Raw genomic sequence first — 93395 nt, forward strand, 5'->3', positions numbered from 1 at the left:
TCGCGCTGCATGGCCGCCTGGTCCATGAGGCCGAAGCGGTTCGTGCGGTAGCGGCCCAGGAAGATGTTCTCCACCGCGTTCAGGTACGGCACCAGGCTGAACTCCTGGAAGATGATGCCGATGCCCGCCGCGATGGCGTCGCCGTAGCCGGCGAAGTGGCACTCGGTGCCGTCGATGACGATGCGGCCCTCGTCGGCCTGGTGGATGCCGCCGAGGATCTTCATCAGCGTCGACTTGCCCGCGCCGTTCTCGCCGAGCAGCGCGTGCACCTCGCCGTGGCGCACCGAGAGGTCGATGTTCGACAGGGCCTTCACGCCCGGGAAGCGCTTGGACACGCCTTCCAGCCGCAGCATCTCCCGGGGTGGTTCGTACGTGACGGTCACGGGCGGCGCGTCCGGCAACTTACCAGCTGAAGGTCTTGGCGCCTTCGGCGTCGATGAGCTTCACGTCGACCGGCACGGCCGCGGGCACGTTGGCGCCCCACTTCTTCGCCAGCGCGATGCCGATGGCCAGGCGGATCTGGTCGCGCGGGTACTGCGCGGTGGTGGCGATGAACTTCGAGCCCGCCTTCTGCATCGCCTTGATGGCTTCGGGTGCGCCATCGACGCTGGTGAGCTTCACGTCCTTGCCGCTGGCCTCGATGGCCGCGAGCGCGCCCATCGAGCCGCCGTCGTTCACGCTGAACACGCCCTTGAGGTTCTTGTTGGCCTGCAGGATGTTCTCGGTCACGGTGAGCGCGGTGGCGCGCTCCTGCTTGCCGTTCTGCGTGCTCACGACCTTGATGCCGGGGTACTTGGCCAGCGCCTCGCGGCAGCCCTTCACGCGCTCCAGGATCGGCACGACCGGGATGCCGTCGAGGATGGCCACGTCGCCTTTCTCGCCGATGTTCTTCGCGAGGTACTCGCAGGCCAGGCGGCCGGCGTCGAGGTTCTTGGAACCCACGAACGAATCGACCGGGCCTTGCGCGTTGGCATCGACCGCCACCACGATCACGCCGGCCTTCTTGGCCGAGCGCACCGCGGACTGCACGCCGGCCGAGTCGGTCGGGTTCAGCAGCAGGATGTCGATCTTCTTCTGGATCATGTCTTCCACGTCGCCGATCTGCTTGGCCACGTCATGGCGCGCATCGGTGGTGACCACGGTGGCGCCGATGCTGGCGGCGGCTTCTTCCAGTGCCTGCTTCATCGTCACGAAGTAGGGGTTGTTCAGTTCCTGGAAGGTCATGCCGATGCGCAGCGGCTGCTTGGGCGCCTGGGCCAGTGCGGCGGTGGTGCCGCAGGCCAGGGCGGCGACGAGGGCGGTGGCTTTGAGAAGGCTCTTCATTGGGTTGTCTCCTTGAGGTTGGTTGTGTGACGGTCTGCAAAAAACGCGGGCAAAGGGGCGCCCTGCGCGGCGCGGAGTGCGCCGCGCCAGGAACGACGCGGGGAACACGGGGCGGCGCGCTACGGCGGGCTGTTGGCGGCGCGCGATGCAGCGAGCTGCATGCGATGGAAATGGCGGAACTTGGTCGGCGGCATGCGCTTGTGCAGCAGGAACTGCCGGTTGAAGTTCGACACGTTGTTGAAGCCGACGTCCATGCAGACGTCGAGCACGGGCTTGTCGCTGTTGGCGAGCAGCTCGCAGGCGCGGCCGATGCGCAGCCGGTTCACGTAGCGCACGAACGACTGCCCCGTGTGCTTGCGGAACGACCGCGAGAACGCGCTCGGGCTCTGGCCCACCAGCTCGGCCAGCATCGGCTCGCGCAGCTCGTCGCCCAGGTTGGCGGCGATGTGCGCCAGCACGTTGTTGATCGCGTGCGACATGAAGGCCTTCGGGTCGGGCGTGAACGCGGGGCTGGCCAGCCGCTGGCGGTCGTCGCTGGCCACCAGCAGTTCGAACAGCGACAGCAGCAGCACCACGCGGCGCAGCCCGCGCGCCTCGAGCAGCGCTTCCATGATCGGCTTGGCCGCGGCGGCGGTGGCGGCCGAGAAGAGCAGGCCGGAGGCCGACTCGGCCAGCAGCGGCTCGATGCGGCGGAACTCGGGGAAGGTGGCCGCCATGTTGCGTACCAGCGCGGCGGGGAACTGGATCACGATGCCGCGGCGCTCGACGCTCTGGCCGGCGGGCACGTCGCTGATCCAGTTGTGCGGCAGGTCGGGGCCCATGAACACGAGGTTGCCCGGCTCGAAGTGGCCGACGTGGTCGCCCACGAAGTACACGCCCTGGGTCTCGACGATCAGCTGGATCTCGTACTCGGGATGGAAGTGCCAGCGCACCGTGCGATACGGATAGCCGTGCGCCCAGGCGGTGAACGATTCGTCACCTTGGACTTCGACGATTTCCAGATCGGGTTGCATGGCCGGCGGTCTTTCCTCTGTGGTGGTGGCCCCGGGGTGGGGTGAGGCGGACTGTACGAATCGCTCCGGATGCCAACAACCAGCGTTGGGGTGCGCAACTGATACTTTTTTGAGTCGCGGTCCTGCCTGGTAGTGAAGGGCGCGACGACGCGCTGCGCTGCAGCAAACCCCTTTCTCCTCGGGGCGTGGCGCATGCCGGAGCGCAATTGCTGCGGTGCAAAAGAGCCGCTTCGCGCCGTGTCAAGATTTCATAGGTGTTTTCCCGGCCCGATCCGGCATCCGGGGCGGCACGGCACACTCGCAAGCCATGACGCAAAGCTCTCTTTCCCCTCCGGCCGCGGGTCCGCTGGCCGGCCTCAAGGTCGTCGAACTCGGGCAACTGATCGCCGGCCCGTTCGCGGCGCGCACGCTGGCCGACTTCGGCGCCGACGTGGTCAAGATCGAACCGCCCGGCGCGGGCGACCCGTTGCGCACCTGGCGGCTGCTGAAGGACGGCACCTCCGTCTGGTGGCAGGTGCAGTCGCGCAACAAGCGCTCGCTGGCGCTGGACCTGCGCCAGCCCGAGGCGCAGGCCATCGTGCGCCAGCTCGCGGCCGAGGCCGACGTGCTGGTCGAGAACTTCCGCCCCGGCGCGATGGAAGGCTGGGGCCTGGGGCCCGACGAACTGCTGGCCGCCAACCCCGCACTCGTGATGCTGCGCATCAGCGGCTACGGCCAGACCGGCCCCTATCGCGACCGCCCCGGCTTCGGCGTGGTGGCCGAAGCCATGGGCGGGCTGCGCCACCTCACGGGCGAACCGGGTCGCGTGCCGGTGCGCGTGGGCGTGTCGATCGGCGACACGCTGGCCTCGCTGCACGGCGTGATCGGCGTGCTGATGGCGATGCAGCACCGCCACGCCACCGTGAGCGCCGAATTTCCGAAGGGCCGGGGCCAGGTGGTCGACGTCGCGCTGTACGAGGCGGTCTTCAACTGCATGGAAAGCCTGCTGCCCGAGTACGCCGAATTCGGCGCGGTGCGCGAGGCCGCCGGCAGCGCGCTGCCGGGCATTGCGCCCACCAACGCCTACCGCTGCGCGGACGGCGGCTACGCCATCGTCGCGGGCAACGGCGACAGCATCTTCAAGCGGCTCATGGCCTGCATCGGCCGGCCGGACCTCGCAGCCGACCCGGCGCTGGCCGGCAACACGGGGCGCGTGGCGCAGGTCGGGATGCTCGATGCCGCCATCGGCGACTGGGCCGCGCAGCGCACGGTGACCGAGGTGCTGGCCGCGCTCGATGCGGCGCATGTGCCGGCCGGGCGCATCTACACCATCGCCGACATCGCGGCCGACCCGCACTACGCCGCGCGCGGCATGCTGCAGGAGGTGAAGATGCCCGACGGCAGCGCGCTCGCGGTGCCCGGCTTCGTGCCCAAGCTGTCGCTCACGCCGGCCGGCCACCGGCGCAATGCGCCGGCGCTGGGGGCGGACACGCAGGCGGTGCTGGAGGAGATCGGGTTGAGCGCCGGGCAGATCGCCGCGTTGCAGGAACGCGGGATCGTCGGTTGATCGACGCGGAGGATCAGCCCCGGAGGGACTCGATCAGGTCGATGTACTTCTGCTTGGCTTCGTCGGCGGTGGCGCCCTTCTGGGCGGTCCACGCGTCCCACTTGGCGCGCGCGACGATGTCGCTGAAGCTGGGCTTCTTGGCGGTGTTGTCGCCTTCGGTCGCCTGCTTGAACAGGGCGTAGATCTTCAGCAGCGTCGGGTTGTCGGGGCGCTCGGCCAGCAGCTTGGAGTTGGCCTGGGCGGCTTCGAATTGGGCGTTGAGGTCGGACATGGCGGTCGGGAAGAAGGTCAGAAACCGCGCATCTTAAATGGATTGGTACCAAGTGGTACCAATCGTGAGCATCCAGGCCCTTCAGTCCGTCAGGCCGGCGCGCGCCAGCTCCACATCCAGCCGCTCCCGCGCATCCGCCGGCATCAGCGCTGCCGCCTTCTCGTACAGCCCGTTCGCCTCCCCAAGGCGCGACTCGCCGTGCAGCATCAGCAGCGCACGCGCGTACTCCATCATCCCGGCCGCCGACTGCGGGTGCAGCGCCAGCCCGCGCTCGAACAGTTCGATCGAGGTCTCGGCGCGCACGCCGTACGTCATGCGCCCGACCAGCGCGCCGACCTTGTCGATCACCTCGGCGTGGAAGGCGGCCAGTGCGAGGTGCGCGTCGCCGTGCTCCGGCTGCAGTTCGATCACGTGCTCCAGCGCGCCCTTGAGCTTGGTGCCCAGGCCCTGCGCCAGGGCGCGGGCCACGCTGATGCCCTGGCTGTAGCGGCCAAGGGCGTAGGCCTGCCAGTAGAGCGCCTGGCAGTTGTCGGGCTCGGCGGCGACCTGCGCGCCGGCGCGCTCGATCACCTGGCGGAACATGGCGAGCCGCACGGCCTCGCGCGGCTCCAGGTAGTTGGCGTAGATCGCGGTCGCCTGGTTGGCGAGCGCCAGGCCGTCGGGGCCGTGGCGCAAGCCGAGGGTGGCGGCGCGTTCGAACTCGCCGCTGTGGTACAGCGCCCAGCCTTCGGCCAGCGGCGCGTCGGGCGCGGGCGGCGGCAGTGCGTGGCCGGCGTGCAGGCGCTGCCAGTGGGCGAGCAGGCTGCGCGCGTCGTAGCGGGGCACGTCGGGGTAGGGAAGGGGCGTCCAGGGTTCGGTGCCGGCGGTGGCCGTGGCCGCGGCAGGGCCGGCGGACAGCAGCGAGAGCGGTTTGAAATCGGAGTGGGGCATGGATGTTCTAGGCCGCCATATCGACAGTGGGTGGCACGGGGCTGGGGTTGCTGGCGGCGCTTTCGCCGTTGTAGGCATTGCTCAGCGCCAGCAGGTGGCGGCGCTGGTCGCGTGCGAGGTAGGGCGCGAGCAGGTGCAGCGTGTGGTGGCCGCCGCGCATGAGCGCGCCCTGCGCGTGCGCGGGCTCCAGCGCCTGGCGCGGGTTGCGCACGTATTCGTAGCTGAGCCAGTAGGTCAGCACCACGACCATGCTCTGGGCCAGCGTGTCGACCTCGTGCGCGTCGATGTCCAGGTGGCCGGCACGGCTCAGGCCGGCGATCAGCTGGCGGATGGCGCGCGCCTTGTTCTTGAGCACGAGCTGGAACTGGGTCTCCAGGTGCCGGTTCTTGCTCAGCAGGTCGTTGAGGTCGCGGTACAGGAAGCGGTAGCGCCAGATCAGCTCGAAGAGGCTGTGCATGAAGAACCAGGCGTCCTCCACGTCGTGCACGCCCTCGCTGGCGTGCAGCAGCTCGTTGAGCTCGGCTTCGTAGCCTTCGTAGAGCTTGTTGATCAGCTCTTCCTTGGCGGGGTAGTGGTAGTAGAGATTGCCGGGGCTGATGTTCAGTTCGCCGGCCACCAGCGTGGTCGACACGTTCGGTTCCCCGAAGCGGTTGAACAAATCCAATGCAGCTTCGAGGATGCGTTGCGCAGTGCGGCGTGGCGCCTTCTTTGCCATGTCGGTGCCCCCGTGGTTTCTCTTGGTCTTGGGGGCACTCTAGCGCATGTGCGCTGCACCATGAACGGTGCGGGACATGTTTTGCGGCGCTGAATTTTTGTGCAGTGCCGCAATTACAGAACGATGTCAGCCGGCCTTGGGGCGGCGCAGGGTCTTCTTGGCGGCGGAGGCCGGCGCGGCCTTGCGCGCGGCGGACTTGCGGGGCGCCGTGGCGGCGGTCTTGGCGTCGCGCTGCTTGAGCTGGGCCTCGAGCGCCTCGACGCGCGCCTGCAGCGCGGCCACGTCGGCGGCCGAGGGCACGCCGAGCTTTTCGAGCGCGCGCGCCACGCGGTCTTCGAAGATGTTCTCGAGCTTGCCCCACTGGCCGGCGGCCTTGGTGCCGAACTCGCTGGCGAAGCCGGCCATGCGCTGCTGGGCTTGGGCCAGGGTTTCCTCGGCGGCCTGCTGGGTCTTCTTCTGCATGCCGGCGCCGTCCTTGACCAGCGCCTCGAAGGCCTTGCTGCCTTCCTGCTGCATCTTGGCGAAGGCGCCGAGGCCGGCCAGCCAGATCTGCTGGGCCGAGTCCTTGATGCGGTCGGTCTTGTCGTTGCTGTCGTCGTCTCGGGAGGTGGCCATGCGGTGTGTTCCTTGGGATGCAATCACACGACTCTAGCCGCCCGGGCGCGCCGTGGTTAGGGCGCGCCGCCTATCCCCGCGCCCCGGATCAGGGCGTGCCGCCGGCGGCGCGGCTGGCGTCCAGGTGCGCCTTGGCGCGCTCGGCCAGTGCCATTTCGCCGGGCGTGCCGGGCACGAAGGCTTCCACCGGCAGCGGCCGGCCGTGCGAGTCGACGGAGACGAACACGATCAGGCATTCGGTGGTCTTTTCCATCACGCCGCCCTTCATGTCGCCGCTGCGCACCTCGACCGAGATGTTCATGCTGGTCTTGCCGGTGTAGGCCAGGCGGGCCTCGACCTCGACCAGGTCGCCGATCATGATCGGCCGGTGAAAGCGGATGCTGCCGATGAAGGCGGTGACGCAGTAGCGCTTGGCCCAGCTGGTGGCGCAGGCGTAGCCGGCCTCGTCGATCCACTTCATGACCGTGCCGCCGTGGACCTTGCCGCCGAAGTTGACGGTGCTGGGTTCGGCCAGGAATCGGAGGGTGATGGAAGACATGGGGCGCCTTTTTTCTGTGGGCTGTGGGTGGGGAGCCGCGATTATGCGAGCGCCCGGGCGTCCTTTGGCGCCCGCCCGCCGCTGTTCAGCTGCCGCTGAACAGCTGGGCCAGCGTGCGGCGCAGCCAGGCATTGCCCGGGTCGGCATGAAAGCGCTCGTGCCAGTGCTGCTTGACCGCGTAGGCCGGCAGCGTGAAGGGCGGCGCCAGCACCTTCACTGGCTCCTGCGTGGCCAGCACGTTGCCCAGGATGCGCGGCACCACCACGATCAGCTCGGTGTGGGCCACGATGCGCGCCACGCTCAGGAAGCTCGACAGCCGCACCACCACGTTGCGCTTGAGGCCCAGGCGCGCGATGGTGGTGTCGACGATGGCGTGCCCCGTGCCCGAGCTGGACACCACCGCGTGCGCCTCTTCCTCGAAGCGCTTGCGCGTGAGCTTGGCGCCGATGCGCGGATGGTTCTGCGCCGCCAGGCAGACGAAGTTCTGCATGAACAGCACCTGCTGGTAGAAGCCCGCGTCCAGCTGCGGCATGAAGCCCACGGCCAGGTCGACGTCGCCGTCCTGCAGGCGGCGGCCGCTGTGGGTGGAGATGATCTCGGTCTCGATGTGCACGCCCGGCGCCGCATGGCGCAGGTGGTCGAGCAGGCCGGGCAGCAGCACCACCTCGCTGATGTCGGTCATGCAGATGCGAAAGCGCCGCTGCGCGCGCGCCGGTTCGAAGCTGCTGCGGTTGCCCTGCGCCTGCGTCAGCTGTGCCAGCGCCTCGCGCAGGTTCGGGTAGATGCGCTCGGCGTGCGGCGTGGGCTGCATGCCCTGCGCGGTGCGGGTGAACAGGCGGTCGTCGAAGTGCGCGCGCAGCTTGTTCAGCGCCGTGCTGGCCGCCGCCTGCGCCATGCCCAGGCGCTCGGCCGCCTTGGTGACGTTGCCGGTCTTGTAGACCTCGTCGAACACGGCGAGCCATTCGAGATCGAGCTTGGACATGGGGTGAGGCGGGACGGAGCCCTGAAGGCGAAAGGCACCATTATCGAAATTTCGAATTCCGTGTATTGGCACGAGGTCTTGAGGAAATAGTGGTGCGGGTCAACAATGCCGCCAACGGAGACACCGACCCCCATGAACCCCGCTTCTTCCCAGGCCGCCAGCGCACCGGCCAACGCCGCCGAGCGCCGCGACTACTACGCCCGCATCCGTCCGCTGAACCTCTCGCCGCTGTGGGAGTCGCTGCACGTGCTGGTGCCGCGCGAGCCCGCGAGCCCGTGCGTGCCCGCGCTGTGGCGCTACGACGAGATCCGCCCGCTGCTCATGGAGTCGGCCGACCTCATCACCGCCGAAGAGGCCGTGCGCCGCGTGCTGGTGCTCGAGAACCCGGCGCTGCCCGGCAACGCGTCGATCACGCAGTCGATCTACGCCGGCCTGCAGCTCATCATGCCGGGCGAGGTGGCACCGTCGCACCGTCACGTGCAGTCGGCGCTGCGCTTCATCGTGGACGGCAAGGGCGCCTACACCACCGTGGGCGGCGAGCGCACGACGATGCACCCCGGCGACTTCATCATCACGCCCTCGTGGGCCTGGCACGACCATGGCAACGAAGGCATCGAAGGCGTGACCGAGCCGGTGGTCTGGCTCGACGGCCTCGACATTCCCATGCTGCGCTTCTTCGACGCCGGCTTCGCCGAGAACGACGACGCCAAGGTGCAGCACGTGGCGCGCCCCGAAGGCCACAGCCTGGCGCGCTTCGGCCACAACATGGTGCCGGTGCGGCACGACCACACCTCGGCCACCTCGCCGATCTTCAACTACCCCTACCTGCGCAGCCGCGAGGCGCTGGCCCAGTTGCAGAAGCAGGAGGCGCCCGATGCCTGGCTCGGCCACAAGCTGCGCTACATCAACCCGCTGACGGGCGGCTCGCCGATGCCGACCATCTCGACCCAGCTGCAGCTGCTGCCGAAGGGCTTCGCGGGCCAGGCGCACCGCGCCACCGACGGCACGGTCTACAGCGTGGTCGAAGGCCACGGTACGGCCGAAATCGCCGGCCAGCGTTTCGACTTCGGCCCGCGCGACACCTTCGTCGTGCCCTCGTGGGCGCCGTTGCGCCTGTCGTCGCCGAACGAAGACACCGTGCTCTTCAGCTTTTCCGACCGCCCCGTGCAGCAGGCCATGGGCATCCTGCGCGAAGCCTTTCTCGAAGACGCCTGAAAGCGCGGCGACCCTCTTCTTTCTTTTTCTTGTTTGTCTGATGTGCCGTCCCACGCGGCAGGAGCTTCCATGTCCTTCGTCTTCACACCCCCTTCCATCGTCGGCCTGCCCATCGTCGGCTCCGACCAGCAGTTCCCCGTGCGCCGCGTCTACTGCGTGGGCCGCAACTACGCGGCGCATGCGCGCGAGATGGGCTTCGACCCCGACCGCGAACCGCCGTTCTTCTTCTGCAAGCCCAACGACGACGCCTCGGTCGTGCCCGTCGCCGAAGGCGCCACCGGTGCCGTGCCGTACCCCTCGCTCACGAGCAACTACCACTACGAAGCCGAGCTGGTGGTCGCCATCGGCAAGGGTGGCAAGGACATCCCGGTCGACCAGGCCGCCAGCCACATCCACAGCTACGCCGTGGGCCTGGACATGACGCGCCGCGACCTGCAGATGAAGATGCGCGAAGCCGGCCGCCCCTGGGAGATCGGCAAGGCCTTCGACTTCTCGGCCCCCATCGCGCCGCTGCGCACGCTGGCCGACGTGGGCGAGATCAACGCCGGCGCCATCACGCTCGAGGTCGATGGCCAGGTGCGCCAGAACAGCGACATCACGCACCTGATCTGGTCGGTGAACGAAGTCATCGCCAACCTCTCGACGCTGTTCGCGCTGCAGCCCGGCGACCTGATCTTCACCGGCACGCCCGAAGGCGTGGGCGCGGTGAAGCCGGGCCAGACGATCAAGGTCAGCATCGAGCGCCTGCCCTCGCTCACGGTCCGCATCGACTGAGCGTCCCGGCCCGCGCATGACCCTCTCGAAGCAACCTCCTTCCGTGCTGCTCGTCGGCGGCGGCATCGGCGGCATGGCCGCCGCGCTCGCGCTCGCACGCCTGGGCGTGGCCATCGACCTGCTCGAACAGAGCGCCGTCATCGGCGAGATCGGCGCCGGCCTGCAGCTCGGCCCCAACGCCTTTGCGGCGCTCGACGCGCTGGGCGTGGGTGAGGCCGTGCGCCGCAGCTCGGTGTTCACCGACCGGCTCGTGATGATGGACGCGGTCGACTGCAGCGAAGTGGCCTCGGTGCCCGTCGGCGAGGCCTTCCGCGCGCGCTTCGGCAACCCGTATGCCGTGAGCCACCGCGCCGACCTGCACGGCGCGATCCACGAGGCCGTGAAGCAGCATCCGCTGATCCGCTTCCACACCTCGGCGCAGGTCGAGGCGATCGACATCGGCGCGCACGGCGTCACGGCCGTCACGCGCGATGGCCGCCGTTTCCAGGCCGATGCCATCGTCGGCTGCGACGGCGTGAAGTCGGTGGTGCGCGCCAAGCTCATCGGCGACGCACCGCGCGTGTCGGGCCATGTGGTCTACCGCGCCGTCGTGCCTGCCGCCGACATGCCCGCCGACCTGCAATGGAACGCGCCCGTGGTCTGGGCGGGCCCGAACTGCCACCTCGTGCATTACCCGCTGCGCCACGGCGAGCAGTACAACCTGGTCGTCACCTTCCACAGCCGTGAAGAAGAAGAGTGGGGCGTCACCGACGGCAGCAAGGACGAAGTGCTGTCGTACTTCGAAGGCGTGCACGCACGCCCGCGCCAGCTGCTCGACCGCCCGACTTCGTGGCGCCGCTGGAGCACCGCCGACCGCGACCCGGTCGAGCGCTGGAGCGACGGCCCGGCCACGCTGCTGGGCGACGCGGCGCATCCCATGATGCAGTACCTCGCGCAGGGCGCCTGCATGGCGCTCGAAGATGCCGTGACGCTCGGCGAGGCCGTGAAGGCCTGCGACTTCGACATGACCGCCGCCTTCCAGCGCTACGAACAGGCCCGCATCGCACGCTGCGCGCGCGTCGTGCTGTCGGTGCGCGAGATGGGGCGGCTGTACCACGCCCAGGGCGTGGAGCGCCTGGTGCGCAACAGCCTGTGGACCGGGCGCACGCCCGAACGCTTCTACGATGCGGTCGAATGGCTGTACGCCTGGCGACCCGAGCACTGCCTGGGCGATGCGCCCGCGCCGCGCTGACACGGTTTTTCTGCGATACCCCACCCACGAGGCCGAAGGCCCAGGAGACAACCCATGAACTTTCCGCACGCATTGCTGACGACCGCCGTCCTGGCCCTGACCGCCGCTTCCGGCGCCTGGGCGCAGGGCAGCGACTACCCGAGCAAGCCGGTGACGCTGATCACCCCGTTCGCGGCCGGCAGCGGCCCCGACGCGGTGCTGCGCCTCGTGTCCGACAAGCTCTCGCGCCTGTGGAATCAGCGCGTGGTGGTCGACAACCGGCCCGGTGGCGGCGGCTTCATCGCCATCGACCAGGCGCGCCGTGCCGCGCCCGACGGCTACACCTTGCTGCAGCTGGACAGCGAGCACATCGCCGCGCTGCCGCACCTGTACAAGTCGCGCAACTTCGTGACCCTGCAGCACTTCGACCCGGTCGCCTCGCTGTTCCGCACGCCCTTCTTCGTGGCCGTGGGCACCGAGTCGAAGTGGAAGACCATGGGCGACCTGATCGCCGCCGCCAAGGCCAACCCCGAGGGCATCGTCTACGGCTCGTGGGGCGTCGGCAGCCCGGGCCACCTGGGCGCGCAGCAGCTCGAGGCGCTCACGGGCATCCGCATGCGGCACGCGCCGTACCGCGAGGTGTCGCAGCTGTATTCCAACGTGGGCACCGGCGAGGTGCCGTGGGCCTTCGCAAGCATCCCGTCGAGCCAGGGCATCTACAAGGCCGGCAAGCTGCGCTACATCGCCGTGGCCGCGCCCAAGCGCATCCCGCAGATGCCCGACGTGCCCACCATGGCCGAGGCCGGCGGCCCGGTTTCGCTGGAGGTCAATTCCTTCGTGTCGCTGCTGGCGCCCAAGGGCGTGTCGGCGGCCGTCAAGGCCAAGATCAACGCCGACGTGGCCAAGGTCATCGCCGACCCCGACATCCGCGCGCGCTTCGACACCTTCGCCTTCGAGCCGCTGGCCTGGTCGCCCGAGGAGATCGAGCGCAACGCCGAGGCCAAGTCGAAGGTGTACGGGGAGCTGGTGCGCCGGGGCAACATCAGCCTCGACTGACGAGGGTGCGCCTTGCCCAGGGCTCGGCGCGCCAGTTAAGCTGGCTCTCTTTGCATTTTTGTTTACCTTTTAACTGTCTTTTCCCATGCAAGCCACCAAGAGAGCCCTCCTGATCGCCTGCGGCCTGGCCGCCACCGCGGCGCTGCCGCTGTCCGCCAGCGCCGACACCCCCGCGTGGCCGACCAAGCCGATCCGCCTGCTGGTGGGTTTCCCGGGCGGCTCCACGCCCGACATCGCGGCGCGCACCATCGCCGAGCCGCTGTCCCGCGCGCTGGGCCAGCCGGTCGTGGTGGATAACAAGGCCGGCGCCTCGGGCAACATCGCGGCCGACCAGGTGGCCAAGGCCACCGACGACCACACGCTGGGCATCGTCATCAACGGCAACCTCACGTCGTCGAAGATGCTGTACCCCAAGCTGCCGTACGACCCCGCGAAGGACTTCACCTACCTGTCGCTCATCGCCACCGCGCCGCTGGTGCTCGTGGCGCAGAACAGCCTGCCCTCGGGCACCGCCTTCTTCGACGCTGCGCGCCAGGCCGGCGACAAGTGGAACTACGGCTCGGTGGGCGTGGGCTCGGTCGGCCACCTGGGCATGGAACTGCTCAAGAGCCGCGTGAACGGCTTCAAGCCCGAGCACGTGCCCTACCAAGGCAACCCGCAGGTCGTCACCGGCATGCTGGGCGACCAGGTGCAGATGGGCCTGATCCCGCCGGGCGTGGCCATGCCGCAGATCCGCGCCGGCAAGCTCAAGGCCGTGGGCCTCACGGGCGGACGCAGCGCGCTGGTGCCCGAGATCGCCCCGCTGGCCGACGCCGGCGTGAAAGACTTCAACCTCGAGGTGTGGGTGGCGCTGCTCGGCCCGGCCAGCCTGTCGAAGCCCGCGCAAGCGCGCATCAGCCGCGAGATCGAGATCGTCATGAAAGACCCCGACGTGCGTCGCAAGCTCTTCGAGCAAGGCTGGCAGGCCGTGGGCACCTCGCCGGACGGCATGCGCACGCGCGTGAAGGAGGAGGCGGCGATCATGAGCAAGATCATCGCCACCCGCGGCATCAAGATCCAGTGATGACAACGACGACGCAGCAACCCACCCTGACCGAACCGGCGCGCGCGCTGCCGGTGTTCGGCGACTTCGACGTAGTGGTGGTCGGCGGCGGCCCCGCCGGCATTGCCGCCGCCGTGAGCGCCGCGCGCCACGGCGCGCGCACGCTGCTGGTGGAGCGCTACGGTTTTCTCGGCGGCATGGGCACCGCGGGCGGCGTGACCAACTTCGCCGGCCTGTACGGCAAGCGCCGGGGCGAGATGACGCAGCTGGTGCGCGGCGTGGTCGACGACCTCATCGACCGCATCGCCGGCTTCAACGGCATGAATGCGCCGCAGAACGGCATGGGCGGGCGCATCTGCGTGCGCTCGTACGACACCTCGGCCTACAAGCTGGCCGCCGACCAGCTGCTCGAAGCGGCCGGCGTGCAGATGCTGTTCCACGCGTATGCCGCGGCGGTGCTGCACGACGGCAGTCGCATTGCCGCGCTGGTGGTCGAAACGAAATCGGGCCGCCAGGCGATCCGCGCCAACGCCTTCATCGACGCCAGCGGCGACGCCGACGTGGCGGCCTTCGCGGGCGTGCCCTTCGAGGTGGGCGACGGCCACGGCAGCGGGCTGTTCCCGACCACCATGTTCCGCATCGGCCAGGTCGACGCGCCGGCCGCGCTGGAAGCGGTGGGCGAGTTCTCGGCCATCAACGGCTTCATGGCGCGCGCCGAGCAGCAGCATCCGGGCAAGTACAGCTTTCCGCGCGAAGGCGCGATCCTGCGGCCCAACAAGGACCCGCGCGAATGGCGCGCCAACGTCACGCAGATCCGCAACGCCGAAGGCCGCGCGATGAACGGCGTCGATGCGCGCGAGCTCAGCGACGGCGAGCTCGAAGGCCGACGCCAGATCGCGGCGTACTTCAAGTTCCTGCAGGCCGAGGTGCCGGGCTTCGCGCCGTCGGCCATCGTGGAGATCGCGCCGCAGGTCGGCATCCGCGAGACGCGGCGCATCCAGGGCCTGTACGCGCTGGGCCGCGAGGACATCCTCGGCTCGGCCACCTTCGACGACACCATCGGCCTGAACGCCTGGCCGATGGAAATGCACGCCGACGGCCGCATCGAGTGGGCCTTCCCGCGCGACGAAGCCAACGCCTACAACCACCTGCCGTGGCGCATGCTGGTGCCGCAGACGCTCGACAACCTGCTGGTGGCCGGGCGCTGCGCCTCGATGACGCACGAAGGCCAGTCGGCCGCGCGCGCCAGCGGCGGCTGCTTCGTGATGGGGCAGGCCGCGGGCACGGCGGCGGCCTCGCTGGGCAGCGGGCGCTTCGCGGCGATCGACGTGGCGGCGCTGCAGAAAAAGCTGGTGGCCGACGGCGTCGACCTGGACCATTGAGAAGGTGTGAACGAATCCGCCATGCCCGCTCATCCCGCCCAGACACGCCCCCTCTGCGTTGCAAATGCTCGCCATAGCCCGGCTATGGCTGCGCTTTGCGCCTTGAGGGGGCGCGCCTGGGCAGGCTGCTCGGCCACGCCGGATTCATTCACACCTTCTGAGCGCGGCGCGGCGCTAGAGTCCGGGGCTGGATGAACTCGAACCCCGGACACACCGTGCCTCTTTCTTCTTCGCTGTCGACCCCCGCGCGTCGGCTCTTCCTGGCGCTGGCCTGCGCCGCCTTCGGCCTGCTGCAGGTGGGCTGTGCCAGCACCCCCGAGGGCGACCCCGTCCACGGCAAGGACCGCGTGCTGAGCTTCGTCGCGGCAAAGGACGGCCGCAAGGTCGCCATCGCCGGCGACAAGTACCACTACGTGTTCGACGGCGACCCGTCCGTGGCCGCGCTGCTGCGCTGGGACGGCCGCACCAAGGTCATGCCCGCGCTCATCGGCGAACTGAAGGTGGCGCGCAACCAGAGCTTCGAAGGCCAGTACGTGCTGATGGCCTTCGACGCCGACCTGACCCCTGAAGACCGCAACTTCCTCGTCCAGACCGGCTTCGCGAAGGCCGAGGTGAAGTACGGCGACCGCACCGGGCCGGTGCTGCGCTACTTCGGCACGGTCTACGGCAAGCGCTACGCGGCGGTGGCGCTGAAGTCGGCCGACACGGTCGATTTCTCGCGGCGCCAGTACCTGAAGTACGTCGAGCAGGAAACGCTCAGCGGCCCCTTCACCCAGGCCGCGCGTTCGCCGCTGGCGTACGGCGCCGACGGCGCGATGCTGCTGGGCGGCGTGCCGGTGCGCATGGTGGATGGCGGCACCGATCACGGCTGCAGCGTGCGCCTGATGCTGGACATCTGCTTCTTCAAGTAGGCCCGCCGGGCGCTGCTGACCGGGCCGCGACAGCGCGCGGGCCCGGCCTTTGCTATCGTCGTGGATTGCTTTTCTGCGCCGAATCCCTTCCCCCGATGACCCCCGAACCCGTCCTTGCCGCCCGCCTCGTTGCCGACCTCGTCGCCCTCATGCAGCTCGAACCCCTGGGCGGCGACCGCTTCCTGGCCCAGAGCGAGGACATCGGCACGCCCGCCGTCTTCGGCGGCCAGGTGCTCGGCCAGTCGCTCATGGCCGCCAGCCTCACGGTGGGCGCCGAGCGCCCGGTGCATTCGATGCACGCCTACTTCCTGCTGCCCGGCGAGCACGCGCCCATCGAGTACAGCGTCGACCGTGTGCGCGACGGCCGCAGCTTCACCACGCGCCACGTGGTGGCGCGCCAGCAGGACCGCATCATTTTCGAGATGTCGGCCTCGTTCCAGACCGTGGACGAGGGTGTCGAGCACCAGTTCCCCATGCCCGCCGTCGAAGGCCCCGAGGGCCTGACCAGCGAGCTCGACCAGCGCATCGCGCTCGGCGACCGCCTGCCCGAACCCTGGCGCTCCAAGGCCATCCAGCCGCACGGCATCGAGTACCGGCGCGTCGACCCCGAAGACCTGCTGCGGCCCGAGGTGCGTCCCACCGAGAACCAGAGCGCCATCTGGATGCGCGCCATCGCGCCGCTGCCCGACGACCTGACGGTGCACCGCGCGCTGCTGGCCTACGCCTCCGACCACGGCCTGCTGCGCGCCGCCATGCTGCCGCACGGCCTGAGCTTCATGAGCGGCCAGGTGCGCCCCGCCAGCCTGGACCACGCGATGTGGTTCCACCGCGATTTCCGTTTCGACGACTGGCTGCTCTACGTGGTCGATTCGCCCAGCGCGGGCGGCGCGCGCGGCCTGTGTCGCGGCAGCCTCTACACGCGCGACGGCCGCCTCGTGGCCTCGGCGGCGCAAGAGGGCATGCTGCGCATCCGCAAGCCGGGATCGCCGCGCACGCCGATCACGGGCTGAAAGTCCCGCCTCTTTTTTCAACATCCACTCGTTCACCCTGGCCATGAAGATCTTCTTCTCTCCCGCGTCTCCCTTCGTGCGCAAGTGCATGGTCGTGGCCCACGAGCTGGGCGTGGCCGACCGCATCGAGAAGCTCCCGAGCGCCGCCGGCCCGGTGAAGCGCGACGCCCGCATCCTGCCGACCAACCCGCTGGGCCAGGTGCCGACCTTTCTCACCGACGACGGCCAGGCGCTGTTCGACAGCCGCGTGATCTGCGAGTACCTCGACACCGTGCATGCCGGCGGCCTGTTCCCGGCCAGCGGGCCCGCGCGCTGGGCGCGCCTGACCGAGCTGTCATTGGCCGACGGCATGACCGGCGCCGCGCTGCTCGCGCGCTACGAGACCATGCTGCGCCCCGAAGCGCTGCGCTGGAGCGACTGGACCGACGGCCAGCTCGACAAGGTGCGCACCGGCCTCGAGTGGCTGGAAGCGGCGGCGCCGTCGTTCGGCGATCGCGTCGACATCGGCACCATCGCCTTCGGCTGCGCGCTGGGCTACATGGACTTCCGCTTTCCTTCGGTGGACTGGCGTGCCCAGGCGCCGAACAGCGCGAAGTGGTTCGCCGTGTTCAACCACCGGCCGTCGATGCAGGCCACGTTGCCGACGGCCTGAGCGATGACGTTCGACGATCTCTCGCGCCGCACCGGCATCGAAATTCCCCCGCTGCTGCAACAGCTCCTCGCCAGCGGGCCGCCCGATCTGGTCGGCTTCCCCGACTTCGAGTGGCTGGACGCCGAACAGGCGGCCAACGACCTCGATGAGTGGCTCGACGCCAAGTGGCAGGACGGCCGTCGCTTCCTGCCCTTTGCGCAATCGGGCGCGGGCGACGCCTACTGCCTCGTGCCGCTGGACGGCGGCGCCGTGGGCGTGGCCTTCGTGTGGCACGACGACGAAGAAAGCAGCGTCGGCCACGGCTCGTTCGCCGATTTCGTCTGCGCGAAATTCCTGGAAGCCTTTGTCGACCTGAGCTACCTCAGCGACTGGGACCTGTCCGAGCCCGAGATGGCCGAGCGCATCGCGGCCGACGTGGCCACCGTCACGGCTTTCATGGACGACACGGAAACCGCCGCCTACCTGCAGGCGCTGAGCCGGCAGCCGCTGGTGTCGCGGCCTTTCAAGACGGGCCCGCGCGCCAGGCCCGAGCAGGTTCCCTCGCTGATGCCGCAGGCCGAGTTCGACGAAGACCTGAAGCGCTTCACCCTGCAGGACAGCGCGCCTTTCCCCGTGAAAGCGCGCTGGGACATCGAGGGGTAGGCTACGGGGTTTCATCCGAAGGAGGAACCCACCATGTCAGATCAGAAAGTAGCCATCGTCACCGCCGGCGGCAGCGGCATGGGCGCCGCTGCGGCGCGCAAGCTCGCGGACGACGGCTTTCGCGTGGCCATCCTGTCCTCGTCGGGCAAGGGCGAGGCGCTGGCGCAGGAACTCGGCGGCCTCGGCGTCACCGGCTCCAACCAGTCGAACGACGACATCCAGCGCCTCGTGGACAAGGTCATCGCCGAATGGGGCCGCATCGACGTGCTCGTGAACAGCGCCGGCCACGGCCCGCGCGCGCCGATCCTGGAGATCAGCGACGACGACTGGCACCGCGGCATGGACGTCTACTTCCTGAGCGCCGTGCGCCCCGCGCGCCTCGTGGCGCCGCACATGGTGAAGCAGGGCGGCGGCGCGATCATCAACATCTCGACCTTTGCCGCCTTCGAGCCCGACCCGGTGTTCCCGACCTCGGGCGTGTTCCGCGCCGGCCTCGCGGCCTTCACCAAGCTCTTCGCCGACCAGTACGCGAAGCACAACGTGCGCATGAACAATGTGCTGCCCGGCTTCATCGACAGCCTGCCCGAGAAGGACGTGTTCCGCGAACGCATCCCGATGGGCCGCTACGGCCGCAGCGCCGAGATCGCCGCCACCATCGGTTTCCTGGCCTCCGAGGGCGCGGGCTACATCACGGGGCAGAACCTGCGCGTCGACGGCGGCATCACGCGCTCGGTCTGAACCCGGCCACGGCGCCCATGACCGTCCCCGCCCCGGTGCACCAGCACATGGACCGCACCCTTGCGTCCTACGAAGCGTCCGCGCGCGACTACAACGCGATCGTCGCGGGCCACCGGCCGCCCGAGATCGAGGAGGCGGTGCGCCGGATGATGCAGCTGGTGCCCGCGGGCGGCACCGTGCTCGAGATCGGTTCGGGGTCGGGGCAGGACGCCGACTTCGTCGAATCCCTGGGCGGCGTCGTGAGGCGCACCGATGCGGTCCAGGCGTTTCTCGACCTGCAGGCCGAGCGCGGCAAGAAGGGCGAGCTGCTCAATGTCGTCACGGATGCGCTGGGCGGGCCCTACGACGCGGTCCTTGCGATGTGCGTGCTGATCCATGTCGATCGCGCGCAGATCGCGCCGGTGCTGCGCAAGGTGTTCGACGCACTCACGCCTGGCGGGGTTTTTCTCGCGGCCATGCGCATCGGCGAAGGCGAGACCCTCGGCGACTACCAGACCGTGTACTGGTCGAAAGACGCGTTCGCCGACGCGCTGGCGGCGGCGGGCCTTGACCTGCAATGGGACAGCCAGTGGATCGGCCGCGACGATGTGACCTGGGCCAACTTCCTGGCGTGCCGTCCGCGCTAGCAGCGAGCGGACGAACGCCGGCTCACACGCCCAGGTAGCGCGTCCACAGCGACCGGTCGGCGTCGAGCGCGGCCGAGTCGCCCTGCCACACCACGCGTCCGCGCTCGAGGATCACGTGGCGGTCGGCCAACGGCAGCAGGCGCTGCACGTACTTGTCGACCACCAGGATCGCTTCGCCTTCGGACTTCAGCGTGGCGATGCAGTGCCAGATCTCCTCGCGGATCACCGGCGCCAGGCCTTCGGTGGCTTCGTCGAGGATCAGCAGGCGCGGGTGTGTCGACAGTGCGCGCGCAATGGCCAGCATCTGCTGCTCGCCGCCCGAGAGCTGGTTGCCCGCGTTGGCCTTGCGTTCCGACAGGCGCGGAAAGAGCTTGTAGAGCGCCTCCACGGTCCAGCGCGGCGCGCTGCCGGGCCGGGGCCGTGCGAAGGCGCGCAGGTGCTCGTCCACGCTGAGGTTGGGGAACACATGGCGCCCCTCGGGCACGATGGCCATGCCGCGCCGCGCGATCGCGTCGGGCCGGTGGCCGCCGATGGCCGCGCCGCAGAACTGCACGCCGCCGCGCATCGGCGCGATGGTGCCGGTCAGCACCTTCAGCAGCGTGCTCTTGCCCATGCCGTTGCGACCCAGCAGCGCCATCACTTCGCCCGCGCCGACGCGCACGTCGATGCCGAACAGCACCTGGCTGGCGCCGTAGCCGGCTTCGATGGCGGTGGCCTCGAGCAGGGTGGATGTCGTGGTCGTCGTGCTCATGCGTGTCCTTCCGCTTCGGTGCCGAGGTACACGGCTTGCACATCGGGGTGGCCCCGCACTTCGTCGGCCGTGCCGCTCATCAGCACCTTGCCCTGCACCAGCACCGTGAGCCGGTTGGCGAGGCGGAACACGGCGTCCATGTCGTGCTCGATGAGCAGGATGGCCATCGATGCGCGCAGCGATTCGATGAGATCGACCATGCGCGCCGACTCGTCGGGGCCCATGCCGGCCATCGGCTCGTCGAGCAGCAGCAGTTTGGGTTCGGCGGCCAATGCCAAGGCCACGTCGAGCGCGCGCTGCGCGCCGTGCGGCAGCGTGCCCGCGATGCGGTGGCGCTCGCTGCCCAGGCCCACGCGGTCGGCCAGCGCATGGGCGCGGTCGACCAGGTCGCGTTCGTTCGCACGCGGTGCCAGGAAACGCAGGCTGCTGCCCGCATGGGCCTGCGCCGCGAGCATCAGGTTGTCGTGCACCGTTTCCTTGGCGAACACGCGCGTCACCTGGAAGCAGCGCGACATGCCGGCGGCCACGCGCTGGTGGTCCTTGTAGGCCGTGATGTCCTGCCCGTCGAGCATCAGCCGGCCCGCGTCGGCCTCCAGCAGGCCGGTGATGAGGTTCACCAGCGTGGTCTTGCCCGCGCCGTTGGGACCGATGAGCGCATGCACTTCGCCGCGCTCCACCGTGAGGCTCACATGGTCGGTCGCCAGCAGGCCGCCGAAGCGCTTGACCAACCCTTCGATTCTGAACAGGCTCATGGCTTGGCGCTCCCTGCGGCCGTTGCAGCGGAAGCCGCTGCTGCTGCGACCGTGCGGCGTTTCGTCGACAGTGCGGCGAGGCCGCGCGGGGCCCAGAGGGCGACGGCGATCAGCAGCAGGCCCAGCGGCATGTGCCAGTGTTCGGTGTGCTGCTTGAGCACTTCCTCCAGCACCAGCCAGACCACGGCGCCCACCGGCCCGCCCCAGCTGCGGCCCAGGCCGCCGATGACGACCATCACCACCAGCGTGGCCGACTGCGTCCAGTGCATGGTCGCCGGGCTCACGAAGCCGTTGCCGCCGGCCAGCAGCGCGCCGGCCAGCCCGGCGATCGCGCCCGCGAGGGTGAAGGCCACGAGCTGCAGCCGGAACACCGGGTAGCCCAGCGCGCGCATGCGCGTCTCGTTGTCGCGGATGCCCATCAGCGCATGGCCGAAGCGCGCCTGCGTGGCGCGGTGCAGCCACCACAGCGCGAGCGCCACCACCACGAGCACCACCCAGTAGAAGGTCGATTCGTTGCCCAGGTCCAGGCCCGGCAGCAGCGTGGGGCGCGACATCAGCGTGTAGCCGTCGTCGCCGCCGTACTTGCGCAGCGACACGACGACGAAGTACAGCATCTGCGCAAAAGCCAGCGTGGTCATGATGAAGTACACGCCGCGCGTGCGCAGCGCCACCGTGCCGATCAGCGCGGCCACGAGGCCCGCCACCAGCGCGGCCAGCGGCCACAGGATCCAGGCCGACATCACGCCGGCGTCGCTGAGCGCCACCACCGTGTAGGCGCCCATGCCGATGAAGCCCGCATGCCCGAGCGCCACCATGCCGCCGAAGCCGAGGATGAAGTTCAGGCTCGCGGCGGCCAGCGCGACGACGAGCACGCGCCGCACGAAGCCGATGTAGAAGTCGAGCCCGAACAGCGGCGCGACCAGCGGAAAGGCCGCGAGCGCCACGAGGAGCAGCCCGAGGCCGAAGGTGCGTGACGAGGGTTTCATGCGCGGGCGGAGAAGAGGCCCGAGGGCCGGAAGATCAGGACGACGACCATGAGCGCGTACATCGCCACCTCGGCGAACAGCGGCCCCAGGTCGGCCGCCGTGGCGGGTGGCAGCGTGGCGCGCAGCAGCATCGGCACGAAGGCGCGGCCGATGGTGTCGACCACGCCGACCAGCAGCGCGGCCACGAAGGCACCGCGCACCGAGCCGATGCCGCCGATCACCAGCACCACCAGCGCCGGGATCAGGATGGCTTCGCCCATGCCCACCTGCACCGCGACGATCGGGCCCATGAGCGCGCCGGCCAGCGCGGCCAGCGCCGCGCCGAGCAGGAACACGCCGTTGAAGATGCGGCCCACGCGCACGCCCATCAGCTCGGCCATCGGCCGGTCGGACGCCCCCGCGCGCACCCGCATGCCGATGCGCGTGTGGTTCACCAGCACGTACAGCGCCAGCGCCATCAGCAGGCCGCCCGCGAGCACCACGAGGCGGTACGAGGGGTAGGGCAGGCCGTCCATCAGCTCGACCGGTCCCGAGAGCGCGGCCGGCGTGGGCGCCATCACGGGCGAGGGGCCCCAGATCATCTTGACGATGTCGTCGGCCACCAGGATCACGCCGAAGGTGGCGAGCACCTGCGCCAGGTGGTCGCGCTTGTAGAGGCGGCGCATCAGCAGCACCTCGATCAGCAGCGCCACCACCACGGTGACGAGCACCGCGACGACGATGGCGGCGGCGAACGAGCCGGTGCGCGTGTGCGCCTCGGCCGCCACGTAGGCGCCGGCCATGAACAGCGAGCCGTGCGCCAGGTTCAGCACGTCCATGATGCCGAACACCAGCGTGAGGCCCGCCGCCAGAAGAAAGAGCATCAGGCCGTAGCCGATGCCGTTGAGCAATTGCTCGAGGACGAGGATGCCGCTCATGAAAAGACGAGCCGCATCACTTCATGTTGCACTTGGCGGCGTAGCTGTCTCCGTAGTTCGTGAGAACCGTGTTGATCAGCTTGTTCGTCACCTTGCCTTGCGCGTCCTTGCCTATCACGCGCAGGTAGAAGTTCTCGATGGGAAAGTGGTTGTTCGCGTACTTGAAGGTGCCGCGCGTCGAGGCGTAGTTGGCCTTCTTCAGGGCGGCGACCACGGCGTCGCGGTTCTGCGCGTTGCCGCCCGATTGCTTCACGGCGGCGTCCATCGCGAGGATCGCGTCGTAGGCCTGCGCGGCGTACACCGACGGGTAGCGGCCGTTGTATTCCTTGCGGAAGGCCGCCACGAAGGCCTTGTTGGCGGCGTTGTCCAGGTCGTGCGCCCAGTGCGAGGTGTTGAACAGGCCGAGCATGGGCTCGCCCACGGCGCCGATCACGTCCTCGTCGGCCGAGAAGCCGCTGGTGACGAGCGTGATGTCCTTGGACAGGCCCGCGCCCACGAACTGCTTGATGAAGTTGATGCCCATCGCGCCGGGCAGGAAGAAGTAGATCGAGTCGGGCTTGGCCGCGCGCAGCTGCGCGAGTTCGGCGGCGTAGTCGATCTGGCCCAGCTTGGTGTACAACTCGTCGGCCACCTGGCCCTTGAACTGGCGCTTGAAGCCGCCCAGCGCATCCTTGCCGGCCGGGTAGTTGGGGGCGATGAGCACGATCTTCTTGAACGCGCGGTCTTGTGCGAACTTGCCGGCGGCCTCGTGGAACTGGTCGTTCTGGTAGGCGGTGCCGAAGAAGTAGGGGCTGCACTGCGCACCGGCGAACTGGCTCGGGCCGGCGTTGGCCGACAGGTAGGGCACCTTGGCGTTGAACAGCGTCGGGCCCACGGCCAGCGCCACGTTGGAGCCGATGGGGCCGCTGAAGATGTCGATCTTGTCGCGCTGGATCATGCGGTCGACCAGCTGCTTGGCCTGGTCGGGGCTGCCGGCCATGTCGGCCTGCACGAACTCCACGTCCTGCCCGCCGAGCTTGCCGTTCAGCTGCTTGATGCCCAGCGCGAAGCCGTCACGCGCCTCGGCGCCCAGGGCCGCGAAAGGCCCCGAGATGTCAAGGGCCAAACCCACCTTGACCGGCGCGGCCACGGCCGACACCGAGGCCCCGAGGGCGGCGCCGCAGAGCAGCAGCGAGATCAGGGTGCGCGGCAGCGCGGGCGATTTCAGGAACGTGGGGCGCATCGGGTTCTCCGGCTAGGGAAGGGTTGAGACAACTGAACTGTTGATAGTTAAATACTTTAGCCGTAAACAATTCGGTGTCAACGGTACTAGCACGAATGGTGCCAGTGAACCGTGTCGCTTCCGTCGCGTCGGTCTCTTCCAGGAACACCGCGGAACCGGCTTTGCCGGGCCGCTGGTGTTGCCCCCTGCAAGGGGGTTGGCGTAGCGACACGAAGTGCGCGAAGACTGGGGGTTAGCCAAAAGGACTTGCTGTGGCGAACCAGAGGCCGATGCCCGTTGCGATGATGAAGGCCCCGTCGGTCACGCCCGCGACCAGGAAGAACTTGGTCTGCAGCGTGTCGACCAGCTCGGGCTGGCGCGTCGTGCCTTCGAGGAACTTCTGGCCCACCAGCGCGATGCCGATGCACGAACCCAGTGCGGCAATGCCGATCAGCAGGGCAACGGCGAGCGGGAGGATGTTGAAGCCGGTCATGGTTTTTTCTCCTGGTTGATGAATCGATGGACCCACTGTTCCAGAACGGGTGCATCGAATCCATGACGCGGGAGGTCATGCGCCAGACGAAAAAAAGGCCGGCCGTCGAAACGGCCGGCCTGGGCTCAGGCGCGAAGCGGGGTGCTTACGGCAGCTGTGTCCAGTTCTGGTTGTTGCCGCCGTTGCAGGTCCAGGTGATCAGCGCCGTGTCCTGCGTGGTCGAGCCGTTCGGCACGTCCAGGCACGAGCCCGAGGCGCGGTTGCGCACCGTGCCGCCCACCAGGCTCCACTGCGCCGTGTTGCCCGACGAGCAGGCCACCTGCACGACGGCCGCGTTCGTGGTCGCCGTGCCGTTCTGCGCCAGGCACAGGCCGCTGTGCTCGGCGATGAACTGCACGTAGCCGCCGGTGATCGGCGTCATCGTGAATTTCTCGTTGCCCGCGTTGCCGCACGGCCACTGCACCGCCGTCGCGCCGCTGGTGGTCGAGGCGCCCTTGATGTTCACGCACATCGTCGGGTTGAGGTCGGAGCGCAGCCGTGTGACCACCGCCGGGGCGGTGTCCTGCGAGCGCACGTACTCGCGCAGCGCCACCACGTCGTTCGCCGGCAGGCTGGACGCGTTGCCGTGGCCGCCCGCGAGCAGGTCCTGCAGCGTGGCCGCCTGGCCGTTGTGGAAGAACGCGGTGGTGTTCCAGGTGCCCGACAGGGTCGGCGTGTCGAAGCCCACGCCCGCCAGCGGCTGGTTGCTGCCCTTGCCCGACGAGGCCTGGATGGTGCCCACGTCGTGCCGCAGGCCGTCGCGGAAGGTGGCGCCCGTGTGGCAGGTGGCGCACTGGGCCGTGTTGAACACGGTCTGTCCGCGCACCGCGTCCACGCTCAGGCTGCCGTCCGCGGCGCGCGCCGGGCTGCGCATGTACTTGTTGAGCGAACCCAGGTACACGGCCAGGTCGTCCAGCTGCGCGCTCTTGCCGGCCTTCGGGGCGCCCAGCGGGGCCTGCGTGGCGGTCCAGTCGGCATTGCTCAGGAAGCCGGTGCCGCCGAACTCGTTGCGGATGTCGTTCTCGAAGTCCTGCACCTCGTCGAAGTTGGCCGTCCAGTGCAGCTTGCCGTGGCTGGTGCCGCGCCGCCCCTGCAGGCTGATGGTGCGGCGCAGGCCTTCGCCGCGCTGGGTGAAGTCCCACACCATGCCGTCGTCGCCGCCGTCCGCGTGGCAGCTGGCGCAGGAGATGTAGTTGTCCTTGCTCATGCGCCGGTCGGCCGCGTTGTAGAACACCTGCTTGCCGCGCAGCGCCGCGGCCGCCATCGGCTCCTGCGCCACGGTGGCCACGTTCTGCAGGAAGATCGCCGCGTTGGTCTCGGCCGACAGCACCTTCGCCACGTCGTGCACCGACACCGAGCGCGCCAGGAAGTTGTTCACGAACAACCGCTTGCGCGCCGCATCGAGGTACAGGCCATGCGGGGCGCTGCTGGCGTTGATCTCGCCGCGAATCGCGCGGGTGTAGCTGTCGACGATGGCGACGCGGTTGCCTTCCATCTGCGCCACGAACAGGTAGTCGCCGGCGGGCGAGTACAGCGCGGCGCGCGCGGGGGCGCGGTCGTCGAAGTCGATCTGCTCGGAGAACACCTCGGCGGCGCTTTGCAGGTTCACCTGCGACAGGATCGAGCGCACCGTCTGGTCGTGCGGCAGGTCCTTGCCGTCGCGGAAGCGGCCGCGCACGATGTTGTCCTTCTTCGAAGGCAGCACGGCACGCGAGCCGTCGGGCGAGATCACCACCTGGCTCAGGTAGTTGGCCACGCCGCGCGCGCGGCTCTCGGTGTCGACGGTCGTGGTGTCCACCGGCAGCGGGATGGTCTGCAGCGCGGTCAGCGACTGCAGGTTGACCTTGTGCAGCTGGCCGCCCGTCATCTTCGACTTGAAGCGCGTGACGTAGGCCGCCTGCGAGTCGGCGCTCACGGCGATGCCGCGCACGCCGCCCTCGAGCGCCAGCGCACCGGTGGTGGCGCCGTTGCTGGGGTCGAAGCTCATGAGCACCGACTTGCTTTCCAGCGTGAGCAGGCCCTTGGCGCCGTTGGGCGTGAAGGCCACGCCGTACGGGCCGCTGCCGTAGGCCAGCGGGATCGACACCGACTGCGAGCCGTCGGCGGCGTTGAGCGCCACCAGCTTGTCCTCGCCCTGCACCGCGACCCAGATGCGGCCGTCGGGGCCGACGGCCAGCGTCTTGGCCTCGTCGCCGACGCGCACTTCCCACAGCTTGGCAAGGGTCTGCGCGTCGATGGCGGCCACCGTGCCGCTGTCGGGGTTCACCGAGTACACCCGGCTCGCATCGCCCGCGATGTTGGTCGTGTGCGTGGGCGCGGTCGCGGTGACCGGCGCGATGACGGTCACGTTGTAGGTGTAGTAGGTCTCGCGGCCGCTGCTGTCCTTCACCGTCAGGGTCACCGTGTAGTGGCCGGGGGTGGTGTAGGTGTAGCTCGTGTTCGGCTGGTTCGAGAAGGCCGTCTGCGTGCCGTTGCCGAAGTTCCAGCGGAACTGCACGCCGCTGGCGCCGAGCGTCGCGGGGTTGAAGCTCAGCTGGCCGTTGACCAGCTTGGGCCCGCCGCCCAGGCCCGGGTCGCCGATGATGGCCTGGCCGCGCAGCGTGTCCACCTCGGCCTGGCCGAGCACGCGGCCGTACACGCGCACCTCGGCCAGCGTGCCCTTGAAGAGCGCGGTGTTGCCCTGGATCTGGCCCATGACCTGGAACTTGGTCGACAGGCCCTTGGTGCCGGTCGGTCCGGTCGACGTGGTCTTCACGCCGTCGACGTACACCGCCTGCGCGCCCGAGGCCGCGTCGCGCGTGAGCACGACGTGGTGCCAGTTGCCGTCGTTCACGGCCGCGGTGGAGGTGGTGCCGCCGTCATTGCCCACCGAGAGCTTGATGCGCCCGCCGGTGTCCAGCCAGCCCCAGAACACGTCGTCGGTGCCGCCCGACTGGTCACGACCGAAGATGCCGGGCGCGGTCCACGAGTTGGCGGCGCCGGCCTGCGTGGTCTTCATGTAGAAGCTCAGCGAGGCGGTGCTGCCCAGCGCGCTGGCCACGGTGTCGTTCTTCAGCGGCACGCCCGCGGTGCGGTTCGCGAAGTTCAGGCCGATGCTCTCGAACGCGTCGCCGGTGGCGGGCGTGCCGTTGTTGGCGCCGATCTGGTCGCCCAGGTTGCCCGTCAGCGGCCAGTGGTGCATCAGGTTGATGTCGCTGGCGTTGCCGGTGTTGAAGGTGGAGCGGTAGTCGGCGCCGATGGCGTTGCCCGCATAGTCCTTCACGCCGTTGGCCGGCAGGAACACCTCATAGCTGGTGCCCGGCAGCAGCGGCTGCGCGGGATGGAAGTTGACGATGCCCAGCTGCACGCTGTAGGTGCCCGCCAGCGTGTTGCCGCCCACCGGACGCACGATGAAGGTGTTGCTGTTCACGCTCTCGGGCAGGATGTTGTCGGTCATGCCCAGGCCGATGCGCGAGCTGAGGGCCTGCTGCTTCGCACCGTTGGCGGGCGAGACCTGCTTCACTTCGGGCTTGGTGGTGTCGGGGTCCACCGCGTGCACGACGAAGCCGCTGCCCGAGCCGTGGTCGTTGCCCACGAAGACGAGGTTGCCGAACATCGCGACCTGGCCGTTGTCCGAATGCGAGAAGTTCGGGTCGTCTTCGCGCAGGATGCTGCCGCGGCCCACCTCCACGTGGTTGAGCGGGTTGCTCACGTCCACCTTGTGGATGCGGGTCTGCGCGCCCTGGATGACGTAGTTGTCCTGCGTGGCGCAGTAGAGCTGCTCGTCGATGACGAGCCGGTTGTCCTCGGCCACGAAGCGCGAGCGGTCGCTCAGGTCGTAGCTGTACATCTTGGCGCCGCTGCCGCGCGCAGAGGCGTGCACGCTCTTGCCGTCGAAGCAGGTCGCGTAATAGAACGGCGTGGCGCCGGCGATGGAATCGAGCACCTTGGGGTTGAGCGGGTCGGAGATGTCCAGGCTCGCGAAACCGCCGTTGCTTTCCATCGCGGTCAGCACCATGTGGTTGCCCATCGTGAAGATCGGGCCGAGCCGGAAGCCGCCGAGTTCGCCGGTGGGCACCGGGTTGGGCTTGCCGGCGCCGCGGTTGGCGACCACCGCGTTCGCGGGGTCCGTCGCGTCGACGATGAACATGCCTCGGCCGGCCGAGGCCACGTACAGGTAGGGCGCCTGCCACCACAGCTGCCAGGACACGTTCTCGTAGTCGCCCGAGTTGACGCCGGGCAGCACCAGCTTCTTCACCTGCTTGATGTCGTTGATGTCGGTGAAGTCCCAGAACTCGACGCCGTTGATGCTGGGCAGTACCACGTAGGTCTTGCCGCCGATCTTCGCGGTGCCGAAGGAGTGCGTCTCGCGGAATTCCTTGGTGCGGCCGCCTGTCGCGTCATCGGGCTCGTAGATCTTCTTGACGAGCCTGATCTGGCGCGGGTTCGACACGTCGTACAGCAGGAAGCCGCCGGGGCCGAGGCCGCTGTCCGGCGCGAAGGAGGTGAGGAAGTAGCCGTTGACCATGATGCCGGCGTTCATGCCGTAGTCCTTGCGGCCCGGGTACGTGGCGGGCACGTCGCGCGCCTCGTAGGCGTCGCTGTGCGCCGGGTCGAGCGGGTGCGCGGCGCTGGTGATCATCGACACCGGCTTGAACAGTTCCGCCGAGGTGTAGGTGAGGTTGCCCAGGCCCGGCCCCTGCAGCGGGAGCGGGTCGGCCACGACGGCGGCAGCCGCCGTGGCCATCTTGTTGAGGGTCGTCATCGGACTGACCCCGGTGATTGCCGCATGCGTCAGCAATGTGACGCACGGCACCAGGAACGCCATCAGGAAATACCGGATCTTCATCGTCGCCTCCAGGTTGTTTGAAGTTCGCAGGGAACCCTCTTGTCCTTGGTTCTCTCGAGTCACTCGGTCGCTTGCTGGGAAAGCGCACGCGCAGGCGCGCCCCCGGCGGGCAACGCATGCGTTGTCCGCCGTCCACTTCTTCTTCTGTCTTGCTCTCCCGCTGGTTGGCGCCGGCGCCTTCCGCGTGGAAGGCACCGGCGCCTGGGCGCTCTTATTTCACGCCGCCCGATTCGTAGAGGTTCCAGGCCGCTTCGGCGCTGGCACCGTCGTGGATCATGGCCATCAGTGCGCTCACCACCGCCGAGGGGTTGGCGTGCTGGTAGACGTTGCGGCCGTACACCATGCCGACGGCGCCCTGGTCCAGGAGCACGCGCGAACGCGCGAACACCTGCTGCAGGTCTTCGCGCCCGCCGCCGCGCACGAGCACGGGGCAGCGCGCGGCCTGCACCACGCGGTGGAAGTCGGTGGCATCGGTGGTGGGGTCGGCCTTGACGATGTCGGCGCCCATCTCGCGCGCCAGGCGCGTGAGCGTGACGATCTTTTCGGCGTCGCCGTCCACCATGTAGCGGCTGGTGGCCGTGGGCGCCTGCATCACGAGCGGCTCGATCATGAGCGGCATGCCGTAGCGGTCGCAGTCGGCGCGCACGCGGGCGATGTTCTGCACGCACTGGCGGAACAGGTCGGGCTCGTCGGGCAGCATGAACAGGTTGACGACCACGCAGGCCGCGTCCCGCTGCACGGCGGGCAGCACGGGGTCGTCCTGGTTCTGCAGCACGGCCCACATCACGCGGTGGTGCACGGCGTTGTAGGGGTTGCCCATGTCCAGGCGCATCACCAGCGCGGGGCGATCGCGCCCGGGCCGGTCCTGCAGCAGGTCGGACTGCCCGTAGTTCAGCTGGATCGCGTCGGGCTTCGCAGCCACGAGCTTGTCGATCACGCCGGGCATGTCCTCCAGGCCGTCCAGGAAGGTGGGTTCGTTGCACACGCCGTGGTCCAGGGCGATGTCCAGGCAGCGGCCGTTGTGCAGCAGGCGGTTGAGCCGCGCGGTCTTGTCTTTCGACATGAAGGAAGAACTCCGTGTTGAGGAAAAAGGAAGGGAAGAAATGCGCGCGCTCAGGCGAGCGCGTCCAGGTGGCGCTTGGCCGCAGCGTCGATGAGCTGCAGGGCTTCGCCGTCGAGCACGACCGCACCCGCGCCGGCGTTTTCAATGGCCTGCTGGCGCACGCGCGCACCGCACAGCGCCACCGAGACGGTGCCGCGGGCCACGGTCCAGGCGATCATCATCTGGCCGAAGGAGCAGCCCAGGTGCGTGCGCAGCGGCTCCAGCGTGTCGAAGAAGGCCTTCAGCTTCGCGCGGTTGGCTTCGCTGAAACGCGGGTTGGTGGCGCGCTGGTCGTCGCCCTTGAACTCGCGCGCGGGGTCGATGGGGCCGGCCAGCAGGCCCAGCGCCAGCGACGAGTAGCCCAGCACCGCCACGTTGTGCTCGGCGCACAGCGGCGCCAGCGTGGTCTCGATGCCGCGGTCGATGAGGCTGTAGAGCTCCTGCGCGGCATCGACGGGGCCGTGCTTGAGGTACTCCGAAAGAATTTCGGGCGTCGCGTTGCTCACGCCGATGGCGCGGATCTTTCCCTGCTTCTTGAGCGCCAGCAGCGCGTCCATGGTCTCGGCCACGGGCGTCGTGTGGTCCTGCCAGTGCGTGATGTACAGGTCGATGTAGTCGGTCTGCAGGCGCTTCAGGCTCTCTTCGCATTCATGGAAGATCGAGTCGCGCCCGAGGTAGCGGTACACCGGGTGGCCGTCTTCCTCGAAGAAGTGCGTGCCCTGCTGCGTGTGCCACACCAGGCCGCACTTGGTGGCGATCACGGCCTCGTGGCGACGGCCCTTCAGAGCGGTGCCGACGATGCTCTCGGAGCGGCCCAGGCCGTAGGCCGGTGCGGTGTCGATCAGGTTCACGCCCGCATCGAGCGAGGCCTGGATGGCGATCACGGCAGCGGCGTTGTCGCCGCCGCCCCACATCCATCCGCCCATGGCCCAGGTGCCCAGGCCGATGGCCGAGCATTCGATGCCCGAGGGGCCCAGGGTTGTCTTCTTCATTGGGGTTGCGCTGCTCATCGCTTGGTCTTTCTCGTGTTCAGGATGTGGTCGATGGTCACGGCCGCGAGCAGGATCAGGCCCTTGATCACGTCCTGCCAGTAAGGCGACACGTCGAGCAGGATCAGCGAGCTGGTCACCACCGACAGCAGGGCCAGGCCGAGCACGGCGCCGAGCACGGTGCCCGAGCCGCCCTTGAGGCTGGCGCCGCCGATCACGGCCGCGGCAATCACGTTGAGTTCCATGCCCATGCCGAAGGTCGGCGTGGCGGCGCCGAAGCGCGCCGTGTAGATCACGCCGGCCAGGCCCGCCGAGGCGGAGCACAGCACCGTGACCCAGAACTTCACGCGGCCCACGCGGATGCCGGCGTACAGCGCGGCCTTCTCGTTGCTGCCGGTGTAGAACACGCGGCGCAGCAGGGTGGAGCGGCGCAGCACGAAGTCGCTCACGATCACGATGGCCAGGAAGATCAGGATCACGGCCGGCACGCCGAACAGCGTGCCCTGGCCGATGAACTTGAACTCGGCCGGCAGCGAGAACAGCGACTGCGGCGTGCCCTGCGTGAGCGCCAGGCACAGGCCGCGCACGATCACCATGAAGGCCAGCGAGGCGATGAAGTGGTTCAGCCCGATGCGCGTGACGCAGCCGCCGATCATGGCGCCGATGAGGCCGCTGGCGCCGATGGCCACCAGGCTCGCGAGCCACGGGTCCATGCCCATGAGAAAGAGTTTGCCGGTCACCACCATCGCGAAGCACACCACCGAGCCCACCGACAGGTCGATGCCGCCGACGATGAGCAGGATGGTCATGCCCACCACCACGATGCCTTCGATGGAGAAGGACAGCAGCATCGCGCGCACGTTGTCCCAGGTGAGGAAGTAGGGCGATGCGAAGCTCATCGCGACGCACAGCGCCACGATGATCAGCACCAGCCCGGCCTCGCGCATGCTCGTGAGCTTGTTGGCCTGCTTCACGGGGTCTCCTGTTCGGCGGGGTTGCAGGGAGCCGGCCGTGGCCGTGGCCGCGGCGCCTGCGTCGATTCTGGTCGGAAAGTTCATGCCATTGCCTCTTCGGGTTCGCAAAGTCCGGAGGCCAGCCGCAGCAGGGCTTCCTCCGTCATCTCGTCATGGGCCAGTTCGCCCGCCAATCGCCCTTCGCGGATCACCAGTGCGCGGTCGCACAGGCCGATGATCTCGGGCAGTTCGGAAGAGATCACCACCACGCCCACGCCCTGGTCGGCCAGGTCGCGCAGGATGTGATGAATCTCGGATTTCGCGCCCACGTCCACGCCGCGCGTGGGCTCGTCCATCAGCAGCACTGCGGGCTGCGTGGCCAGCAGCTTGGCGATCGCCACCTTCTGCTGGTTGCCGCCCGACAGGCTCGACACCTCGATCGCCACGCCGTCCGACTTCAGGTTGAGCTTGGCGCCCAGCTGCACCGCGAGCCGGTGCTCGGTGGCGCGCTGCAGCAGGCCCAGGGCCGAGCTCACGCGGCGCAGCGCCATCGACGAGATGTTCTGCGCAATCGGCAGGTCGAGGAACACACCCGCCGCCTTGCGGTCTTCGCTGAGGTAGGCGATGCCTTCGCGCAGCGCGTCGCTGTACTTGCGGATCGACAGCGTCTTGCCGTTGAGCCGCACGGCGCCGCGCCGCGCGGGGCGCAGGCCGCACACGGTCTCGGCCAGCTCGCTGCGCCCGGCGCCCATGAGCCCGGCAATGCCGAGGATCTCGCCGCGCTGCAGCGTGAAGGAGATGCCGTGCACGCGCTCGTCGTCGGCGATGTTGTCGACTTCGAGCACGGGGCCGGCGTTGGCATCGGCAGCGGCGGATTGCTTGGGCGGGTAGTAGTTGCCCAGGTCGCGCCCGACCATGCGGCGCACCAGCTCGTCGGGCGTCATGCCTTCGAGCGGGCCGCTGTGCACGTTGCGTCCGTCGCGCAGCACGGTGGCGCGGTCGCAGTGCGTGAAGATCTCGGCCATGCGATGGCTGATGTAGATGATGCCGATGCCCTGCGCCTTGAGGTCGTGCAGCACCCGGAAGAGCGCGGCCGACTCGTTGTCGGTGAGGGCGGCGGTGGGCTCGTCGAGGATGAGCACCTTGCAGTCGAGCGTGAGCGCCTTGGCGATCTCCACCAGCTGCTGGCTCGAAATGCTCAGGTCGCGCACGAGCGCGGCCGGGTCGATGTCCTGGCCCAGGCGCGCCAGCACTGTCGCGGCGCGCGTGTTCAGCGCGGAGAAGTTCATCCACGCCTGCTTGCCGGCGTTGATTTCCGGCATGAAGATGTTCTCGGCCACGGTGGCGTCGGCGCACAGGGCGATCTCCTGGTGCACGAGGCCGATGCCCAGGCGCATGGCGTGGGCGGGGCCGTCGATGACGACCTTCTGGCCGCACAGCACGATCTCGCCTTCGTCGGGTTGGTGGATGCCGTCGATGATGTTCATCAGCGTCGACTTCCCCGCGCCGTTCTCGCCGCACAGGGCGTGGATCTCGCCGGCCTGCAGCGAGAAGTCCACGCCCGAGAGCGCGCGCGAAGCGCCGAAGCGCTTCGCGATGCCGCGCAGTTCAAGCAATGCGGCAGGGGTGCTCACTCGCCGATTCCCTTGGTGCCACGGCGGGCGAGGTACTTGTCCCAGTAGAAGTCGTCGGCGTTGGCCTTGCTGACCACGGCCAGGCCGTTGTCCAGGAAGGGCACCGACATCGGGTTGGTGCCGTTGCGCTTGGCGTCGTTCATCGGGTCGATGAGGCCCGGGTTCTTGGCCAGGAACAGCATCATCATGCCCATGTAGCCCTGCATGCCCTGGTTCGGGTTGATGGCGCCGAACACGTCGCCCGACTTGATCATGTCCAGGATCTTGGCGTTGACGTCGCAGCACATCACCTTGATGTTCTTCTTGGTCTCGACCTTGGCCTGCGCCGCGCCGAGCGCCGAGTTGGCCTCGGGCATGAAGAGGGCGCCCAGGTTCGGGTTGGCCTGCGCCAGGCTCAGCACGGCCTGGTAGGCCTTGTTCGGGTCCTGGTTGCTGGCGGCGCGGCCGACCAGCTTCATGCCCGGGTGCTTGGCCTTCATGCGGTTGACGAAGGCGGCGATGCGGCGGTCGTGGTTGTCCTGGCCCGGGTTCTCGAGCACGGCGTACTCGCCCTTGCCGTTCAGCGAGGCGGCGATGGCGTCGGCCGCCTGGTTGCCTTCGCGGTCGTTGTCGGAGGTGATGAACGAGGTGCGCTTGGAGTTGGGCGAATCGGCCGCGAAGGTCACGACCGGGATGCCCATCGCGGCGGCGCGGTTGATGGGTTCGATGAACGGGTCGGGGTTCATCGGGTGCAGCAGGATGCCGGCGGGCTTGCGCGCCAGTTCCTGTTCGAACGATGCGAGCTGCTTGTTCACGTCGTACTCCGGCGTGCCGGTGTAGCGGGTGCGAACGCCCAGCGTGCGGCCGAGCTGCTTCATCATTTCGTAGACCGGGAACCAGTACTCGACGCCCGAGACCATCACGTTCATCACGTAGACGTCGCTGGCATTGCCGCGCAGGCCGGCACCTGCCGCGGGGGCTGCGGCTTGCTGTTGCGCGAACGCGCTCGCACCGGCCAGGCCGATACCGGCGGCGGCCGCGGACTTCAGGAAATTACGCCTCATTCTTTGTCTCCTCACGTTGACTGGCAGAGCTTTCGGCCCGCCGTTGGGTGGCGGACCTGTGGACCGTGGTGTCACGACAGTTGTTATGACAGGCTAGAATGTAATGGCGGGCCGTTTCTCCCGATAACTAGGGGAAACGCTACTGGTGACAGCCTTTTTTTCCGCCGAAGCTGTTATGACATGAAGACCAAAATACTGATCGGCATCGACATGGGCTCGAGCAGCCTGAAGGCGCTGGCCCTGGACGCGGGGAGCGGGCGCAGCCTGGCCGTGTCGCGCCTGCCCCTGCGGCATGCGCGGCTGCCCGGCGGCGGGTGCGAGGTGGGCGCGGCGGCGATCCGCGCGGGGCTGACCCACGTGCTCGGCGACGTGGCGCGCCAGCTCGGCCCGCGCGCGGCGGACGTGTGCGCCATCGGCTGCACCGGCCACGGCGCGGGCCTGTACGCCCTCGATGCACAACACGAACTCGTCGGCGGCCGCGCCGTCGCCTCCACCGACCAGCGCGCCGATGCGCGCGCGCTCGCCCTCTCGGCACGCCATGGCGACCGGCTGTTCGCGGACGTCGGCTGCCGCCCCTGGCCCGGCCAGCCCACGGTGATCGCGGCCGAGCTGCTGGGCGCCGACGCCGTGCAGCGCGGCGAGCTGCACCGCCTGCTGTTCGCCAAGGACTACCTCGGCTTTTTGCTGACCGGCGAGATCGCCACCGACGCGAGCGATGCCAGCACCGCCGGCCTGCTCTCGCTGGCCACCGGCGACTGGTCGCCCCTGGCCTTCGAGGTCGCGGGCATCGACGGCCTCGGGCCGCGCGCCTTCGGCCCGCTGGTGCCCAGCGGCCAGACCATGGGCCGGCTGCGCGCGGCCGAGGCGGCGCTGTGCGGCCTGCCCGCCGGCATTCCGGTGGCGATGGGCGCCATCGACCTGCTCGCCTCGATGACCGCCATCGGCGCCGAAGACCGCGGCCGTGCCGTGTCGGTGCTGGGCACGTGGTGCGTCAACGCCGTCATCGGCCCGGTGATCGACCCGCAGCCCGAGGTCGCTGCGCTCGTCAACTTCGGCCGCACGCGCGAGCGCCTGTACATGGAGAACAGCCCCTCGTCGATGGCCAACATCGCGTGGCTGGCCGGCGCGCTCGGGCTGCCCGATGCGCGCGCCGTGGTCGACCTGGCCATGGGCGTGCCGCTCGGCGCGAACGGGCTGCGCTTCTTGCCCTTCATCAACGGCGGGGGCGGCATCACGGCCGGCTTCGTCGGGCTCAAGAGCCACCACACGCCCGCCGACATGGCGCGCGCCGTGGTCGATGCCGTGGCCGCGCTGCATGCGCGCCACACCGCGCGCTTGGCGTCGCAGGGCCTGCCGGTGTCGGCCTCCAGCGTGCTGGGCGGCGGCGCCAGCGATGCGCGCCTCGTGCGCCTGCTCGCGGCACTGCTGGGCCACCCGGTCGAGCGCTGCGCCGACGACGAAACCGGCGCGCGCGGCGCCGCCCTCTATGCCGCGATGTCGCAGGACCTCGACGACGCGGGGCCTGCCAGCCCGCTGCGCGCGCCCTGCGAACTCATCGAACCCGACGCGCGCGACGCGCGGGCCCATGCCGATTTCAACGCCGAATTCAACGAACTGATCGATCGCATGTCTCCTGTCTTCAACCATCTCGCGGGCGGTGCGTCATGAGCGCTTGGCAACTGCCTTTCGTCCGTCCGGCTTCGCTGGAGGGCCGCCACTTTTCGACCGTGATCGTCGGCGCCGGCATCAACGGCGTGGGCGTGTTCCGCGACCTGTCGCTGCAGCGCGTCGATTGCCTCATCGTCGACAAGGGCGACTTCGGCGCCGGCGCCAGCAGCGCGCCCTCGCGCATGATCCACGGCGGCCTGCGCTACCTGGAAAACGGCAGCTTCTCGCTGGTGGCCGAGGCCACGCGCGAGCGCAACCTGCTGCTGCGCAACGCGCCGCACCTGGTGCAGCCGCTGAAGACCGTGGTGCCGCTGTCGAGCTTCTTCGGCGGGCTGCTGAGCAGCGCGCTCAAGTTCTTCGGACGCACGCCGCCGCAGCGCACGCGCGGCCTGCTGGCCGTGGCCGCGGGCCTGCGCCTGTACGACCTGCTGGGCCGCCGCCAGCGCGTGATGCCGGGCCACCGCATCAGCCGCGTGCCCACGAACGACCGCCGCCTGTTCCGCGCTGCGATCCGCTGGACCGCCACCTTCTTCGACGCCTGGATCAGCCATCCCGAATGGCTGATCCTCGAGCTCATCGGCGACGCCTGCCGCGACCAGCCGCGCTCGGTCGCGTCCAACTACTGCCGCGTGACAGGCTGCGCGGGCAACATCCTCACGCTGCGCGACGAGATCACCGGCGCGCTGGTGCGCGTCACGGCCGACACCGTGGTGAACGCCACCGGCGCCTGGCTCGACCGCAGCGCGGCCGTGCTCGGCGGCGCCGGCCCGCGCGTGATGGGCACCAAGGGCTCGCACCTCGTGCTCGACCACCCGGCGTTGCGCGACGCGCTCGACGGCCGCATGGCCTACTTCGAGGCGGTGGACGGGCGCGTGTGCATCGTCTATCCGTTTCTCGACCGCGTGCTGGTGGGCTCCACCGACATCCCGGTGGAAGACCCCGACCAGATCGTCACCGAGCCGGCCGAGATCGACTACCTGATCGACGTGCTGCGCGAGGTGTTCCCGAACATGGCCTTCGACCGCCAGCACGTGATCTACACCTACGTCGGCGTGCGCCCGCTGGCGCGCTCCGACGCCGACAAGCCGGGCCAGATCTCGCGCGATCACTCGGTGGTGGTCGACCCGCCGAGCGCCACGCGCGACGTGCCCATCGTCGGCCTCGTGGGCGGCAAGTGGACCACCTTCCGCGCTCTGGCCGAAGAAGCCACCGACCACGTGCTGCGCCACCTGGGCCGCTCGCGCACAGCCTCGACCGAGTCGCTGCCCATCGGCGGCGGCGCCGAGCTGCCGGCCGACGCGGCCGCCATCGAGCGCTTCATCGACAAGATGACGGCCGGCTCGGGCCTGGGCCGCGCGCGCGCGCTGGGCCTGCTGCGCCGCTACGGCTCGAAGGCGCTGCCGCTGGCGCAGCGCCTCGCGGCCTCGGGCGATACGCCGCTGCGCCACGCGCCCGAGTACTCGGCGGCCGAACTCTCGTACCTGTGCATGGAGACCGGCGTCGTGCACCTGGACGACCTCGTGATCCGCCGCACGCTGCTGGCCATCCGCGGGCTGGTCACCGACGAGGCGCTCGCCGAAATCGCCGGCGTGGCCGCCGAAGCCCTGGGCTGGGACGCGGCCCGCGCGCACCAGGAACTCAGCGCCTGCGCCGCCGCACTGCGCGAGCGGCACGGCGTGCGCCTGCAGCCGGTGGCGGCCCACGAGCCGACGCCTTCCGCTTTCGATGCATCATTGATGGCCAGCCCCGTCCTCGGCCCGACCTAACGTGACCCTTTCCACCGCCCCCGACACCGTGTCGACGACCTCGCTCGACCGCAACTCCGAATCGCCGCTGTGGGCGCAGTTCCGCGACGCCATCCGGCTGCAGATCCTGCAGGGCGTGCTGCCCATCGGCGCCAAGCTGCCGTCCGAGGCCGAGCTGGGCGAGCAGTTCGGCATCTCGCGCATCGTGGTGCGCGAGGCGCTCGCCGACCTGGTGCGCAACAACCTCATCTACAAGATCAAGGGCCGTGGCGCCTTCGTGTCGGCGCGCGAGCGCGACGAAGACTTCGTCTCCACCGTGCTGGGCTTTTCCGACGAGATGGAACGCAAGGGCCGCTCGGTGCGCACGCAGATCCTCGTGCAGGAACTGCGCGCCGCCACCGCGCAGGAGGCCGCCGCGCTCGGCCTCACCGAAGACGCGCAGGTGGTCGGCCTCAAGCGCCTGCGCAGCGTCGACGGCGAGCTGCGGCTGCTGGTCGAAACGGCCGTGCCGGCCGACCTCGCGCCGGGCCTGCACCGCACGCGGCTGGACGACCGCTCGCTGTACGACGTGCTGCGCCGCCAGTACGGCGTGCGGCTGGTGCGCGCCGAACGCTGGATCGATGCCGTGCTGCCCGACGCGGAAACCTGCCGCCTGCTCGACCTGCCGCAGCCCGAGCCGCTGCTGCGCATCGAATCGATCGCCTACGGCGCCAACGGCCGGCCGCTGGAGCACTACCGCGCGCTGCACCGCTGCAAGACCAGCCGCCTGCACGTGCAGACGACGACCTGAGCTCAGGCCTTCGCGCTGCTGCGCGAAGGCAAGAGCACCGAGGCGATGGCGACCATCATCAGCGCCACCGCCACCCAGTCCTGCCAGTGCACGACCTCGCCGAGCCACACGGCGCCGCTGAACACGCCGAGCACGGGGATGAACATCACGCTCAGGGTCGAGGCCACCGGCGGCAGGCCACGCGCCAGGTAGAACCAGGCCGCGTGCGCGAAGCCGAAGATCAGCACCGCGTTGTAGGCGATCGATCCCCAGGTCACGGCGCCCGGCGAGCGCCATTGGTCGCGCTCGAACAGCAATGAGAGCACCGTCATCACCACGGCCGTCATGGCCGTCATCCAGAACGAGAGCGTGAGCGTGGGCAGCCCGATGCGCGTGTGGCGCAGCAACTGCGTGCCCAGCGCCCAGGTGGCGGCGGCCACCAGCGCCAGTGCCACGTAGCCGGGGCGGCCCGCGAAGTCGGTGAGCTCGTGCCACAGCAGCAGCCCGACGCCGATGGCGCAGGCGCCCACGCCGGTCCAGGCGCGGCGCGTGAGCACGGCCGAGAACAGCAGCGCGCCGATGACGGCGGAGAACACCGGCATCGTGTAGCCCAGGATCGCGGCGCGCCCGCCCGAGAGCGCCTTCACCGCGAGGATGATGCAGGCGTGCCAGACGAACATGTTGGTCGCGCCCAGCCACACCAGCTCGGGCCACGCGCTGCGCGGCACGCGGAACGGCACCTTCATCACCACCAGCGCGATCGCCAGCACGGGCACGCCCAGCCAGATCGAAATCGCGCGGAAGGCCAGCGGCGGGTAGTCGGCCACGCCGAGCTTCATCACCGGCCAGTTGAAGCCCCACGCGAGGGTGAGGAGCACAAGAAGAACGAACTGGCGCGGCGTGAAGGAAGGCATGGGCCGCGATTGTGGCGCGGCCCGCGCATTCGTGCTGGCGGTGCGGCTACAGCAGGCGCTTGAGGTAGCGACCCGTGTGGCTCGCCTCGTTCGCCGCGATGTCTTCCGGCGTGCCTTCGCCCACCACCGTGCCGCCGCCGGCACCGCCTTCGGGGCCCATGTCGATGAGCCAGTCAGCAGTCTTGATGACGTCCAGGTTGTGCTCGATGACGACGATGGTGTTGCCCGCGTCGCGCAGCTGGTGCAGCACCTTGAGCAGCAGTTCGATGTCGGCGAAGTGCAGGCCGGTGGTCGGCTCGTCGAGGATGTAGAGCGTGCGGCCCGTGTCGCGCTTGCTCAGTTCGAGTGCGAGCTTCACGCGTTGCGCCTCGCCGCCCGAGAGCGTGGTGGCCGACTGGCCGAGCTTGATGTACGAGAGGCCCACGTCCAGCAGCGTGCGCAGCTTGCGCTCGATGGTCGGCACGGCTTTCAGGAACTCGTGCGCGGTCTCGACCGTCATCTCGAGGATCTGCGCGATGTTTCGGCCCTTGTACTGGACCTCGAGCGTCTCGCGGTTGTAGCGCTGGCCGTGGCAGACCTCGCAGGGCACGTACACGTCGGGCAGGAAGTGCATCTCGACCTTCACCACGCCGTCGCCCTGGCAGGCCTCGCAGCGGCCGCCGGCCACGTTGAAGCTGAAGCGGCCCGGGCCGTAGCCGCGCTCGCGCGCGGTGTTGGTCTCGGCCATCAGCTCGCGGATCGGCGTGAACAGGCCGGTGTAGGTGGCCGGGTTGCTGCGCGGCGTGCGGCCGATGGGCGATTGGTCGACGTTGATGACCTTGTCGAAGTACTCGATGCCTTCCACCGACTCGTGCGCAGCCGGCTCTTCGTGCGCGCGGTACAGCGTGCGCGCCACGGCGGTGTAGAGCGTGTCGTTCACCAGCGTCGACTTGCCCGAGCCCGACACGCCCGTCACGCAGGTCAAGAGGCCCACGGGGAAGGCCACGCTCACGTTCTTCAGGTTGTTGCCGGTGGCGCCGACCACGCGGATCTCCTGCAGGTCGGTCTGCGAAGCCAGATGGGCCGCCTCGCGCGCGGCGCGGCGTTCGGCCGCGGGGCTCTGCGGAAAGCGCGAGGGTTTCTTGCCTTCGTTGAAGGCCGGCTTCTTCACGGCCGGCAGCCAGGCGGTGCGGTGCTTGGGCACCTCGATCTTCTTCACGCCCGAGAGGTACTGGCCGGTGAGCGAGTCGGGGTTGGCCGACACCTGGGCATACGTGCCCTGGGCCATCACGCGCCCGCCGTGCACGCCGGCGCCGGGGCCCATGTCGATCACGTGGTCGGCGGCGTGGATCATGTCCTCGTCGTGCTCGACCACGATCACGCTGTTGCCGATGTCGCGCAGGTGTTTGAGCGTGCCGATGAGGCGGTCGTTGTCGCGCTGGTGCAGGCCGATGCTGGGCTCGTCGAGCACGTACATCACGCCCGTGAGGCCCGAGCCGATCTGCGACGCGAGGCGAATGCGCTGCGCCTCGCCGCCCGAGAGCGTTTCGGCGCTGCGGTCCAGGCTCAGGTAGTTCAGGCCCACGTCGTTGAGGAATTTCAGGCGCAGGCCGATCTCGCGCACCACCTTGTCGGCGATGTCGGCCTTGGCACCGCGCAGCTTGAGCGTGCTGAACCAGGCGTAGGCGTCGCGCAGCGTGAGGTGGCTCAGCTCGAAGATGGCCATGCGCGGCGGCTCGCCGCCGTTTGCGCCCACGTGCCCGGCGTCGTCCACCAGGAACACGTTGCGCGCCTCGCGCCGCAGCCGCGAGCCGCCGCAGTCGGGGCAGGGCTGCTGGTTGCGAAAGCGCGCGAGGTCTTCGCGCACCATCACCGAATCGGTCTCGCGGTAGCGCCGCGTCATGTTCGGGATGATCCCCTCGAAGGGGTGCTTCTTCGTGAGCTTCTTGCCCGCGAAGTTGCCCGACTCCATGGTGTAGTTGAACTTGATCTCTTCGCCGCCCGAGCCGTGCAGCAGCGTCTGCTGCACCGAGGCCGGCAGCGATTCGAAGGGCGCGTCGACGTCGAACTTGTAGTGCTTGGCGACGCTCTCGACCATGCTGAAGTAGTAGCCGTTGCGGCGGTCCCAGCCCTTGATGGCGCCGCTGGCGATCGACAGTGACGGAAACGCCACCACGCGCACCGGGTCGAACACCTCGCGGTGGCCCAGGCCGTCGCAGCTGGGGCAGGCGCCCACGGGCGAGTTGAACGAGAACAGGCGCGGTTCGAGCTCCGACAGCGAGTAGTGGCAGATCGGGCAGGCGAACTTGGCGTTGAACAGGTGCTCCTTGTCGGGCGCGCCCGCAGCGCCATCGGCGCTGCCTTCCGGCTTTGCGCCCAGCTCCAGCGCAATGGCGCGGCCCTCGGCCAGGCGCAGCGCGGCCTCGAAGCTCTCGGCCAGGCGCTGCTGCATGTCGGGGCGTGCGCGCAGGCGGTCGATGACCACGTCGATGTCGTGCTTCTCGGTCTTCTTGAGCTTGGGCAGGTCGTTGTATTCGTAGGTCTGCCCGTCGACGCGAAAGCGCACGTAGCCGGCCGCCTGCATCTCGGTGAAGAGCTCGAGGAACTCGCCTTTTTTCTCGCGGGCCACGGGCGCCAGGATCATCAGCCGCGGCTCGTCGGGCAGGGCCAGCACCGCGTCGACCATCTGCGACACCGTCTGCGCCTGCAGCGGCAGGTGGTGGTCGGGGCAGAAGGGCGTGCCGGCGCGGGCGTACAAGAGGCGCAGGTAGTCGTGGATCTCGGTCACCGTGCCCACGGTGGAGCGCGGGTTGTGGCTGGTGGCCTTCTGCTCGATGCTGATGGCGGGCGACAGGCCCTCGATCACGTCGACGTCGGGCTTGTCCATGAGCTGCAGGAACTGCCGCGCATAGGCCGAGAGGCTTTCGACGTAGCGCCGCTGCCCCTCGGCATACAGCGTGTCGAACGCCAGGCTCGACTTGCCCGAGCCCGACAGGCCGGTGATCACCACCAGCTTGTTGCGCGGGATGTCGAGATCGACGTTCTTCAGGTTGTGGGTGCGCGCGCCGCGGATGCTGATGCGCTGCTGGGCGAGCAGGGCGCCAAGGTAGGCGTCACGCTCCGGGGTGTCTTCAGTGGTGGGTGAATTCAAGGGGTGCGGTCGTCCGAGGGCAACCGGACATGATAGAGGCGCCGGCTCCGCCTGTCATGACCAGGGGATGGACGGCGGCGGACGCCCCCGCCCAGGCTGGCCGGCGCCGGGCCGATTTCGGCTCAGGCAGAATGGAGGGTTCCTCTCAACCTCCTCCTTCATCTACTTATCAGGGGCAGTGCATATGGCATCGGTCAATAAAGTCATCGTCGTCGGCAACCTGGGGCGCGACCCCGAAATGCGGACATTCCCGAGCGGCGATCAGGTCGCAAACGTCACCGTGGCCACCACCGATCGCTGGAAAGACAAGCAAAGCGGTGAGATGCGCGAAGCCACCGAATGGCACCGCATCGTGTTCAACGGCCGCCTGGCCGAAATCGCCGGCCAGTACCTGCGCAAGGGCTCGCAGGTGTACGTTGAAGGTTCGCTGCGCACGCGCAAGTGGACCGACAAGGACGGCATCGAAAAATACACCACCGAAATCCGCGCCGACCAGATGCAGATGCTGGGCAGCCGCCAGGGCCAGGGCGGCCCGTCGGGCGGTCCGGAAGACGACGGCGGCTACTCGCAAGGCGGGGGCGGCGGCGGTGGTTATTCGCAAGGTGGTGGCGGTGGCGGTGGTGGCGGCGGTGGCGGTTACGCCCCGCGTGCTCCCGCAGCCGCACCGCGTGCCCCGGCACCGGCGCCGCGCCAGGCTCCGGCCAAGTCGTCGTCGGGCTTCGACGACATGGACGACGACATTCCGTTCTGAAACCGGCTCCTCGAGCTTTTCAATGAAGGCCTGCCTTTTCGAAGGCAGGCCTTTTTTTTGCCCTTTTTATTTCGACTTCTCTCCATGGGCGGTCGTGCCCGGGAAAGTGCTGTTTTGCCAAGGAAATGCAGCCTCTTTGTTCGTCTGGCCGTTGAGCGCAGGGGAAGCGTTTGACGTGAGCCCCTTTTCGACGGCAATGACTGTGTTCAGAGGGGCAATTCCCGGCGGCAATCGACCCATTGGCTCCGGCCGTTCTGCTGAATAGCGCCGTGCAGCAGCGCATCGCTGTCGGCCGGTTCGCCGCGATTGGTCCGCCTCGGCGCACGGAATTGGTCCTTGTCCCGCACCGTGCGGCGTCGGAGCATGCAGGCCATAGAACACCGAGACAAGCACGACATGCAGAGCGCCGCCTCCCACTGCCCGCCATCGACCGTCGCACGCGCCGAAGTCCAGGCCCTGCGGTCCTCGAAGATCCGCGAGGTCGCCAATGCGGGCATGGACCGCAAGGACATCCTGCCTTTCTGGTTCGGCGAGCCCGACGAGGAGACGCCGGACGAGATCTGCGGCGCTGCGATCGCAGCCCTCGAGAACAGGCGCACCTTCTACGTCCAGACGCTGGGCGAGCCCGCGTTGCGCGAGGAGATCGCCCGCTACCTGTCGCGCTGGCATGGCCCGATCGGCGTCGAACGGGTGGCGGTGACGAGTTCGGGCACGCATGCGCTGATGCTGGCCCTGCAGGCGCTGCTGAACCCCGGCGACCGCGTCGTGGCCGTGACGCCGTTGTGGCCCAACCTGGTCGAGATGCCCAAGGTGCTGGGCGCGCACGTCGAGACCGTCGCATTGCAGTTCACCGCGGCGGGGTGGGTGCTCGACGAGCAGCGCCTTCTGGAAGCGCTTCGGCCGGGCACCCGCGCGCTGCTGCTGAACGCGCCCAACAACCCGACGGGCTGGACCCTTTCGCGCGAGTCGCAGGAAGCCATCCTCGCGCACTGCCGGCGCCTGGGCATCTGGATCGTCAGCGACGATGTCTACCAGCGCATCAGCTTCGATGCGCCGTGCGCGCCGTCCTTCCTGGACATCGCGACGCCCGAGGACCGGGTCATCAGCTGCAACTCCTTTTCCAAGGCCTGGCGCATGACCGGATGGCGCCTGGGCTGGATCGTCGTGCCGCCGGCGATGCTGGGCGACATCGGCAAGCTGATCGAGTACAGCAGCACCTGCGCGCCGCCTTTCGTGCAGGCGGCGGGGGTGGTCGCCCTGTCGCGCGGGGAGGAGGCCATTGCCCGCACCGTCGAGCGGCTGCGCCAGGGCAGGGACCACCTGGCGGCGCGCCTGGGGAGCGTGCCGGGGGTCGAGCTCGCCGCGCCCGCCCGCGGCGCGATGTACACCTTCTTCCGTGTCGACGGCGTGACGGACAGCCTCGCGTTCTGCAAGCAGCTCGTGGCCGAGGCCGGGCTGGGGCTGGCGCCCGGCGTGGCCTTCGGCCCCGAGGGCGAAGGCTACCTGCGCTGGTGCTATGCCAGCGGCACGGCGCGCCTGGACGACGGCGTTCGCCGCCTGGCCGCCTACCTGGAACACCACCCAACCACACGATGAGGATGCGATGAACACCCAAGACATTGCGGGCGCCCTTTGGCAAGCCATGGAAGACGGACGCCACATGCCGTCGGAATGGGCCGGGAAGTTTTCCCTGCAGCAGGGCTATGAAGTGCAGTTGGCCTTGTTGCAAAGGCGCCTGGCCAGGGGCGAGCGGCAGACGGGCTGGAAGGTCGGCCTCACCGCCGAGGCCATGCGCGTGCAGCAGCAGGTGCACGAGCCCTGCTTCGGCTATCTGCTGGAAAGCGGCCGGCATGCGAGCGGCCAGGCCTATCGCTTTTCCGAACTGATCGCGCCCGGCTTCGAGAACGAGCTGTGCCTGACCATCGGCAAGACGCTGCGCGGACCCGGCGTGAGCCTGGAGGAGGTCGCTGCCGCCGTGACGCACGCGGCACCGGCCCTGGAGATCGTGGAGGTCCGCGGTCCGTTTGCCGGCAACCTGGCGCTGGCCATGGCGGACAACGCGCAGCAAAAGGCCTATGTGACGGGGGCGGCCGTGCCGCTGACGGCCGACAACCGCGACCTGGCCGGCGCCAACGTGACGGTGCAGGTCGATGGCGCCGTCAGCGAGACGGCCTCCGGCTCGGCGGTCATGCAGGGCGGCGGGCTGCTCTCGGTGCTGTGGCTGGCGAACAAGCTGGCCGAATTCGGGCTGGCGCTGGAGGCCGGAATGCAGGTGATGTCCGGCTCCTTCACACGGCAGTACCGCGCCTCGCAGGGCATGCGGGTGCATTCCTCGTTCGACCGCTTCGGCACGGTCGCCGCGAACTTCATCTGAGGCAAGAGGTCGCCATGGATCTGGGAATCAAGGGCAAGACGGCGCTGGTGTGCGCCGCGAGCAAGGGGCTGGGCCGGGCGTGCGCGTTCGCGCTGGCGGAAGACGGCGCATCGCTCACCATCGTGGCGCGCGGCGCGCAGGCGCTCGAGGCCACCGCCGACGAAATTCGCGAGGCCACGGGCGTGCACGTGCGCACGGTGGCCGCCGACGTCACGACGGTGCAGGGGCGGGCGCTCGTCCTCGAGGCCTGCCCCGCGCCGGACATCCTGGTGACCAATGCCGCGGGCCCCAAGCCGGGCGACTTCCGCCAATGGACGTGCGACGACTGGATGGTGGCGCTCAACGCCAACATGCTGACACCCATCGAGCTGATCAAGGCGACGGTGGACGGCATGATGGATCGCGGTTTCGGCCGCATCGTCAACATCACCTCGTCCTCGGTGAAGGCGCCCATCGACATCCTGGGCCTGTCCAACGGCGCGCGCAGCGGGCTCACCGGCTTCGTGGCGGGCCTGGCGCGGCGCACGGCGCATCGCAACGTCACCATCAACAACCTGCTGCCCGGCTCGTTCGCCACCGACCGCCTGCGCGCCACGGTGGAGGCTGCCGCGGCCGGGTCGGGGCGATCGTTCGAGGCCGAGCAGACCGAATGGCAGGGCCGCAGCCCGGCCGCGCGCTTCGGCGATCCGATGGAGTTCGGCCGTGCCTGCGCCTTCCTGTGCAGCGCCCATGCCGGCTACATCAACGCACAGAATCTGCTGCTCGACGGCGGGGCCTATCCCGGGACCTTCTAGGCGAAGCGCCAGCACCGTTCAAAAGGAACTCACTTGAGCGACCCCCAACGACAACAGGGCAGGCAGATCGTGTCTGCCACCGGCATCGAGAAACGCTTCGGCGCACTGGACGTGCTGCGCGGCATCGACCTGTGCGCGCACGAGCACGACGTGGTCACGCTGATCGGTGCCAGCGGCTCGGGCAAGAGCACCTTCCTGCGTTGCCTCAACCTGCTCGAAGTGCCCGACGCCGGCACCGTCGCCATCGATGGCGAGGAGATCCGCATGCGCCGGTCGTCGGCAGGGCAGGCGAGCCCTGCCAGCAAGAGCCAGGTGAACCGGTTGCGCGCGGGCATCGGCATGGTGTTCCAGAACTTCAACCTGTGGAGCCACATGACCGTGCTGGAGAACGTGGCCATGCCGCCCATGAAGGTGCTGGGGCTGTCGCGCCGCGAAGCGACGGAACGGGCCGAAGCGCTGCTGGCGAAGGTCGGGCTCGGCGACCGGCTTCGGCACTATCCGGCCCATATCTCGGGCGGCCAGCAGCAGCGCTGCGCGATCGCCCGCGCGCTGGCGATGGAGCCCAAGCTGCTGCTGTTCGACGAGCCCACGTCGGCGCTCGACCCCGAGCTTGTGGGCGAGGTGCTGAAGGTGATCCGCCTGCTGGCCGAGGAGGGCAGGACCATGGTGATGGTCACCCACGAGATGGCGTTCGCACGGGAAGTCTCGAGCGAAGTCGCCTTCCTGCACAAGGGAAAGATCGAGGAACGCGGGGCACCTGCCGATGTGTTCGGCAACCCGCGCAGCGAGCGTTGCCGCAAGTTCCTCGACAGCGTTCTGTAGCCACGAATTCACAAACCAACTGGAGTCGAGATGAAGCAATGGTTGTCCGCAGGCCTGCTGGCCCTGTGCTCCCTGGCCGCCGTGGGCCGCGAGATCAAGGCCGGGGTGCAGTGCACCTATCCGCCCTTCAACTACCGCGATGCGTCGGGCGAGCTGAAGGGTTTCGAGATCGACATCGCCCGCGAGATCGGGCGGCGGATGAACGCCGACGTGCAGTTCGTCTGCCTGGGGTTCGACGGCCTGATTCCGGCGCTGCTTTCCAGGAAGATCGACGTCGTCACGTCGAGCCTGTCGATCACCGAGGCGCGCAAGAAGAGCATCGACTTTTCAGTTCCCTACCGGGCCTCCACGGCGCGCTTCGTGGGCCGGAAAACCGGGGGGCTGCTCCCGATGAAGCCCGACAACACGCCCAACGTCGGTGCACTCAAGGGCAAGGCGGTGGGCGTGCAGCGGGCCACCACGAACGACAGCTACCTCGCGGGCGAGTTCGCCGGCGTCGAGATCACGCGCTACGACTCGGCCGAGAACATGCTGCTGGACCTCGTGGCCGGCCGCATCGACCTCATGCTCGTGAGTCCCATGAAGGTTCGCACCGACTTCCTGGAGAAGCCGGAAGGGCGCAACTACGAGTTCGTCAGCCCCGAGATCGAGGCGCCCAAGTACCTGGGCGAAGGCGTGGCCGTCGGCTTGCCCAAGGGAGCCACGGCGCTGCGCGACGAGATCAACGCGGCGCTCAAGGGCATGTTTGCCGACGGGACCTTCAAGGCGATCAACCAGAAGTACTGGAGCTTCAGTGTGCTGCCCACGGTCTGGCACTGACGCCGTCGCGCCGCCGAATCCGCTCATCGATTTCTGACGACACCATGGACATGTTCAACGGCTGGGGGCCGACCATCGCGCAGGGCGCCTGGACGACCGTGGAGGTGGCGCTGGTGTCGTCGGTGTTCGGCATCGCGCTGGGGCTTCTGGGCGCGGCGGCGTGCCTGTCCCGCTTCAAGGCGGTGCGCTGGCTGGCCGAGGCCTACATCACGGCGATACGGGGCATCCCGCAACTGCTGCTGATCCTGATGGTGTACTTCGGCAGCACGGTGGTCTTGAGCCGGCTGCTCGCGCTGGTCAGGCCCGACGCGGGCATGGTCGAGATCCCGCCGTATCCAGCGGGTGTGTTTGCACTGGCACTGATCTTCGGCGGCTACGCCTCGGAGGTGTTCCGTGGCGCGCTCACGGCCATTCCCCGCGGGCAGGTGGAGGCCGGCATGGCCGTGGGCATGAGCACCCTGCAGATCTTCTTCGTGATCCAGTGCCCCCAGATGCTGCGGCTGGCGCTGCCGGGCCTGGGAAACATCTGGATCTCGACGCTCAAGGACACCTCGCTGATCTCCATCGTGGGGCTGAGCGAGCTGATGAAGGCCTCTGAACTGGCCACCAGCGACACGCGCCGCGCCCTGTTCTTCTACCTCAGTGCCGGCGCCATCTACCTCACGCTGACCGTGCTGAGTTCGCTCGTGCTGCATCAGCTCGAGCGCCGCGGTGCCCGTGGCGAAAGGACGGCCTGACCATGGATGTCGAACTCATTGTCGAGAGCCTCCCGGTGCTCTGGCAGGGCGCGCTGCTCACGCTGGAACTCTTCGCGATCACGATGGTGCTCGCGACGCTGCTGGCGGTGCCGCTGGCCATCGTGCGCGTCCAGAAGGCCTGGTGGCTGCGCTGGCCCGTCGAGGTGTTCTCGCAGGTCTTCCGGGGAACGCCGCTGCTGGTGCAGATCTTCATCGTGTACTACGGCATTGCCCAGATCGATGCGGTGCGCGACAGCTGGGCCTGGCCCTACCTGCGCAAGCCGTACTGGTGCGCCGTCATCACCTTCGTGCTGAACACGACGGCCTACGCCGTGCACATCTTCCGCGGGGCGATCCAGGCGGTGCCGCACGGGGAGGTCGAGGCCGGCCAGGCGTTCGGGCTGTCGTTCGGTGCGCTGTACCGCCACGTCATCCTTCCGCGAGCGATGCTGCTGGCGCTGCCGGCCTACGGCAACGAGGTGATCAAGACGATCAAGCGCACCTCGCTGGCCAGCGCCATCACGCTGTCGGAGCTGACGGGCGTGGCCAACACCCTGGTGGCGCGCACCTTCGCCCCCTACGAGATCTTCATTGCGGCCGGGTTGATCTACCTTGCCTTCGCGTTCGCCGCCAACCACCTGGTGCGGCGGCTGGAGCACCGCATGTCTCGCCATCTTCGCCACTTGCCGGCGCAGCACGGCACCGGGCCCATGCCCACTTGATCCAGGAGACCGCGTGTCCACTTCTTCCGTTCCCGAGTCGGCGATGGCCGAATTCCTCGCCTTCGCCCATGGGCTGGCCGACGCCAGCGGCGCCATCCTGCGCGAGAACCTGTACAGCCGCAGGGGCTTCGAGTCCAAGGAGGACGACAGCCCCGTCACCGTCGTGGACAAGCATGTCGAGCAGACGCTGCGCACGCTGATCCGCCACCGCTATCCCTCGCACGGCATCCTCGGCGAGGAGTTCGAGGGCCAGGACCTCGATGCCGAGTACGTCTGGGTGCTCGACCCGATCGACGGCACCAAGGCCTTCATCACGGGCATTCCCATCTACGGGACGCTGATTTCGCTGGCGCGCCACGGCACGCCGATCATCGGCGTGATCGACCACCCCATCACCAACGACCGATGGGCCGGGGCGCAGGGCCAGCCGTCCACCTTCAATGGCCAGCGCATCCGCAGCCGCGAGTGCCCGTCGCTGGCCGACGCGCTGGTGTCGTGCAGCAACCCGGAGCCCTTCGGGCCGCGCGAGCGCGAGGCGTTCGAGACGCTGCGCAGCGCCGCCAAATGGTGCGTGTACGGATCGAGCTGCTATGCGTACGGCTGCATCGCCAACGGAACGATCGACATCGGCATCGACTGCGGCCGCCACCGCGAGGTCGACTACTGCGCGCTGGTGCCGGTGATCGAGGGCGCCGGCGGCGTCATCACCGATTGGGAGGGGCGTCCGCTCACGATCTACTCCGGCAACCGGCTGGTCGCGTCGGGCAACCCCCGCCGCCACGAGGAGGTCCTGCGCATGCTTGCGGGCGCCTAGCGCGGGCGACCGGGCCGTATATTCGAAGGCCGCCGCAGCCTGTCCGGCACGGGCGGCATGGAGATCTCGTATGCCGCGGCACTTCAACTACCCGACCTGGAGTTCGCTCTCGCTGGACCGCAGCGGCTCCGATCCGCTGCACGTCCAGGTGTTCGAGCAGATCCGCCAGGCCATCGTGCAGGGGCGGATCTCCAAGAACTCGCGGCTGCCGCCCACCCGCCAGCTGGCCGCGGAACTCGGCGTGTCGCGCAACACCGTGGTCCTGGTCTACGAGCGGCTGCTGGCCGAGGGCTATGTCAGCGGCCGCGTCGGGGCGGGCACCTACATTGCCGCTGTGCTGCCCGAGGAGCGCAGCGCGCCGGCCGGAGCGCCGTCGAATGCCCCTGTCGCCGCGCCGGCGCCCCGGCACATCTCGCGGCGCGCGCAGGCGATGTCCGAACTGGCGCTGCCGCCCGAGCGCAATGCCACGTTCGACCTCAGCCCGACCGTGCCCGCGCTCGACCAGCTGCCGTTCGAGCAGTTCGCCAAGGTCTCGTCGCAGTACTGGCGCTCGGCGCCGGCCGCGGAGCTGGGCTACGGCTCGCCGATGGGGCTGCCCGAACTGCGCCAGCAGATCGCGGACTATGTGGGCGAGGCACACGGCATTTCCTGCCTGCCGGACCAGGTGCTCGTGGTCGACGGCACGACGCAGGGCTTCGTGCTGGCAGGCCAGGTGCTGACCGACCACGGCGATCGCATCATCGTGGAAGACCCGGGCTACATCACCCGGCTTGCCGCCTTGATGGGCTTCGGCGCGGACCTGGTGCCCGTGCCCATCGACCTGCAAGGCCTGGACAGCAGCCGGTTCGACAGCCATGCGCCCGACGCGCGGCTGATCGTGGCGTCGCCCACCAACCAGTTCCCCTTCGGCAGCACGATGCCGCTGGAGCGGCGCCTCTCGCTCCTGCAGTGGGCGCACGAGCGCAACGCCTGGGTGATCGAGTACGACTTCAACAACGCCTTCCATTTCCGCGGCAGGCCGCTGCCTCCGCTGGCGGCGCTGGACCACGGGGGGCGGGTGATCTACATCGGGAACTTCAACCGTTCCATCTCGCCCGCGCTCAACCTGGCCTACCTGGTGGTCCCGCCCGACCTGGCGGACGCCTTCGCCTGCGCCACGCAGATCTTCTCGTTCAAGGCGTCCATGCCGACCCAGGGCGTGGTGGCCGACTTCATGGCGAGCGGGCAGCTGGCGGCCCACATCCGGCGCATGGGCGTGCGCTATCGCGAACGCGCGCAGCTCATGGAGCACTGCTTCAGGACGCTGGTGGGGCGCGATTTCGAGCTGTCGACCACCGGCTCGGGGCTGCACCTGTCGGCCATCTCGCGCACGCCGATCGACGATGCGGCGGTCTCTCAGGCGCTGCTGGCGCACCGCATCGACGTGCCCGCGATCTCCGCCTACTGCCTGAGCGAGCAGGTCCGCACCGGCTTCGTCTTCGGGTTCGGCAACACGCCCGCCGAGCGGATCGCCCCGGCGTTGGCGCTCTTCGGAAGTGCGGTCGCGAACGCCTGAAGCTCGTTCACTGCCCTTCAATTGTTTCGAATCCGTGAACACCGCGGTTCGTTTTGCTACGGGTTTTTACCTAGATCGAGGCACACAATTCATCTCACGGACCAGCCCTCAAAGCTGATCTGGGTGAACAGGGCCCCGAGCGAGGTGGCCGCCCTCCGAAAAAGAACAGAGGGGCGGTGACCCACCCAAGACCGGTTCGACATCCGAAGCAAGAACTTGAACTGAATTGAAGAAGGAAGAAATCCAAATGACCGCCTCGAAGATCCTCTCCGCCGTTGCTGTTGCCCTGATGGCCGTTGCCGGCGCCGCCCATGCCGAAAGCTATGAAGGCGTGCATCAACTGACCTCGGCCGCCAGCCGCGCCGACGTTGCCGCCCAAGCCGTCGTGGCCGCGCACAGCGCCAACCCCTACGCCACCGGCGCCAACGCAGGCCCCGCGCAAGTGATCGTGTCGACCGCCAGCCGCGCTGCCGTGCGTGCCGACGCTGTCGCCGCCGCACACAGCGCCGACCCGTACGCCGAAGGCGCTTCGTCGGGCGTGGCCCCGATCGTCGCCAGCACCGTCGACCGCGCTGCGGTTCGCGCCGCAGCCCGCGCTGCCGCCCACGGCGACGCACTGCCGCTGTAAGCAACAGCCAGAACGCTTCGCCGACGGGATCGGCGAGCGCTCCAGGTCTTCATGAAAGCCGGCCCTGCCACTGCAGGGCCGGCTTTTTTCATGGGCCATGACCGTGAATTCTTGGCCGAAAGTCACATTGCCTTGGCCTTGCGCATCCCTCATGATTTGGGCGCGGGAGGGATGGCCGCCAGAGCGCATGCTTTCGCATTAACGCATCGCCGTGGTGCGGACACGCGAGAATCGAGCGTCGTTCCGACCGCGAAAAATGAAAGCACGATCCGTCGCCAACCAAGCGACGACCCACTACGCATGGCCCTCACTCTCGACCCCGAAGACACGCGCGGACGCATCCACGACCTGGTGTGGAGCGGCTTCCATGCCGATGCCGACATCGGCTGGATGATCACCGACGAGTACCTCGATCCGGATGAGCTCACGCCCGAGGACCGCGCCTGGATCAAGGCCGAAACCACGCGCGCCTGCGCCGCCAAGCGCGCCGCCGAGGCGCAGTGGCCCGCGCAGACCGAGTACGACCGGCTCGAGGCCGTGTTCGCGCAGCTGCGCAGCGAAAAGATCATCGCCCTGCACCGCGCGGGCAACACGCTGTCCGACGGGCACGACGACGTGCGCGAGCAGTGGCGTGCGGCGGGCCGGCTCGAGTCCGGCATCCGCGGCTGCTGCTTCTATCACGCACAGGACCTGGACGGCGCCGTGCGCAACGGCCGCCTGTACCTCGCCTTCAGCGGCGGCATGATCCCTGAGATCGCGCAGCGCGAAGCCAACACCGTCGTGGTCGGCCGCCGCATCGTCGAGCTGCTGCGCGACGCCGGCTTCGGCGCGCAATGGAGCGGCAACATCAACGAGCGCATCGAAGCCGACCTCGGCCAATGGCGCAAGCGAGGCCCCGCCGCGTGAGTGCGCAGGCCTGGCAGCCGCCGCGCCGCATCGACGCGATCGACTTCTGGCTGCGCTCGCGGCTGCTCGCCACGGCTCACGCCCTGCGCGAAACCCTGCGGCCCTCGGCCCGGCGCTGGCCCAGCGGCGCGCACACTCTGGCCGACGCGCCGGTGCTCGCGCAGTACCGAACTCCCTTGTGGTCCGACGGCCGGGCCGACGAATTCCCCTTGGTCGCCGGCAAGGTGCACAACCTGCGCGTGGCGCGGCCGGCCTTCGACGCCATCGAGGTGCCGGCCGGCGAGGTGCTGAGCTTCTGGCGCCAGCTGGGGCGACCGGGCGCCGGGCGCGGCTTCGTGGTCGGGCGCGAGGTGCGCGGCGGTTGCGTGGTGCCGACGCTGGCCGGCGGGCTGTGCCAGCTGTCGAACGCGCTCGCCACCGTGGCCGTGCGCGCGGGCTTCGAGCTGGTCGAGCGCCACGGCCACACGGCGCGCATCGAGCAGGCGGATGCGCCGGACAGCGACGCGGTCGATGCGACGGTGTTCTGGAACTACGTCGACGTGAAGCTGCGCGCCCGGCACGCCTGGCGGCTCGAAGTGGCGCTGACTGATACGGAGCTCGTGGTGCGCATCCGCGCGCGCACGCCGCGGGCGGTGCCGGCCGAGCCCGTAACGCTGCGGCGCACGAACGACGACGCGCCCACCGCGTTGCCGCTGGCACGCGGCTGCCTGAGCTGCGACCAGACGGCGTGCTTCCGCCATCGCCCGCCGGTCGATGTCGGCGCCGAAGGGGGCACCGCCGTGCTCGTCGATGGCTGGACGCCGGAGTTCGCACACCACCTGCGCGAGGCGCATCCGCAGGCGCAGCGCATGCAGCCCGTGCCGCTGCGGCTCGCGTTCTGGCGCGTGCCTGCTGTGGGTTGGCATCGCGAGCCCGCGACGAACGCAGCGGTGACCACGCCCTGGGCGGTGAGCCTGCGCCGTGCCGTGTGGCAGCGGCTCTGGGCGCGACAGGCGGGCCGGCGCCAGGCCAGCCTGATCGACGGCCAGCGCTGGCTCGCGCAGGCCTTCGCCGCGCGGCTGGTACCTGCGCACACGCATCTGGTGGTCGAGCAATCGCTGCTGCCGCACCTGCAGCGCCTTGGCGCGCTCGACGGGCGCCGCATCACGGTGCTGGCCAGCGCCTTGCCGATGGCCGACATTGAAAAGAAGCTCGATGCCGCATCGCAGCGCTGGCCCGGCGACGCCACCTTGCGCGACTTCCGCGCCGATGCATCGCTGATGCGCGACGAGGCCCTGGCGCTCGCGCGCGCGGCGGTCGTCGTCACGTCGCATGCCGCGGTGGCGCAGGCCATGACGCAGTACGCGCCGCAGGCCACGCTGCAGCGGCTCGACTGGGCGCTGCCGCAGGTGAAGACGACGCACAGCAAGCGCGAAGAACCACCGCTCGTCGTGTTCGCCGCCAGCGCGCTGGCGCGCAAAGGCGCGCGCGAACTTGCTGCCGCGCTGCAAGGCTGGCCGTGCCGCCTGCGCGTGCTGGGCGCGCCCTCGGACGATGCGCAGCTCTGGCAGGGCATCGAACAAATTCAACACATGAACTGGCAAGGCGACGGACTGGCCGGTGCCAGCGTCGTCGTGCTGCCCGCGCATGTCGAGCACGCCCCGCGCGCATTGCTGCGCGCCGTGGCGGCCGGCGTGCCCGTGGTGGCATCGACGGCCTGCGGCCTGGCCGGCGTGCCGGGCGTGCACGAGGTCGCACCCGGCGACATCGACGCCCTGCGCACCGCCTTGCAGCAGGCTGCCCGCCTGACCTGAACGGAGAACAACCCCCGTGGCATCGATCGAACAGGCCCGCGCGGCCCTGGCTTCCCATGGCGCGCTGGCGCCGCAATCCGCCGCCGAGCACTGGCACGGCGAGCTGGCCTTGCCCGCTGCCCTCGCCACCTTCTACGAACAGGTCGGCCCGCTCGGCGAGTGGGTCAACGAGCGTGTGGGCTACGCGGGCCTCACAGTGCCGACCACCGGCAACCCGTTCAGCATTCCCGCGCTCTCGCGCCTGTGGCAGCTGCAGGCGGGCTACCGCTGGCACGGCATCACCGGCGAGCGCATCGCCGACTGGCCCGACCATTGGCTGGTGGTGGCCGACCAGGGCGCCGATCCGTTCATCTTCGACCTGCGCACCGGCGCGATCCAGTTCGCGATGCACGGCACGGGCGCCTGGGAGGAAGACGAACCGCTCTTTGCCGACATCTTCGAGATGGCCGCCTGCCTGGGCACCATCGGCCAAGTGTGGGACGAAGCGGGCGACGCCATCTTCACCGACGAGGACGACTGCGAGGTCGACCCGGTGCACCGCGCGCGCCTGGTCGAGCGCCTCGTGCCGCTGCTGGGGAGCGCCGCGGCGGCCGAAGGCATCGTCGACGTGTTCGGCTGGCAAGACAAAAAAGAAAACACATGAGCATCGATCTGCAGACCCTCAAATGCGGCGAGTGCGGCAGCAGCGCGCTGCGCCGCACCGGCCTGAACGAATACACCTGCGCGCACTGCGGCTCGATGTCGCTGGTGGAAGACGACGTGTCCGACCGCCTCGAGCGCGTGCTGCAGCAGGTCAAGCACCACGCCGGCCAGCAGATCGCCGCCGAACAGGCGCTGCGCCAGAAGCAGATGGTGCGCACGATCGGCTTCGTCGTGATCGGCTTTCTCGGCGTGGCGGTGGCCGTCCAGGTCGCGATGCTGCTGTTCGGTTCGGGCCAACGCAGCGATACGCCTTCGGTGGCGCGCGCGATCGTCGATCGCACCATCGCGACCGACGGCCTGAAGCTCTCCGAGCCGCGCCAGGTGCTGGTCGGCGAGCGGCCGAAGCTGCTGGTGCTGGCGCGCAACGAGACCGGCCGGCCGCTCGAGCGGCCCGGCCTGAAGGTGGTGTTCCACGACGGCGACACGCGGCTGAACGAGCGCAACGAAAGTCTGCCGATCGACGTGCTGATGCCCGGCGAGTCCGCGCCCGTGCTGGTCGACCTGCCCTCGGGCCAGAACGTCACGCGGCAGGACGTGACGGTCGAGAAGCTGTCCGAACCGCGCAGCGCCGCCGAAGGGCCGCGCCTGGCGTTCTCGCGCGTGCGGCTGGTGCAGCAGGGCGAGCGCGTGCGCCTGGTCGGGCGCCTCGTGCATGCGGGCGCCCCCGGCACGCCGGCGTTCGGCAGCGTCGAGGCGCTGGTCACGCTGTACGACGACGCGGGCCAAGTGACTGGCGTCGGCCGCGGCCATGCGCCGGGGTCCGAGCTGGCGCCCGGCGCACGCACGGCGATCGATGTCGATCTCAGCCGCTTCGGCCGCGGCGCCGCCATCGCGGCGTGGGACTACCGCATCGGCTACCGCACGGTCACGCCCTCGGGCGCGCGCACGACGGTGCTGAGCGCCGACCGCGTGATCCGCACGGCCGGCGCGCCGGAGGCCTTCCACCCCGACCTGCGGTTGGGCACCGAAGACCTGCTGGCCGACGACAGCGAGCGCTTCGACCCGCGGCAGCTCGAACTGCTGCCGCTGGTGGCGGGGCGCAGCACGATCCAGCGGCCGCTGTTCATGACCGAGCTGGTGAACCGCAGCGCCGACGCCATCGCCATCGCGCCCGGCGCCGTGATCTCGCGCTTCGGCGGCAGCACGGCCGACGGCACCACGCGCCTCGATGCGCTGGCCTACCTGTACCCGGGCGAGCGCTTTCCGATCCTGCTGGAGCCCAAGGCCGTGGACCGCATCACCCAGACCCGCGTCGAGTGGAAGCCGATGCGCCGCGCCGCACTGCCCGGCCCGCGCAAGCCGCTGGAGGTGCAGGTGACGGGCACCCAGGCCGGCACCGGCAGCGTGCTGCTCAACTTCAGCCAGCGCTTCAGCTACAAGAGCGTCGAGGTCACGGGCACGGTGAAGAACCCCGGCACGGCCATTGCGGCCAAGGTGCGCCTGTGGGTCAGCCTGCGCGACCGCAACGACCAGCTGACCGGCTTCAAGCTGATCGAGAACCTGCCGGCCATCGCGCCGGGCGAGAGCGTGCCCTTCCAGGTCCATGTGACGCAGCACGGGCGCGATTTCGCGAGCGTCGCGACGCTATACCAAACCGAATAGCCCCGCGCGTGACGGCATCGGGCGGTTCGCGCCATGATCGCGCCATGATTCCGCTTTCGATCCTCGACCTTTCCCCGATCACCGAAGGCAGCGATGCCGCGCAGTCGTTCCGCAACTCGCTGTCGCTGGCGCAGCACGGCGAGAAGCTGGGCTACACGCGCTACTGGCTGGCCGAGCACCACGGCATGCCGGGCATCGCGAGCGCGGCCACGGCCGTGCTGCTGTCGCACGTGGGCGCGGGCACTTCCACCATCCGCATCGGCGCCGGCGGCGTGATGCTGCCCAACCACTCGCCGCTGGTGATCGCCGAGCAGTTCGGCACGCTGGAGTCGCTGTACCCGGGGCGCGTCGACCTGGGCCTGGGCCGCGCGCCCGGCTCCGACCAGCGCACCGCGCGCGCCCTGCGGCGCAACCTGGAGTCGGACGCCGACCAGTTCCCGCAGGACGTGATGGAGCTCATGGACTTCATGTCGAAGAACCCGCAGCAGGCCGTGCGCGCCGTGCCCGGCGCGGGGCTCGAGGTGCCGGTGTGGATCCTCGGCTCGAGCACCTTCGGCGCGCAGCTGGCCGCGCACCTGGGCCTGCCGTATGCCTTTGCCTCCCACTTCGCGCCGCAGCAGATCATGCAGGCCATCCAGATTTACCGCGAGACCTTCAAGCCCTCGGCGCAGCTGAGCAAGCCCTACGTGATGCTGGGCTTCAACGTGTTCGCGGCCGACACCGACGCCGAGGCCGAGTTCCGCGCCACCTCGTGGCAGCAGGCCTTCGTGAACCTGCGCAGCGGCCGCCCGGGGCGCCTGCCGCCGCCGGTGGAGAACTACCGCCAGAAGGTCGGCCCGGCCGAGAACGCGCTGCTCGACTCGGTGCTGTCGTGCTCCGCGGTGGGCTCGGTCGAGACGGTGAAGCAGGGCGTGGAAGCGTTCGTGGCGCGCACCGGCGCCGACGAACTCATGATCACCTCGCAGGTGTTCGACCACGCGGCCCGGCTGCGCTCCTACGAGCTGCTCGCCGAGGCCTTCGGTCAGAAGAAGTCGTAAAGCCTAGGCCCGCTTGCGGGCTTCCTCGTCCACGAGGTCTTTCTTCGAGAGCTTGCCCACGGCGGTCTTGGGCAGCTCGGCGCGGATCTCGAGCGCGCCGATCATCTCGTGCTTGCCCAGGCGGTTCTTCAGGAAGGTCTTGAGCGCGTCGAGCGTGAGGTCGTTTGCGCCGTCCTTCAGTTTCACGAAGGCCTTCGGCGACTGGCCGCGGTACTCGTCGGGCACGCCGATCACGCAGACCTCGGCCACCGACGGGTGTTCGTACACCGCCTCCTCGAGCACGCGCGGGTACACGTTGTAGCCGCCGCACAGCAGCATGTCCTTGGTGCGGTCGACAATGTACAGGTAGCCGTCGGCGTCCATCTTCGCGACGTCGCCGCTGCGGAAGTAGCCGTCGGCGGTCATCGACTCGGCGGTGGCCTTCGGGTTGTTCCAGTAGCCCTTCATGACGTTCGGGCCTTGCACGCACAGCTCGCCGGGCTCGCCGAACGCGGTCACGTCCTTCGTCGGGTCGTCCAGGCTCACGAGTTTGATGCGCACGCGCGGCAGCGGCATGCCGCACGAGCCGGCCTTGCGCACGCCGCGCGCGGGCGTGAAGGTGCCCACGGGCGAGGTTTCGGTCATGCCCCAGCCTTCGTTGAGGTGGCAGCCGGTGAGTTCGAAGAAGCGCTGCTCCACCTCCACCGGCAGCGGCGCGCCGCCGGAGCCGCAGAACTTCAGCGAGCGCAGGTCCATCTCTTTCGCCTTGGGGTGCGAAAGGATGGCGGTGTACATGGTCGGCACGCCGGGGAACACGCTGATCCGGCTGGCCGCGAGCTCGTTCATCACCGCGTCGACATCGAAGCGCGTGTGCAGCACCAGCGCCGCGCCCAGGCGCACGCCCAGCAGCATCGCGGCGCTGAGCGCGAAGATGTGGAACAGCGGCAGCACGACCAGGAAGCGCTCCTTGCCTTCGTCGAGGATCGGCGGCTCGCCGCGCGTCGACTCGTAGTACTGCGCCGAGGCCGACGTGAGGTTGGCGTGCGTGAGCATCGCGCCCTTGGGCAGGCCGGTGGTGCCGCCGGTGTACTGCAGCACGACGATCTCTTCGGCCAGGTCGCCCAGCGGATAGGTCTGGTGCGTGCCTTCGCTCTGGAGCAGGTCGGTGAAGCGCACGTGGCGGTCGTCAGTGGGCACCGGTGCGATCTGGCCGGCACCCTGCAGCTGGGCCTGCACCTTGTCGCCCGCCGCGCCATAGTCGCCGAGGCTGCCGACCACCAGCGTCTTCAGGCGCGAGCTGTCGAGCAGGCGCGCCATCAGCGGGTAGAGATTCACGAGGTCGAGCGTGACGAGGATGTCAGTGCGGCTGTCCTCGATCTTGTGGGCCAGCACGCGTTCGGCGTCCAGCGGCGAGTAGTTCACCACCGTGCCGCCGGCCTTGAGCACGGCGAAGAAGGCGATCGGGTAATGCGGTGTGTTCGGCAGGTACAGGCCGACATGCACGCCCGGCTTCACGCCCAGGTCCTGCAGGCCCTTGGCGGCGCGGTCGACCGCGTCACCAAGCTGGCGGTAGCTGAGCGACTGGCCCATGAACTCGACGGCCGAATGGTCGGGCCAGCGCGCGACCGCCTCGTCGAGCATCTGCTGGACCGGCTTGACGGGCAGGTCGGCGTCCCAGCGCATGCCGGACGGGTAGTTGCGCGTCCAGGGGGTGGGGTCGCCAGAGGGGGAAGGGGTCGCCATGCGTGTGTCTCCGCTGTGTTTCGAGGCACTGTAGCGCCGGCCTTTCGCATCGTGGAGTGGCGGCTGACAAGCCGGCGACACGGGTTTTCCCGATTTCCCACACGCCGGATGCCCCTGTCGCCGGGCTGGGACAATGGCGGGCTTATGGCAAAACAACGGATCGTGGTCGGGCTGAGCGGCGGGGTGGACTCCGCGGTCACCGCGCACCTGCTCAAGCAGCAGGGGCACGAGGTGGTCGGCATCTTCATGAAGAACTGGGAAGACGACGACGACAGCGAGTACTGCTCGTCGAACATCGACTTCGTGGACGCCGCCAGCGTGGCCGACGTGCTGGGCATCGAGATCGAGCACGTCAACTTCGCCGCCGACTACAAGGACCGCGTGTTCGCCGAGTTCCTGCGCGAGTACAAGGCCGGCCGCACGCCGAACCCCGACGTGCTGTGCAACGCCGAGATCAAGTTCAAGGCCTTTCTCGACCATGCCATGCGGCTGGGCGCCGAGAAGATCGCCACCGGCCACTACGCGCGCGTGCGCCTCGACGAAGCCACGGGCCGGCATGAGCTGCTCAAGGGGCTCGACAACTCGAAGGACCAGAGCTACTTTTTGCACCGCCTGAACCAGGCCCAGCTGTCGAAGACGCTGTTCCCGGTCGGCGAGCTGCACAAGACCGAGGTGCGCCGCATCGCGGAAGAAATCGGCCTGCCCAACGCGAAGAAGAAGGACTCGACCGGCATCTGCTTCATCGGCGAGCGGCCGTTTCGCGACTTCCTGAACCGCTACATCTCCAAGGAGCCGGGCCCGATCAAGGACGACCGCGGCCGCAAGCTCGGCGAGCACCAGGGCCTGAGCTTCTACACGCTGGGCCAGCGCCAGGGGCTGGGCATCGGCGGCGTGAAGGAAAAGGGCGCGCAGCGCGGCGCTGGCGACCATTCGCCCTGGTTCGTCGCGCGCAAGGACGTCGAGAAGAACACGCTGTGGGTGGTGCAGGGGCACGACCATCCGTGGCTGCTGTCGTCCGAACTGAAGGCGGACGACGCGAGCTGGGTCGCCGGCGAGGCGCCCACCGCGGGCGCCTACGGTTCGAAGGCGCGCTACCGGCAGGCCGACGCGGCCTGCGAACTGGGCGAGGGTGCCAACGGCGCCTTCAGCCTGCGCTTCGGTGCGCCGCAATGGGCGGTCACGCCGGGGCAGTCGGCCGTGCTGTACGACGGCGAGCGCTGCCTCGGGGGCGGCGTCATCGTCTGAACCGGCCCTAGCGCGGCTGCCGCACGCTGTCTTCGGTGTGGATCAGCGCGAGCGGATGCCGCTTGCCGGCCAGGTAGTCCTCGACGCAGCGCAGCAGCAGCGGGCTGCGATGGCGCGCCACGCTGGCGCGGATCTCGTCCACGCTCATCCACAGCGTGCGCACGATGCCTTCGTCGAGCGCACGACCTTCCTCGCGCGCGCCCAGTTCGCCGGTGAAGGCAAAGCGCATGTAGGTCACGTCGGGCTGCTCGGCCGAGCGCGCCATGTACACGCCGAGCAGCGCGGTCGGCGTGAAGGCGTGGGCCGTTTCCTCGAGCGTTTCGCGAATGCAGCCGTCCTCGGGCGACTCGCCGGGGTCGAGGTGGCCGGCCGGGTTGTTGAGCTTCAGGCCGTCGTCGGTCTGCTCTTCGACGAGCAGGAAGCGGCCGTCTTGCTCGATCACCGCGGCCACGGTGACATTGGGTTTCCAGCGTGTGGGCATCGTGGGCGCGAGTCTATCGGCATCTCGGCTATCGCACGACATAGCCGCTGAAGCGCCAGATGCGGTCGGCGTCGAGCCGGAAGCTCACCCGTTCGCGCAGCGTGCGCTCGGGGGTGTTGCCGAAGCGGGTCTCGTACTCGACGCTGACGTACTGGCCGGCCGCATCGGCGTCCGGGTCGGTCACCACCTGCCGGTGCACGGCCACCCAGGTGCGCTGCTGCGGCCCGCCGAGCGGGGCGCGGCTTCTGGCCACCTTGCTGGCGAAGTCGGTGCGGGTGATGCGCTTGCGGGTGGCGGGCGTGGCGCCGTCCCACAGCTCGCCGGCTTCGTTTCTGTCGATCATCTGGATCGCCTGCAGGCCGCCGCGCACCATATCGCTGGCCTCGACGTCTTCAGCGAGGGCGGGGAACAGGCCGCTGCACAGCAGGAGCAGCGCGGCCAGGAGGAGCCGGGGCATGGGGAAGGGCACTTGTTCGGACGGAACAAGTTGGAGGCCGACGGGGAGGAGGGGTTCCCCGCCCGGCCTGCCGGGGCGAGCGCTCAGCGCGCGTTGGAAGCTGCAGCGGCGGGCCGTGTGTCGACCTCGATGGTTTCCAGCCGGTAGCCCAGGCCGTACACCGCCAGCAGCAGGAAGCCGTTCGACGGACGCAACTCGAGCTTGGTGCGCAGGCGCGACACGTGGGTGTCGAGCGAGCGCGACAGCGCCTCGACCCCCAGCCCCCAGACCGCCTCGTGCAGGTGCTCGCGCGAGAGCAGGCGCCCCAGGTTCTGGAACAGGAAGAGCGCGAGTTCGTACTCGCGGTTCTTCAGTTCGACCAGCTCGCCGTGGACCCGGATGGTGCGCGAGGGCGGAAAGAAGTGGTACGGGCCGAACACCATTTCGGGCTCGTTGCGCGAGGGGTAGGCGCGGCGCAGCAGGGCGTTGATGCGGGCCTCGAACTCGATCGGGCGCAGCGGCTTGGCCATGAAGTCGTCGGCGCCGACATTGAGGCCTTCGACCATGTCGCTGTCGTCGTGGCGCTCGGTCACGAACAGGATCGGCATGCGGCTCTTGTAGTCCTGCCGGATCGTCTTGACGACGTCCGGGCCGTTCATGTCCGGCAGGCGCCAGTCGAGGACCAGCAGGTCGAAGGTCTCGCGGCGCATGGCGTGCAGCAGCGCCTTGCCGGCGGCGTACGTGTGGCACTCGTGACCGAGGCTCGCCATGGATTGGTTGATCAACCGGAGTTGGTCCGGCTCGGTGTCGAGTACTGCAATGCGCATTCCATTCCCTTGTTCCGCCCTGTGTGGACCTCTATGTGTCCGCAATATGAATCGAAGTGTATCTATCTGCGTCTGAAATCATTGCTGTGAATTGCTATTAATTCACGCAAATTGATTTTATGTATGTGGTTCAATTGCTAATTGAATCCAATTGGTGTTAGTTGATTGCAATCTAGAACCAGAGCGAGCGAAGGCGCCACAAGCGCTTCTGCGGCGGTCACCCGTGTTTCCCCCGGGGTCGTACCGGCCGCCAATTTGCTATCAATTAAATAGCTACATGTGCAGTGCCTGCGGGCGTTGAGCAGCAAAAAGAACGCGGCATTCTGGCGACAGGTGCGCTTGTAATCTTGCTGTAAGCTCTGCCCGCAATCCGTGCTGCCCCTTCCCCCTGAGGAGAACTCTATGTTGATAGGCGTGCCTGCCGAGACAGCGGCTGGCGAAACCCGAGTGGCCGTTACACCCGAAACGGTGAAGAAACTGGTGGCCTCCGGGCATACCGTGCGTGTGCAGGCCGGTGCCGGCATTGCAGCCAGCGTCACCGACGCGGCGTACCAGACGGCAGGCGCCGAGATCACCGATGCGGCCGGGGCGCTCTCCGCCGACATGGTGCTCAAGGTGCGCACGCCCAGCGACGCCGAGGCGGCGCAGCTGAAGGCCGGCGCGGTCGTCATCGGCATGCTCAATCCTTTCGACGCGGCCGGCCTGCAGCGCCTGGCCGCCGCGGGTGTCACGGGCTTCGCGCTCGAAGCCGCGCCGCGCACCACGCGCGCCCAGAGCATGGACGTGCTCAGCTCGCAGGCCAACATCGCCGGCTACAAGGCCGTGATGATCGCGGCCGACAGGTACCAGCGCTTCTTCCCCATGCTGATGACCGCCGCCGGCACCGTGAAGGCCGCGCGCGTCGTCATCCTGGGCGTCGGCGTGGCCGGCCTGCAGGCCATCGCCACGGCCAAGCGCCTGGGCGCCGTCATCGAGGCGTCGGACGTGCGTCCGAGCGTCAAGGAACAGATCGAGTCGCTGGGCGGCAAGTTCATCGACGTGCCTTACGAGACGCAGGAAGAGAAAGACGCGGCCGAAGGCGTCGGCGGCTACGCCCGCCCGATGCCCGCCAGCTGGCTCACGCGCCAGCAGGCCGAGGTCGCCAAGCGCGTCGCGCTGGCCGACGTGGTCATCAGCACCGCGCTCATCCCGGGTCGCGCCGCGCCCACCCTCGTCACCGAGGACATGGTCAAGTCGATGAAGCCGGGCTCGGTGATCGTCGACATCGCGGCCGGCAAGGGCGCCGACGGCATCGGCGGCAACTGCCCGCTGTCGGAGGCCGACAAGACCGTGGTCAAGCATGGCGTGACCATCGTCGGCGAAACCAACCTCGCGGCGCTGGTGGCGGCCGACGCGTCGGCGCTGTATGCGCGCAACGTGCTCGACTTCCTCAAGCTCGTCGTCACGAAGGAAGGCGCGCTCAAGATCGACCTCGAGGACGACATCGTCGCCGCCTGCCGCGTCACGCAGGACGGCCAGGTCACGCGCAAGTAAGAGCAGGCTGCCTTCCATGAACCGCACCATGCTCCGCGCGAAGCTGCATCGCGCCACCGTGACCGAAGCCGACCTGCACTACGAAGGCTCGTGCGGCATCGACGAAGACCTGCTCGACGCGGCCGACATGCGCGAGTACGAAAAGATCGAGCTGTACAACGTCAACAACGGCGAGCGCTTCTCGACCTACATCATCAAGGCGGCGCGCGGTTCGGGCGCCATCTCGCTCAACGGCGCGGCGGCGCGCAAGGCGCATGTGGGCGACCTGCTCATCATCTGCACCTACGCCCCCATGACCGAGGCCGAAGCCGCCGACTACAAGCCCAAGGTGGTGCTGCTTGGCGATGCCAACCGCATCAACGAAGTCAAGAAGCTCTGACAGGGCACGCAAGACCGAACGAGGAGAACACAACACCATGGAAATCGTTTCGCACACCGTCATCAACCTGACCATCTTCGTGCTGGCCATCTATGTCGGCTACCACGTGGTCTGGACCGTCACGCCCGCGCTGCACACACCGCTCATGGCCGTGACCAACGCCATCTCGGCCATCGTGATCGTGGGCGCCATGCTGGCCGCCGCGCTCACCACCACGCCGCTGGGCAAGACCATGGGCGTGCTCGCCGTGGCGCTGGCCGCGGTGAACGTCTTCGGCGGCTTCCTGGTCACGCGCCGGATGCTCGAGATGTTCAAGAAGAAAGACAAGAAGGCCGCCCCCAAGGCCGCAGAGGGAGCCGCCAAGTGAGCATGAACCTCGTCACGCTGCTGTACCTCGTTGCCAGCGTCTGCTTCATCCAGGCCCTGAAGGGCCTGTCCCATCCCACCACCTCGATCCGCGGCAACATCTTCGGCATGACCGGCATGGCGATCGCCGTGCTGACCACCATCGCGCTGGTCCACGGACAGGCGCGCGCCCTCAACGTCGACTTCACCACCGGCATCGCCTGGGTGCTGGCCGCCGTCGTGGTCGGTGGCGGCCTCGGCGCCTTCATGGCCAACAAGGTCGAGATGACCAAGATGCCCGAGCTGGTCGCCTTCATGCACAGCATGATCGGCCTGGCCGCGGTGTTCATCGGCGTGGCCGCGGTGGCCGAGCCCTGGGCCTTCGGCATCACCGCCGCGCCCGTGGCGGCGGTCGTCGGTGCGCGCACGCCCGATGGCGCGGTCCTCTTCGAGGGCTTCGTGCGTCATGCCATTCCCTACGGCAACCGGCTCGAGCTGTTCCTGGGTGCGGCCATCGGCGCCATCACCTTCAGCGGCTCGGTCATCGCCTTCGGCAAGCTCTCGGGCAAGTACAAGTTCCGCCTGTTCCAGGGTGCGCCGGTGCAGTTCTCGGGCCAGCACATGCTGAACCTGGTGCTGGGCCTGGCGACCATCGCCCTGGGCCTGGTGTTCGTGGCCACCGAAAGCTGGCCGGCGTTCTTCGCGATGCTGGCGCTGGCCTTCGTGATGGGCGTGCTCATCATCATCCCGATCGGCGGCGCCGACATGCCGGTGGTGGTGTCGATGCTCAACAGCTACTCGGGCTGGGCGGCGGCCGGCATCGGCTTCAGCCTGAACAACGCGATGCTGATCGTGGCCGGTTCGCTGGTGGGCTCTTCGGGTGCGATCCTGAGCTACATCATGTGCAAGGCCATGAACCGCTCGTTCTTCAACGTGATCCTGGGCGGCTTCGGCGGCGAGGCAACCACCGCCACCGACGGCGCCAAGGAACAGCGCCCGGTCAAGAGCGGCAGCGCGGACGATGCGGCCTACATGCTGTCCAACGCCGAGACGGTGATCATCGTGCCGGGCTACGGCCTGGCCGTGGCGCGCGCCCAGCACGCCGTGAACGAACTGGCCGAGAAGCTCACGCACAAGGGCGTCAAGGTGAAGTACGCCATCCACCCCGTGGCCGGCCGCATGCCGGGCCACATGAACGTGCTGCTGGCCGAGGCCGAGGTGCCCTACGACCAGGTGTTCGAGATGGAGGACATCAACGGCGAGTTCGCGCAGGCCGACGTGGCGATCATCCTGGGCGCCAACGACGTGGTGAACCCGGCCGCGCTCACCAAGGGCACGCCGATCTACGGCATGCCGATCCTGGAAGCCTACAAGGCCAAGACCGTCATCGTGAACAAGCGCTCCATGGCCGCCGGCTACGCGGGCCTGGACAACGAGCTCTTCTACATGGACAAGACCATGATGGTCTTTGGCGATGCGAAAAAAGTAGTGGAAGATATGGGCAAGGCCATCGAATAGGCCGAAGGTCCGTGCCCGCGATGCGGGCCTGATCGTCGCGGCGCCTCACGTGCGCCGTTTTCGTTTTTAAAAACTCATCCGACTCCGAGGAGACACATCCATGACCGAACGCCCCTGGCTCAGCAGCTACCCGCAAGGCGTGCCCGCCGACATCGACGCGTCGCACTACCCGTCGCTGGTGGCGCTCATGGAGGAGAGCTTCACCAAGTACGCCGACCGCACGGCCTACAGCTTCATGGGCAAGGACGTGAGCTACGGCGAGACCGACAAGCTCAGCAAGGCCTTCGCGGCCTACCTGCAGGGCCTGGGCCTCGTGAAGGGCGACCGCGTCGCCGCGATGATGCCCAACTGCCCGCAGTACCCGATCGCTGTGGCGGCCATCCTGCGCGCCGGCCTGATCCTGGTGAACGTGAACCCGCTGTACACGCCGCGCGAACTCGAGCACCAGCTCAAGGACTCGGGCGCCAAGGCGATCGTCATCATGGAGAACTTCGGCACCACGCTGCAGCAGTGCATCGCGAGCACGCCGATCAAGCACATCGTGCTGGCCTCCATGGGCGACCGGCTCGGCTTTCTGAAGGGCGCGCTGGTCAACTACGTGGTGCGCAACGTCAAGAAGCTGGTGCCGCACTTCAGCCTGCCGGGCGCGGTGCGCTTCAACGATGCGCTCGACAAGGGTGCGGGTGGTTCGCTCAAGCCCGTGGCCACCGGCCCCGACGACGTGGCCGTGCTGCAGTACACCGGCGGCACCACCGGCGTGTCCAAGGGCGCGGTGCTGCTGCATCGCAACGTGATCGCCAACGTGCTGCAGTCCGAAGCCTGGAACGAGCCCGTCATGGCCAAGGTGCCGGCCAACGAGCAGCCCACCAGCGTGTGCGCGCTGCCGCTGTATCACATCTTCGCGTTCACGGTCGGCATGATGCTGAGCATGCGCACGGGCGGCAAGCTGATCCTGATCCCGAATCCGCGCGACATTCCCGGCGTGCTCAAGGAACTGTCCAAGCACACCATCCACAGCTTCCCGGCCGTCAACACGCTGTTCAACGGGCTGGCGAACCACCCCGACTTCAACACCGTCAACTGGAAGAACCTGAAGGTCTCGGTCGGCGGCGGCATGGCGGTGCAGGCCGCGGTGGCCAAGCTCTGGCTCGAGAAAACCGGCTGCCCCATCTGCGAGGGCTACGGTCTCTCGGAAACCTCGCCCTCGACCACCTGCAACCCGACCAACAGCACCGCCTACACCGGCACCATCGGCCTGCCGCTGCCGAGCACCTGGCTCAAGCTGCTCGACGACGACGGCAACGAAGTGCCCACCGGCGAGCGCGGCGAGATCGCCATCAAGGGCCCGCAGGTCATGGCCGGCTACTGGCAGCGCCCCGACGAGACCGCCAAGGTCATGACGCCCGACGGCTACTTCAAGAGCGGCGACATCGGCGTGGTCGACGAGCGCGGCTACTTCAAGGTGGTCGATCGCAAGAAGGACATGATCCTGGTGTCGGGCTTCAACGTGTACCCGAACGAGATCGAGGACGTGGTGGCGATGCTGCCCGGCGTGCTCGAATGCGCCGCGGTCGGCGTGCCCGACGACAAGACCGGCGAGGCCGTGAAGCTCGTCATCGTTAAGAAGGACGAGTCGCTCACCGAAGCGCAGGTGCGCGAGTACTGCCGCGCCAACCTCACGGGCTACAAGCAGCCGCGCGTGATCGAGTTCCGCACCGACATGCCCAAGACACCGGTGGGCAAGATCCTGCGGCGCGAACTGCGGGATAGCAAGAAGTAGTAAGGGTTCCGCCCGGGTGGGGCCGGGGCATCGATCTTGCATATTCGCGGGTCGATGCTCAGATTCATTTACGTTCGCCTAGGCTTGCTCGTGCCGACCTTCATCGGCATGACGCTGCTGGCCTTCTTTCTCATCCGGCTGGTGCCGGGTGACCCCATCGAGACGATGGCCGGCGAGCGCGGGATCGACCCCGCGCGCCACGCCGAGCTGCGCACCGCCATGGGCCTGGACAAGCCCCTGCTCGTGCAATACGGCATCTACATCGGCCGCGTGCTGCAGGGCGACCTGGGCAAGTCGCTCATCACGCAGGACACGGTGATGAGCGAGTTCCTCGCGCTCTTTCCGGCCACCGTCGAACTCGGCGTGTGCGCGATTCTCTTCGCGCTGCTGCTCGGGCTGCCGGCCGGCATCGTCGCGGCGGTGCGGCGCAATTCGATCTTCGACCACGGTGTGATGGCCACGTCGCTCACCGGCTACTCGATGCCGATCTTCTGGTGGGGCCTGCTGCTGATCCTGTTCTTCTCGGTGCAGCTGGGCTGGACGCCGGTGTCGGGTCGCATCTCGGTGCAGTACTTCGTCGAGCCGCAGACCGGCTTCCTGCTGATCGACGCGCTGCGCGCCGGCGAGACCGAGGCTTTCTGGTCGGCGCTGCACCACCTCATTCTTCCGGCCATCGTGCTGGGCACCGTGCCGCTGGCCGTCATTGCGCGCATGACGCGCTCGGCCATGCTCGAGGTGCTGGGCGAGGACTACATCCGCACCGCGCGCGCCAAGGGCCTGTCGCGCTTTCGCGTGGTGGGCCTGCATGCGCTGCGCAATGCGCTGATCCCGGTCGTCACGGTGATCGGCCTGCAGATCGGCGTGCTCTTCACCGGCGCGATCCTCACCGAGACCATCTTCTCCTGGCCCGGCGTCGGCAAGTGGCTCATCGAGGCCATCGGGCGGCGCGACTACCCGGTGCTGCAGGGCGGCATGCTGCTGCTGGGCGGCATCGTGATGCTGCTCAACCTGCTGGTGGACATCGCCTACGGCGTCATCAACCCGCGGATCAGGCACTGAGTCGATGACGAGCAACACCCACGCCGTTCCCCCCGGCTCGCAGGCCTCGGCGCCTCCCGGTCCCTGGCGCGAGTTCTGGACCGCCTTCTCGGCGAACCGGGGCGCGGTCATCGGTCTCGTCACCATCGTGGTGCTGCTGCTGGTGGCGCTGTTCGCACCGTGGATCGCGCCGCATGCACCGAACGAAACCAACGCCGCCGCGTTCCTCAAGCCGCCGGCCTGGCAGGACGGCGGCTCGTGGACCTACCTGCTGGGAACGGACGCCATCGGGCGCGACATCCTGTCGAGGCTCATGCACGGCGCGCGGCTGTCGCTGTCGATCGGCGTCGCAGTGGTGGCGCTGTCGGTGGTGGTGGGCGTGGTGCTCGGGCTCGTCGCCGGCTTCTTCCGCGGCGCGCTGGAGATCGCGATCATGCGGATGATGGACATCATCCTCACGATGCCCAGCCTGCTGATGGCCATCGTGATCGTCGCGATCCTCGGGCCGGGGCTCGTCAACGCCATGCTCGCGGTGGCCATCGTGGTGCTGCCGCACTACGTGCGCATCACGCGCGCCACGGTCATCGCCGAGGTCTCGCGCGACTACGTGACCGCGGCGCGCGTGAGCGGCGCCAGCACGCTGCGCCTGATGTTCCGCGAGGTGCTGCCCAACTGTTCGGCGCCGCTGATCGTGCAGGCCTCGCTGGGCGTCTCGACCGCCATCCTCGACGCGGCGGCGCTCGGCTTCATCGGCCTGGGCGCACAGCCGCCGTCGCCCGAGTGGGGAACGATGCTGGCCGATGCGCGCGAGTTCGTGCTGCGCGCGTGGTGGGTCGTGACCTTCCCGGGCCTCGCCATCCTTGCGGCCGTGCTGGCCTTCAACCTGCTGGGCGACGGGCTGCGCGATGCGCTCGACCCCAAGCTCAAGCGCTGACGCAAAGGAGAGCACAGATGCCTTTGCTGGACATCAAGGATTTGCACGTCGAGTTCCCCACGCAAGGCGGCGTGCTGCACGCCGTCGACGGCGTGAGCCTCACGCTCGAAGAGGGCGAGGTGCTCGGCATCGTCGGCGAGTCGGGCTCGGGCAAGAGCGTCACGATGATGGCGCTCATGGGCCTCGTCGGCTTCCCGGGCCGCGTGCGCGCGGACCACATGCGCTTTGCGGGCAAGGACTTGCTCGGCATCTCCGACAAGGCCCGCCGCACGCTGGTCGGCAAGGAGGTCGCGATGATCTTCCAGGAGCCGACCACCAGCCTCAACCCCTGCTTCACCATCGGCTTCCAGCTGATGGAAACGCTGCGCCTGCACCTGAAGCTCGACAAGCGCGAAGCGAAGAAGCGCGCCACCGAGCTGCTCGAACAAGTCGGCATCCCCGCCGCCTCGTCACGCCTGGGCAGCTACCCGCACCAGCTCTCGGGCGGCATGAACCAGCGCGTGATGATCGCCATGGCCATCGCCTGCAACCCGCGCCTGTTGATCGCCGACGAGCCGACCACCGCGCTCGACGTGACCATCCAAGCGCAGATCCTCGACCTGCTGCGCGACCTGCAGAAGGAGCGCGGCATGGCGCTGGTGCTCATCACGCACAACATGGGCGTGGTCAGCGAGATGGCGCAGCGCATCGCCGTGATGTACGCGGGGCAGGTGATGGAGCACCAGCGCGTCGACCGCCTCTTTGCGTCGCCGCAGCATCCCTACACCGAGGCGCTGCTCGCGGCGCTGCCCGAACGCGCCGCGCCCGAGGGCCGGCTCGCCACCATCAGCGGCGTGGTGCCCGGCGTGCACGACCGGCCCGCGGGCTGCCTGTTTGCGCCGCGCTGCGGCTACGTCACCGAGCGCGCCTGCCAGGTGCGACCGGCGCTGCGTGCGTGGCAGGGCGCCGAGGTGCGCTGCCACTTTCCGCTCGGCGAGCCGGGTCGCGCCGAAGCCATCGCGCACGACCCGCCGTGCGCGGCCATCGCGGAGGTGCTGCCATGAGCGACGCATCGCCGCCGGAGATCGTCGCCGAGGCGCGCAACCTGCAGCGCACCTACGCCGTGCGCCGCGGGCTGTTCCGCGCGCCGGCGCAGCTGCGCGCCGTGGGCGACATCTCGTTCCGCCTCGAACGCGGGCGCACGCTGGCCGTGGTGGGCGAGTCGGGCTGCGGTAAGTCGACGCTCGCGCGCATGGTCGCGCTGATCGAGAAGCCCACCGCCGGGCAGCTGACGCTGATCGGCGCCGATGCGGTGAGCCCGCCGCATGAACGCAGGCGCGAGCTGCGCCAGGCGGTGCAGCTGGTGTTCCAGAACCCGTACGGCTCGCTCAACCCGCGCAAGAAGATCTCGGCAGTGCTCGAAGACCCGCTGGCCATCAACACCACGCTGAGCAAGCCGGAGCGCGCCGAGCGCGCGCGCGAGATGCTGGCCCGCGTCGGCCTGCGCCCCGAGTACGCCAACCGCTACCCGCACATGTTCTCGGGCGGCCAGCGCCAGCGCATCGCCATCGCGCGCGCGCTCATGCTGTCGCCGCGCCTGCTGGTGGCCGACGAGCCGGTGTCGGCGCTCGACGTGTCGATCCAGGCGCAGGTGCTGAACCTGCTGGCGGACCTGCAGGCCGAGCTGGGCCTGGCCTACCTCTTCATCTCGCACGACCTGGGCGTGGTGCGCCACATCGCGCACGACGTGCTCGTGATGTACCTGGGCCATGCGGTGGAGCAGGGCCCCAAGTCACGCATCTTCGCGCGGCCGCTGCATCCGTACACGCAGGCGCTGCTGGCCTCGACGCCGGGGCTGAGCAGCCAGCGCATCGTGCTCAAGGGCGAACTGCCGTCGCCGTTGAATCCGCCTTCGGGCTGCGTCTTCAGCACGCGCTGCCCGCACGTGCAGCCGCGCTGCCGCGAGGAGCGCCCCGCGCTGCGCGCGCTCGACGAGCGGCTGGTGGCCTGTCACTACGCCGAGCAGTTTCTCGATGGCGCGCCGGCCGTGCGCGCCGATGGTCCCGTGCTCGCCGCGTCCTGAAGAAGAGTGGAGTGGCGATTTTTTCAACCCTGTCTCGAGGAGTCCCCATGAAGACCCAGTCCTCCGTTTCGCGCCGCTCACAAAAGCTGGCGCTCCTGGCACCGGCAGCGCTCACGGCCCTTACCCTGGCCTGCGGCGCCGTGTCAGCCAAGACGTTGGTGTACTGCTCCGAAGGAAGCCCGGAAAACTTCTACCCGGGCATGAACACCACCGGCACGTCGTTCGACGTGACCACGCAGGTCTACAACACCGTCGTCGAGTTCGAGCGCGGCGGCACCAAGGTGATGCCGGGCCTGGCCGAAAAATGGGACATCTCGGCCGATGGCACCGTGTACACCTTCCACCTGCGCAAGGGCGTGAAGTGGCACACCACGAGCAAGAGCTTCAAGCCCACGCGCGACTTCAACGCCGACGACTTCATCTTCATGCTCGAGCGCCAGTGGAAGGAGAGCGACCCCTTCTTCAAGGTCACGAGCCAGAACCACTCCTACTTCAACGACATGGGCATGCCCAAGCTGCTGAAGTCGGTGGACCGCATCGACGACCACACGGTGAAGATCACGCTCAACCAGGCCGAGGCGCCGTTCCTCGCGAACCTGGCGATGCAGTACGCGGGCATCCAGTCGAAGGAATACGCCATCGCGATGCTGAAGGCCGGCACGCCCGAGAAGGTCGACCAGGACCCGGTCGGCACCGGCCCGTTCTACCTCGTGCAGTACCAGAAGGACGCGATCATCCGCTTCAAGGCCTTCCCGCAGTACTGGGGCGGCAAGGCCAAGATCGACGACCTCGTGTTCGCGATCACGCCCGATGCCTCGGTGCGCTGGGCCAAGCTGCAAAAGGGCGAGTGCCACGTCATGCCGTACCCGAACCCGGCCGACCTCGACGCGATCCGCAAGGACCCGAACGTACAGGTGCTGGAGCAGCCGGGCCTGAACGTGGGCTACCTCTCGTACAACACGACGAAGAAGCCCTTCGACGACGTGCGCGTGCGCAAGGCCATCAACATGGCGATCAACAAGAAGGCCATCATCGACGGCGTGTACCTCACGACCGGCGTGGCCGCGAAGAACCCGATCCCGCCGACGCTGTGGTCCTACAACGATGCCGTGAAGGACGACCCGTACGACCCCGAAGCGGCCAAGAAGCTGCTGGCGCAGGCCGGCTTCCCCGACGGCTTCAGCACTGACCTGTGGGCCATGCCGGTGCAGCGCCCGTACAACCCGAACGCCAAGCGCATCGCCGAGCTGATGCAGGCCGACCTGGCCAAGATCAACGTCAAGGCCGAGATCAAGAGCTTCGAGTGGGGCGAGTACCGCAAGCGCCTGCAGGCCGGCGAGCACCAGATGGGCATGCTGGGCTGGACCGGCGACAACGGCGACCCGGACAACTTCATGTACACCCTGCTGGGCTGCGCCTCGGCCAAGTCGGCCAGTGGCAGCAACATCTCGAAATTCTGCTACCAGCCCTACGAAGACCTCGTGGTGAAGGCCAAGAGCGCGACCAAGCAGTCGGAGCGCGACGCGCTCTACAAGAAGGCGCAGGTCATCTTCAAGGAGCAGGCGCCGTGGTTCACCATCGCGCACGCGGTGCAGCTGAAGCCGGTGCGCAAGGAGGTGGTCGACTTCAAATTGAGTCCGTTCGGCCGCCACACCTTCTACGGCGTGGACATCAAGTAAGCCGTGGTCGCTGCGCCCATCGCCATCGTCGCGGCCATGCACGAGGAGCTCAGTGCGCTCCTCGCGCGCATGCCCGACGAGCAGCGCGTGCGCGTGGCCGGCCGCGACTTCTGGGTCGGCCACCTGCAGGGCCAGCCCGTGGTCGCGGTGCTGTCGCGCATCGGCAAGGTCGCGGCGGCGGTCACGGCCACGGTGCTGCTCGAGCGCTTCGGCGTGCGGGCGATCGTGTTCACGGGCGTGGCGGGCGGGCTGGCACCGGGCGTGAATGTCGGCGACGTGGTCGTGGCGACCGAGCTGCTGCAGCACGACATGGACGCCTCGCCGATCTTTCCGAAGTACGAGGTGCCGCTGATGGGGCGTTCGCGCTTCGCGGCCGACGCGGCCATCGGCGATGCGCTGGCGGCGGTGGCCGAAAGCACCTTGCGCGATCCGGTGAGTCTGGTGGGGCAGAAGGCGGTCGATGAGTTCCATCTGCGGTCGCCGAAGGTCCATCGCGGCCTGCTGATCAGCGGCGACCGCTTCGTGTCGACCACCGCGGAGTGTGGGGCCCTGCAACGCTCGCTGCCCGATGCGCTCGCCGTCGAGATGGAGGGCGCGGCGATGGCGCAGGCCTGCCACGACTACGGCGTGCCCTTCGCGGCGCTGCGGACCATCTCGGACCGCGCCGACGATGCCGCGCACGGCGACTTCACGCGCTTCGTGGCCGAGGTGGCGAGCCGTTACAGCCTCGTGCTCGTCGACGCCTGGCTCGCCTCCCTGCCGCGCGACGCGGCCTGAAGAACCTGCCTACGGCGCGAGCCGGCGCAGCTGCGGCAGGTCGCGCAGCAGCGGCGGGATCGACAGCGCCAGCAGCAGCGCGGCCAGCGGCACGACGCAGATGAAGCCCACGTGCTTGAAGCCCAGGGCGCCCACAGCGCCGCCGAGCACGAACATGGCGACCAGTCCGCCGCAGCGGCGCAGCCGGCTGCGGTCGTGGCGCACCGGCAGCGGCGTGGACGGCGCGCGCCGGTTCCAGTAGAGCATCTTGCCCAGCTCGATCCCCACGTCGGTGATGTTGCCGGTCATGTGGGTGGTGCGCGTGCTGCCGCCCGAGGTCTTCGACGCCACGGCGTTCTGCAGCCCCATGATGAACGACAGCAGCAGCACCGTGAGCGGCACCGCGAACGGCGTGGCCCAGGTCAGCGTGATGGCGCCGGCGAGCCCGAACGGGAACATCAGCGCGGCCTCCAGCAGCAGGGGCAGCGCGTACACGCCATGCAGCCGGTGCTGCCGCGCCCAGTTCACCAGCACCGCGCAGACCGCGGCGCCGCTCACGAACGCCAGGATCGCGCCCAGCGCGTTCAGCAGCAGCGTGAGGTTGCCCAGCACCATGCCGTCCGCCAGCTGCGAGGCGAAGCCGGTCATGTGCGAGGTGTACATGTGCAGCACGAGGAAGCCGCCCGCATTGATGGCGCCGGCGTTGAAGGCCAGCAGCAGCCCGAGCGCGGTGTTCGTCGACGGCGCGCGGTGGCGGTTGGTGAGGAAACGAAGTCTGCGCACGGGGCTCTCCAGGTCAGCTGCCTGCCGGCAGCCACTCTAGCACCCAGTACAGCGACTACTTGAGCCAGCCGCGCCGGCGGAAGTACCACATCGGCACCAGCGCGCTCGCGGCCATCAGCGCGATGGCGTAGGGGTAGCCCATGGCCCAGTCGAGCTCGGGCATGAACTTGAAGTTCATGCCGTAGATGCTGGCGATCAGCGTGGGCGGCAGCAGCGCGACGCTGGCCACCGAGAAGATCTTGATGGTCTTGTTCTGGTTGATGTTGATGAAACCGACGGTCGCATCCATCAGGAAGTTGATCTTGTCGAAGAGGAAGGCCGTGTGGTTGTCCAGCGATTCGATGTCGCGCAGGATTTGCCGCGCCTCTTCGAACTGCTCGGCGTTGAGCATCTTGCTGCGCATCATGAAGCTCACGGCGCGGCGCGTGTCCATCACGTTGCGGCGGATGCGGCCGTTCAAGTCTTCCTGCCGCGCGATGGCGCCGAGCACCTCGCCGGCCAGCTCGTCGCTGACGTTGCCCGACAGCACCTTCTTGCCCGCCACCTCGAGCTCGTCGTAGATGTTCTCCAGCGTGTCGGCCGAGTACTCGGCGTCGGCGTCGAAGAGCTTGAGCATCACTTCCTTGGCGTCTTCGATCAGCCCCGGCGCGCGGCGTGCGCGCATGCGCAGCAGGCGGAACACGGGCACGTCCTCGTCGTGGATCGAGAACAGCACGCCGCGGCTGCGCAGGTCGGTGTTGTGCTGGTTCAGGATGAAGGCGACGCGCACCGTGCGCGGGTCTTCGTCGTCGTCGATCAGGAAGTCGGAGCGGATGTGCAGCTCGCCGTTGTCTTCCTCGTAGAAGCGGGCCGACTCCTCGATGTCCTCGTCCATCGCGTCTTCGGGAATCGAGAGGCCGTAGTACTGCTTGATCCAGCGCTTTTCCTCGAGCGTGGGCGACTCGAGGTCGACCCAGATCGGCTGGAACTTGGAGAGCTCTTCGAGCGACTCGATCTCTTCCTGGACGAGGCGGCCGTTGGCGAGCGTAAAGATGTTGAGCATGGGCTCACTCCCGGGGGTGACTGAACGATGGGCGAGGGCGGGGCGCTTTCAATTCCCGCGGACCCGGCGTCAGTACATCACGCGCAGCGTCGCCAGGGAGTTGAAAGCTGCCGAGACGGGGCGGTTTCCAAGGGGAGTCTCCGGTTGCAGCGAGGCGCGATTATGTCACCGGCCACAGGGCGACAAGGCACTCGAACTGGACGGACATACAGTAAAGTCGTGCCCATGCAGACCCCTGCGTCCCCCGTTCTTTCCACCCCCCCGAAGACGCAAGCCGAGCGCCTGGCCGCGGCGCTCGCCGCGCTCAACGACGACCAGCGCGCGGCGGTCGAGCATGGCGTGGGCGCGGCGGTCGGCGCCGACCACCGGCCGCTGCTCGTGATCGCCGGTGCCGGCTCGGGCAAGACCAGCACGCTGGCGCACCGCGTGGCGCACCTGATCGCGGACGGGGTCGATCCGCAGCGGCTGCTGCTGCTCACCTTCTCGCGCCGCGCCGCGCAGGAAATGGAGCGCCGCGCGGGCCAGGTGCTGGCGCGCGTGCTGGGCCTGAAGTCGGAGCGCCCGCCCGCGCTGCCGTGGGCCGGCACCTTCCACGGCATCGGCGCGCGGCTGCTGCGCGAATACGCCGCGCAGATCGGGCTGGACGAGAACTTCACCATCCACGACCGCGGCGACGCCGAAGACCTCATGGGGCTGGTGCGGCACGAGCTGGGCCTGTCGTCCACGGTCAACCGCTTCCCGCGCAAGGGCACCTGCCTGTCGATCTACTCGCGCTGCGTGAACACGCGCGCGCCGCTGGCCGCCGTGCTGAAAGACAGCTTTCCCTGGTGCGCCGAGTGGGAGGTTGAGCTCAAGACGCTCTTCGGCGCCTACGTCGAGGCCAAGCAGCAGCAGAACGTGCTCGACTACGACGACCTGCTGCTCTACTGGGCCGAGATGGTCGCCGAGCCCGCGCTGGCCGCGCATGTCGGCGCGCGCTTCGACCACGTGCTGGTCGACGAGTACCAGGACACCAACCTGCTGCAGGCCGAGATCCTGCGCGCGATGAAGCCCGACGGGCGCGGCGTGACGGTGGTGGGCGACGACGCGCAGTCGATCTACTCGTTCCGCGGCGCCACGGTGCGCAACATCCTCGACTTTCCCTCGCAGTTCTCGCAGGCCGCGCGCATCGTCACGCTGGAGCGCAACTACCGCTCGACGCAGCCGATCCTCGACGTGTCGAACCGCGTCATCGCGCAGGCCGCCGAGCGGCACGCCAAGACGCTGTGGACCGACAAGCCCTCGGCCGGCAAACCGGTGCTGGTGCTCGTGCCCGACGAGGCCGGGCAGGCGCGCTGGGTGGCCGACAAGATCCTGGCGCACCGCGAGGGCGGACTGGCGCTGAAGTCGCAGGCGGTGCTGTTTCGCACCTCGTCGCACAGCGCGGCGCTCGAGCTGGAACTGGCGCGGCGCAACATCCCGTTCGTGAAGTTCGGCGGGCTCAAGTTCCTCGAAGCCTCGCACGTGAAGGACCTGCTCGCCGTGCTGCGTTTTGCGCAGAACCCGCGCGGGCGCATGGCGGGCTTCCGGGTCACACAGCTCATTCCCGGCGTGGGCCCGGTCACCGGCACGCGCCTGCTCGACGCGATGGACCAGGCGGCCGACCCGGCCGCGGCCGTGCGCGACTTCGTGCCGCCGTCGGCCGCGCGCGAACAGTGGGCCGACTTTGCCCAGGCCTACGCCGCCTTGCGCGCGCCGTCGCTGCAGTGGCCGGCCGACGTGGAGGTGGCGATGCAGTGGTACCAGCCGCACCTGGAGCGGCTGTACGAAGACACCTCGGGCGTGCGGCGTGCCGACGTCGAGCAGCTGGCGCGGCTGGCGGCCGGCTATGGCTCCCGCGAGCGCTTTCTCACCGAGCTCACGCTCGATCCGCCCGAAGCCACCAGCGACCGGCCCGGCCCGCCCTCGCTCGACGAGGACTACCTGATCCTGTCGACCATCCATTCGGCCAAGGGCCAGGAGTGGAACTCGGTGCACGTCATCAACGTGGTCGACGGCTGCATGCCGGCCGACGTGGCACAGGGCGCGCACGAGCTGGAAGAAGAGCGGCGCCTGCTCTACGTGGCGATGACGCGGGCCCGCGATCACCTGCACCTGGTGATGCCGCAGCGCTTCCACATCACACAGCAGGCGGCGCGTGGCGACCGGCACCTGTACGCCAACCGCACCCGCTTCATCACGGAGTCTGACCTGGCGGGCTTCGAGCTGCAGACCTGGCCGCCGCCGCCGGTGCTGCCGCCCGCCGTGCCGCCACCGGCCGCGGTGATCGACCTGCGCAACCGCATGCGCGCCGCCTGGCGCTGAACGGGCCGGCCCTTCGGGCGGGAGGGACACTGCGCGCTGCACATGGAAACACTTGCTTCCAATGTGCCGCAACGGCATGCCACTGCACGGGGACAGCTATGGAATCAATAGCGGATTAGGGCATGCAATACACCGGCCCGTCACTCGGGCAAGCCCCGGTATTGCAATACCGTGACAGCTTGGGCATAGTGAATCCGACCGCCCCCTTTCTTCATCTCCCTTCCTCTTCTCCCTCTCTCCCAACCTCACCTGTTTCGCCGGCCACGCTTCATCCCGGAGCGCGGTCATTTCCCCAACCGTCAATTCTCAGGAGGTCATTCATGAATTTGACGATCAGCGGTCATCACCTCGACGTCACACCTGCCTTGCGCACCTACGTCACGAGCAAGCTGGACCGGATCACGCGACATTTCGACCAGGTGGTCGATGTCAAGGTGATCCTCACGGTGGAAAAGCAGAAGGAAAAGGAACGCCGCCAAAGGGCGGAGTGCAACATTCACGTCAAGGGCAATGACATGTTCGCGGAATCGAGCCACGCTGATCTGTACGCCGCGGTCGATGAGCTGGTCGACAAGCTCGACCGCCAGGTGGTCCGCCACAAGGATCGCTTGCAGGACCACCATCACGTGGCGCCCAAGCGCGTGATGTAAACGCCGGGCCCCGCGCCCCGCATCTCAGGCCGCCTTCGGGCGGCCTTTTGTTTGTCCGACCACATTGGTGGGGCTTTGCAAGGGCCTCCAGAGGAAGCGACGCCTCACGGCAACACATGTAGACGAAAGTAATTAGGGGGACTGGGGGTTTTTACCGAGGAGGTGCATAATCGCCCCGCTCTGACCCCACCATGAATCGCCTCGCGTCCATCCTGCCGCCCGCTCAAGTGCTCGTGAGCGTTGACGCCACCAGCAAGAAACGTGCTTTCGAAGAAGCCGGCCTGCTGTTCGAGAGCCTTCACGGTCTGGGCCGTGCCCTCATCACCGACAGCCTGTTTGCGCGCGAGCGCCTCGGCTCCACCGGTCTGGGCCACGGGGTGGCCATTCCCCATGGCCGCATCAAGGGCCTCAAGGCGCCGATGGCCGCGGTGTTCCAGCTGGCGAACCCCATCGGCTTCGACGCTCCCGACGAGCAGCCCGTGGCGCTGCTGATCTTCCTGCTGGTGCCCGAAGCGGCCACGCAGAAGCACCTCGAAATCCTGTCTGAAATTGCCGAGTTGCTGAGCGACGCCGGCCTGCGCGAGCAGATCAAGTCCAGCACCGACGCCGCCGCGCTGCACGGCCTCATCGCCGGCTGGCAGTCGACCCAGGTCGCCTGAGCGCCCGTGCCGGGCCTGCCGCTGCTGCTGATAAGCTGCGGCGACGCTTTTCTCTCTCTCCATCCTGACCAGAATGCCGGCGTCTTGCGCCGGCCGCCGCACGCATGAAGCCGACCGTCATCAGCGCCGATGCCATGTTCGAGGAGTTCCGCGGGTCGCTCCGCTGGGAATGGCTCGCGGGCCTGGGTGCCTCGGAGCGCCAGTTCGACCCCGACGTCATCAGCCGCGCGCAGTCGGCCGCCGACCTGGTCGGCTACCTGAACTACATCCACCCGTACCGCGTGCAGATCCTCGGTGCGCGCGAGGTGGCCTACCTCACGCGCGGCAGCAAGGAAGACTGCGTGCGCCGCATCGGGCGCATCGTCACGCTGGAGCCGCCGATGCTGGTGCTGGCCGACGGCCAGGCCGCGCCCGACGAGCTGCTGTCGATCTGCGAACGCGCCCAGCTGCCGCTGTTTGCCACGCGCGAGTCGTCGGCCTTCGTGATCGACCTGCTGCGCGCCTACCTGTCCAAGCACTTCGCCGAGCGCACCTCGATGCACGGCGTGTTCATGGACATCCTGGGCATGGGCGTGATGATCACGGGCGAGTCGGGCCTGGGCAAAAGCGAGCTCGGCCTGGAGCTGATCTCGCGCGGCAACGGCCTGGTGGCCGACGACGCGGTCGACCTGTACCGCATCAACCAGAACACCATCGAGGGGCGCTGCCCCGACCTGCTGCTGAACCTGCTGGAGGTGCGCGGCATCGGCCTCCTGGACATCCGCGCGATCTTCGGCGAGACGGCCGTGCGCCGGAAGATGCGCCTGAAGCTCATCGTGCACCTCGTGCGGCGCGACAGCTTCGAGCGCGACTACGAGCGCATGCCCTCGGCGCCGCTCACGCAGGACGTGCTGGGCATCCCGGTGCGCAAGGTCATCATCCAGGTGGTGGCGGGGCGCAACATCGCCGTGCTGGTGGAAGCCGCGGTGCGCAACTCGATCCTGCAGCTGCGCGGCATCGACACCTATGCCGACTTCGTGGCGCGCCACCACAAGGCGATGGAAAGCGGGCGCGACCCGGACTGACGCAGGCAAGAAAAAAGCCCTTCGAAACGAAGGGCTGCTTTCTGCTTTCGCGGGGTGGCTGGCGTCAGCGCTTCTTGACGCAGTCGCCGCACAGGCCGTACAGCGACATGGCGTGGTCCTGCAGGACCCAGCCCTTGTCCTTGGCGATCATCTGCTGGCGCCGCTCGATCTCGGCGTCGTAGAACTCCTCGACCTTGCCGCACGAGGTGCAGACCAGGTGGTCGTGGTGCGTGCCTTCGTTCAATTCGTAGACTGCCTTGCCGCTTTCGAAGTGGCTGCGCTCCAGGATGCCGGCCTGCTCGAACTGCGTGAGCACGCGGTACACGGTGGCCAGGCCGATGTCGGAGTGTTCGTTGAGCAGCACGCGGAAGACGTCTTCCGCGGTCATGTGCCGCTGGCTGCCGGTCTGGAAGATCTCGAGGATCTTCAGTCGCGGCAAGGTGGCCTTGAGGCCGGTGTTCTTGAGTTCGTCGATGTTGGCCATGATGGTTCCTGCGCCCTGGGCTGAGGCCGGGCCTTCAGGCTCGGCCGCTACAATGTTCGATCATATCGCTACCCCCTCTTCTCCCATGCCTGCCATCCTCCAACGCCGGCCCTGGTTGCTGGTTGCTGCCATTGCGGCGACGCTCGCCCTCGGTGCCTGCAGCGGTTTCAGCGAACGCACGCGTGGCGCGCTGTCTGCCGTCACCCCCTACAAAGTCGAAGTGGTGCAAGGCAATTTCGTGTCGAAGGAACAGGTCGCGGCACTCAAGCCCGGCATGTCGCGCCAGCAGGTGCGCGAAATCCTCGGCACCTCGCTGCTGAACGACGTCTTCCACGCCAACCGCTGGGACTACGTCTTCACGATCCGCCGCCAGGGCGTCGATCCGCAGGAGCGCCGCCTGACCGTGTTCTTCAACGGCGAACTCATGGACCGCTTCGAGGGCGACGAGATGCCCAGCGAAGAAGAATTCGTCGCCACGCTCGACACCCGCCGCAAGAGCGGCAAGGTGCCGCAGCTCGAGGCCACCGAAGAAGAGCTCAAGAAATACGCGCCCAAGGCCGACAAGAAAGCCGACACCACCGGCACCCCGGCAGCCCCCATGCCCGCGCTGCCGGCCGCCTACCCCCCGCTCGAAGCCGCGCGCTGAGCGTGCGCGGCAGGGCTCCGGCGGCGGCCACCCCTCCTGCGGGCGGTGCCCGCCGGACCGGTGGGGTGGCTTTTGTCGGTGTCCATGGCTCCCGTAGGGACTTTTCAACGACCGAATCCCCGTGACTGAACCGACCACCACCCCCACTTCCGATTCTTCTTCTTCCGCTCCCGCGCTGCGCCGGGTGGCGATCGCCGGCGCCTCGGGCCGCATGGGCCACATGCTCATCGAAGCCGTGCGCAACGCGCCCGACTGCCGCCTGGCCGGCGCGCTCGACATCGCCGGCAGCGCCGCCCTCGGCGCCGATGCCGCGGCCTTCCTGGGCTTCACCAGCGGCGTGCCCATCGTGGCCGACCTGCGCACCGGCCTGCAGGACGCGCAGGTGATGATCGACTTCACCCGCCCCGAAGGCACGATGGCGCACCTGGCCGTGTGCCGCGAGCTGGGCGTGCAGGCCGTGATCGGCACCACCGGCTTCAGCGACGCGCAGAAGGCCGAGATCGCCGAGATCGCCAAAGACATCGCCATCATGATGGCGCCCAACATGAGCGTGGGCGTCAACGTCACGCTCAAGCTGCTCGACATGGCCGCCCGCGCCATGGCCACCGGCTACGACATCGAGATCGTCGAGGCCCACCACCGCTTCAAGGTCGATGCGCCCTCGGGCACCGCGCTCAAGATGGGCGAGGTGATCGCCGATGCGCTGGGCCGCGACCTCAAGGACTGCGCCGTGTACGGCCGCGAAGGCATCACGGGCGAGCGCGACCCGTCGACCATCGGCTTCGCCACCATCCGCGGCGGTGACATCGTGGGCGACCACACCGTGCTGTTCGCGGGCATCGGCGAGCGCATCGAAATCTCCCACAAGTCGTCCAGCCGCGTGACCTACGCGCAGGGCGCGCTGCGTGCGGTGCGCTTCCTGAGCGGCCAGCGCAGCGGCCTGTTCGACATGTTCGACGTACTCGGCCTGCGTTAAGCCAGGCGCACAAAACCAAGGACGCGGATGAGCGTGCTCGAACTGCTGACCCACGGTGACGGCGTCAGCCGTTCGGTGGCCGCGCTGCTGCTCGCGATGTCGATCGCCAGCTGGGTCGTGATCCTCTGGAAAGCCTGGCTGCTGCGCGGCGGCACGCGCGACGTGCTGCGCAGCATCGCCGCCTTCTGGCAGTCGGCCACCCTGGTCGAGGCCGAGCAGAAACTCCAGGCCTTCGACCGCGCCGAACTCGTGCGCCCCGCCGTGGCCGCGCTGCGCCAGGCCGCCACCGAAGCCCCCGGCGGCACGCTGGGCGCCACGGTCGACCGCAACCAGCGCCTCACGCGCGTGCTGCGCGGTGCGCTGCACGGCGCGCTGCGGCGCCTGCAGGCGGGGCAGATCCTGCTGGCCACCGTGGGCGCCACCGCGCCCTTCGTCGGCCTGCTCGGCACCGTCTGGGGCATCTACGGTGCCCTGGCGGGCATCGCGGGCCAGACCGGCGGCTTCACCATCGACAAGGTGGCCGGGCCGGTCGGCGAGGCGCTTGTCATGACGGCCTTCGGCCTCGCGGTCGCCATTCCGGCCGTGCTGGCCTACAACGTGTTTGGCCGTGTGGTGGGCCGCGTCGAGGCCGAGCTCGAAGGCTTTGCGCACGACCTGCTCGGCAGCTTCGGCGAAGCGCCGGCACCCGCCGCACCGCCGCCCGCGCGGCCGATGCCCGTCTAAGGCGCAGCACACACCATGGCCTTCGGACGCACCTCACTGGGCAGCAGCGCCGCAGGCGGCGGGCGGGCCATGGGCGCGGGTGGGCAGCGCCCGCTGTCCGACATCAACGTCACGCCGCTGGTCGACGTGATGCTGGTGCTGCTGGTGATCTTCATCATCACCGCGCCGTTGATGGCCAGCTCGATCAAGCTCGACCTGCCGCAGACCGACGCGGGCCAGCCCAACGACACGCCCAAGTTCGTGAGCCTGTCGGTCGATGCGTCGGGCAAGGTCTTCCTGAACGACAAGCCCGTGACCGACGAAGAGCTGACGGCCCAGCTCGAAAAGGCCGCCGCCGACAGCAAGGACACCGAGGTGCAACTGCGCGCCGACCAGACCGTGCCCTATGGCAAGGTGGTGGCGCTCATGGGCATCGCGAACAAGGCCGGGCTGAGCCGCATCGGCTTTGTCACCGAGGCCGAGGCGGCCCCCGCCAAACCGCGCTGACCTTGCGGGCCCGGCCCGCTCGCCTCAGCCGAGCACGACGGGCTTCGTGTGCCAGATCTCGTGGGCGTATTCGGCGATCGTCCGGTCCGACGAGAACGCGCCCATTCCCGCCACGTTGAGGATCGCCATGCGCGTCCAGGCCTCCGCGTCGCGGTACAGCGCATCGACCTCGGCCTGCTTCGCGACATAGCTCGCGTAGTCGGCCAGCAGCAGGTAGTGGTCGCCCCAGTTCACGAGCGCGTCGTAGATGCCCTGGTAGCGCGCCGGCTCGCCCGGCGAGAACGCGCCATCGCGAATGGCATCGAGCACGCGTTTCAGTTCGGCGTTCTCCTCGTAGATCTCGCGCGGCTGGTAGCCGCGCGCGCGGATGTCGGCCACCTCGGGCGTGGTGTGGCCGAAGATGAAGATGTTCTCGGGGCCGACGTTCTCGCGCATCTCGACATTGGCGCCGTCGAGCGTGCCGATGGTGAGCGCGCCGTTGAGCGCGAACTTCATGTTGCCGGTGCCTGAAGCTTCCGTGCCCGCGGTGGAAATCTGCTCCGACAGGTCGGCCGCCGGCATGATGATCTCGGCCAGGCTCACGCTGTAGTTCGGCAGGAACACCACCTTCAGCAGCTTGCCCACGCGCGCGTCGGCGTTCACGGTGGTCGCCACGTCGTTGATGAGGCGGATCACCTGCTTGGCCATCGCATAGGCCGAGGCTGCCTTGCCCGCGAACACGACCACGCGCGGCACGATGTCGGCCGGCGTGCCGCTGGCCTGCGCATCGAGGATGCGGTGATAGCGCGCGATCACGTGCAGCACGTTGAGCAGCTGCCGCTTGTACTCGTGGATGCGCTTGACCTGCACGTCGAACATCGCGTCGGTGTCCAGGTCGAGCTTCAGGTGCTCGCCGACCCAGTTGGCCAGCCGCAGCTTGTTCTCGCGCTTGGCATGGCGAAAGGCGCGCACGAAGGCGGGCTGCGCGACCATCGGGCGCAGCGCTTCGAGCTGCGACAGGTCGCGCCGCCAGCCCTTGCCGATGCGCTGGTCGAGCAGCGCGGCCAGCGGCGGGTTGGCCTGGGCGAGCCAGCGGCGCGGCGTGACGCCGTTGGTCTTGTTGTTGAAGCGCTCGGGAAAGATCTTCGCGAAGTCGGCAAAGATCGACTGCTTCATCAGCTCCGAGTGCAGCCCCGACACCCCGTTCACCGAATGGCTCGCGAGCACCGCCACGTAGGCCATGCGCACGCGGCGCTCGCCGGTCTCGTCGATCAGCGAGAGGCGGCGCACCAGCTCGACGTCCTGGCCGTGCGTCTGCGTCACGGCGGCCAGGAACTTCGCGTTGATGTCGTACAGGATCTGCAGGTGGCGCGGCAGGATGCGCCCGAGCATCTCGACCGGCCAGGTTTCCAGGGCCTCGTGCATCAGCGTGTGGTTGGTGTAGCTGAACACCTTCTGCGTGTGGCCCCAGGCCACGTCCCACGCCAGGCCGTGCTCGTCGAGCAGCAGGCGCATGAGCTCGGGCACGGCCAGCACCGGGTGCGTGTCGTTCAGGTGGATGCTGACCTTGTCGGACAGCTGGTCGAAGCTCGTGTGGTTGCGCAGGTAGCGGCGCAGCAGGTCCTGCACGCTGGCGCTGCAGAAGAAGTACTCCTGGTGCAGCCGCAGCTCGCGGCCCGAGGGCGTGGAGTCGTCGGGGTAGAGCACGCGCGAGACGTTCTCGGAGTGGTTCTTGCTCTCCACCGCCGCCATGTAGTTGCCGCGGTTGAAGGCCGACAGGTCGATCTCCTCGGTGGCGCGCGCCGACCACAGCCGCAAGGTGTTGGTGGCCTGCGTGCCGTAGCCGGGAATGATGGTGTCGTAGGCCACGGCCAGCACGTCGTGCGTGTCGACCCAGTCGGCCGCGCCGTAGGGCGCGTTCTTGCCTTCGCGCTTTTGCACGTGGCCGCCGAAGCGCACGCGGTAGTTCACCTCGGGCCGCTGGAACTCCCACGGGTTGCCGCGCGTGAGCCAGTAGTCGGGCGTTTCGACCTGCTGGCCGTCGACGATGCGCTGGCGGAACATGCCGTACTCGTAGCGGATGCCGTAGCCCATGCCGGGCACGCCGAGCGTGGCCATCGAATCGAGGAAGCAGGCCGCGAGCCGGCCCAGGCCGCCGTTGCCGAGCGCCGCGTCGGGCTCGCGCTCGGCCAGCGCCGCCATGTCGACACCGAAGTCGGCCAGCGCCTCGCGCACGGTGCCGTACAGGTCGACGGCGAGCAGCGCGTTGGTGAAGGTGCGCCCGATGAGGAACTCCATCGAGAGGTAATACACGCGCTTGAGGTCCTGCGCGTAGTTGGCGCGCGTGGTCGTCATCCAGCGCTCGACAAGCTGGTCGCGCACGGCCAGCGCAGTGGCGTGCAGCCAGTCATCCTGGCTGGCGGCCACGGGGTCCTTGCCGACGGCGTAGATCAGCTTGTTGGCCACCGCGCGCTTGAAGGCGGCAACGTCGCGGTCGGGGTGGTCGTAGGCGAAGTCCTTGATCGTCATGGGGGCGTTCCCGGAGTGGGTGGTGGGGTGTGGGGCGGGGGCTTCAGGCCAGCGCCCGTTGGTACACATCGATGTACTGCGCCGCTGCCGTGCCCCAGTCGGCCGGGCGCCGCATGGCGTTGCCGCGCACGCGGCGCCAGTCGGCGGCGCGCTCGTACAGCGCGAAGGCGCGGCGCAGGGCGCGGTCGTAGTCGGCGTCCTCGAAGCGGTCGAACACGAAGCCGGTGGCGGCGCCGCTGGCCATGTCTTCCAGCGTGCAGTCGACGACGGTGTCGGCCAGCCCGCCGACGCGGCGCACCAGCGGCAGGCTGCCGTACTTCAGTCCGTACATCTGCGTGAGGCCGCAGGGCTCGAACAGCGAGGGCACGATCGTCACGTCGCCCGCGCCGAAGAGCTGGTGCGCCAGCGTCTCGTCGTAGCCGATGGTGACGCTCACCGAGGCGGGCGCCGCCGCCGCGCGCTGGCGGAAGGCCTCTTCGAGCCAGCCTTCGCCGCTGCCCAGCAGCGCCAGCTGGCCGCCCTGCGCGAGCAGCGTGTCGAGGCCGCCGAGCACGAGGTGCAGGCCCTTCTGCTCGGTGAGCCGGCTCACCACGATGAACAGCGGCGCGTCGGGGCGCTCGGCCAGCCCCAGCTGGCGCTGCAGCACCGACTTGCAGCGCGCCTTGCCGGCCATGTGGCGGCCCTCGGGCGTTTGGTAGCCCTGCACCAGCGCGGCGTCGGTGGACGGGTTCCAGACCTGGTCGTCGACCGCGTTGAGGATGCCGCTGAGCACGCCGGCGCGCTGGCGCAGCAGGCCGTCGAGGCCGCAGCCCTGCTCGGGCGTCTGGATCTCGAGCGCGTAGGTCGGGCTCACGGTGGTGAGCTGGTCGGCGAAGTACAGGCCGCCCTTCATGAAGGAGATCTGGCCGTGGTACTCCAGCCCGTTCATGTGGAAGGCCGGCGCAGGCAGGCCGAGCTCGGCGAAGTGCCAGGGCGCGAACACGCCCTGGTAGGCCAGGTTGTGCACCGTGAACACGCTGCCCGTGCGCGGGCCGCCCGCGCGCCGCGCGAAGGCCAGGTAGGCCGGCGCGAGCGCTGCGTGCCAGTCGTGCGCGTGCACGATGTCGGGCCGCCAGCCAGGGTCGAGCCCCTGCGCGAGCTGCGCCGCCGCCCAGCCCAGCAGCGCGAAGCGCCGGTGGTTGTCGCCGTAGGGCTGGCGCGTGGTGTCTTCGTACGGATTGCCGGGCCGGTCGTAGAGCGCGGGCGCGTCGATCACGTAGGTGGGAATCGGCGGCGCGCCGGCGATGGCGACGTGCCCGGCGCGCAGGCCGAAGCGCTCGCCCCAGGGCGCGGTGAACTCGGCCACCGGCGTCAGGTCGCGCACGCCGGCCACGATGGCGGGAAAGCCCGGCAGCAGCGCGCGCGCCTCCTGCCCCGCGGCCATGAGCGCCAGGGGCAGGGCGCCGGCGATGTCCGCCAGGCCGCCGGTCTTCAGGAGGGGAAACAGCTCGGCGCTGACCTGGAGGATGCGCATGGTGGTGCGGTCGATCAGGCGGCGGCCGCGGGCGCGGGGTCCGGTGCGAGCCGCTTGAGCATTTCGCGCGTGACCAGCACCACGCCGGTTTCCGTGCGCTCGAAGCGGGCGGCGTCGGCTTCGGCGTCTTCGCCGATGACCGTGTCGTCGGGGATCACGCAGCCGCGGTCGATCACCACGCGGTTCAGCCGGCAGCCGCGGCCCACTTCCACATCGGGCAGCAGCACAGCTTCGTTGATCTCGCAGAAGGAGTGGATGCGCACGCCCGAGAACAGCACCGCGCTGCTGATCTTCGAGCCCGAAACGATGCAGCCGCCCGAGACGATGGTGTTGACCGTCATGCCGTGCTTGCCCTCGCGGTCGAGCACGAACTTGGCCGGCGGCAGCTGCCGCTGGTAGGTCCAGATGGGCCAGTCCGTGTCATAGATGTCGAGCTCCGGGGTGATCGAGGCCAGGTCGAGGTTGGCTGCCCAGAATGCATCAATCGTGCCCACGTCGCGCCAGTAGGCCTTGGCGTCGGGCCCGCGCGAGGCGCGCGTGACGCACGACATGCTGAACGGATGCGCCAGCGCACGGCCCTCGGCCACGGCGCGCGGGATGATGTCCTTGCCGAAGTCGTGGCTCGAGTCGGGGTTGGCGTTGTCTTCCTCGAGCAGCCGGTACAGGTAGGCCGAGTCGAAGATGTAGATGCCCATGCTGGCCAGCGCCAGGTCGGGGTGGCCGGGCATGGCGGGCGGGTCGGCGGGCTTCTCGAGGAAGCTGGTGATCTGGCGGCCGTCGTCCACCGCCATCACGCCGAAGGCCGTGGCCTCGTGGCGCGGCACCTCGATGCAGCCGACCGTGCAGCCCAGGCCGCGCTCGGCGTGGTCCTTGAGCATGATCGAGTAGTCCATCTTGTAGATGTGGTCGCCGGCCAGCACCACCACGTAGTCGTGCGGCGTGGAGCGGGTCTGGATGATGTCCAGGTTCTGGAACACCGCGTCGGCCGTGCCGCGGTACCAGTGCTCGTCGCCCATGCGCTGCTGCGCGGGCAGCACGTCGACCATCTCGTTGAGCTCGGCGCGCAGGAAGCTCCAGCCGCGCTGCAGGTGGCGCATGAGCGAGTGCGACTTGTACTGCGTGACCACCGCCATGCGCCGGATGCCGGAGTTCAGGCAGTTGGACAGCGCGAAGTCGATGATGCGGAACTTGCCGCCGAAGTACACGGCCGGCTTGGCGCGCCGGTCGGTGAGCTGCTTGAGGCGGGAGCCCCGGCCGCCGGCCAGCACCAGCGCGATGGTGCGGCGGACCAGTTGATGGGCCTGCAGGGGGGGCTGCGGGGCTTGCGTGCCCTGGGTGTTGAGCTTGTCCATCTGTGTCTCCGTTCGTTCGTTCATTCGCTTGTATTGAATTCGTCGTCTTCAGAGTGTCCGCACCGAGTCTGGCACTGCGCCGTGGGCTTGGCTCCTACGTTCTTGCAAGCCAGAGGCTCGAAACCGGCACCTCCACCGCGCGGCCCAGCAGGCGGGGCGCGGCGCGCAGGGCGTCGGGGTCTTCGGCATCGGTGGCCAGGCAGCAGTGCCAGTCGCCGTCCGGCAACGTGAAGGCGACGGGGCTCGGGCCCGTATTCACCAGCACCAGCCAGGCGTCCTCGGCATTCCCGAACAGGATCGCAAGGGCCGTGCCCGCGTGCCAGTCGGCCGGTGCCATCGGCTGGCCGTCGGGGCGCAGCCAGCGCAGGCCCGGCGGGGCGCCGTCGGCCGGCGGTTCGGCTGGCCACCAGCGCGCGCTGCGCAGCGCCGGCGCCTCGCGGCGCAGGGCGGTGAGCCGCGCGACGAAGGCAGTCAGGCGCGCGCGTTCGCTGGCCGGGTCGGACAGCCCGATCCAGCCGAGCCAGGTGGTCTCGTTGTCCTGGCAGTAGGCGTTGTTGTTGCCGCCCTGGCTGTGGCCGAGCTCGTCGCCGGCCAGCAGCATCGGCGTGCCCTGGGACAGCAGCAGCGTGGCGAGCAGCGTGCGCTGCAGCCGCGCACGCATCGCGCGCACGGCGGGGTCGTCGCTCGGGCCTTCGACGCCGCAGTTGGTGCTCAGGTTGTGCGCATGGCCGTCGCGGTTGTCTTCGCCGTTGGCGAGGTTGTGGCGCTGCTCGTAGCTCACGAGGTCGCGCAGCGTGAAGCCGTCGTGCGCGGTGATGAAGTTGACGCTCGCGGTCGGTGCGCGGCCGTCGTGCGCGAAGCTCGCGCTGGAGGCGGTGAAGCGGTGTGCGAAGTCGCCCAGGCCGGCGGCGCCCTCGCGCCCCTGGCGCAGCCAGAAGCCGCGTTGCGTGTCGCGGAAGCGGTCGTTCCATTCGAGCCAGCCGGGCGGGAACTCGCCGAGCCGGTAGCCGCCGGGGCCGATGTCCCAGGGCTCGGCGATGCGCAGCGTGCGCGACAGCACCGGGTCTTGCGCGATGGCCGCGAAGAAGGGCGCGCGCGCATCGAAGCCACGCTGTGCGTCGCGGCCCAGCACCGGGGCGAGGTCGAAGCGGAAGCCGTCGACGCCCATCTCGCAGGCCCAGAAGCGCAGGCTGTCCATCACCAGCTGCAGCACGCGCGGCTCGCCGAGGTTCAGGCAGTTGCCCGTGCCGGCCCAGTTCTCGTACAGGGCGCGGTCGTCCGGGCGCAGGTGGTAGTACAGGGCGTTGTCGATGCCGCGCAGCGAGAGCGTGGGGCCGAGTTCGTCGCTTTCGGCGCTGTGGTTGTAGACCACGTCGATCACCAGCTCCATGCCGCGCGCATGCACCGCATCGGCCATGGCGCGGAACTCGCTGGCGGGCGTGGTGCCGGGGCGGCCGCTCCAGAAGCGCGCCTCGGGGGCGAACCAGCCGATAGTGTTGTAGCCCCAGTGGTTGGTCAGGCCCTTGGCGAGCAGGCGCTGTTCGTCGGCGCGGTGCTGCACGGGCATGAGGCTGAGGGTGGTGATGCCCAGGCGTTGCAGGTGGTCGAGGAGGGCGGGTTCTGCGAGGCCTGCGTAGGTGCCTCTTAGCGGTTCGGGTACGCCCGGGTGCTGGTGGGTGAGGCTGCGGATGTGGAGTTCGTAGAGGACGCGGTCGGTGGGGGGGATGTGGGCCTGACCCGTTGTTTTGGGTGTGTTGCTGGGGGCTGTGACGCGGGCTTTGAGTGCGATCGAGCCGTTATCTCTGTGGTCGCGTTGGGTTGGGTCTGTTGGGGTGTGGCCCAGGAAGAGGTCGCTGCCGTTGTAGTGGCCGAGGATTTCTCGGGCGTAAGGGTCGAGGAGGAGCTTGGCGGGGTTGAAGCGTTTCCCCTCATGGGGTGCCCACGGGCCATGGACTCGGTAGCCGTAGATCAGGCCGGCTCTTGCGTTGGGAAGCAGGCCGTGCCAGATGCCGTCGGTGCATTCTGGAAGCGGCAGGCGCTGTTGTTCGTTCTGGCCTGTGCTGTCGAAGAGGCAGAGTTCTACTTTGCTTGCTGTTGGCGCTGCGATGGCGAAGTTGACGCCTTGCTGTGACGGGGTTGCGCCTAAGGGGAGGGGGGTGCCTGGGCTCAGCATGTTGCTTGTGCTCCTGGGCGTTTGCTTCCCGAGGCCGGGACTCGCCCCGGCGGGCGACTCACTTTCTTTTGCTTCGCCAAAAGAAAGTAAGCAAAGA

At 68.8% G+C, this 93395-nt stretch carries 86 protein-coding genes (1 of these 86 cut by a window edge); 52 read left to right on the forward strand and 34 right to left on the reverse strand.

Going from position 1 to position 93395, the window contains the following annotated elements; all coding sequences use genetic code 11:
• The 3 genes from AC1RAA_RS27080 to AC1RAA_RS27090 all read right to left on the reverse strand — a co-directional run.
• A protein-coding gene (locus tag AC1RAA_RS27080) for a sugar ABC transporter ATP-binding protein (RefSeq protein ID WP_492731632.1) crosses the window boundary here: on the reverse strand, positions 1-353 show its 5' portion. It extends 1165 nt beyond the left edge of the window; the window shows 353 of its 1518 coding nt (coding positions 1-353); its start codon is at positions 351-353; its stop codon lies beyond the left edge, outside the window.
• A gap of 49 nt (positions 354-402) precedes the next feature.
• Complete coding sequence (locus AC1RAA_RS27085) at positions 403-1323, reverse strand: ABC transporter substrate-binding protein (RefSeq protein ID WP_062476114.1); 921 nt, start codon at positions 1321-1323, stop codon at positions 403-405.
• 119 nt (positions 1324-1442) lie between these two features.
• Complete coding sequence (locus AC1RAA_RS27090; RefSeq protein WP_062476111.1) at positions 1443-2336, reverse strand: helix-turn-helix domain-containing protein; 894 nt, start codon at positions 2334-2336, stop codon at positions 1443-1445.
• A 307-nt stretch (positions 2337-2643) separates the two neighbouring features.
• On the opposite strand from AC1RAA_RS27090, the gene AC1RAA_RS27095 reads away from it, so the two are divergent.
• Positions 2644-3882 carry a CaiB/BaiF CoA transferase family protein gene (locus AC1RAA_RS27095; RefSeq protein WP_492731545.1) on the forward strand — a complete coding sequence of 413 codons (1239 nt, stop codon included), beginning with the start codon at positions 2644-2646 and terminating at the stop codon, positions 3880-3882.
• Between the two features lie 13 nt (positions 3883-3895).
• Here AC1RAA_RS27095 and AC1RAA_RS27100 read toward each other — a convergent pair whose 3' ends face one another.
• The 6 genes from AC1RAA_RS27100 to AC1RAA_RS27125 all read right to left on the reverse strand — a co-directional run bounded on the left by AC1RAA_RS27100 (position 3896) and on the right by AC1RAA_RS27125 (position 7933).
• On the reverse strand, positions 3896-4153 hold the full coding sequence (locus AC1RAA_RS27100) for an acyl-CoA-binding protein (protein ID WP_062476104.1): 258 nt from the start codon (positions 4151-4153) through the stop codon (positions 3896-3898).
• Positions 4154-4234: 81 nt separating this feature from the next.
• The gene (locus AC1RAA_RS27105) at positions 4235-5083 is read right to left on the reverse strand and encodes a hypothetical protein (RefSeq protein WP_492731547.1); all 849 of its coding nucleotides are present in this window, start codon (positions 5081-5083) and stop codon (positions 4235-4237) included.
• A gap of 7 nt (positions 5084-5090) precedes the next feature.
• Positions 5091-5798, reverse strand: a complete 708-nt coding sequence (locus tag AC1RAA_RS27110) for a TetR/AcrR family transcriptional regulator (protein ID WP_070063441.1) — start codon at positions 5796-5798, stop codon at positions 5091-5093.
• A 126-nt stretch (positions 5799-5924) separates the two neighbouring features.
• Positions 5925-6413, reverse strand: a complete 489-nt coding sequence (locus AC1RAA_RS27115; protein ID WP_492731549.1) for a phasin family protein — start codon at positions 6411-6413, stop codon at positions 5925-5927.
• Positions 6414-6501: 88 nt separating this feature from the next.
• Positions 6502-6951, reverse strand: a complete 450-nt coding sequence (locus tag AC1RAA_RS27120; protein ID WP_062476095.1) for an acyl-CoA thioesterase — start codon at positions 6949-6951, stop codon at positions 6502-6504.
• 85 nt (positions 6952-7036) lie between these two features.
• A complete protein-coding gene (locus AC1RAA_RS27125) occupies positions 7037-7933 on the reverse strand; it encodes a LysR family transcriptional regulator (RefSeq protein ID WP_492731551.1) in 897 nt (298 codons plus the stop codon).
• Between the two features lie 132 nt (positions 7934-8065).
• Between AC1RAA_RS27125 and gtdA the strand changes: the two genes are divergently transcribed.
• The 12 genes from gtdA (at position 8066) to AC1RAA_RS27185 (ending at position 19191) form a co-directional block, all read left to right on the forward strand.
• On the forward strand, positions 8066-9148 hold the full coding sequence (gene gtdA, locus AC1RAA_RS27130; protein WP_492731553.1) for a gentisate 1,2-dioxygenase: 1083 nt from the start codon (positions 8066-8068) through the stop codon (positions 9146-9148).
• Positions 9149-9217: 69 nt separating this feature from the next.
• The gene (locus AC1RAA_RS27135; protein ID WP_159273551.1) at positions 9218-9922 is read left to right on the forward strand and encodes a fumarylacetoacetate hydrolase family protein; all 705 of its coding nucleotides are present in this window, start codon (positions 9218-9220) and stop codon (positions 9920-9922) included.
• Positions 9923-9938: 16 nt separating this feature from the next.
• On the forward strand, positions 9939-11153 hold the full coding sequence (locus AC1RAA_RS27140; protein ID WP_492731555.1) for a 3-hydroxybenzoate 6-monooxygenase: 1215 nt from the start codon (positions 9939-9941) through the stop codon (positions 11151-11153).
• 54 nt (positions 11154-11207) lie between these two features.
• Positions 11208-12188: a Bug family tripartite tricarboxylate transporter substrate binding protein gene (locus tag AC1RAA_RS27145; protein WP_492731556.1), complete on the forward strand. Its 981-nt coding sequence runs from the start codon at positions 11208-11210 to the stop codon at positions 12186-12188.
• Between the two features lie 85 nt (positions 12189-12273).
• On the forward strand, positions 12274-13251 hold the full coding sequence (locus tag AC1RAA_RS27150; RefSeq protein ID WP_492731558.1) for a Bug family tripartite tricarboxylate transporter substrate binding protein: 978 nt from the start codon (positions 12274-12276) through the stop codon (positions 13249-13251).
• A complete protein-coding gene (locus AC1RAA_RS27155; RefSeq protein ID WP_492731560.1) occupies positions 13251-14612 on the forward strand; it encodes an FAD-dependent oxidoreductase in 1362 nt (453 codons plus the stop codon). The genes AC1RAA_RS27150 and AC1RAA_RS27155 overlap by 1 nt, the downstream gene beginning before the upstream one ends.
• A gap of 215 nt (positions 14613-14827) precedes the next feature.
• Complete coding sequence (locus AC1RAA_RS27160; RefSeq protein WP_492731561.1) at positions 14828-15523, forward strand: hypothetical protein; 696 nt, start codon at positions 14828-14830, stop codon at positions 15521-15523.
• Between the two features lie 95 nt (positions 15524-15618).
• Positions 15619-16533, forward strand: coding sequence for an acyl-CoA thioesterase (locus AC1RAA_RS27165; protein ID WP_062476073.1), 915 nt, complete (start codon positions 15619-15621; stop codon positions 16531-16533).
• Positions 16534-16576: 43 nt separating this feature from the next.
• Positions 16577-17185 (forward strand): glutathione S-transferase, encoded by a 609-nt coding sequence (locus tag AC1RAA_RS27170; RefSeq protein WP_492731563.1) that lies wholly within the window; start codon positions 16577-16579, stop codon positions 17183-17185.
• A 3-nt stretch (positions 17186-17188) separates the two neighbouring features.
• Positions 17189-17827, forward strand: coding sequence for an SMI1/KNR4 family protein (locus AC1RAA_RS27175; protein WP_492731565.1), 639 nt, complete (start codon positions 17189-17191; stop codon positions 17825-17827).
• Between the two features lie 33 nt (positions 17828-17860).
• Positions 17861-18565, forward strand: a complete 705-nt coding sequence (locus tag AC1RAA_RS27180) for an SDR family oxidoreductase (protein ID WP_062476065.1) — start codon at positions 17861-17863, stop codon at positions 18563-18565.
• Between the two features lie 17 nt (positions 18566-18582).
• Positions 18583-19191, forward strand: coding sequence for a class I SAM-dependent methyltransferase (locus AC1RAA_RS27185; RefSeq protein WP_492731567.1), 609 nt, complete (start codon positions 18583-18585; stop codon positions 19189-19191).
• Between the two features lie 22 nt (positions 19192-19213).
• Here AC1RAA_RS27185 and AC1RAA_RS27190 read toward each other — a convergent pair whose 3' ends face one another.
• The 12 genes from AC1RAA_RS27190 to AC1RAA_RS27245 all read right to left on the reverse strand — a co-directional run bounded on the left by AC1RAA_RS27190 (position 19214) and on the right by AC1RAA_RS27245 (position 34879).
• Positions 19214-19942 carry an ABC transporter ATP-binding protein gene (locus AC1RAA_RS27190; RefSeq protein WP_062476058.1) on the reverse strand — a complete coding sequence of 243 codons (729 nt, stop codon included), beginning with the start codon at positions 19940-19942 and terminating at the stop codon, positions 19214-19216.
• Positions 19939-20694: an ABC transporter ATP-binding protein gene (locus tag AC1RAA_RS27195; RefSeq protein WP_159273561.1), complete on the reverse strand. Its 756-nt coding sequence runs from the start codon at positions 20692-20694 to the stop codon at positions 19939-19941. The genes AC1RAA_RS27190 and AC1RAA_RS27195 overlap by 4 nt, the downstream gene beginning before the upstream one ends.
• Positions 20691-21680, reverse strand: coding sequence for a branched-chain amino acid ABC transporter permease (locus tag AC1RAA_RS27200; RefSeq protein WP_492731569.1), 990 nt, complete (start codon positions 21678-21680; stop codon positions 20691-20693). The genes AC1RAA_RS27195 and AC1RAA_RS27200 overlap by 4 nt, the downstream gene beginning before the upstream one ends.
• Positions 21677-22597: a branched-chain amino acid ABC transporter permease gene (locus AC1RAA_RS27205; RefSeq protein ID WP_062476050.1), complete on the reverse strand. Its 921-nt coding sequence runs from the start codon at positions 22595-22597 to the stop codon at positions 21677-21679. The genes AC1RAA_RS27200 and AC1RAA_RS27205 overlap by 4 nt, the downstream gene beginning before the upstream one ends.
• A 16-nt stretch (positions 22598-22613) precedes the next feature.
• Entirely contained in the window at positions 22614-23819 is a 1206-nt protein-coding gene (locus tag AC1RAA_RS27210; RefSeq protein ID WP_095743275.1) for an ABC transporter substrate-binding protein, read from the reverse strand.
• Between the two features lie 232 nt (positions 23820-24051).
• Entirely contained in the window at positions 24052-24291 is a 240-nt protein-coding gene (atpE, locus tag AC1RAA_RS27215) for a F0F1 ATP synthase subunit C (RefSeq protein ID WP_062476044.1), read from the reverse strand.
• Between the two features lie 145 nt (positions 24292-24436).
• A complete protein-coding gene (locus AC1RAA_RS27220; protein WP_492731571.1) occupies positions 24437-29158 on the reverse strand; it encodes an Ig-like domain-containing protein in 4722 nt (1573 codons plus the stop codon).
• 211 nt (positions 29159-29369) lie between these two features.
• Entirely contained in the window at positions 29370-30221 is an 852-nt protein-coding gene (locus AC1RAA_RS27225) for a class I fructose-bisphosphate aldolase (RefSeq protein ID WP_070063426.1), read from the reverse strand.
• Between the two features lie 50 nt (positions 30222-30271).
• Positions 30272-31252, reverse strand: coding sequence for an aldo/keto reductase (locus AC1RAA_RS27230; protein WP_492731573.1), 981 nt, complete (start codon positions 31250-31252; stop codon positions 30272-30274).
• Between the two features lie 14 nt (positions 31253-31266).
• A complete protein-coding gene (locus AC1RAA_RS27235) occupies positions 31267-32307 on the reverse strand; it encodes an ABC transporter permease (RefSeq protein ID WP_070063424.1) in 1041 nt (346 codons plus the stop codon).
• A complete protein-coding gene (locus AC1RAA_RS27240) occupies positions 32304-33836 on the reverse strand; it encodes a sugar ABC transporter ATP-binding protein (RefSeq protein ID WP_492731575.1) in 1533 nt (510 codons plus the stop codon). The genes AC1RAA_RS27235 and AC1RAA_RS27240 overlap by 4 nt, the downstream gene beginning before the upstream one ends.
• Positions 33833-34879 (reverse strand): substrate-binding domain-containing protein, encoded by a 1047-nt coding sequence (locus tag AC1RAA_RS27245; RefSeq protein ID WP_056584185.1) that lies wholly within the window; start codon positions 34877-34879, stop codon positions 33833-33835. The genes AC1RAA_RS27240 and AC1RAA_RS27245 overlap by 4 nt, the downstream gene beginning before the upstream one ends.
• A gap of 180 nt (positions 34880-35059) precedes the next feature.
• On the opposite strand from AC1RAA_RS27245, the gene AC1RAA_RS27250 reads away from it, so the two are divergent.
• From AC1RAA_RS27250 to AC1RAA_RS27260, 3 genes are read left to right on the forward strand one after another with little or no spacing between them, the layout of a single operon-like run.
• A complete protein-coding gene (locus tag AC1RAA_RS27250) occupies positions 35060-36547 on the forward strand; it encodes an FGGY family carbohydrate kinase (RefSeq protein WP_492731577.1) in 1488 nt (495 codons plus the stop codon).
• Positions 36544-38313, forward strand: a complete 1770-nt coding sequence (locus AC1RAA_RS27255; RefSeq protein WP_492731578.1) for a glycerol-3-phosphate dehydrogenase/oxidase — start codon at positions 36544-36546, stop codon at positions 38311-38313. The genes AC1RAA_RS27250 and AC1RAA_RS27255 overlap by 4 nt, the downstream gene beginning before the upstream one ends.
• Position 38314: 1 nt before the next feature.
• A complete protein-coding gene (locus AC1RAA_RS27260) occupies positions 38315-39082 on the forward strand; it encodes a GntR family transcriptional regulator (protein WP_172438465.1) in 768 nt (255 codons plus the stop codon).
• Positions 39083-39084: 2 nt separating this feature from the next.
• Here AC1RAA_RS27260 and AC1RAA_RS27265 read toward each other — a convergent pair whose 3' ends face one another.
• Together AC1RAA_RS27265 and uvrA are read right to left on the reverse strand one after the other, a co-directional pair.
• Complete coding sequence (locus AC1RAA_RS27265; protein ID WP_492731580.1) at positions 39085-39975, reverse strand: DMT family transporter; 891 nt, start codon at positions 39973-39975, stop codon at positions 39085-39087.
• 46 nt (positions 39976-40021) lie between these two features.
• Complete coding sequence (gene uvrA / locus AC1RAA_RS27270; protein ID WP_492731581.1) at positions 40022-43105, reverse strand: excinuclease ABC subunit UvrA; 3084 nt, start codon at positions 43103-43105, stop codon at positions 40022-40024.
• Positions 43106-43289: 184 nt separating this feature from the next.
• Here uvrA and ssb point away from each other — a divergent pair, with 184 nt between their 5' ends.
• The 16 genes from ssb (at position 43290) to AC1RAA_RS27350 (ending at position 59161) form a co-directional block, all read left to right on the forward strand.
• Positions 43290-43856, forward strand: a complete 567-nt coding sequence (ssb, locus tag AC1RAA_RS27275; protein WP_492731582.1) for a single-stranded DNA-binding protein — start codon at positions 43290-43292, stop codon at positions 43854-43856.
• A 396-nt stretch (positions 43857-44252) separates the two neighbouring features.
• Positions 44253-45452, forward strand: a complete 1200-nt coding sequence (locus AC1RAA_RS27280; protein WP_492731584.1) for a pyridoxal phosphate-dependent aminotransferase — start codon at positions 44253-44255, stop codon at positions 45450-45452.
• Positions 45453-45459: 7 nt separating this feature from the next.
• The gene (locus AC1RAA_RS27285) at positions 45460-46230 is read left to right on the forward strand and encodes a 2-keto-4-pentenoate hydratase (RefSeq protein ID WP_492731586.1); all 771 of its coding nucleotides are present in this window, start codon (positions 45460-45462) and stop codon (positions 46228-46230) included.
• A 14-nt stretch (positions 46231-46244) separates the two neighbouring features.
• On the forward strand, positions 46245-47024 hold the full coding sequence (locus AC1RAA_RS27290) for an SDR family oxidoreductase (RefSeq protein ID WP_390347162.1): 780 nt from the start codon (positions 46245-46247) through the stop codon (positions 47022-47024).
• A 33-nt stretch (positions 47025-47057) separates the two neighbouring features.
• Positions 47058-47846: an ABC transporter ATP-binding protein gene (locus tag AC1RAA_RS27295; protein WP_492731588.1), complete on the forward strand. Its 789-nt coding sequence runs from the start codon at positions 47058-47060 to the stop codon at positions 47844-47846.
• Between the two features lie 30 nt (positions 47847-47876).
• Positions 47877-48665, forward strand: coding sequence for a transporter substrate-binding domain-containing protein (locus AC1RAA_RS27300; protein WP_492731590.1), 789 nt, complete (start codon positions 47877-47879; stop codon positions 48663-48665).
• Positions 48666-48709: 44 nt separating this feature from the next.
• Positions 48710-49402 (forward strand): ABC transporter permease, encoded by a 693-nt coding sequence (locus tag AC1RAA_RS27305; protein WP_492731592.1) that lies wholly within the window; start codon positions 48710-48712, stop codon positions 49400-49402.
• Between the two features lie 2 nt (positions 49403-49404).
• The gene (locus tag AC1RAA_RS27310; protein ID WP_062480468.1) at positions 49405-50124 is read left to right on the forward strand and encodes an ABC transporter permease; all 720 of its coding nucleotides are present in this window, start codon (positions 49405-49407) and stop codon (positions 50122-50124) included.
• A gap of 13 nt (positions 50125-50137) precedes the next feature.
• Positions 50138-50938: an inositol monophosphatase family protein gene (locus tag AC1RAA_RS27315; protein ID WP_206167823.1), complete on the forward strand. Its 801-nt coding sequence runs from the start codon at positions 50138-50140 to the stop codon at positions 50936-50938.
• Positions 50939-51008: 70 nt separating this feature from the next.
• Positions 51009-52493, forward strand: coding sequence for a MocR-like pyridoxine biosynthesis transcription factor PdxR (gene pdxR, locus AC1RAA_RS27320; protein ID WP_070063410.1), 1485 nt, complete (start codon positions 51009-51011; stop codon positions 52491-52493).
• Between the two features lie 247 nt (positions 52494-52740).
• Positions 52741-53121: a hypothetical protein gene (locus tag AC1RAA_RS27325; protein WP_062480474.1), complete on the forward strand. Its 381-nt coding sequence runs from the start codon at positions 52741-52743 to the stop codon at positions 53119-53121.
• Positions 53122-53421: 300 nt separating this feature from the next.
• On the forward strand, positions 53422-54027 hold the full coding sequence (locus tag AC1RAA_RS27330; RefSeq protein ID WP_307696902.1) for a DUF6891 domain-containing protein: 606 nt from the start codon (positions 53422-53424) through the stop codon (positions 54025-54027).
• Positions 54024-55820, forward strand: coding sequence for a VanW family protein (locus tag AC1RAA_RS27335; protein ID WP_492731595.1), 1797 nt, complete (start codon positions 54024-54026; stop codon positions 55818-55820). Before AC1RAA_RS27330 ends, AC1RAA_RS27335 begins: the two co-directional genes overlap by 4 nt.
• 16 nt (positions 55821-55836) lie before the next feature.
• Positions 55837-56463: a hypothetical protein gene (locus tag AC1RAA_RS27340; protein WP_492731597.1), complete on the forward strand. Its 627-nt coding sequence runs from the start codon at positions 55837-55839 to the stop codon at positions 56461-56463.
• On the forward strand, positions 56460-58124 hold the full coding sequence (locus AC1RAA_RS27345; RefSeq protein ID WP_492731599.1) for an FxLYD domain-containing protein: 1665 nt from the start codon (positions 56460-56462) through the stop codon (positions 58122-58124). The genes AC1RAA_RS27340 and AC1RAA_RS27345 overlap by 4 nt, the downstream gene beginning before the upstream one ends.
• 44 nt (positions 58125-58168) lie before the next feature.
• Positions 58169-59161 (forward strand): LLM class flavin-dependent oxidoreductase, encoded by a 993-nt coding sequence (locus AC1RAA_RS27350; protein WP_369630983.1) that lies wholly within the window; start codon positions 58169-58171, stop codon positions 59159-59161.
• Between the two features lie 3 nt (positions 59162-59164).
• On the opposite strand, the gene AC1RAA_RS27355 is transcribed toward AC1RAA_RS27350, so the two are convergent.
• A complete protein-coding gene (locus AC1RAA_RS27355) occupies positions 59165-60883 on the reverse strand; it encodes a long-chain-fatty-acid--CoA ligase (RefSeq protein ID WP_492731601.1) in 1719 nt (572 codons plus the stop codon).
• A 144-nt stretch (positions 60884-61027) separates the two neighbouring features.
• Between AC1RAA_RS27355 and mnmA the strand changes: the two genes are divergently transcribed.
• Positions 61028-62128: a tRNA 2-thiouridine(34) synthase MnmA gene (gene mnmA / locus AC1RAA_RS27360; protein WP_492731603.1), complete on the forward strand. Its 1101-nt coding sequence runs from the start codon at positions 61028-61030 to the stop codon at positions 62126-62128.
• A gap of 7 nt (positions 62129-62135) precedes the next feature.
• On the opposite strand, the gene AC1RAA_RS27365 is transcribed toward mnmA, so the two are convergent.
• The 3 genes from AC1RAA_RS27365 to AC1RAA_RS27375 form a co-directional block, all read right to left on the reverse strand.
• Positions 62136-62609, reverse strand: coding sequence for an NUDIX hydrolase (locus AC1RAA_RS27365; RefSeq protein ID WP_062481500.1), 474 nt, complete (start codon positions 62607-62609; stop codon positions 62136-62138).
• Between the two features lie 28 nt (positions 62610-62637).
• Positions 62638-63066 carry a DUF4019 domain-containing protein gene (locus AC1RAA_RS27370; protein ID WP_095949750.1) on the reverse strand — a complete coding sequence of 143 codons (429 nt, stop codon included), beginning with the start codon at positions 63064-63066 and terminating at the stop codon, positions 62638-62640.
• A gap of 83 nt (positions 63067-63149) precedes the next feature.
• Entirely contained in the window at positions 63150-63872 is a 723-nt protein-coding gene (locus AC1RAA_RS27375) for a response regulator transcription factor (RefSeq protein ID WP_369630987.1), read from the reverse strand.
• A 402-nt stretch (positions 63873-64274) separates the two neighbouring features.
• Here AC1RAA_RS27375 and AC1RAA_RS27380 point away from each other — a divergent pair, with 402 nt between their 5' ends.
• The 11 genes from AC1RAA_RS27380 (at position 64275) to AC1RAA_RS27430 (ending at position 75917) form a co-directional block, all read left to right on the forward strand.
• Positions 64275-65405 carry a Re/Si-specific NAD(P)(+) transhydrogenase subunit alpha gene (locus AC1RAA_RS27380; RefSeq protein ID WP_139702225.1) on the forward strand — a complete coding sequence of 377 codons (1131 nt, stop codon included), beginning with the start codon at positions 64275-64277 and terminating at the stop codon, positions 65403-65405.
• Between the two features lie 16 nt (positions 65406-65421).
• A complete protein-coding gene (panD, locus tag AC1RAA_RS27385) occupies positions 65422-65784 on the forward strand; it encodes an aspartate 1-decarboxylase (protein ID WP_062481508.1) in 363 nt (120 codons plus the stop codon).
• Between the two features lie 37 nt (positions 65785-65821).
• Positions 65822-66151, forward strand: a complete 330-nt coding sequence (locus AC1RAA_RS27390; RefSeq protein WP_062481510.1) for an NAD(P) transhydrogenase subunit alpha part 2 — start codon at positions 65822-65824, stop codon at positions 66149-66151.
• Complete coding sequence (locus tag AC1RAA_RS27395) at positions 66148-67647, forward strand: NAD(P)(+) transhydrogenase (Re/Si-specific) subunit beta (RefSeq protein ID WP_095949748.1); 1500 nt, start codon at positions 66148-66150, stop codon at positions 67645-67647. The genes AC1RAA_RS27390 and AC1RAA_RS27395 overlap by 4 nt, the downstream gene beginning before the upstream one ends.
• A 100-nt stretch (positions 67648-67747) precedes the next feature.
• Positions 67748-69427 carry a long-chain-fatty-acid--CoA ligase gene (locus tag AC1RAA_RS27400; protein WP_070063399.1) on the forward strand — a complete coding sequence of 560 codons (1680 nt, stop codon included), beginning with the start codon at positions 67748-67750 and terminating at the stop codon, positions 69425-69427.
• A gap of 54 nt (positions 69428-69481) precedes the next feature.
• Positions 69482-70486, forward strand: a complete 1005-nt coding sequence (locus tag AC1RAA_RS27405) for an ABC transporter permease subunit (protein ID WP_070063398.1) — start codon at positions 69482-69484, stop codon at positions 70484-70486.
• A 4-nt stretch (positions 70487-70490) separates the two neighbouring features.
• Positions 70491-71399: an ABC transporter permease subunit gene (locus AC1RAA_RS27410; RefSeq protein ID WP_492731607.1), complete on the forward strand. Its 909-nt coding sequence runs from the start codon at positions 70491-70493 to the stop codon at positions 71397-71399.
• A 17-nt stretch (positions 71400-71416) separates the two neighbouring features.
• A complete protein-coding gene (locus AC1RAA_RS27415) occupies positions 71417-72442 on the forward strand; it encodes an ABC transporter ATP-binding protein (protein ID WP_492731609.1) in 1026 nt (341 codons plus the stop codon).
• The gene (locus AC1RAA_RS27420) at positions 72439-73461 is read left to right on the forward strand and encodes a peptide ABC transporter ATP-binding protein (protein WP_492731611.1); all 1023 of its coding nucleotides are present in this window, start codon (positions 72439-72441) and stop codon (positions 73459-73461) included. Before AC1RAA_RS27415 ends, AC1RAA_RS27420 begins: the two co-directional genes overlap by 4 nt.
• Before the next feature lie 47 nt (positions 73462-73508).
• Positions 73509-75140 carry an ABC transporter substrate-binding protein gene (locus AC1RAA_RS27425; RefSeq protein ID WP_492731613.1) on the forward strand — a complete coding sequence of 544 codons (1632 nt, stop codon included), beginning with the start codon at positions 73509-73511 and terminating at the stop codon, positions 75138-75140.
• A 3-nt stretch (positions 75141-75143) separates the two neighbouring features.
• Positions 75144-75917, forward strand: coding sequence for a 5'-methylthioadenosine/adenosylhomocysteine nucleosidase (locus AC1RAA_RS27430; RefSeq protein WP_492731615.1), 774 nt, complete (start codon positions 75144-75146; stop codon positions 75915-75917).
• 9 nt (positions 75918-75926) lie between these two features.
• Here the strand turns inward: AC1RAA_RS27430 and AC1RAA_RS27435 are convergent, their stop codons facing one another.
• Entirely contained in the window at positions 75927-76679 is a 753-nt protein-coding gene (locus tag AC1RAA_RS27435) for a YoaK family protein (protein ID WP_062481040.1), read from the reverse strand.
• Between the two features lie 55 nt (positions 76680-76734).
• On the reverse strand, positions 76735-77721 hold the full coding sequence (gene corA, locus AC1RAA_RS27440; protein WP_056584267.1) for a magnesium/cobalt transporter CorA: 987 nt from the start codon (positions 77719-77721) through the stop codon (positions 76735-76737).
• Between the two features lie 225 nt (positions 77722-77946).
• Here corA and AC1RAA_RS27445 point away from each other — a divergent pair, with 225 nt between their 5' ends.
• The 4 genes from AC1RAA_RS27445 (at position 77947) to hprK (ending at position 82437) form a co-directional block, all read left to right on the forward strand.
• Positions 77947-80064 (forward strand): ATP-dependent helicase, encoded by a 2118-nt coding sequence (locus tag AC1RAA_RS27445; RefSeq protein WP_492731617.1) that lies wholly within the window; start codon positions 77947-77949, stop codon positions 80062-80064.
• 320 nt (positions 80065-80384) lie between these two features.
• Positions 80385-80714 carry a ribosome hibernation-promoting factor, HPF/YfiA family gene (gene hpf, locus AC1RAA_RS27450; protein WP_013538898.1) on the forward strand — a complete coding sequence of 110 codons (330 nt, stop codon included), beginning with the start codon at positions 80385-80387 and terminating at the stop codon, positions 80712-80714.
• A gap of 191 nt (positions 80715-80905) precedes the next feature.
• Entirely contained in the window at positions 80906-81373 is a 468-nt protein-coding gene (locus tag AC1RAA_RS27455; protein WP_042581318.1) for a PTS sugar transporter subunit IIA, read from the forward strand.
• Positions 81374-81477: 104 nt separating this feature from the next.
• Complete coding sequence (gene hprK, locus AC1RAA_RS27460) at positions 81478-82437, forward strand: HPr(Ser) kinase/phosphatase (RefSeq protein ID WP_062481041.1); 960 nt, start codon at positions 81478-81480, stop codon at positions 82435-82437.
• A 64-nt stretch (positions 82438-82501) separates the two neighbouring features.
• On the opposite strand, the gene fur is transcribed toward hprK, so the two are convergent.
• Positions 82502-82921 carry a ferric iron uptake transcriptional regulator gene (fur, locus tag AC1RAA_RS27465; protein WP_062481042.1) on the reverse strand — a complete coding sequence of 140 codons (420 nt, stop codon included), beginning with the start codon at positions 82919-82921 and terminating at the stop codon, positions 82502-82504.
• An 85-nt stretch (positions 82922-83006) separates the two neighbouring features.
• Between fur and AC1RAA_RS27470 the strand changes: the two genes are divergently transcribed.
• The 4 genes from AC1RAA_RS27470 (at position 83007) to AC1RAA_RS27485 (ending at position 85752) form a co-directional block, all read left to right on the forward strand.
• Complete coding sequence (locus AC1RAA_RS27470) at positions 83007-83567, forward strand: outer membrane protein assembly factor BamE (protein ID WP_492731618.1); 561 nt, start codon at positions 83007-83009, stop codon at positions 83565-83567.
• 175 nt (positions 83568-83742) lie between these two features.
• The gene (gene dapB, locus AC1RAA_RS27475; protein WP_095747406.1) at positions 83743-84543 is read left to right on the forward strand and encodes a 4-hydroxy-tetrahydrodipicolinate reductase; all 801 of its coding nucleotides are present in this window, start codon (positions 83743-83745) and stop codon (positions 84541-84543) included.
• 27 nt (positions 84544-84570) lie between these two features.
• On the forward strand, positions 84571-85266 hold the full coding sequence (locus AC1RAA_RS27480; protein WP_095743304.1) for a MotA/TolQ/ExbB proton channel family protein: 696 nt from the start codon (positions 84571-84573) through the stop codon (positions 85264-85266).
• 15 nt (positions 85267-85281) lie between these two features.
• A complete protein-coding gene (locus tag AC1RAA_RS27485) occupies positions 85282-85752 on the forward strand; it encodes an ExbD/TolR family protein (RefSeq protein ID WP_099794719.1) in 471 nt (156 codons plus the stop codon).
• A gap of 24 nt (positions 85753-85776) precedes the next feature.
• On the opposite strand, the gene AC1RAA_RS27490 is transcribed toward AC1RAA_RS27485, so the two are convergent.
• The 4 genes from AC1RAA_RS27490 to glgX all read right to left on the reverse strand — a co-directional run bounded on the left by AC1RAA_RS27490 (position 85777) and on the right by glgX (position 93298).
• A complete protein-coding gene (locus tag AC1RAA_RS27490) occupies positions 85777-88260 on the reverse strand; it encodes a glycogen/starch/alpha-glucan phosphorylase (protein WP_492731620.1) in 2484 nt (827 codons plus the stop codon).
• A 43-nt stretch (positions 88261-88303) separates the two neighbouring features.
• Positions 88304-89773, reverse strand: coding sequence for a glycogen synthase GlgA (gene glgA / locus AC1RAA_RS27495; RefSeq protein WP_492731622.1), 1470 nt, complete (start codon positions 89771-89773; stop codon positions 88304-88306).
• 14 nt (positions 89774-89787) lie between these two features.
• Positions 89788-91125 carry a glucose-1-phosphate adenylyltransferase gene (glgC, locus tag AC1RAA_RS27500; protein WP_492731624.1) on the reverse strand — a complete coding sequence of 446 codons (1338 nt, stop codon included), beginning with the start codon at positions 91123-91125 and terminating at the stop codon, positions 89788-89790.
• 94 nt (positions 91126-91219) lie between these two features.
• Positions 91220-93298, reverse strand: coding sequence for a glycogen debranching protein GlgX (gene glgX / locus AC1RAA_RS27505; RefSeq protein WP_492731626.1), 2079 nt, complete (start codon positions 93296-93298; stop codon positions 91220-91222).
• Positions 93299-93395: the final 97 nt, after the last annotated feature.

Source organism: Variovorax sp. GW823-FHT04F07, assembly GCF_058795995.1.

What these genes read in the sequence shown, in the direction of transcription:
- ssb (WP_492731582.1), top strand. Translation starts at nt 43,290, where the DNA reads ATGGCATCGGTCAATAAAGTCATCGTCGTCGGCAACCTGGGGCGCGAC.
- AC1RAA_RS27280 (WP_492731584.1), top strand. Translation starts at nt 44,253, where the DNA reads ATGCAGAGCGCCGCCTCCCACTGCCCGCCATCGACCGTCGCACGCGCC.
- AC1RAA_RS27200 (WP_492731569.1), bottom strand. Translation starts at nt 21,680, where the DNA reads ATGAAACCCTCGTCACGCACCTTCGGCCTCGGGCTGCTCCTCGTGGCG.
- glgX (WP_492731626.1), bottom strand. Translation starts at nt 93,298, where the DNA reads ATGCTGAGCCCAGGCACCCCCCTCCCCTTAGGCGCAACCCCGTCACAG.
- AC1RAA_RS27195 (WP_159273561.1), bottom strand. Translation starts at nt 20,694, where the DNA reads ATGAGCCTGTTCAGAATCGAAGGGTTGGTCAAGCGCTTCGGCGGCCTG.
- glgA (WP_492731622.1), bottom strand. Translation starts at nt 89,773, where the DNA reads ATGCGCATCCTCCAGGTCAGCGCCGAGCTGTTTCCCCTCCTGAAGACC.
- AC1RAA_RS27400 (WP_070063399.1), top strand. Translation starts at nt 67,748, where the DNA reads ATGACCGAACGCCCCTGGCTCAGCAGCTACCCGCAAGGCGTGCCCGCC.
- AC1RAA_RS27470 (WP_492731618.1), top strand. Translation starts at nt 83,007, where the DNA reads ATGCCTGCCATCCTCCAACGCCGGCCCTGGTTGCTGGTTGCTGCCATT.
- mnmA (WP_492731603.1), top strand. Translation starts at nt 61,028, where the DNA reads ATGGCAAAACAACGGATCGTGGTCGGGCTGAGCGGCGGGGTGGACTCC.
- AC1RAA_RS27415 (WP_492731609.1), top strand. Translation starts at nt 71,417, where the DNA reads ATGCCTTTGCTGGACATCAAGGATTTGCACGTCGAGTTCCCCACGCAA.
- panD (WP_062481508.1), top strand. Translation starts at nt 65,422, where the DNA reads ATGAACCGCACCATGCTCCGCGCGAAGCTGCATCGCGCCACCGTGACC.
- AC1RAA_RS27205 (WP_062476050.1), bottom strand. Translation starts at nt 22,597, where the DNA reads ATGAGCGGCATCCTCGTCCTCGAGCAATTGCTCAACGGCATCGGCTAC.
- AC1RAA_RS27255 (WP_492731578.1), top strand. Translation starts at nt 36,544, where the DNA reads ATGAGCGCTTGGCAACTGCCTTTCGTCCGTCCGGCTTCGCTGGAGGGC.
- AC1RAA_RS27405 (WP_070063398.1), top strand. Translation starts at nt 69,482, where the DNA reads ATGCTCAGATTCATTTACGTTCGCCTAGGCTTGCTCGTGCCGACCTTC.
- AC1RAA_RS27150 (WP_492731558.1), top strand. Translation starts at nt 12,274, where the DNA reads ATGCAAGCCACCAAGAGAGCCCTCCTGATCGCCTGCGGCCTGGCCGCC.
- glgC (WP_492731624.1), bottom strand. Translation starts at nt 91,125, where the DNA reads ATGGACAAGCTCAACACCCAGGGCACGCAAGCCCCGCAGCCCCCCCTG.
- AC1RAA_RS27230 (WP_492731573.1), bottom strand. Translation starts at nt 31,252, where the DNA reads ATGAAGAAGACAACCCTGGGCCCCTCGGGCATCGAATGCTCGGCCATC.
- AC1RAA_RS27370 (WP_095949750.1), bottom strand. Translation starts at nt 63,066, where the DNA reads ATGCCCCGGCTCCTCCTGGCCGCGCTGCTCCTGCTGTGCAGCGGCCTG.
- AC1RAA_RS27390 (WP_062481510.1), top strand. Translation starts at nt 65,822, where the DNA reads ATGGAAATCGTTTCGCACACCGTCATCAACCTGACCATCTTCGTGCTG.
- AC1RAA_RS27175 (WP_492731565.1), top strand. Translation starts at nt 17,189, where the DNA reads ATGACGTTCGACGATCTCTCGCGCCGCACCGGCATCGAAATTCCCCCG.
- AC1RAA_RS27345 (WP_492731599.1), top strand. Translation starts at nt 56,460, where the DNA reads ATGAGCATCGATCTGCAGACCCTCAAATGCGGCGAGTGCGGCAGCAGC.
- AC1RAA_RS27170 (WP_492731563.1), top strand. Translation starts at nt 16,577, where the DNA reads ATGAAGATCTTCTTCTCTCCCGCGTCTCCCTTCGTGCGCAAGTGCATG.
- atpE (WP_062476044.1), bottom strand. Translation starts at nt 24,291, where the DNA reads ATGACCGGCTTCAACATCCTCCCGCTCGCCGTTGCCCTGCTGATCGGC.
- AC1RAA_RS27090 (WP_062476111.1), bottom strand. Translation starts at nt 2,336, where the DNA reads ATGCAACCCGATCTGGAAATCGTCGAAGTCCAAGGTGACGAATCGTTC.
- AC1RAA_RS27365 (WP_062481500.1), bottom strand. Translation starts at nt 62,609, where the DNA reads ATGCCCACACGCTGGAAACCCAATGTCACCGTGGCCGCGGTGATCGAG.
- AC1RAA_RS27325 (WP_062480474.1), top strand. Translation starts at nt 52,741, where the DNA reads ATGACCGCCTCGAAGATCCTCTCCGCCGTTGCTGTTGCCCTGATGGCC.
- AC1RAA_RS27245 (WP_056584185.1), bottom strand. Translation starts at nt 34,879, where the DNA reads ATGAGGCGTAATTTCCTGAAGTCCGCGGCCGCCGCCGGTATCGGCCTG.
- gtdA (WP_492731553.1), top strand. Translation starts at nt 8,066, where the DNA reads ATGAACCCCGCTTCTTCCCAGGCCGCCAGCGCACCGGCCAACGCCGCC.
- corA (WP_056584267.1), bottom strand. Translation starts at nt 77,721, where the DNA reads ATGCTCAACATCTTTACGCTCGCCAACGGCCGCCTCGTCCAGGAAGAG.
- AC1RAA_RS27350 (WP_369630983.1), top strand. Translation starts at nt 58,169, where the DNA reads ATGATTCCGCTTTCGATCCTCGACCTTTCCCCGATCACCGAAGGCAGC.
- hpf (WP_013538898.1), top strand. Translation starts at nt 80,385, where the DNA reads ATGAATTTGACGATCAGCGGTCATCACCTCGACGTCACACCTGCCTTG.
- AC1RAA_RS27120 (WP_062476095.1), bottom strand. Translation starts at nt 6,951, where the DNA reads ATGTCTTCCATCACCCTCCGATTCCTGGCCGAACCCAGCACCGTCAAC.
- pdxR (WP_070063410.1), top strand. Translation starts at nt 51,009, where the DNA reads ATGCCGCGGCACTTCAACTACCCGACCTGGAGTTCGCTCTCGCTGGAC.
- AC1RAA_RS27380 (WP_139702225.1), top strand. Translation starts at nt 64,275, where the DNA reads ATGTTGATAGGCGTGCCTGCCGAGACAGCGGCTGGCGAAACCCGAGTG.
- hprK (WP_062481041.1), top strand. Translation starts at nt 81,478, where the DNA reads ATGAAGCCGACCGTCATCAGCGCCGATGCCATGTTCGAGGAGTTCCGC.
- AC1RAA_RS27155 (WP_492731560.1), top strand. Translation starts at nt 13,251, where the DNA reads ATGACAACGACGACGCAGCAACCCACCCTGACCGAACCGGCGCGCGCG.
- AC1RAA_RS27420 (WP_492731611.1), top strand. Translation starts at nt 72,439, where the DNA reads ATGAGCGACGCATCGCCGCCGGAGATCGTCGCCGAGGCGCGCAACCTG.
- AC1RAA_RS27480 (WP_095743304.1), top strand. Translation starts at nt 84,571, where the DNA reads ATGAGCGTGCTCGAACTGCTGACCCACGGTGACGGCGTCAGCCGTTCG.
- AC1RAA_RS27220 (WP_492731571.1), bottom strand. Translation starts at nt 29,158, where the DNA reads ATGAAGATCCGGTATTTCCTGATGGCGTTCCTGGTGCCGTGCGTCACA.
- AC1RAA_RS27490 (WP_492731620.1), bottom strand. Translation starts at nt 88,260, where the DNA reads ATGACGATCAAGGACTTCGCCTACGACCACCCCGACCGCGACGTTGCC.
- AC1RAA_RS27290 (WP_390347162.1), top strand. Translation starts at nt 46,245, where the DNA reads ATGGATCTGGGAATCAAGGGCAAGACGGCGCTGGTGTGCGCCGCGAGC.
- AC1RAA_RS27105 (WP_492731547.1), bottom strand. Translation starts at nt 5,083, where the DNA reads ATGCCCCACTCCGATTTCAAACCGCTCTCGCTGCTGTCCGCCGGCCCT.
- AC1RAA_RS27225 (WP_070063426.1), bottom strand. Translation starts at nt 30,221, where the DNA reads ATGTCGAAAGACAAGACCGCGCGGCTCAACCGCCTGCTGCACAACGGC.
- AC1RAA_RS27095 (WP_492731545.1), top strand. Translation starts at nt 2,644, where the DNA reads ATGACGCAAAGCTCTCTTTCCCCTCCGGCCGCGGGTCCGCTGGCCGGC.
- AC1RAA_RS27355 (WP_492731601.1), bottom strand. Translation starts at nt 60,883, where the DNA reads ATGGCGACCCCTTCCCCCTCTGGCGACCCCACCCCCTGGACGCGCAAC.
- AC1RAA_RS27145 (WP_492731556.1), top strand. Translation starts at nt 11,208, where the DNA reads ATGAACTTTCCGCACGCATTGCTGACGACCGCCGTCCTGGCCCTGACC.
- AC1RAA_RS27190 (WP_062476058.1), bottom strand. Translation starts at nt 19,942, where the DNA reads ATGAGCACGACGACCACGACATCCACCCTGCTCGAGGCCACCGCCATC.
- AC1RAA_RS27485 (WP_099794719.1), top strand. Translation starts at nt 85,282, where the DNA reads ATGGCCTTCGGACGCACCTCACTGGGCAGCAGCGCCGCAGGCGGCGGG.
- AC1RAA_RS27305 (WP_492731592.1), top strand. Translation starts at nt 48,710, where the DNA reads ATGGACATGTTCAACGGCTGGGGGCCGACCATCGCGCAGGGCGCCTGG.
- AC1RAA_RS27250 (WP_492731577.1), top strand. Translation starts at nt 35,060, where the DNA reads ATGAAGACCAAAATACTGATCGGCATCGACATGGGCTCGAGCAGCCTG.
- AC1RAA_RS27425 (WP_492731613.1), top strand. Translation starts at nt 73,509, where the DNA reads ATGAAGACCCAGTCCTCCGTTTCGCGCCGCTCACAAAAGCTGGCGCTC.
- AC1RAA_RS27085 (WP_062476114.1), bottom strand. Translation starts at nt 1,323, where the DNA reads ATGAAGAGCCTTCTCAAAGCCACCGCCCTCGTCGCCGCCCTGGCCTGC.
- AC1RAA_RS27265 (WP_492731580.1), bottom strand. Translation starts at nt 39,975, where the DNA reads ATGCCTTCCTTCACGCCGCGCCAGTTCGTTCTTCTTGTGCTCCTCACC.
- AC1RAA_RS27185 (WP_492731567.1), top strand. Translation starts at nt 18,583, where the DNA reads ATGACCGTCCCCGCCCCGGTGCACCAGCACATGGACCGCACCCTTGCG.
- AC1RAA_RS27235 (WP_070063424.1), bottom strand. Translation starts at nt 32,307, where the DNA reads ATGAACTTTCCGACCAGAATCGACGCAGGCGCCGCGGCCACGGCCACG.
- AC1RAA_RS27110 (WP_070063441.1), bottom strand. Translation starts at nt 5,798, where the DNA reads ATGGCAAAGAAGGCGCCACGCCGCACTGCGCAACGCATCCTCGAAGCT.
- AC1RAA_RS27125 (WP_492731551.1), bottom strand. Translation starts at nt 7,933, where the DNA reads ATGTCCAAGCTCGATCTCGAATGGCTCGCCGTGTTCGACGAGGTCTAC.
- AC1RAA_RS27310 (WP_062480468.1), top strand. Translation starts at nt 49,405, where the DNA reads ATGGATGTCGAACTCATTGTCGAGAGCCTCCCGGTGCTCTGGCAGGGC.
- AC1RAA_RS27330 (WP_307696902.1), top strand. Translation starts at nt 53,422, where the DNA reads ATGGCCCTCACTCTCGACCCCGAAGACACGCGCGGACGCATCCACGAC.
- AC1RAA_RS27300 (WP_492731590.1), top strand. Translation starts at nt 47,877, where the DNA reads ATGAAGCAATGGTTGTCCGCAGGCCTGCTGGCCCTGTGCTCCCTGGCC.
- AC1RAA_RS27410 (WP_492731607.1), top strand. Translation starts at nt 70,491, where the DNA reads ATGACGAGCAACACCCACGCCGTTCCCCCCGGCTCGCAGGCCTCGGCG.
- AC1RAA_RS27100 (WP_062476104.1), bottom strand. Translation starts at nt 4,153, where the DNA reads ATGTCCGACCTCAACGCCCAATTCGAAGCCGCCCAGGCCAACTCCAAG.
- AC1RAA_RS27455 (WP_042581318.1), top strand. Translation starts at nt 80,906, where the DNA reads ATGAATCGCCTCGCGTCCATCCTGCCGCCCGCTCAAGTGCTCGTGAGC.
- AC1RAA_RS27285 (WP_492731586.1), top strand. Translation starts at nt 45,460, where the DNA reads ATGAACACCCAAGACATTGCGGGCGCCCTTTGGCAAGCCATGGAAGAC.
- AC1RAA_RS27140 (WP_492731555.1), top strand. Translation starts at nt 9,939, where the DNA reads ATGACCCTCTCGAAGCAACCTCCTTCCGTGCTGCTCGTCGGCGGCGGC.
- AC1RAA_RS27115 (WP_492731549.1), bottom strand. Translation starts at nt 6,413, where the DNA reads ATGGCCACCTCCCGAGACGACGACAGCAACGACAAGACCGACCGCATC.
- AC1RAA_RS27165 (WP_062476073.1), top strand. Translation starts at nt 15,619, where the DNA reads ATGACCCCCGAACCCGTCCTTGCCGCCCGCCTCGTTGCCGACCTCGTC.
- fur (WP_062481042.1), bottom strand. Translation starts at nt 82,921, where the DNA reads ATGGCCAACATCGACGAACTCAAGAACACCGGCCTCAAGGCCACCTTG.
- AC1RAA_RS27375 (WP_369630987.1), bottom strand. Translation starts at nt 63,872, where the DNA reads ATGCGCATTGCAGTACTCGACACCGAGCCGGACCAACTCCGGTTGATC.
- AC1RAA_RS27180 (WP_062476065.1), top strand. Translation starts at nt 17,861, where the DNA reads ATGTCAGATCAGAAAGTAGCCATCGTCACCGCCGGCGGCAGCGGCATG.
- AC1RAA_RS27445 (WP_492731617.1), top strand. Translation starts at nt 77,947, where the DNA reads ATGCAGACCCCTGCGTCCCCCGTTCTTTCCACCCCCCCGAAGACGCAA.
- AC1RAA_RS27210 (WP_095743275.1), bottom strand. Translation starts at nt 23,819, where the DNA reads ATGCGCCCCACGTTCCTGAAATCGCCCGCGCTGCCGCGCACCCTGATC.
- AC1RAA_RS27135 (WP_159273551.1), top strand. Translation starts at nt 9,218, where the DNA reads ATGTCCTTCGTCTTCACACCCCCTTCCATCGTCGGCCTGCCCATCGTC.